Origin of the sequence: Asticcacaulis sp. (assembly GCF_051954415.1) — a bacterium.
Taxonomy (GTDB): domain Bacteria; phylum Pseudomonadota; class Alphaproteobacteria; order Caulobacterales; family Caulobacteraceae; genus Asticcacaulis.
The window spans coordinates 1-99,326 of sequence record NZ_JBQCHT010000007.1; the positions used below are offsets into that span (position 1 = coordinate 1).

Genomic DNA, 99,326 nt, shown 5'->3' on the forward strand with positions numbered 1-99,326 from the left:
GGCCATAAGCCACACAGACAAACGTAAAATGCCGGGCGGCGCTCAAACGCCCGACACTTGGTGACGCGGGGTGGAGCAGCCCGGTAGCTCGTCAGGCTCATAACCTGAAGGTCGTCAGTTCAAATCTGGCCCCCGCAACCATACTAAAAAAGCCCCCGATATGGGGGCTTTTTTAGTTTGGTCACTGGCTTAGACTGAACATATGATGAATGTTTACTCAAAACTGCAGGCGAGCGCGTGTGCGCCATAAACCTGCAGTCCTATGCCGAAGATGCCCGGCGGAGTATTTGTTCCAAAAGAAAAGCCGCAAGGCGGGGCGCAATACCTGCCCTGCGGTTTGTTCGGGAGTAAGACCTGGCTCTTGCCTACGGCGCTACCTCGGTCTCGCCGGTGACGGTCAACGGCAAGGACACGGTCTTCGCGTAGGCCGGCTGGCCGCCGCCCAGGCTGATATCATAACGGCCGGGGAGAACATGGCGAGCGCCCTTATCGTCGACCTGCGACAGGGCGCGGGCATCGAGTGCCAGGCTGACTGTGCGGCTTTCGCCCGCCTTCAGGTGGATGCGCTGGAAGCCCGCGAGAACGGGATTGGCGCTGTCGCCGGGCTTTTTAACGTAGAGTTGCACCACTTCGTCGCTGTCGCGGCCGCCGCTGTTGGTGACCTTGACCTGTGCCGTTACCGCATCGCCGGCCTTGATAGCCGGTGCGGAAAGGGCAGCGTCGTTGTAATCGAAGGTCGTGTAACTCAAGCCGTAACCAAACGGATAGAGGACATCGCCTTTGAAATAGCGATAGGTGCGGCCGGTCATCGAATAATCGGTGAAGGCGGGCAACTGGTCAGCGGATTTATAGAAGGTCACGGGCAGGCGGCCCGCCGGGCTGAAATCGCCTGCCAGGGCGCCGGCCACGGCCGTGCCGCCGTCACCGCCCGGATACCAGGTCTCGACGATCGCGGGCACGTTCGCCTTGGCCCAGTTGATGCCGAGCGCGCTGCCGTTCATAAGAACCAGGACGACGGGCTTGCCGGTGGCCGAGACGCGTTCCAGCAGTTTTTGCTGCGGCGCGGGCAGGTCCAGGCTGGTGCGGTCGCCACCGGCGAAACCCGCCGCCTCGACCTTCATCTCCTCGCCCTCGATACGTGCCGACAGGCCGCCGACAAAGACCACCGCGTCGGCCTGTTTGGCGGCCGCCACGGCGTCATCGCCATTATTGGTTGGCGTGCTCCATACCAGGCGCTGGTTGCCGGTGGCATCGCGCTGGAAGGCTTCGATCCTGATGGGATAGATGGTGCCGGCTTTCAGGGTGACCTTGCCGGAAGCGATCGACGGTGCATCGCCGACGCCCCATTCATCGACGATCAGCTTGTCGCCGATCCAGATGCGGTAGCCGTTTTCGCTGGCATAACGGAAGCTGTATTCGCCGTCCTGCGGCGCCTTGATATAGCCGGTGAAGCGCGCCGAACTGTCCTTGTCGACCGCGCTCCAGCTTGCCGTCGCATTGGCCACGGTCTGGGTCGATGCGGGGGAGCCTGAAGGCTCATGCGTGGTGAACCATTCGGCCTTCAGGCCCTGTTTCGCACATCTGGCATCGAGGCACAGGGCGTCATCCGGCACCGGCGGCTGGGCCTGGCCGATCAGCCCGGTGCCTTCGGCATAGATGATCTTCGCGTTGGGGAAGCGGGCGCGGAGGCCATCGAGCACGGTCACCGGCGCGGTTGGGCGGCCGTAATAGTTGCCGACGAGCGTGTCGTAGCTGTCGGCGTTGGGGCCGATCACCGCGATGGTTTTGATGGCATCGTTAAACGGCAGCAGATTGTTGTCGTTCTTGAGGAGGACGATGGATTCCTGGGCGATTTTGAGCGCCGTGGCACGGTGTTCCGGCGTGTTGTAATCGGCCGGCGTGATGCTGGCATAGGGCGAGGCCGAGACCGGGTCCATCAGGCCCAGGCGGTAGCGCGCGGTGAACAGGCGTTCCAACGCCCTGTCGACGACATCCTGCGGCAAAAGGCCGGACTTGACGGCGGCGACGATGTTTTCCGGCTCGGTCGTCATATTGTTGCGGTAGTCGCCGCAGATCAGGTCCATGCCGGCCTTGAAGGCCACGGCCACAGCTTCGGGCGCGGTTTTCGTGTAGTGCAGGCTGTCCTGGCGATAGATATTGGCGGCCGCGCCGCAATCGGAAACGACATAGCCCTTGAAGCCCCAGTCGCCGCGCAGGTGCTTCTGCATCAGTTCGGTGCTGGCGCAGGCCGGCACGTCATAGAGGGCATTGTAGGCGCACATCACCGATTGCACCTGGCCCTGGGTCACGGCGGCGCGGAAGGCCGGCAGGTAGGTGTCTTCGAGGTCATGGGCCGACGGCTTCATGTCCTGCTGATGGCGACCTTCCTCAGGGCCGCTGTGGACGGCGAAGTGCTTGGCGGTGGCGATCACGCGCGGATGGGCCGGGTCGTCACCCTGCAGGCCGGTGATATAGGCGACGCCCATGCGGCCGGTCAGGAAGGGGTCTTCGCCATAGGTTTCCTGGCCGCGGCCCCAGCGCGGATCGCGGAAAATGTTGATATTGGGCGACCAGACGGTCAGGCCGCGATAAAAGTCGGTGCCGCCGTTGGCATGGACGCGTTCGGCATATTTGGCGCGAAACTCGATCGAAACCGTGGTGCCGACCGTGTGCATCAGGTCCGGATCCCACGAGGCCGCCATGCCGATGGCCTGGGGGAAGACGGTGGCGATGCCGGCGCGCGCCACGCCGTGCAGACCTTCGTTCCACCAGTTGTATTCGGGCACGTTCAGGCGCGGGATGGCCGGTGCGATATGGCCCAGTTGCTGTGCCTTCTCATCGAGCGTCATGCGGCCGATCAGGTCACGGGCGCGCGCTTCAGGAGACAGGGTGGCATCGGTGAAAGGGCAGGGGGCATCCTGGCAGGCTGCGGGCGTTTGCGGTGCGGCGGTGGCCGGCGAAACGACCAGCATGGTCGCGGTGAGCGCGGTAGTAAGGGCGAAGGGCGCGGCCGACATAAGCCAGCGCACCGCACGAGGGGCGATCGGTTTCATGGCATTTCCTCTTGCAACAAGGCGCATCTGACGGCGCAATATGTTAGCGGTATCAACGAAACCGGCCTCGCGTCAAGAGGACGGTGGTAGCTATGCTGGTCTTATTATGGCGAAGGGGGCGCTGGCGTCGTGCCAGTGACGCCTGATAATTAAGTTTTACGAGACTGATGCTTCATGTCCAGCGACATGCAATTGAAAAGATTATTGTAAGGAGGAACCCCAGCATTTCGCCAGCTCTGCGACCGACGCGCATTTGCGCGTTGGGGGTGGGGTTGCTTACTTGCCTGATATTGCCCGTGCCGCCGCAACCGCGGTCGAGAAACAGGCCTGCAGGAGATAGCCGCCGGTGGGCGCTTCCCAGTCGAGCATTTCCCCGACTGCATAGACACCCGGCAAAGCCTTTAGTTCAAAATCCGGCGTCAGGGCCTCAAACCGGATACCGCCGGCGGAGGAGATGGCGCGTTCCAGTCCCTGCACGCCGGTCAGGCGCACCGTTACCGTCTTGAAGTCCGCGCCTGGCTTTTCATGCACGAGGGCAATGGCTGCCGGCGACAGGTTGAGCGCCTTGCGCAGGCGGTTACTCAGGGAATCCTTAGGCGAGGCACGTTTCAGCTTGTTGATCGCCTGGTCGGCTGACAGGTCGGGGCGCAGGTCGATGACCAGATCAGCATGTCCGTCCTCCGCAATGGCGTCGCGCAAGGCCGCGCTGAGGGCATAAATGGCGCCCCCCTCAAGCCCGGTGCGGGTCAGCATCAGTTCGCCCTTCACTTCACGGCCGGCGAATTTAACGGCGATATTCTTCAGCGGCTCACCAGCGAATTTGTTGGCGAAATGCGCGCTCCATGCGGTCTGGAAACCGACATTGGCCGGCTGAAAAGGGGCGATCTCAACGCCCCTGTTCGCCAGCAAACCGGTCCAGCCGCCATCACCGCCCAGCCTGGGCCAGCTTGCCCCGCCCAGTGCCAATATGGTCGCTGCCGGTGTTACCCGCACATCGTCATTGAACAAAAGCGCCCCGTCCTGCCACCCGCGCCACTCATGCCGGGTATGCAGAACCACACCCTGCGCCTCCAGCCGTTTCAGCCAGGCGCGCAGCAGGGGGGAGGCCTTCATGGCTTTCGGAAATACCCGCCCCGATGTGCCGACAAAGGTCTCAGAGCCCAGCCCATCGGCCCAGGTACGCAGGTCTTTCGGCGTAAAGGCATCCAGCGCTGGCTTCAACAGAGGGGCGCGCTTGCCGTAGCGGGTGACAAAGCGCTCGAACGGTTCGGAATGGGTCAGGTTCAGCCCGCCGCGCCCGGCCATCAGCAATTTGCGCGCCACCGAGGGCATACGGTCGTAGATTTCCACCTGCTTTCCGGCGGCACTTAAAATCTCGGCGGCCATCAGCCCAGCCGGGCCGGCGCCAATAATGACAATCGGGTCTTTCATAGGAGGCCTCTTAACCTTTTACGGCCGGATGCGCCATGTCTGCCGGATGTCGCCATGATTTTATCCATAAGACGCGCTCATTGAATCCTTATGCGCAAAACTCAATTCTGACCTTACGTGGCGCCTGATGCCACCTAATCTGAGAAGGATATATGACATGAAGCGCCTCGCATTGTTTACCGTTATCGCCATCCTGCCGATCCTGGCCGCCTGCCATACCATTCAGGGCGCCGGCGAAGACGTGACCGCCGTTGGCAAGGGCATGGAAAGCGCCGCCAGCAACTAAGACTTTCCGGATCGTGAAAAGCCTGTGCCCGTGACACCGCGTGTCATGGGCACTTTGCTGTCAGGCTCTTTGCAGGTCCGCGGATTTCCCGTAAATTCGCCGCAATTGCGAGTCAGGCTCGCAAGCTGTTCAATCTGAGGAATACACCATGAAACGTCTCGCCCTGGTCGCTGTTATTGCCCTTCTGCCCGTGCTGTCCGCCTGCCATACCATTCAGGGTGTCGGCAAGGATATCACCGCCGTCGGCAAGGGCATGGAAGACGCGACGCACTGATCATGAACCGCCGCGCTTCCGTAATGCCCGCAAGCGCGGCCACACACGTTATGGTGTTTAAGGACGCGTCCCGGTATAATGACCGGATGTTTGCGGATGCGGCATAATGACCTTCAGGCGTTTTATCCTCTGGCTGGGTGAAAGACTGGTCGAGTGGCAGTTGGCGATTGCCCTGCTGTTGGCGGTAAAATTCCTGCTGCCTGTATCCGCCCAGAGCTATGTCGATTTCGACTCATTTGTTGCCGGGATGCGCGAAACCCTGGGCAATAATCTCGCTGATGCCGCCTTCATGACGCAGACCTTCATGAATGGCGACTGGGGACTTTACTGGGCCAATGCCTGGCGCGCGGGCGGCTGGATCATCGGCCTGCATATCTATCTGCAGGGGCTATACCTCTTTACCTCGCTGCTGGCGCGCCAGATTGCGCCGGACTATCCGGTGCGCGGCAGCCTGATCGCCTGGATGGTCAGTTTCGCCGTGTTGTGTGGTCTTTATTATCAATACCGCGATCCGGGCAGTCTGCGTCTGGCCTTTTGTCTGTTGGTTGGCGGCGGCCTGGCCGTAACCGCCAGCGCCGCTTTCGGATCGCTGCTCACCACACCCGCCAGGCCGGTTACGCGCCGGACCTATTCACCCCTTCCACCCGGCCCGGTGTTAGAGGATGCGCCGCCGGAATTGCCCGATGATCTGCCGACCGTGGCGGAAGCGGTGCCGTCAGTGTTCCGCCGCGAACGCCTCTATTTCAGCGATTAAGTCCGCTTTCCGCTCATTACTCAGGAAAGACCCGGTGATCGAATTACGCGCCAGGGTCAGGCAATCCCCGCGGTCGATCAGGCCGCGACGGGTCAGGCTGAGGAAATTGTCGTTCACATAACCGCCGAAATAGGCCGGATCGTCGGAATTGATCGTGGCGCGCAGGCCTTTTTTCAGCATGTCGGGAATCGGGTGGTCGTCGAGATCCTTCACCACGCACAGCTTGTGATTGGAGAGCGGGCAGACCGTCAATGTCAGGCCCTCACGGACGATATGCCTGACGAGTACAGGATCTTCCAGTGAACGGTTGCCGTGGTCGATGCGATCGATATGCAGGATATCCAGCGCCTCATAAACGTAGGCCGGCGGGCCTTCTTCGCCGGCGTGGGCGCAGAGCATCAACCCCAGTTCCTTCGCTTTGGCGAAGACATTGGCAAACTTTGATGGCGGGTGGCCGACCTCGGAGCTATCCAGCCCAACGCCGATGATCTTATCGAGATACGGCACAGCCATGGCCAGGCTCTCAAAGGCGGCCTCTTCGGACAGGTGGCGCAGGAAGCTGTGGATCAGCGACACCGACAGACCCAGCGCTTCGGCGTCCTTGGCCGCGCGGCTCAGGCCCTCGATGACATAGCTATAAGAAATGCCGCGATCGGTGTGGGTCTGCGGATCAAAGAATATCTCGGCGTGGCGGACATTATCAGCCGCCGCCCGGCGGAAATAGGCCATGGCGAGGTCATAGAAGTCTTGCTCGGTGCGCAGCACATTGGCGCCCGTATAATAGATATCGAGGAAATCCTGCAGATTGGAAAAGTCATAGGCGGCACGCAGCTCTTCGACCGATGCGTAGGGCAGGTCGATGCCGTTGCGCTGCGCCAGCCCGAACATCAGCTCCGGCTCCAGAGAGCCCTCGATATGCAAGTGCAGTTCGGCCTTGGGCAATCTGGCGACAAAGGCATCGAGCGTGGTGTCGGATATTGAAGGGTTGTTTGTCATCTTGAATTTATCTAAATTTAGCGCTAAATACAGGTCTTAATTTAGAGGGAGCGAACCGTGGCGAGTGCAATTCTGTCGACTATGACTGCCAGCATATCTGAACTCAAGAAGAATCCGATGGCAACGGTTGATACCGGTGAGGGGGGCGCCGTGGCTATCCTCAATCATAATACGCCGGCCTTTTATTGTGTGCCCGCAGCGCTTTACGAAGTCATGATGGATCGCCTCGAAGACCTGGAACTGAATGCCATGGCTGATGCGCGTCAGGGGCAAAAAGTCATCAAGGTCTCGTTTAATGACCTATGAACTGGCCTTACTTGACGAAGCCTTGAAGGAATGGCGCAAGCTGGACGCGAATACCCGCCAGCAATTCAAGAAAAAACTGGCGGAACGACTGGAAAACCCGCACGTACCTGCGGCCAAGCTCAGCGGGGCCAAAGACCGTTACAAGATCAAGCTGGCGAGTATTGGTTACCGTTTGGTCTATGAAGTCCGTGACAGCGAAATCCTGATTTTGGTGATTGCCGTTGGTCGACGTGATCGGAGTGCTGTTTATAAAGCCGCTGACCAGCGTTAGAGCGCCTTTTCCATATCTTCCAGTTCGACGCCCTTGGTTTCGGGGAAGAACTTCGACACTACGATAAACTGGATCAGGGTCGCCGCTGCGAAAACGGCGAAGGGCAGGGCCCTGGTATGGGCGGCCACCAGCGGAAAGACGGCCGAGATGACGGCGTTGACGATCCAGTGGGTGGCGCTGCCGAGCGATTGGCCGCGCGCTCGCACCGGCGTCGGGAAAATCTCCGCCAGATAGACCCAGATCACCGCACCTTGAGATGCCGCGAACGAAACGATGAACAGGATCAGCAGGGCCAGCAGGAAGCCTTGCCCTTGCCCGGTGGCCATGATGACGGTCACGCCGGCGAGCGCCGCCACCATGCCGATCGCGCCCGTGGTCAGCAGTTTCTTGCGGCCGAAGCGATCGATCAGTGCCATGCCGAGCAGGGTGGCGGCCAGGTTGGCGCCGCCCACGGCCACACTTTGCAGGTCGGCCGAGACCGCGCTGAAGCCCGCGGCGGCGAAGATATCGTTGAGATAATAGAGAATGGCGTTGATACCGGTGAACTGATTGAACAGGGCCAGCAGGATGGCGAAAATGATCGGCTTCTTGTGCCTGGACCAGCTCAGCCTGCCCTGGCCAATATCGGATGTCTGGAAATCGGCGATCGTGGCGGCGGTATCGCTAATGCCCAGTTGTGTCAGGCTTTTGACCGCCTCGTCGATGCGGCCCTTGGCCACCAGCCAGCGCGCGCTCTGGCCGATAGTGAACAGCAGCAGGAAGAAGGCACCAGCGGGCAGGGCGGCCAGGCCGAGTTTCCAGCGCCAGGCCGACGCATCCGTAATCATCTGGCCGACGAGATAGTTGCTCAGATAGGCCAGCAGGATACCGAAGACGATATTGAACTGGAACAGGCCGACCAAGGCGCCACGTCGTTCGGCCGGCACGATCTCGGAAATATAGACCGGCGCCAGTACCGAAGACCCGCCGATGGCGAGGCCCAGGATAAAGCGCGAGACGACAAACAGGGAAAGCGAAGGCGACAGTGCGCAGCCCAGCGAGGCGGCGATATACATGAGGCCGATGATCCGCAGCGCGTCGCGTCCGCCGATGGCATCGCCCAGCCGGCCCATGAACAGGGCGCCAAAGAAGGTGCCCCACAGGGCGACGGAGACAGCCAGGCCCAGCCCCTGGTCATCGAGGTGATAGACATCGCGCAGGGCGTGGGTGACGCCGGAAATCACGGCGGTATCGAATCCGAACAAAAGTCCGGCCAAACTGGCGATCACGACCGCCTTCAGATTCAGACGCATATCACTCCCCAATGTAATTCTTATTTTGAATTACATTAAGCGAGGATGCGGGATCGCGCTACTTCTTTTGCGGGCGTTCCAGTTGGCGCAGGTCGAGGCCCTTGGTTTCGGTGCCGTATTTGACGAACAGCCCCAGGGTGACGACAATCGGCAAGATGATCATGCCGGCCGCAATCCCGAGCGGCGGCACCAGGGCGGTGATGCTCAGGGTCTGGGCCAGCACGCCGCCGCCCTTGGTGCAGGCGGCAATCCAGCCGGTGGCGCGGCCGCGGATTGCCAGGGGGTAGCTTTCCGACGCATAGGGCAGAAGGATGGCCAGGATGCCGTTCGAGCCGATGATCAACAGCGCGATCGGCAGGACCGGACTGCCGCCCTTGCCGGTTTCCAGCAGCAGCACCCAGATCAGCCCGGCAAGCGTAATGGTGACCATAGTGGTGAAGGCCCATTTGGTGCTCCACTGGCTGTAGATCCAGGTGCAGACAAAAACGGTCGGGAAGGCGATCAGCGACGATTCGGCCAGCAGTTTCGATGACAGGGCCATGGAATAACCCTTGGCCACCAGATCATTGGGCAGCCACAGGAGCAGGCCGAAATTGATCAGGCCCCAGGCCAGCGCCGCGATGGTCAGAGCGGCCGTCTTGCCGATCAGGCCCGGTGTCCACAGTTTCGGCTCGGTACCATCGTGCTTTGAATGGTGGTGCGCGAAGGTGTCGTCGGTATCTTCCTCGTTCTCCGCCAGCTTGTGGCTGACCGTGCCAAAGCGCGCCATGATCTTGTGCGCTTCCTCATCGCGGCCGCGCGACAGCAGGAATTTGGCCGATTCGGGGATCATTCCGCCCATCAGGATCAGGATGAGGCCAGTTGGCAGATTGATCAGCCACAGGATGCGCCACGAGAAGGTCGGCACCAGCAGATACGAAAAGCCCGACGCGGCGAAATAGCCACCGACCGCGCCGAGGCCGCCGACCAGCACCAGTGCCCAGCCGCGATGGCGCGACGGCATGGTTTCGGCCAGCAGGGCGTAGGTGACCGGCAACATACCGCCGGCGCCGGCGCCCATCAGGAAGCACATGATCTCGTTCCACAACAGCGACGGCATGGCGCCGCAGATCGAAGTGCCGACGAAGACCACCGCGGACAGCAGGATTGATGCCTTGCGGCCGTAAATATCAGCGATGATGCCCCACAGGATCGAGCCCGTGACCGTGCCGATCAGGGCGAAAAAGGGCACAAGCGAGGCTTCCGCCTTGCTGACGCCGTATTCCTTGATCAGGCCCGGCATGACAAACCCAAGCGAGGCGGGCTTCATGACATCGATAATCAGGGCCACGACCAGAACCAGCATCAGCAGGGCGTGGGCGGGACCGAGCCTGGCGTCCTCCGGCGCGGCGACAGCGATGCGCGCTGCCGACTTGACCTGTGCGTCGACGCCTTTGGGCAGCAGGCCATAGGCGGCAATACCGATGCCGGCGACGATCAGGAACATGCCGAACAACATGCTGTTGTCCATCGGCATCCCGGCCAGGGCGAACCCCATGTCCTTGCCCATCCAGAACATCGGCAGGTGCAGCAAAACGCCGATGGTGACGCATACGCAGCCCAGTCCGAACGCCCACACGCCGCGTCTGTCGAGAAATACCTTGGCGTCCATATGCCTCTTGCCCCGGATTGTTTTCTTTAAGGCATACGCAGAATTTTGCGGAAATAAAGCTTTAAATTCATAAGCTTCGCAAAAATTGCTTACATTAAATTGTTGCTACGTTGGTGCGTTCAAGGTTGTGCCGGGGTTTGCGGGCCATACGCCGTATATTCCGACGGCACATGGTGGCCCCGCCGGACCAGCTTTTCCGTCATGATGGTGGTTTTCATGACGAAGGCCGAGACCATGAAGGCGGTGCAGCAGCCAGCCAGAAGCGGCAGCAGGGTGTTGATCTGCTGCGTCACTTCCAGAGCGAACAGCACCGATGCGAAGAGGGCGCGGGATGCCCCGGCGAAGCAGGCGGCCATGCCGACCAGTCCGGCCATGCGCAGGTCAATGCCCAGCGATGGCAGCACTGCCTCGAACATCTGCGCGGTCAAAACCCCCAGTCCGCCGCCGATGGTGAAAATGGGCGCAAGCGTCCCGCCGGATGTCCCGCTGCCGAGCGCGATCGACCAGGCGATGAATTTCAGCAGGCAGAAGGTGAGCAGGGCGATGCCGAGGAAGTTGCCGCTTAAGATTCGGTCGATATTATCGTAGCCGACGCCCATGACGCGCGGTTCCCACAGGCCGATCAGCCCGACAACCAGGCCGCCGATGGCCGGCCACCACATCCAGTGGATCGGCAAGCGTTCAAACAGATCCTCAATCAGGTAGGTCGATTTGGCGATGACGACAGCGAACAGGCCCATGATGACGCCAAGGGCAGCGTAGCCGATCAAAGCCATAGGCGAAGCCGGGGCGAAGGTGGCGATATGGAACAACAGGTCGGTGCCGAAGAAGAAGGGCCGCAGCATGATGGCGGTCAGGGCCGACAGGGCGATGGGGATAAAGGAGCGCGGCCGAAACTCGAAGACCAGCAGTTCAATGGCCAGCAGGATGGCGGAAAACGGTGTGCCGAAGATGGCGGTCATGCCTGCCGCGGCGCCGGCGGCCAGCAGGGTTTTCCGTTCATGTGCCGTGACATGGATCACCTGGCCGAGCAGGGAGCCGAGTGCGCCGCCAGTGGCGATGATCGGACCTTCGGCGCCGAATGGGCCGCCGGTGCCGATGGCGATGGCGGCGGACAGCGGCTTGAGGAAGGTCATGCGCACCGGAATGCGGCTGTCATTGGTCAGGAGCTGCTCCATCGCTTCCGGGATACCGTGGCCGCGAATGGCCTTGGCGCCGTAACGCGCCATCAGGCCGACGATCAGCGAGCCGATCACTGGTACGGCGATCACGAACAGGCCGAGATTATGCCCGGCGGGCGAGACAAGATCAAAACCCACGCGCTGATAAAAGGCCAGGTTGGTGATCAGGCCGATCAGCGCCATCAGGCCGCGTGCGATCGGCGTCATGATGAGGGCCAGACCGATGCACAGGACGCCTATCAGCAGGCTGCGGCGGTCAAGCGCGCGCGGATGGCGTTCGACATCGGCCTTTTCGAGGACCGGACCGATCCCCAGCGAAATCGGCAGGCCGGGCGTGGTGGAGGCGTTCTTTATTTCGTGGTCACTCATCAGGGGTACTCTTGTCTTCAAAGAAGAAGCGGGCGGGATGTTCGTTCAGGTGCGCGGCTTCGATCAGCGCATTCAGGCCAGCGGCCAGTTTTTCCAGAGTCGGAGGCGGCAGGTTGGCGACCGCCTGCATCAGCTTTTCGTGGGCGCTGACCGGGCTGGTTGTGAGCGCCGCCTGGCCGGCCTCGGTCAGGTAGAGCTCGACGCGGCGGCCATCGGTGGCGGCACGCGCCCGGCGGATCAGGCCGCGCGTTTCCAGGCGGGTGACGATTTCGGACACCGTGCTCTGGTGGGTGAAGGTCGCGGCGGCCAGTTCATTGACTGACAGGCCCTCATGCGTCTGGATGCGTTTGAGTACCAGCAGTTGCGCGGCGGTGAGGCCGGTTGCCTGTTCGCTGTGCGTGGCCGACTGGCGCAGGGCCTGGACGATTCGCCGCAGGGAATCCATGACGATTTGCGGATCGGTGGGCGAGGACATAGATATATCGGCTCCAATATATTGGCTCCCATATACTTTGTCGACTGCCCTGTCTAGGCCCTTGCGCCAAGAAGGGCCGTCAGGCGGCCGGCCAGGAAATCGGCAACGCGGCGAATGCGGGCATTGGTGCGCACCTCCTCGTGCATGACCAGCCAGACGGGCAGGGCGGGCAGGGCCATGCCGAGGTCGAGTTTTTCAAGGTTCGGCTGCACACCGGCCAGCAGGTCTTGCGCGAACCCTATCCCGGCGCCGGCCAGCAACAGGTGCCAACACACCATCTGGTCGTCGGTGCGCACGGGGAACTGGTGACGCGTCACCGGATACCCCATGGCGGCATAGCCTTTGATAATGTCGTCAGCCCGATCGAAGCCAATGACATCGTGATTGAGTATGTCCAGCATGGTATCCGGCCGGCCCTTGCGCGCCAGATAGTCCCTGGTGGCATAGACTCCCAGCGGCGTGTCTCCCAGCTTACGGGCGATCAGGGCATTCTGTGTTGGGTTAAACATGCGCAGGGCGATATCGGCATCGCGGCGCAGGAGATTTTGCGAGGCGTCGGAGGCGACGATCTCGACCTGGATCAGCGGCTCCTCACGTCTCAGGTCGGCGATGATCGGCGGCAGGATCAGGTTGGACACGACCACCGAAGCGGTGAGGCGCACCGTGCCGCTCAGGGTCTCGGCCTTGCCCTGCGCCTTGAGCGCCAGGCTTTGCGCGGCACGGCCCATTTCGCGGGCATCATCCACCAGGCCGAGCGCGGCCTCGGTGGGGGCCAGGCCCTTGACCGAACGGCGGAAAAGCGGTGTGCCGATGGCGGTTTCCAGTTGCCTGATGTGACGGCTCAGGGTCGGCTGAGTGGCGCCGATCCGCGCGGCCGCCGCAGACAGTGATCCGGTATCGACTACGGCGAGAAAGGCGCGAAGCAGGGTCCAGTCGAGCATATCATTCTATCCATATTTGAATATTTATAATCTAAATATCGGCAATTTATATGCGTAATTAAATGGAATAAATCTCATCCTGTCAATGCAAGGAGAGATGACATGAAGACGGTTCTGGTTCTGGGCGCCAATGGCGGTATCGGCAAGGTGGTGGCGCGGGCCTTTCTCGATAAGGGCTGGCGGGTGCTGGGCCTGGTGCGCGCCGGCAAGACGGCGGGCGAGGGGATCATCCCGATTCATGCCGACCTGTTCGACGCGGCAGCGGTGGCAAGGGCCACGGGGCCGGTCGATCTGGTGTTCAATGGCCTGAACGTCCCCTATCCGGTCTGGGCGGAAAAGGCCCTGCCGACCTATACTGCCGCGGCCGATATCTGCGAGGCGCTGAATGCCCGCCAGATCTATCCCGGCAGCGTCTATAATTTCGGCTCGTCCATGCCGCCGGTCCTGACGCCGCAGACGCCCTTCGCGGCCGATACGCTGAAAGGCCGTATCCGGGTCTCGATCGAAGCCCTGTTCCGTGAACGCGCTCAGGCCGAGCGCCTGCGTACCATCGTCATCCGTGCCGGTGATTTTTTTGGCAGCGAGGCGCCGATGAGTTGGATGGGGGCGCTGGTGGCGAAAGACCTCGGCAAGGGCCGGATTGTCACGCCGGGTAAAAGGACGACTATCCATGCCTGGGCCTTTCTGCCTGATCTGGCGGCGACGATCGTCAAACTGGCCGAGGTTGAAACCACGCTTGGCGCCTATGAGGTCTTCCACTTCGAAAGCCACAATGTCTCGGCGAAGCGGCTGGCTGAGGCGGCGAGGTTTGCCCTGGGACGCAAGGTGACGGTGGGTCATATGCCGCGCATTATGTTTTCGCTGATTGCCCTGCTTGATCCCTTCATGCGGGCGGCGCTGGAAATGCTCTATCTGTGGGATGTGCCGCACGCGCTGGAAGAACCGCGCCTGGCCGAGGTGATCGGAGAGGTGCCGCGCACGCCGCTTAGTGAAGCCATGAAGACTTTACTTTGAAACCGGCTGACCCTTGCCTATATAGGGCGCATGACCTCCCGCATTGCACAATTGACCTACGCTATCGGCGATATCCACGGTTATGACGACCTGTTCGGCCAAATGATCGAGCGAATCCGGGCTGACGCGGAAGGGCTGGGTGAGCGGCCGCGCATTGTCCTGCTGGGGGATTATGTCGATCGTGGGCCGGCCTCGCGCCAGGTTCTGGATCGGGTCGGGCATCTGCTGGCGGCGGACTGGTGCGATGTGGTGGCGCTGATGGGTAATCACGAGGAAGCCCTGCTGCGCTTCCTCGATGAGCCTGAATTTGGCGATACCTGGCGCGACTGGGGCGGGGCGGCGACGCTCGATTCCTACGGCGTGGTCATGCCCTATATGGCGCGGTCCATGGAAATCTGGGAAGAGGTCAGCCGCCGGTTCGCGGCGAAGGTCGATCCGGCGCATCTGGACATGCTGCGCGCCATGCCGTCATCCTTCCAGTCGGATGACTACCTGTTCGTCCACGCCGGCGTTGATCCGGACCGGCCGCTCGCGGAGCAGGACGGCGGCACCTTCATGTATATCCGTGGGCGATTCCTGCGCGCCGCTCAGGCGTGTGACTATGTGGTGGTGCATGGCCATTCGCCGCACAAGGTGCCGGCCAATACGCGCTGGCGGATAGGGATCGATACCGGCGTTTATTACAGCGGCGTCCTGACGGCGATGCGTCTGCGCGGCGCGGAACGTGAGTTGATACAGGTCCAGCGGGAGATGGATTTGGATCGTCCGTCACCGGTGTTCTTCTAAGGTTTTGCCACAGATGTCACAGATGGGCACAGATTTCTTTGCATAAAACCAAAGACAGCGCCGTGCCGCATTCTAAAGGCGCGAAGCTCAATCTGTGCCCATCTGTGACATCTGTGGCTGTCCTTTAAAAAATAGCCGGGCTTGCGCCCGGCCTTAGTCGTTTAGCCTTCACCGGCCAGGGCCGTATCGAGTGTCTTGCCGTCCGTGGCCCAGAGATGGCCTATCTGCAAGGCGACCGGATCGGGGAAGATATAGGTCTCATTGGCGGCGATGCCCTTGACGATCTGTTCGGCGGCGTGTTCCGGCGTGGCTTTCTGCATCGGAATGTCCTTGGCCAGATCGGTATCGATCGGGCCGGGATAGATGCCGAGCACCTTGATGCCGGAGCCTTTGAGCGTGACGCGCAGGGTCTGGGTCAGGGATTGCAGGGCGGCCTTGGAGGCGGAATAGCCGGCTAGGCCTGGCGCCGAGGTCAGGCCGACGACACTAATGACATTGGCGATGGTGCCGGACTTGCGCGCCTCAAACACCGGCGTGAAGGCGCGGATGATGCGCAGGGTGCCGTAATAGTTGGTGTCCATGTCGCCATTGATCAGTTCAATCGGGCTTTCGATGAAGTTGGCGAAGACGGCGGTGCCGGCATTATTGAGCAGGATATCGGTGTCGCTGGCAGCTTTTGCAGCCGCATCGACTGACGCCTGGTCAGTGATATCCAGTTGCAGCGGCACGACGCGGGCGTCACCGAAATCGGGCAGTGAGCCCAGACGGCGGGCGCCGGCGTAAATCTTCTTAACATCGGTCTTGAGCAGTTCGCGGACAGTGGCGGCGCCGATGCCGCGGTTTGCGCCGGAAACGAGGACAACTTGATTAGCGTAGGACATGACGAACTTCCTTTTGTGAATAGCCGTCGGTTCAGGCGGCAGGTGAGCCTCGCGCCAAAAAGTGGTTTGCCACTTTTTGGGTAAAACGTGAGACGTTCTTAAATATGTAAACCGATCTGTTTACATCGCCATAGGTAAACAGATTGGTTTACATTGTCAAGCGGACGTGATAGAAAATTTTTCAAGGAGACTTTGTCATGGCCGACACCGCCACGCCCACCAAGAAGCAGGAGATCATCGCCCAGGCCTATGATGCCTTCTATGACGGCGGCTTTCATGCCACCGGAATAGACACGGTCATGGCTAACAGCGGCATTTCCAAGCGCACCCTCTACAAGTACTTCCCCTCCAAGGAAGACCTGATCGAGGCGGTGCTGGACCAGTATGGCGAGGATACCGACACCTATCTTTTCCAGCCGGCGCTGGCGCGCAGCGGTGATCCGCGGGAGCAGATCCTGGCCCTGTTCGATGTGCGCCGTGAGATGATGGAGCGTACCTGCCGGGGATGTCTGGCGATGAAGGCGGGCCAGGAATATATCGGCAAGCATGAAGGCATTACCGCACGGGGGCGGGCGGCTTCGGAATATGTCGAAGGCCGTTTTATCGAGCTGTGCGAGAAGGCCGGCCTTGCCAATCCGCTGGACACCGGCCGGCAGATCGGCCTGCTGTTCCAGGGGGCGGCCCTGACCGCCCAGATGCAGCAGAAGCCATCGGTTTTCGAGACGGCTAAAAAGGCGGTTCATATCCTGCTTGCGGCCTGATCGGCCTTCACCATAAAAGAGGGCATGAATAGCGATCACACCCTTCTCGGCAAAAGACCTGAACGCACCCTGCCGGTGGCGGCCCTGCTGATCGCGGCGGCGGGGATGCTCGATGCCTTCACCTATGCCGGTTATGGCGGCGTCTTCGCCAATGCCATGACAGGCAATATCGTGCTGATGGTCGTTCGGATGGCCGAGGGGGAGGGGCGTCTGGTCCTGCCGTTCGCGGCCCCGATCGCCGCCTATATCTGCGGTGTCGCCGTAGCGCAGGTGCTGAAGGAAAAGCCGCTGTGCACGCTTCTGCCATCGCAGGCACGCTTCTCGCTCGGCCTTGAGATTGCCTTTCTGGTGGTTGTCGCCTTCCTGCCGAAAAGCGTGCCAGATATGCTGGTGGTCACCGGCATTGCCTTCGTGGCGGCGCTTCAGGCGTCGGCCTTCTACCGCCTGGGCGAATTTGCCTACACATCCGTGACCACCAGCGCCAATCTGCGCCATTTCGCCAGCGCCACCATTGCCTGGCTGATCTATGGTGAAGGGCGGGAGAGGCGTCGGGAGTCGCTGTTCTTCCTGTGCCTCTGCGTCTGTTTTATCGGCGGTGCGCTGCTGGGCGCGGTGGCGACCCTGACGTGGGGGCACGCGGCCGTCTGGCTGCCGGTCGGTCTGCTCAGCGTGGCCTTTGCGCTATGCCTGCCGTGGACGCAGGATATCCGCGAGATGCTGGGCGAAGACAAATAGCGGCAGGATATTGATCTTAAAGCGCATCCCAAAAAGTGTGACGCACTTTTTGGGTTAAGATGCGCGTTAAAACAAAAGCTTGGATCGCCGATCTAATTCATTCAGATCGGTGCTCCAGGCACGAATTGTCTTCACAAGGTCATGTGTCCGGCATAGGGTGAAGCGGTATGCGTCGTGAGCCAGCATGTCCTTATCCAATCCGCACCTGAGTGATTACATCCTGGGAAAGGTCGTCAAGCGGCCGGTCCTGCGCGGCGTGGCCCTGGTCAAGCGTCATCTTCAGGGCTCAGAAGTGTGGTTCATCGTGCTGGCCGGCGGCATCGGCCTGCTCGCCGGTGTCATGGCGGCCTTGCTGGGGCACTTTGCCCATATGCTGCAATCCATTCTGTATGGCTTTTCACCCGACCTGCGGCTGAGCGCCCTGCCGAATATAGAGCCCTGGCACCTGGTGGCCCTGCCGCTCGGCGGCGCGGCCCTGGGGCTTGTGCGCTTCATCTTTCCACGCCGCACCCGTCAGCCGATCGACGTGGTCGAGGCCAATGCGCTTTACGGTGGCCGCATTCCCCTGCGCGACAGCCTGATCGTGTCGTTCCAGACCTTCCTGTCCAATGGCTTCGGCGCCTCGGTCGGGCTGGAAGCGGCCTATGCCCAGTTGGGCGGCGGCATCGCGTCAAAAATCGGCCAGTGGCTCGATCTCAAGCGGGTCTCCCTGCGCACCCTGGTGGGGGCGGGAGCCGGATCGGCCATCGGCGCGGCCTTTGGTGCGCCTTTGGCCGGCGCGTTTTACGCCTTTGAACTGGTCCTCGGCGGCTATACCGTAGCGGCGCTGGCGCCGGTGGCGGCGGCCTCGCTGATGGCGGTTCTGGCGGCGCAACTGATGAATATCGAGCCGTTCGTCATTGCTTCGACCGTCGGGCAAACCATCGAGATCAGCGGCTATCTGCTCTATGCCGTTCTGGGGGCATTGTGCGCGGGTGTCGGCATCGCCATTATCCGGCTGGTGGCCAGTGTCGAGGCCGTGGTGCGCAAACTGCCGATCGGCGATATCTGGCGGCCGATGATTGGTGGGCTGTTCCTTATCCCGGTGGCCTGGGCCGCGCCGCAGGCCCTGAGTTCCGGACACGGCGCCATGCACCTTTATATGGCGCAGCAGGCCGTGGTGGTGACCTTGCTGGCGGTTTTCGCCCTGAAACTGTGCGCCTCGGTTATTTCCCTGGCCTTCGGCTTTCGCGGGGGTCTGTTTTTTGCCTCGCTGTTTCTGGGGTCGCTGCTTGGCGCTGCCTTCGCCCAGATTGTCAACCAGATCTATCCGGCGGCGGACCTCGATATCCTCAACGCGTCGCTTGTCGGCATGGCGGCCCTGGCCGTTGCTGTGGTTGGCGGGCCGATGACCATGTCGCTGATGGTGCTGGAGGTGACGCACGACTTCAACCTGACGGCGGCGGTGGTGACCGCGGCTCTGTGTTCCAGCGCCATTATCCGTGAACGCTTCGGCTATTCCTTTTCAACCTGGCGTCTGCACCTGCGCGGCGAGACGGTGCGTAATGCCCGTGATATCGGCTGGGTCAAAGCCCTGACCGCGCAAAGCCTGATGCGCAAGAACCATACGACCCTGCCGGACAGCCTGAGCGTGGCGGCCATGCGTGAACAGGTGCCGCTGGGTTCGACCTCCCGCGTGCTGCTTGTTGACGACAAAGGGGATTATCGCGGCATCGTACTGACGGCCGAGGCGTGGATCGAGAATCAGGAAACGCTGACCCCCTTGCGTGAACTGGCCCGCCAGACCGAGGTCTATGTCCGGCCTGACATGGATATTTCGGCGATCATGCGCGTCTTCGAGCATTTCGGCGTCGATGACCTGGCGGTGGTGGATGAGGATCACAAGCTCCTGGGGTTGCTGACGGAGAAGTACGTCAACCGCCGCTATGTGGAGGAACTGGAACGTTCCCAGCGCGAGTTCTTTGGCGAGATGTACAAAATATGTGATCCACAGATAAGCCAGATACGCACAGATAAAGTATCATGCGCCTTGTCTTCATCTGTGCTTATCTGGCTTATCTGTGGATCACTCTTCCATCAAAACAATTCACCATTGATATCAATCGGGGCAGGTGTCTCCGAGGTCAGTTTGAGCGGCGGCGCGCTTTCAATCAGATCGACCGGTCTGCGACGAAGCCAGTTATCCCATTGGTCCGGGGCGAGGATAACCGGTTCGCGGTTATGGATGGGCGCCATATCGTGGCCGGCATCGCGCGTCAGCAGGCTGAAGCTCCATATCTCGCCTTCCGCCAGGTTTGCGCAGTCCCAAAGGGCGGCAAAGGCCAGGGGCTGATTATCGGCGCGGCTGATTCGCCATCTGCGGCGGGCGTTTCTTTCGCCCGACCATTCATAGAAACAATCGGCCGGCACCACGGCACGGCGGTATTTCCACGCGCCCTGGAAGACACGCTTTTCCTTTACCGTATCCAGCCGGGCATTGAAGGTGGTGGCTTTCCAGTCCTTCAACACGCCGGAATACCAGTGCGGTATCAGGCCAAAACGCGCCGGAATGATTTCCAGCCGGCCGCTTTCCGGATTTTCGATTACGATCGGCGCGCCACCGGTCGGCACAACCTTTGACGGCTGGCCGAATTCCATCTGGTCCGGCGCGTCGGGCAGGTGAAGGGTATTTTTCAGGAAATTCAGATAAAGGGCGGCCTCAAATTGTCCGCACATAGGTTGCCTCCCGTATGTGCGGACAATTCTGGCCCCCCGCGCCCCCCGGTGCAAGCTCCAATCGGAGCGGTGCCTCCTGAATGGCAGGCTTAATTCATATATGCCTTTGGCGGCAGGAAGTGCCGGCGCATCCGGCCATTCAGTTCGGCGTGCTTGGAATCGCAATAGCGTGTGATGAAACGCTCGAAAACATAATCCAGGCCATCAACCAGTTCATGATCGCCTGTTTGCAGCGCCAGGCTTTTCAGTTCATCCAGCCGCTCAAGAACCTCCATACATGTTTCGTCATATGTCAGTGGTTCTGGAAAAGACTTTTTCCCCGACTCAACCCTGCTGGACATGTCCGCCTCTGAAACGCTACGCATCGAGATGAGACAATCACAGTCCATTATTTCGCGCCATCACGAGAATTCGTGATCCGGCGGGGTCAGGGATGAACAATGCCCTCGGCGATGGCCTTGACCACAGCCGTCACACGGCTGTGGGCGCCCAGCTTGGCGAAGACGTGGCGCATATGGGTATCGACCGTATTGCGGCTGATGCCCAGGATAATGGCGATTTCGGCGTCGGTCTTGCCCGAGGCCACCCAACTGAGGATCTCGGCTTCCTTGGGTGTAACCCCTGTGGCGGGGCGATCTGAGGAAACAGCACGGGCGTTCAGCCGTTTGTAGCTGAGATAAAACTGCGCTGTCAGCGCGCCGATCAGATCCAGATTAGCCTGAGTAGGCGCATGAGTGGCATCGTGTTTTTCCGCCGAAGCCAGGCCCAGGCTGGCCATTAATCCGTTGCGCCCCCATACAGGGGTCGATACCCCATGATGCAGCCCGCCTTCGCGCGCGACATTATAAAGACGCGTCTGGGCCGGCTTGTACTGAGAGCGCTTTTCATGTGTTTCCCAGTCCAGGCTGCTGGTCCGGACCTTGAGCGCCTGCATCACCGGATCATATGAATCGCAGTTGTTTTCCTTATAGTAATCGCGCAGCTCTTCAGGGAAATTGTGCAGGACGCCGCGGCCATGCACGCGCAGCGGCAGGTCCGGGTCATCGATCACCCACAGGCTGATGCGATCATAACCATGTTGCGCCACGGCTTTTTTCAGCAGGCGAAACAGGTCCGCATCCGCCGCGACCTGACGGGTGTCGGTGACGAAATCCTCGAACTGATAGCGCTGTTCAGAATCAAACATGGAGCCAAATCTCATCAAGCGGCTCTGTATTAACATGGTGCTGAGAAACGGGCGCGCAAATTCGCAACGGCGCTACGGACAGATATGCCCCTGTGTCAATCCGGTCACCACGGCGGAGACCCGGTTGGTGGCGTCGAGCTTGCGGAAGATACTGCGCAGGTGCGTATCGACCGTGTTGCGGCTGATGCCCAGAATGACGGCTATGTCTTCATCCGTTTTCCCGGCGGCGATCCAGGTCAGAACTTCCGTCTCCCTGGGAGACAGGTTTACGGTCGGCGTCGGGCGGGCATAAAGCCTTCGGTAAGACAGGTAAAACTGGGTGCACAGGGCATTGATCAGGTCGAGATGGACGTAGGCGCCATCATGAGCCGTGGTCGCGGCCAGGCCGACACCCCCAATGGCTTTCAGCGCCCGCATCGGCACGGCTATGCCATTATTGAGGCCGGCATCGACGGCTTCGTTCATGAAGCGGGTCTGGGCCGGGGTGTAGCTGGAGGTGGCCTCCAGGTTTTCCCAGGTGAAGCCGGACGTATGCGTAAGAGCGGCGTGGAGCACCGGATCGAGACGGGCATAGTCCTTTTCCAGGTAGGTCTTTTGCCAGTCGTCCGGATAGGTATTGAAAATGTTCGGTCCCTGATGCGCTTTTGGTAAAAGCGGGTCGTGCCCTATGGAGAAAACCATCTGATCGTAACCATATTGGCTGACACTGCGTTGCAGATACGCGAACAGGGCTTCACCCGTCTGGGCGGCCTGGGTATCCCTGACAAAATCTTCGAACAGGTAACGCTGTGTACGGTCAAACATGGATGCGGTCTTTATTTCGCCCTTATTACCACAAAGCGTGAACCGAGGTCGCGTAAATTATGCCAGCGCTGTCACGATGGCGGACCGCAGGTAAGGCACGATTTCCGTCTCGAACCAAGGATTGCGTCTTAGCCATATCTGGTTGCGTGGGGAGGGATGGACGAGCGGCAGGTAGCCGTCATCGATATAGTTCCGCCAGGCGCGGACGCTTTCCCCCAGAGTGGCTTTGCGGCGAGAGCCGAGATAATAGTTTTGCGCGTATGCACCAATCAGAAGGGTCAGTTTAATATCGGGCAGGGCGGCGCGCACGCGCTCATGCCACAGCGGCGCGCATTCCGGGCGAGGGGGATTGTCGCCGCCTTTACCTCGGCCGGGATAACAGAAACCCATCGGCATGATGGCGATTTTTGACGGATCGTAGAACTGTTCCGGCGTCACACCCATCCAGTCGCGCAGACGGGCGCCGGAAGCATCGTTGAACGGGATGCCGGTCAGATGCACCTTGAGCCCCGGCGCCTGTCCGACGATCAGGATTTTTGCACGCGGATCGGCGGCCTGTACCACCGGCCTCGGCCCCAGCGGCAGGTGCGCTGCACAGGTCGTGCAGGCGGCAATTTCTGCGAGCAGAATGTGATTCATTATGCTATGGTAGTATGACAATCAAAGGGGGGGGGGTATTATGAAGAAACAGAACGGCTGCCTGACGGCGTTCCTGATCGCATTCGGCATAATCATCGTTGTCGCCCTGGTCCATCTGGGCGTCGCTTATTATTTCATGTCCAAACGATTCGAACTCAAGGAAGTCAAGGCCGACGAACCAGCCGCGATGGCGGATGCGTCGACCTCGGTTTCCGAGTAGGTTCACGCCCCCTGGCTATCCGCCGGGCGCATCAATGACATGCCCATATCCGAATCCATCCAGGTGTCCTTGTCGTGGACGATGGCCTGGGCCGGCATCATCTGCGTGGCGGTCGCCATGCCGGATGCCTTGCGCACGGCCGTGCCGATGGCCATGAACTCGATCAGGCCCTGGCCGATCTCGATGATGTAGGTTTTTACCCCCACAACCTCCTCGGCCCCGATGGAATCAGCCTCGGCTTTCAGGCGATCGAGCGCGTGTTCGCGGGCGTCATGCACCAGCGAGGTCAGTTCGCTGATCTCCCCCTTGGCGAAGGATTTGAGTGCTGAGAAGATGCCGCCGACCAGGCCCAGCGAATAGATCGAGGTCGACATCAGCAGCTTCATCGGCGCGTAGCCGAGGCTCGCCATCGACCACAGTTCCTCGCCGGTCAGGTCGGAAGTGACGACATGGCCGCTGTCGAGGCCGGGATGATGCGCTGCCGTGCCGGTCATGACCATTTCATGCGTGCCCATCCACGGCAGGATGGTGGTGCGGATGCCAAGCACCGCATTGGCGCCGTCCGCCTTGGCTGCGGCGGTGATGCGATCGAGCGCCTTGTGGCGGGTCTTGTTAAAGACGTCGGAATATTCCGAGATTTCGCCGCGGCCCAGTTGCTTGAGCGCGCCGATGAAGCCGCCGCCTATGCCCATGGAGTAGGCGATATTGCCGAAGACGTGCTGTATAGGTCGATAACCGGCATCCATATGGCACCAGAGTTCCTGCGCATTGCCGGCGGTGGTGAAGAATTCGCCGCCGCCGGTCTTTGAGAAGATGCAAGAGCCGACAAACAGGAATTCGGTATTGCCGGAAAAGGCGCGCAGGTCGCCGGAAACGCCGGCCACGCCGGAAGCGCCATGGTTTTGCGCCTCCTTGGCCATACGGGCGAAGGCGTGCATCCGGCCGTCCTGAATGGCCTGGGTGACCTGCGGGATTTCACCGCCCAGGATATTGTTCAGCCCGGCACCGAGGGAACCCAGGAAGCCCATGGAATTGACGCTGTTGCCCACCACAAGCTCGCCGGCAGAATAGCCCTTGAGCGCCATGCAGTAGATTTCATTGCCCGACAGGCCGGTAACCTTTGCCATAACCGCGTTCCCTTGCTTTGCATCTGGAAGGGCGAGGGTGGCGGCTTTTTACGCGAAAAGTCAACGCTCGCCGGCGCTTTTCGGCTTATCTCGGATTTATATTCGGGACTGATGTCCACAACTGCAACATTACACAGAAAAGATCAGGCTCCCCGAATTTACAGGAGGCGAATATGCAAATCTATAACGACCATCATAATGTTCGCGCGAACACTGTTCACGCCGAAATGGACGCCGTCGCCTGGATAGGCCTTGGGCTGTCTTTACTCGGGCTGGCCGCGTTCGGCGCCTATACGGTCTTTTTCCTGGCTGGCTTCATAAGTGACCTGATGGCCTAGATTTGGGCCACCTGAAGCTCGATCTCGCCGGCCAGTCTTTGCTCATCGGCGCGGGCGATATCGCCCAGCGTGATGACGCCGACCAGGCGCTTGCTGTCGTTCAGCACCGCCAAGCGCCGAATCTGTTCGCGCTTCATCACATCGGCGGCTTCGCGCAGGTCATCATCTTCGAAGCAGTAGACAATGGTTTCCGACATGACATCGCTCAGATGTGTATCCGGTCCCATGCCTGCCGCCACGGCGCGAATGACGATATCGCGGTCGGTCACCGCGCCTTTCAGCTTGACGCCGTCGCCGACCGGCAGGTAGCCGAAATCGCCATCGCGCATCATTTCCGCCGCCTGCCGCAGGGTGGTCTGCGGACTGGCGATATGAAACTCTGTACTCATGATATCCTTGACGTGCATCTTTTCCTCCTGTGGTTGACGGACGAAATCCGTCGGTTCAGCTACGCCGGCCACGGCCGGTATGAGTTGGGTTGCGTTCCCATTCTCGGGCCCATTCACGAGACGGGTTTCGGTCCTCGAAATCGCGCTCCGACGTGGCGCTGTAGCCGCGTGGCTGGCGCGGATCGCTGCGGTCGTCCTCGTGTCCGTAATCGCGTTCATCTGGACGTGAGGCGCGATAGCCGTAATCATCGTCACGGAAGCGCGAATTACCGTAGGAACCGCGGTCACGGTCGTATTCGCTGCCGTTGCGCTGTTCGTTGCGCCAGTCATCATTCGGGCGCCACTCATGCGCACCGCTGCGATAGGCGGTTTCACGCCACTGCCGGTCACGCCAGTTGTTATGGAAGCGGCGATCGTCGGGATGGCGGCGTTCATCGTCCCGATTGTCGACACGGACATTGGCCTGCCAGCCATTCTGCCGGTCGTTCAGGTCATCCCGATCGCGTTCGGCGCGGTTGCCGTCATAATGGCCCCGGTCATCTTCACGCCAGCGTCGGTCATCTGGTCGGGCGCTGGAAGAGCCGCGTTCATGACTGAGATAGCGGCGGTCCACTTCGTTCATTGGATCGCCATAACCATCGTCCGGGCGGCGGTTGGCGCCATGCCCCATCTGGACATAGCGACTGCCGGACGAGCGATTGCCGCCGGAGCGGCTGAAGGACTGGTAGGCGCGGCTGTCGTCGTTATAGTGCGAATAGTCGGAATGTGTGTAATTACGGTCGGCGGCGGTTTCGCCGCGCCAGTTCTCCCGGCCGCTGTCCTTGTCTTCCCAGCCTTTTTCGCGTTTCTGCGCGCGGGCCGAAGATTGCGAGCGCTCGATATCCTGCGTATCCGCCGCATGAAAATGCCTGTGTTCGTCACGATCCCGACTTTCCTGGTGGGTGGCGCGATTTCGCTCATTGTCGATATCGTTGTCGCGCTGAATGCGTGCCGCCGCGCCTTTTTTTACCTTGCTGGCGCCCTTGTCCTGGGATGTCTGGGAAGATCCGGTCGTGGCCATGGGTATCTCCTGCGCATTTGAGAAAATTGCGGACCAGAAAGGTCAACGCTTTGATTTTTTATCACTTTTAAATGACACCTCACCATACTCTACGCGCCTGCCCGTAAGGTTATTATGCCGATACCCCGGAGGCTGTATAAAATGTCCATAAAGCATCTGAGGGGGTGGATTTTTACAATCAGGCTGTTATTACTCAGACAATAAACGGGAGCGAGACCATGAAACTGACCACCAGCCGCCGCAGCCTGATGTCGGGCCTGATCACAGGCGCGGGCGCCTTGCCTTTTTTGGCGTCTGCCACGGCGTCCCAAGCCGCGCCGGGGGCGGCACTGGCGCCACGGCCGCCGATGGGCTGGAATAGCTGGAACAGCTTTGCCACTACCATCAACGAGGCCCAGGCGCTGGAAACAGCGCATATCATGGCCGAAAAGCTGAAACCGCACGGCTACACGGTCTTCACCATCGATATCCAATGGTATGAACCGGGCGCCACCAGCTACACCTATGCCGAAAAGCCGGTCCCGACGATGGATGGTTATGGCCGGCTTTTGCCGGCGCCGAACCGTTTTCCCTCGGCGGCGGATGGCCGGGGCTTCAAGCCTGTTGCCGACCAGGTCCACGCCCTGGGACTGCAATTCGGCATTCATCTGATGCGGGGTATCCCACGTCTGGCGGTCGAGCAGAACCTGCCGGTTTTCGGCACGAAATTCCATGCGCAGGATATTGCCAATACGGACAGCATCTGCCCCTGGAACCCGGACATGTACGGCGTCGATATGACGAAGCCGGGCGCGCAAGCCTATTATGACAGTGTGTTCGCGCTCTATGCCTCCTGGGGCGTCGATTTCGTCAAGATGGACGATATGAGCCGGCCTTATGATGCGCACGCGCCGGAAATCGAAGCGGCGCATGCCGCGATTGTCAAGACCGGCCGGCCGATCGTCTTAAGCCTGTCGCCGGGCGAAACGCCGGTGCCGCGCGCCGCCCATGTGCGGAAATACGCCCAGATGTGGCGGATCAGCGATGACTTCTGGGACGAATGGCCGCTGCTTGAGGCGCAGTTTACCCGGCTGGAAAACTGGAACGAGCACCGCACGATCGGTGGCTGGCCGGATGCCGACATGCTGCCGCTCGGGCGGCTGGCGCTCGGCAACCGTGACACCAAATTCACCCCGGCGGAGCAGAAAACCCTGATGACCCTGTGGTCGATCGCGCGTTCGCCGCTGATCATGGGCGGCGATCTGCGATACCTCGATCAGCCGACACTCGATCTTCTGACCAACGATGAAGTGCTTGCGGTCAACCAGTCGAGCCATGATAACCAGCCGCATTTCCTGGCCGATGGCCGGCGTGTCTGGACGGCGCAAGCTGAAAATGGCGACCATTACCTGGCGCTGTTCAATACCACATCCGCTGAGGCCGAACTGAGCTTCGATCTGGGCATATTGGGACGCAAAAGCGCGAAGGTGCGCGATCTGTGGGCACGTACCGATCTGGATAATGTCAGCGGGTTTTTCACGGCCCAGGTGCCCTCCCACGGAGCGGGACTGTACCGCCTCAGCTAAAGCCGGCAGCCACGCGTACCGATATGCAGGGTTTCCGCGAATTCGGCGGGCCCCAGAGGGGCGGCGAGGGCGGCGGCCATGAAGCGGGTATGAATATCGGGAAAGGACAGGACGCCCTGCTCGAAGCTGATCAGGTTGGCACGGACGAAAATTCCCAGTTCGAATACGTCGATATCCTCACGGCGCAGCATCCGCAGGGCGATCAGTTCGATGATATCGAGCGGGATATCGTCAGGATGGTCCTCCAGCCGGAAAGCGACAAGAAGAGCGGCCATCTGGGCCCTGGTAATCTGGGTTTCATCTGCGGTGATCATGCGCTGGCTCCTTGCCGCAAGCGTCGCAGACAGCGCATCAGGGCGCCATATGTTTTGCCGGTGCAGAATGTGAATGCCGTATGATCCGGGGCGGTATTTTTAACCTGGCCTTTAATCTTATCTGCACATCGTGTGTCAGGGAGACAGCCCGATGCATGACCGCCTGACACGACTTGAAGACATCACGGAAGCCCTGGCGGCTTCGCGGCTGGCGGTATCCGGCGGCGTGACGCCGGATGAGCTGGCCATGGATGCCGCCCTGGCCGACCTTTTGTTCGAGAAAAAGGCGGCGCTGGAGGTCCAGAAGGACGCCTGCTCCGACAAGTCATTCGACTCGCGGACCTATAACGACCTGCTGATGGCGGTGGCTGAAACCGTAGCCGGTATACGCGGTTTTGAGTTCAAGTACGACGTACGTTTGATGTCGTAAGACGCTGAAAATTTGATCTTATCTGCCTGTTTGCGAAGCGTTTTACCCGTTGGCGGCGCGCGCGGGTTTGCTGGCGGGCATTTGCTGCTTCATACCGGCCAGCATTTCGCTGACAAGGCGCGGCAGGTCGTATGCCGCGCGCCAGCCCCAGTCCTGCCGGGCCTGGCTGTCATCGAGTGAGTTCGGCCAGGCGGCGGCAATGGACTGGCGGTAATCGGGTGCGTAGTCGATGCGGAAGCCGGGGGATTGCCGGGTGATTTCGGCGGCGATTTCGGCCGGCGAGAAGCTGAGGCCGGCAATGTTGTAACTGCCGCGCTCCGTGATGGCCTCGGCTGGGGCCGCCATCAGTTCGATAGTGGCGCGCACGGCGTCGTCCATGTACATCATCGGCAGGGTTTCGCCAGCATCGAGGAAACAAGTGTAAGACTCGCCCGCTGCCGCCGCCCGGAAGATGTCGATGGCGTAATCGGTGGTGCCGCCGCCGGGCGGGGTCTTGTAAGAAATCAGGCCGGGATAACGCAGGCTGCGCACATCTACGCCGTGGGTCTGATGATACCAGCGACACCAGCCTTCGCCAGCCTGTTTGGAGATGCCGTAGACGGTCTCCGGCTCGACAATGGTCTTCTGCGGCGTATGGTCGGCCGGCGTGGTCGATCCGAAGACGGCAATGGAACTGGGCCAGAAGAGGCGTAAGTTAAATTCCTTCGCCAGTTCAAGTACATTGAGCAGACTGCTCATATTCAGGTTCCACGCCCAAAGGGGTTTCTTTTCTCCCGTGGCGGAAAGCGCGGCGGCGAGATGATAGACCTGGGTAATGGCGTTTTCGGTCACGACTCGGCGCAGGGCGTTCGCATCGGTGGCGTCAAGGATTTCATGCTTGAGAAGCCCCGCTTTCGCCGGCGCGATGTCGCTGGTGACGACCTGGGCCGCGCCATACTTTTCCGCCAGCGCCACGGCCAGTTCACTGCCGAGCTGGCCATTGGCGCCGATAATCAGGATTTTGGTCATCGGATCAGCCCCAGTTCACGGCCGGCGGTAGCGAAGGCGGCCAGCGCCTGGTCCAGTTCTTCATCGGTATGGGCGGCGCTGATCTGGACGCGGATGCGCGCCTTTTCCTTCGGGACAACCGGATAAAAAAAGCCGACGGCGTAGACGCCGAGTTCCAGCAGGCGTGCGGAGAGTTTCTGCGCCGTTTCGGCCTCGTGGGTCATGACCGGAATGATCGGATGCTCACCGGGCTTTAGTTCAAAACCCAGTTCGGTCATGCCTTTGCGGAAGCGGGCCGCATTCTGTTCCAGCCGGTCACGCAGGGTGGTGTCGTGCTCCAGCAGGTCGAGCACGGCGAGGGTGGCGCCGACGATCATGGGCGCGACCGTATTGGAGAAGAGGTAGGGGCGAGACCGCTGCCGCAGAAGTTCGACCACGTCCTTGCGGCTGGCCGTAAAGCCGCCCGACGCGCCGCCAAGCGCCTTGCCCAGCGTACCGGTGATGATGTCGACCTTGCCGAAGATACCGCGCAGTTCATGAGTGCCGCGACCGCGCGCGCCGATAAAGCCCGACGCATGGCTGTCATCGACGCCGAGCAGGGCGCCATAGCGATCGCAAAGGGCGCGAATCTCATCCAGCCGGGCAATGATGCCGTCCATGGAGAACACGCCATCGGTGAAGACCAGCTTGTGGCGGGCACCGGCGGCGTCCGCCTCTTGCAGGCAGCGCTTCAGGTCGGCCATGTCATTATTCTTGTATCGATAGCGCCGCGCCTTCGACAAACGAATGCCGTCAATGATTGATGCGTGGTTCAGTTCGTCGCTGATCACGGCATCGGCCTCAGTCAGCAGGGTCTCGAACAGGCCGCCATTGGCATCGAATGCCGAGCCGTAAAGTATGGTGTCTTCGGTGCCGAGGAAGCGGGCCAGCCTTTGTTCCAGTTCCTTGTGCCGGTCCTGGGTGCCGCAGATGAAGCGCACGGAACTCAGGCCGAAACCGCGCTCGTCCAGTGCTTTGTGAGCCGCGGCGATGACCGCCGGATGCGAGGACAGGCCGAGATAATTGTTGGCGCACATATTGATCAACTGTTGACCATCTGCCAGGCGCACCAGCGCGCCCTGGGGCGTGGCGATCACGCGTTCGGACTTGAACAGACCTTCCTGACGGGTGGTGGCGAGTGCGGCTTTTACATCTTCGTAAAAGGCGTCCGTGCGGTTCGGCGACTGGCTCGACATGAAAACCTCTTTGGGCTAGGGTGGCCGTTAAATCGAACAATGTGCAATATATCGATCTAAAATCCGCTATAGCGGATAAATTTAAAAAGAACAATACGAATGTCCAGTCCGGTTATCGCCAACCCCGCCATTGAAGGCCCGCCCGCCATAGGCGCCACATTGCAGGCCCTGCGCCAGGGGCAGAAATTGTCGCTTGACGAACTGTCAAAGCGGGCAGGGGTTTCCAAGTCGATGCTGTCCCAGATCGAGCGCAATACCACCAATCCGACCGTGGCCGTGCTGTGGCGGCTGTCCAATGCGCTGGGGGTCTCGATCACCGACTTTCTGGCCAGCGGTCGGCCCGAACGGACCGCGCCGCTCATTTCGGTAGTGGCGGCCCATGCCACGCCCTCGCTGATCAATCCGGACGGCCAGAGCGAACTGCGCATTCTGGGGCCGATCGAACTGGCTGGTAAGTTCGAATGGTATGAACTGATCATCCAGCCGGGCGGCTCACTGACCTCGGAGGCGCATGAGCCGGGCGCCAGGGAGCACCTCTCCGTATTGTCCGGTTCTGCTGTCGTGCGGGCCGGTGACGAAGAGAAGAAGCTGCGTCAGGGAGAAACGGCCCGTTATGCCGTGGACGTGCCGCACGCCATTTCAAATCCCGGCAAGTCGGCGGCGACCATGTTGCTGGTCGTGGCACATCCGGATTAATCTGGCGGATTAAGTGTAGCGGCTGATCGACAGGTCGCCGGTTTCAATCTCCGGCTTCACACCGCTGATCAGGTCGGCCAGCACGCGCGCCGAACCGCAGGACATGGTCCAGCCGAGCGTACCATGGCCGGTATTGAGCCAGAAATTGTCATAGCCCGTCCGGCCGATCACCGGCGTGCCGTCGGGCGTCATCGGGCGCAGGCCGCACCAGAATTTCGCCTGTGACTGGTCTCCGGCGCCGGCGAACAGATCCTCGACGGAGTGGGTGAGGGTGGCCTGGCGGGCCGGCGGCAGGTCCAGGTTGAAGCGGGCGATTTCGGCCATGCCGCCGATACGGATACGGTCGCCCAGGCGGGTGATGGCCACCTTGTAGGTCTCGTCCATGACGGTCGAAACCGGGGCGCGGGCTTCGTTGATGATCGGCACGGTGATCGAATAGCCCTTGACTGGATAGATCGGCAGGTCGAGGCCCAGTGGCTTTACCAGTTCCGGCGTATAGCTGCCCAGCGCGCCGATAAAGATATCGGCTATATATTCGCCCTGGTCGGTCTCCACGGCGGTGACATGACGCCCGTCATGGCGCAGGCCGCGAATATCGACATTATATATGAAGCGCACTCCGGCGGCCTCAGACAGGGCGGCGAGGGCGGTGGTGAACTTGTGGCAGTCGCCGGTTTCGTCATTGGGCAGTCGCAGCCCGCCGACGATTTTGCTGGCGTCGATACCGGGTTCGGCACGGGCACAGCCGGCCGCGTCAAGTATCTCGAACGGCACGCCGCCGGCCTTCAGCACCTCGACATCCTTGCCGATATTGTCGAGTTGTTTCTGACTGCGAAAGACCTCCAGCGTGCCTTGCGTGCGCTGGTCGTACTGGATGCCGGTTTCCGCCCGCAAATCGATCAGGCAATCGCGCGAATATTCGGCGACCCGCACCATGCGGTCCTTGTTGCGCGCATAGCGGGCCTTCGTGCAGTTGCGCAGCATGGAGAGCATCCAGCGCACCGTGGCGGGATCGATGGTCGGGCGCACGATCAGCGGCGCATGTTCCATGAAAAGCCACTTCAGAGCCTTTTGCGGGATGCCGGGGGCCGCCCAGGGCGAAGAATAGCCGGGCGAGACCTCGCCGGCATTGGCAAAGCTGGTTTCGAGCGCGGCGCCGGGCTGCCGGTCGAGCACCGTGACCTCATGTCCGGCTTTTGCCAGATACCAGGCGGTGGTGACGCCGATCACGCCGGCGCCGAGAATCACAATCTTCATGTCTAGCCCCGATATTCGCGGTAGAAGCGACGGCCTAAGGCCGTCAGAATTTCGTAGGAAATGGTGCCGGCATCGGCGGCAATGGCGTCGATCGACTGATGCGGGCCGATCAGTTCGACGAAATCCCCTTCGGTCAGTGCGCCTGGCGGCAGGTCGGTGATATCGACCATCAGACTGTCCATCGATACCCGCCCGACAATCGGCAGACGAGTATCACCATGCCAGGCCGCGCCGCGCGGGCTTAAGGATCGCGGCAGGCCGTCGGCATAACCGGCGCCGAGGGTCGCCAACCGCATGTCACGCGCAGCGGTATAGGTGCCGCCATAACCGATCCTAGTGCCGGCGGGCACGGTACGGGTCTGGATGACCGCGACATGCAAGCTGACCACAGCCTGCATCGGGTTGGGTCCGGCATCATTGGGCGCGCCGCCGTATAGCGCAATGCCTGGGCGCGTCAGGTGTTGCAGGAAGCCATCACCCAGAAACAGGCCGCCGGAATTGGCAAAGCTGACCGGCAGGCCGGGGAAAAGCGTGCTAATTTCATGCATATGGGCCAGTTGAGCGGCATTGGCGGCATTGGCGGCATTGTCCGGCGTATCGGCGCAGGCCAGATGGCTCATGATAAAGCGTATATCCAGTGCCGCCAGGGCTTCCGGTGCTGCGGCCAGGGCGCGGGCCTCTTCCTTTGATAGGCCCAGCCGCGCCATGCCGGTATCGAATTGTACCACGGCGGGCAGGCGCTCCCCGCGTGTTTTCGCCAGAGCGGTCCAACGTGCGATCTGGTGCGGCGAATTGAGCACCGGAATGATGTTCTGGTCGGCACAGGTCGTCTCGCAGCCTTCCGGCAGGCCATTGAGCACATAAAGTGCAGCATCGGCAGGCAGGCTTGTTTGCAAGGTGAAGGCTTCGCACGCCTGGGCGACGAAAAAATGACGGCAACCCTCGGCGTAAAGGGTTGCAGATACTTGTAAGACACCCAATCCGTAGGCATCGGCCTTGACCACGGCGCCCGTAACGGCCTGTCCGGCATGCGCTGACAAGTGGCGGTAGTTGGCGGCCAGGACGCCCAGGTCGATGGCGAGGTAGCCGCCTGCGCCTGCGGCGATGGCGCGTGTTTCAGGTGAGGTCTGCATTTGATCGGTCCGGGGGAGCGGTAAGCGACAGCTTAGGCCATAGGGTGGGGGATAGTCTGCCAGACTATCGGGGAAATTCCGAAAACGATGCGGCATTCTCGAAGATTTGTCGAAATCGGCGCAAAAATCTTGCATATTCGTCTGAGCGGTACAATGAAACCGGCCGCCTTCTGCGGGCCGATAATGCCGAATACCACTTTAACGCGCCGCCAAAGCTTCGAATGCGCACCTTTTTCCGGTGCGGACGGCTATGCAGGTGGGGCGAGGGGTGAAAAGGACGAGTCGACAATCCCTTATAACACCGTTTTTGGGAGCGCTAACATATCGCCCCCGTGTCCGGGGGTTGCAGCCGGCGGATAATTTTCGCCTTAAAGGCGTTTTTTGCGAACGGACACCCGCCGAGGCGAATTTTTTTTGACCATGCGGCAAATTTTTTTTGCGCCCTCTTTGCAACATTAACTATCGGACATGTTTGAACTTTTGCTTCATAGTTTGGTAAGCGCTGGGTTTTACAGGTCACGGTGGCGTGAAAAGTCTGTAACTGACACCTTGACGTTTAAGGCGTAGCCGGATCATTTAGGCCCAAACCGCTTGGGTCACGGGTGTAACAGCCTGTAACAAAGAGGTCGCCTTTTGAGCCGCTTTGGTTCATACTGGCAGAGTTTGTGCCCTGGCACAGCGTGATACGGACGTCAGATTTCGTACGGGCTATGTCGGGACACGGGGACTCGTTGGGGCCGAAGGCTTGCGCCTGAGGTCTTTTGCGCGTCTGTTGTTTTTAACATGGGGTAAACGCTTCCCCTTTAGTCCTTGGTCAACCCTTCGGTGGGTGAAGTCCATATTCAGGAATTGGCGAAAAATGCTCGAACACAAGAAATCTAATCCGCTCATTGCTCTGCTTGGCGCTGCCGCCCTGCTGATGAGCGCTCCCGCCATGGCCGCCACGGCCGCGGCCCCCACCTCGGCCGCCGCTTCGGTCGCCGCCCCGACGGACACTGCCGCTCCGGCCGCCGACGAAGCCACGACGGAAGACAGCTCGTCGACCGCCGCTGCGCCGCACGCCGCCAATGTCGATTTCGTCTCCATGTTCATGGGCGCGACGGTTGTCGTTAAGCTCGTCATGACCCTGCTGGCCATCTGCTCGGTGATCTCCTGGGTTCTGCTGATCATGAAGCTGATGGACTTCTCGTCGCTGAACCGCGTCACCACGAACTACCTCGAAGCCTATCGTGGCGCCCGTTCGATTGCCGACATCAACCGCATCTCGGTTTCGGACGAATTCGCCGGTAACCCGCTGGCCGACATGGCCGCCGTGGCCACCGAAGAAGTCCAGCTCTCGAAGCAAGCCGGTCTGTCGATCTCGGGTGAGCATCGCGACAGCGTCCTGCACCGCGCCCAGGCTTCGGTTGCCGCTGTTCAGGCCGGTCTGGCCAAGCGCCTGTCGGGTGGCCTGTCCTTCCTGGCTTCGGTCGGTTCGACCTCGCCCTTCATCGGTCTGTTCGGTACCGTTTACGGCATCATGAACTCCTTCATCTCGATCGCCCAATCGCACACGACCAACCTGGCCGTCGTTGCTCCGGGTATCGCTGAAGCCCTTATGGCTACCGGCCTCGGCCTGATCGCCGCTATCCCGGCCGTTGTCATGTACAACATCTTCAACACCTCCATCTCCAACTACGGCATCCGTTCGGAACAATTCGTCTCCGAACTGATCAATTCCCTGTCGCGTCAACTCGACAAAGGGGCGTAACTGATATGGGAGCCAAGCTATCAGGTGGTGGCGGCTCGAAGTTTCACGTCGAAGCCAACAGCGAAATCAACGTTACGCCGTTCGTCGACGTCATGCTGGTTCTGCTTATTATCTTCATGGTGGCGGCACCGCTCGCCACTGTGTCGGTAGAAGTGAAGCTGCCCCCGGCGATCGCCAAGCCGATCGCCAACCCGCCGAAGCCGGTCTACATCTCGCTGCAAAAAAGCGGCAATGTGTATGTCGGTAACGAACTATCGTCGCTCGATACCCTTGGGGATGATCTCAAGAAGGCAATCGGTGCACGTAACCCCGATGAAGAGCGTATTTTCATCCGTTGTGACAAAGGCACCCGCTACGCCGAGTTCATGAAGGTGATGAACAAGCTGCAGGACAATGGTTTCTACAGCGTCGCCCTTCAGGGTGAAGACGACGCAAAGTAAGAGGGTCTTAATTTATGGAAGAAACACCCCATAGGAAACGGGACCCGATTCTTGATCCGCCAGAGAAGAAGTCTTCGGCTTCTCTCTGGGTCGGTCTTGGCGTCGCCGCCGCGCTGCACTTAGGTGTCGCGTACTACTTCCTTCAGGCGAAGTTCGAGCTGAAGGCGGAAAAGTTTACGGATGAGAAGGTGAACGTCGACCTGGTCGCGCCTCCGCCTCCACCGCCTCCGCCGCCTCCGCCTCCGCCTCCGCCTAAGGCGCCGCCGCCTCCCGTGGTTCAGCCGCGTGAAGCGCCGCCTCAGCCGAACATCACGCCGCCGCCACCAATTCCCGTGCCGCCTGTTCCGCAGGAAAAGCGCGTGGAATACAAGGAGCCGCCGGCACAGATGAACACCGGTACGCCGCCGCCCGTGACCCCGCCAGGGCCTCACTATGTGGCCGGTAAGTGGAGCTATCCGAGCGGTGACGTCCTGGCCGATATGTATCCGGACAGGGCGCTCAACGACGAAGTTGAAGGCACGGTTACGATCGACTGCGCCATTAATGCGTCGGGCCGCGTCACCTCGTGTGACGTGATCAACGAAAGCCCGAAGGGTTACGGCTTTGCCGCAGCCACGGTCAAGGCGTTTATCCGCTATGCACGGGTTGACCCATCGTCGGTTGGTGGCCAGTTGCGTGACGGTGACCGTCGGAAGTTCACCTATAAGTGGACCCTGCCGGGCTGATCATAGCCAGACTTGAAAACCAGAAAACACCCCGGATTTTAGTCCGGGGTGTTTTTTTGTGCTTGGCGTGTCGAATTGAGGGTCTATTGACGCTTGCGTCAAATTTGAAATGGGAGTACCTTTTTACCAGAGCAAGAAAAGTAAATCCCATATACTCGTTGATGCAGGTGCGTGCAGCATTGTATCGGTGATGTTTTTACCGGGCGGGCTGTAATCCCTTCTGCGTGGTTTTGTAATCATGGAGGAGATTTATTATGACCGAGGCTGTGCACAGCTTTCACTCGCCTATATTTGATGCGCCAAGATCAAAACAACTGCCACCGTCTTTCTATTGGGGCATATTGTTTGCTGTTCTGCTGCATCTGGCCTTGTTGTATTACTTCTTCAACCAGACCTTCACCACGGCCATAGTCGAAAACCCGCCTGATCCGCCATCAACCGTTCTGGAATTCTACAAGCCTCCCTTGCCGCCACCGCCGCCTGATCCGGCACCGGCGCCCAGGAATGTCATTGTGGCACATCCCCCTGTCGCTGAAGCGCCGCCGACGGTCCCGACCGTACCGCTTGATCCGCAGGTGGTGGCAAAGCCTGATGATGGCGCAAAGGTGCCGCCCATCATCAGCCCGGCATCCGGCGACTCGTCTTCGTCAGCCCCTGCCAATCCCTATGTCAAGGCGCGCTGGACGCGCTTCCCTGATGCAAACGCCCTGGGGCAATATTACCCGTCGCGCGCGGCAGATAACGAGGTCGAAGGGACGGCCACGGTCGAATGCACGGTGCTGGACAATGCAGGCCGCGTTCACTGCACGGCCTTGTCTGAAAGCCCCGGAAACTACGGCTTCGGCCCGGCCACGGTCCGGATGGTCCAGGACAAGGGGCGGGTTGATACCAGCCAGGGCGATGTGAAGATCGGTTCCGTGCTGCGGACCACCGTCAAATGGCAACTGAACTAAGGTGTGAAACCCAGAGAGGCGCCCCGGACATTTGTCCGGGGCGTTTTTTCATGCGCAAACACATGTTCTTTTTATCAGTGACCAGCTAGGGTGGTCAAAAGTGACACTGGTGACATGACATCTGAGGGAAATACCATGAGGCGTTATCTGAAACTGTCCGTGCTGGGACTGGCGCTTTTAGGCGGCGGCGCCCTGACAGGCTGCGAAACCAATCAGACGCTGGGGCGGTCGCAATTCCTGCTGGTCGATGACGCGGCCCTGGAGCAAAGCGCGCTGGCGGCCTGGCAGCAACAACTCAAGACGGCGAAAATTTCAAAAGATCCGGTGCTCAATAAACGCATCCAGACGGTCGGGGCGCGGATTGCCGCGGCATCCGGGTTGGGCGCAACCGGCTGGGAATATGTGCTGTTCGATGATCCTCAGCCCAATGCCTTCGTCATCCCCGGCAAGAAGGTCGGTATCAATACTGGCCTGTTCAAGGTGGTGAAGACGGACGACCAACTGGCGGCGGTGATCGGCCACGAAACGGCGCACGTTCTCGGCAAGCACGCGGCCGAACGCGCCTCGCAGCAGATGGCGGCACAAGGCGCGCTTCAGGTGGCGACGGGGGCCACCAAGGGCAATGTGCAGAAGGTGATTTCGAGTTATGGCGGGCTGGGCGCCCAGTTGGGCATCCTGCTGCCATACTCCCGCAAGCATGAATCCGAAGCCGACCGCATTGGTGTCGATCTGATGGCGAAGGCGGGCTATCGCCCCAGCGCCGCCATCGAGGTCTGGCAGAACATGATGGCGCAGAATTCGGGGGCGCCACCGGAGTTCCTGTCGACTCACCCGTCCGACAAGACACGCATCAAGGACTTGCAGGACTATATCGCGGCCAAGGGATATAAGTAGGAAGCCGTATGACAAGGTTTTATCTGATCAGCCTGCTTGCGGGCCTTGCCATGCTTGCCCCCTTTGTAGCGACAGCAAAAGACTATTATCCGGACCGTGCGCTTGAGGTAGAGGTCAATGGCGTCGCAAATATCGACTGCGTGTTGCAGGCAGACGGCAAGGTCAAGGATTGCGTAGTGGTGAAGGAGACGCCGGCGGGTTACGGCTTTGGCGAAGCGACCATCAGGCTTTTTGAGGATCAGTTTGACCTGAACCAGCAAAAAGCGGCGGACAAGTCTCATAAGCCGGGCGATCATATGACTTTCACCTATCGGTGGGAACTGCACTGATCTGAATCTTGTATAAAACGCATATAAGGGCTTGATTGAGGGGCCGGGCCATATTAGAGGATGGCCCCTCGCGTTAGCGTGCCGCCTTAGCTCACTTGGTAGAGCGCCAGATTGTGGCTCTGGAGGTAGCCGGTTCGAAACCTGCAGGCGGTACCATAACGTTTTTTTGGCGCGTTTTTCCGGCACGTTCTTTTACGACATCCGGATTTCCCTGAAATGTCAGATTGCCGCATGGCTTCCCCGGGCGGAATCGCGTAGGTCGTCCTCATGACGCAATCCGTTTCCCGATCAGTCATTGTTGTTGGCGCCGGCATTACCGGCCTGACGATTGCGGTTGCCTTGCAGGCGAGTGGTCACAAGGTGACGCTGATTGCCCGCGATGCGCCGGAAGATACGGCTTCGGGCGTGGCGGCGGGGATGATCGCGCCGGCCATGGAAGCGATGAACAATTCTGATCCAGCCTTGAGTTTTCAAAGGCTGAAGGCGGCGCAACAGGCGTGGCATGATCTGATGCCGCTGTGGCCGGAAAGCCTGCGCTTTTTGTGGCCGGAAGTGCTTCAAGGGCACAGCTACTTCGTCTGGCCGGGCGGGGCAGGGGAGGTGCCTGAAAGCCTGCGTCTTACGGGAGTTGAACTGGCTCCCATTTCCGATGACCTGCGACATGGGCTTGGCATTCAGTCGGAGATGTCGGCTATGCGTGTATCCGGCGACGGCAATGTATCGGCCATGACCCTGCTGCAGGCGTTTGAGGATCACTTCCGGGCGCTTGAGGGAGTCATGGTGCGGGGAATGGTCGAGCAGGCAGAGGGTGGCCGTGTCCATGTCGCCCATATCGGCTGGGTGGCGGCGGATGAGATTGTGATTGCCGCCGGTTATGATAGCCATCTATTAGGCATAGATGATCTGTCGCCCATCAAGGGGCACCTGCTCGATCTGCCGGCCAGCCGGCCGCCGGTCGTGCTGCGGGCAGCCGCAGGTTATCTGGCCACGCGCACTGATGGTGCCCGCTTTGGCGCTACCATGCAGGCGGGACAGTCTGATCTCGATATAGAGCCGGAGGTGGTCGCTGATCTCAAAAGCCGCGCCAAAGCCCTGTTTCCCGACCTCGAACTTGAAAACGTCGTGCCGCGCACCGGCATTCGCGCCTCCACGCCGGATGGCTGGCCGCTTATCGGCCGTGCCCCGGCCTCTGGTATGCTGGTCGCCACGGGGATGCGGCGCAACGGCTATGTCTTCGCGCCTCTGGCAGCGAAGATTATTCTGGCCCTGGTCGAGGGCCGGGAAAGCCCTGATGGCGGCATTTACAGACCGGACCGCTTCCGCAACCCGGAAATTAATACACGTTAAACGCATATTAACCACGCGGGCGGCAAAATCTGCCGATCCGCAAAGGGTGTGTTGATGCGTAGCTATATTCCGCAAACGGTTGATCCGAATATCCTGAGCCAGATGGCTGACCAGATGAGCCGTGGCGTCAGCAATACGGCGCGCCAGGCCGGTACCGGCGTCATGGGGGCCTTGCAGCGCGCGGCCGATGCCACTGGCGTGGATTTCAACTACCTGGTCAAGACGGCGACGCGGGAAAGTTCGCTGAACCCCAATGCCAAGGCGCCGACTTCATCGGCGGCGGGTCTGTTTCAGTTCATCGAACAGACCTGGCTGGGCGTCGTCAAAAACCACGGCGCCAAACATGGCTATGGTGCTTATGCCGACCAGATCAGCAAGGGGCGGGATGGCCTATATCACGTCAGTAACCCGGCGGCCCGCAAGCAGGTGCTGGGCCTGCGTTATGACGCCAATGCCAGTGCGGTCATGGGGGCGGAACTGACGGCGGGCCATGCCGCCTATCTCAAGGGGCGCATCGGCCGCGACCCGACCCAGGGTGAGCTGTACGCGGCGCACTTTCTGGGACCGGATGGTGCGGCCAGCCTGATCAGTGCCAGCCAGAGCCGGCCTAACGCCATTGCCGCCAATCTCTTCCCGGCGGCGGCGCGGGCCAACCGCAGTATCTTCTACAGGAACGGCCACGCACTCAACGTCACAGACGTGGTCGCTAACCTGACGCGCACCGGCGGCTCATCGACCGTCACCGTTCGCCCGCTGGCCCCGGTCGACGACAGCGCCGCCGGCAATACCCTGCTGGCCGCCCGCTGGGACAAGGTCAAGGCCGACCAGGCGATCATGAACATGGTCTTTGGCAGCGATGGCCAGCAGAGCCTGCTGTTTGCCACGCAACTTATGTCGGCCTTCGGTCCCGGCGAGGAAGGGGATGGCGACAACAGGCCCGGTGACAATTCGGATGGTTTCGACAAAGCCTTCGGAAACCTGATGGGATAAAAACCGGGCTCCCGATGGATTGCTGTTTTGTAATTTGACTTTGTGACGAAACAGTTCGTCACATATGAGACAAAACAGAACGGCAACCCTGGTGGGAGATGGTCATGAAAAAGCTTCGGCTGGTATTCGGCACGGCAATGGCAACGGTGTGGCTGTGCGGCGGCGCCCTGGCGCAGGATCACACGGTCGATCTCAAGGGGATCGATTCGACAGTCAGACCTGGCGATGACTTCTATAAATACGCCAATGGCGCGTGGATCGCGGCGACCGAAATCCCGGCCGACAAGTCATCCTACGGCCCTGGCGCTGTTCTGGTCGAAAAGACCAATGACGAGGTCAAGGCCCTGATCCAGAATGCGGCCGCAGCTTCGACAGCCAGCGAAGGCCAGCGCAAGGTGGGCGATTACTATGCCGCCTTCATGGATGAAGACGGGATCGAGGCAAAGGGGCTGGCGCCGCTCAAGGGCGATTTTGATGCCATCAATGCCATCCGCGATACCGCCTCATTGTCGGCCTATCTTGGCAGCCAACTCCGGGCCGATGTCGATGCGCTGAATGCCACCGACATGTACACGGATCATGTCTTTGGCATGTGGGTGCAGCAGGGCTTTGAAGACCCGGACCACAATATGCCTTACCTGATGCAGGGCGGGCTGGGGATGCCGGACCGCGACTATTATCTGGAAGACTCGGCCGAAATGGCCGGCCTGCGTAAGCAGTACCAGGCGCATATCGTCTCGACCCTGACGCGGGCCGGAATAAAGGATGCCGAAATGAAGGCGGCCCAGATCATGGCGCTGGAAACGGCGATCGCCAAAAGCCACACCACGCGTGTCGATTCGATCGACGTCCACAAGGCGAACAATCCATGGAAGTCGTCCGATTTCGCCATCAAGGCGCCGGGCATGGACTGGGCGGCCTATTTTAAGGCGGCGGGGCTTGAAGGACAAAAGGATTTCATTGTCTGGCAGCCCTCGGCGGTCACCGGCGTGGCGGCACTGGTCAGGAGCCAGCCGCTGCCGGTCTGGAAGGCGTACCTGACCTTCCGCACCCTTGAACATTACACGGCCGTGTTGCCCAAAGCCTATTATGCCGACTATTTCGCCTTCTTCGGCACAGCCATGACCGGTACGCCCAAGCCGCGTGACCGGTGGAAGCGCGCGATCAGCGCCACCAATGGTGCGCTGGGCGAGGTGGTCGGCCAGATGTATGTCGAACGCTATTTCTCGCCCGAAGCCAAGGCGAAGATCAATGCTATGGTCGACCAGGAACTGGCCGCCTATCACACCCGCATCGAGAACATCACCTGGATGTCGCCGGAAACGCGGCAGAAGGCGCTGGCCAAGCTGGCGACCTTGAAGGTCGGGGTCGGCTATCCGGACAAGTGGACCGATTACTCGGCGCTCAAGGTCGATCGCAGCGATCCGGTCGGCAATATGAAGCGGGCGGAGACGTTCAATTACCAACTGAACCTCGCCCAGTTGGGCAAGGCGCCGGATCGCGGGACATGGGTGATGACCCCGCAGACGGTCAATGCCGTCAACCTGCCGATGATGAATGCGCTGAACTTCCCGGCGGCCGTCCTGCAGGTGCCCTATTTCGATCCGCAGGCCGACGCGGCCTACAATTTCGGGGCGATCGGCGCCACCATCGGGCACGAAATCAGCCACAGTTTCGACGATCAGGGGGCCATGTTCGATGCGCAGGGGCGACTGGCCAACTGGTGGACACCGGATGACCTGGCGCACTTCCAGGCAGCCGGCGCGGCCCTGGCCACGCAGTATGACGCCTATTGCCCGTTCGAGGGCGTCTGCCTGAACGGCAAGCAGGTCCTGAGTGAAAATATCGCCGATGTGGCCGGCCTGTCGGCGGCGCATGACGCCTATCTGCTGTCACTTGAAGGCAAGCCCGACGTGGTCAAGGACGGCATGACCGGCGATCAGCGGTTCTTCCTGGCCTTCGCTCAGAGCTGGCGCGCCAAGGACCGTGAGGCGGCGCTGAAACAGCAGATACTGACAGATGGCCACGCGCCGGACGAATATCGCGGCGACACCGTGCGTAATCTCGATGCCTGGTATGCGGCGTTCGATGTCAAGCCGGGCGACAAGATGTACCTGTCGCCGGAGAAACGTGTCCAGGTCTGGTAAGGGTTCAGGGGCCAGGTTTAGGCCAGTGCCCGCACGAGGGCTTCCCGATTGAGCGGCATCAGCAGGGCGCGGACTCCCAGTGCGTTCAGGGCCTCGGCTTGCTGGCCGTCCGGCAGCAGGGCGATGATATTAAGATGGGCGTTGGCTTGAGTGGCGCGCAAATTCTCAAGCCAGGCCGCCAGCTTTTCGCGGTTGGCGGTGTTGTCCAGCGCCTCGAAGGGGCCGGTGCTGATCAGGCAGGCATCGACCGGCGCCTTTCTGGCCAGGGTCAGGGCACGTTCGCGCGTGGTTGAAGTCAGGCATTTGTGGCCCTGATGCTCCAGCACATCGCGCAATTGCGCCGCGCGCAGGCTGTCATTGGCAATCAGCAGAATGCGCAGGGAATGATCGGGCGCGGTCTCTTCCGTCTCGGGCTCGGCCGGACGCGGCGGTGTCTTGGCGTGCCGGTCGAAAGGCAGATCGAGCCAGAATTTCGAACCGACATCGAGCGTGCTTTCCGCGCCGGTGCGGCCGCCCATGAGTTCGCTTAAGGAACGCGACAGGCTGAGGCCGAGGCCGGCGCCCGAATGACCGGAGGAGGTGCGCAGGATACGGCTGTGCGGTGCGAAAGCGAGCGCCAGTTCTTCCTCGCTGAGGCCCGGACCGGAATCGACCACCTCGATGCGCAAATAGCCTTCGGGCAGGTGGATCAGTTTCAGTTCGACCCGGCCCTGCTGGGTATAGAGCAGGGCGTTGCTCAGCAAATGCGCCAGGATCTGTTCGACGCGATGCTCGTCGCCACGGACGGCGCCTTCGGCCGGCAGGCCCTGCATATTGCTGGTGAAAACCAGGCCCCTGGTGCGGGCCAGATCGGCGAATTGCGCCATCAGGCGCTCTACGAGCAACTCGATATCCAGCGGTTGCAGGTCAATCTCGATCTGGCCGGCGGCGGCGGTATCGTTATCCAGCGTGGTGACGAGTATGGTTTGCAGATGGGCAATTTCGGCGAGGGCGGCGTCGACATACTGACGCGGCGCCGGGGCCCGCGTCAGGTGGGTAAGTCCCTGCAGCAGGTTTTGCTCGATGCCTTTCAGGCCGCTCTGCACCTCGCGGGACAGGGTTTCCATCAGGGCCACCCTGGCTTCGTTGAGGGCTTCGGTATCCGCGCGGGCCGCTTCGCGTTCGAGCGCGGCATCGAGCTGGGCGTTCTCCAGCAGGTAATGTTCCTGCATGTGGCGGTTGAGGATAAAGGCCATGGCCAGGGCCAGGGCCATGCCGCCGATCATCGGCTGAGCCAGTGTGCCGGAAGAATCGAGATGATACAGGGCAAAGACCGGCCCGGCCGCAGCGAGCGGGCCCAGGGTCAGCAGGAAAATCAGCACCGGCGCGCTGAAAAAGATGATGCCGACCGCCGCGCCGGCGCAGAGCAGAAGCAGGGTGGCCGTATGGGGGCCGGCGCCAATGCTGAGCGATATGGCGAGAAGCGTCAGGGTCCATAGTCCGCCCGCCAGCCACTGCCGCCACAGGCGTTCGCGGATCAGGCCGCGGCGGATGGCGGCATCCGGCACGGGCACGGGTGTCATGCGGCGGGCCGCCTGGCTTTTCATCATCATGAAGACGGTCCAGTTGATGATGAACAGCAGCATGAACAGGCCCGTCAGCCACACGGGCAGGGCGACCTGGGTCGTCCACAGGAACAGCGGCAGCCCGATGCCGAAGAAGCCGAGCGCGTAGGGTGCCAGCCGCCACTGCGCGATCAGGCCGTAATCAAGCACGATGGAATCGCGTGAGGCGCCGCGTGGAAGCGGCGCTGGCTTGCGGGACAGATCAGGGGTGAAGGCGTTCATACGGCTGAGATTAACAGGTGTTTGTTGCCGCCCGGTTACCTTTGAAAGCAGGATATAAATTTTTGATGTGGTTTTGTGAAAGGCGGAGCGCATCTGATTCCCTTGCCGGAAACGGGTCGTGAGGCGACGAGGCAGGCTTTTTGCCTTATCCATCATGGTAAACAGCGCGGCAACTGTGCCGATAAAGGTTTCATTAGGATTCCGGCGCGACACTGTATTTTCAAGCCTTTCGCAGGGATTCGCCATCATGACCGCCGGTAATATTCTCACTCAGCGCGCCAGTCTGTCCGACCTGGATATCCAGCGCCTGGTCCGCAGCGAAAATGCCGATGATCGCGCGGTTGCCACGCACAAGATCTGCCGGGCCATGGAGCGCGGCGGTTTGTCAGAAGGTGACCGCCGGGCCGCGCAGGAAATCATCCGTATGCTGGCCCAGGATGCCGCCGAACTGGTGCGCCGCGCCCTGGCCGTCACCCTGCGCACGTCCGAGCTTCTGCCGCACGATGTCGCCATGAAGCTGGCCCAGGATGTGATCACGGTCTCGGTACCCGTCTTGACCCATTCGCCCCTGTTCACCGACGAAGACCTGGCCGACATCATCCGTTCGGGCGGGCCGGTGCGTCAGGTCGCCATTGCCAAGCGTGATGCGCTGTCGGAGGTCGTTACCCTGTCCCTGGCGGATAATGGCGTCGAGGAAGCCGTGGTCATCGCCTGCGCCAATGACAATGCCCGTTTTTCCGAAGGCGGCATGAACCGGGTCATGGACCGCTTCGGTACATCTGAAGTGCTGCACAGCGTCCTGGTCAATCGCAAGACCCTGCCGGTTTCCATCAGCGAACGCCTCGTCAATGTCGTCAGCGCGGCCTTGCGCGAACAACTGATCTCGCAGCACGCGATTTCGCCGGAAACGGCTGTTGAAATCGTCAATGCCACGCAGGAGCGCGCCACGGTGGACATGGCCGACCAGGCTGGCGCCAGTTTTGATCCGCAGGGACTGGCGCATCACCTGATGATCTCCGGCCGATTGACGCCGTCGCTGATGCTGCGGGCACTGGCGCGGGGGCATATTGGTTTCTTTGAGCACGCCCTGGCCGAGCTTTCGGGCGTGCCGCATGAGCGTACCTGGCTGATGGTGCATGACGCCGGCGCCCTGGGCCTGCGCGCCATCTATGACCGCGCCGGCCTGCCGGCCCGCATGTTCCAGACCTTCCGCATGGCGGTCGAGACCTTTCATACCCTCCAGGCCGAAGCCGGTCATCTCGATCCGGTCCGGATGCAGGAACGCCTGATCGAACGTTTCCTGACCCAGGTGCCGTTTGCGCCGCGTGAAGACCTGATCTATCTCTATGAGCGCCTTGACCGTGACAGCAAGGGACGCCGGTGGCATCGCGCGGCGGAAACTGGCGATGGGCTTACGCGCTCAGCCGCCTGATTTTAAAAATTTCTGATTGCAGATTGGCGCCGGAAGTCTAGCTTCCGGCGTCTTCCGTTACGGCAGGTGCGTGCGACCTGGGCGACATCAGGGCGGCGGTGCGCATACTGGCGTGGGTGACGCCGGCGAGCCGCGCCACGGCCATCTGGCGATAATTGTCGAAGCCTTGAACCATGCAGGCGCCGGCGGATACCTTTGCCACGGCGGCGAGGGCGCCGAGATAGTCGCGCAGATTGTCTTCATCGCGCTTGGCGCCGTCATATTCAACGCAGACGCCCGACAGGCCGCATTTCGCCAGACCGGCAATCACCTTGCGATCGGGGCTGACCGAGCCGACCACGGTCATGCAGAAAGGTTTGATCAGGGACACAATTTCCAGCACCCGGTGCGGCGGTACGCCATCCAGGCCGCGAACCTCGAACAGGACTTTCAGGCCCATTTCCATGGCGGCCTTGTGAACCTCCTGGGTGATCCTCTGCCGTGCCCGCGCCGAGGCGAAGGTCGAAAAAGCGGCGGGCACGACCATCATCATCTTGCGCTGTTCAGGCGAGCGCAGTTTCAGCAGTTTCAGGCCCTGGTCGATATTCAGGATATCGACCATTTCGCGCAGGCCCCAGTCGAGATTGGCCAGGGCCTTGCGGTCGAGCAGGGTGTTGTCGAGGTTTTCCATCACCAGAGATTCGAGGCGATGGCCGATCAGGACCATCTTCTTCATCTCGAACAGAGGCTCGATCGAACTGGCGACCTTGAGATTGCGACCGGCATGGGACAGGCTGGTGGCGACAATCAGCGGCCGCTGCCCTGCGGATGAGCCGCCGTCAGCTTTTGAGTCATCGCCGGAAAATCCATGGCGCGCCTTGATCGGGGCGCTTTCGGCTTCACCGGATGGAAAATAGGTGGCGAGATCGATCTTTTTCAGTGAAAGACGGTCAACATCCTCGGCCAACACGTCATAAAGCGGAATTTCCAGCGCCGACATGTCGCCGACAAAAAAGCTGCAAAGCTCGCGCCAGGTCTCTGCCATGAACAGGGCGGCCTTGCGGGAGCCGGTTTCCGGCAACATGCCAAGCCAGCAATCCTGATTGATCGGGATGCACCAGTTGGGCTCAGGATGGGCGCGTTCAAAAGCCAGCTTCAGATGATCGAAAACCTGTTCGCGCTTGTCTTCCCACTTGGCGCCCAAGCGAACGATCAGCGTATCGAGCTTCAGCAGGAAGGTATGGCCATTGATATCGACATGGGTTTCCCTCAGACGCTCGATGATTTCGACGGCGTCGTCATGCTCGATAATGAGCGCCTCGCGTCCGCTGGAAATCGGAGACGGCATGGCGGCAGGGCCGGCACTGGCCGGCTCGGATATCGGTGCCCTGGGGGTTTCCTGAGACGTATCGGACATGGATGTCCTTTTTATGGGTACACTGAACAGAAACCCATCCTAGCGGCTGTCAATTGAGACAACCTTAATACCGCTCGTATTTTTCAAATATAACGATGTTGTTTTAACTTGTGGTTGAGCTGCCGGTATTGTGCATTGGCTATTAAGCAAGTCTTCACCCTGTTTTGTCAGATTCCGTTAAGCACGATTCTTTGCCATTTCAGGTTTAATCCCGCCCTTGTCCGCCCTGCCGCTCGCCCTTTTCTCGGAAACCAAGCCAGGCTTGCCGCAACTGAGCGTAGCGCAGCCGGAAGGGCCTGCGCCACGCGATTTCCGTAATGCCGGGCTCGCCCTGGTGGCGCGTCCCGCGCTGTGTGAAACCCATGAGGCGGCTGACCTTTCGCCCGGTGACCTGATCCGGTCCGATGAAGACCTGGTGGTGCGCCTGTGCCGGTTGCCGGTCGATCTGGCAGCACCGCTGTTGCGCGCCTCCCTGCCGGCTTTGACGCCTCAGGCGCTTCTGGCCCTGATTGCGGCGAGCGGAGAGGCGCATCATCGCCTGATCGCCGCGCGGCCTGGCCTTGACTGGAAGGTGGTCAAGGCTCTGATCCGCACCAACAATGACGGGGTAATGGCGGCGCTTATCGGTAATCCGGCCCTGTCGTTCGATGAGGAAGACGAGCTTTCATTTGCGCGCCGAGCGTCTGAAAATCCCGATATCCGCGCCGCCATCCTGGCACATGAGGCCCTGCCTGTCGCCAAATCTCAGTTGCGCCTGAACTATGGCAACGGACAGGCGCACGGCAATCTCAAGCTGATCGCCCTGGTGCGCGGTGGGGAGGCGGTTGGCTTCGTGCGCGAACTGGCCCGGCGGCTGAAACTCGATCGGTCTGGTCTGGGCCGCGTCCTGGCGACGGAATCGGCGGTGCCGCTGGCCCTGGCCTGTTGCGCCGCCGGTCTCGATCGCGCCGTATTCCTGCATATCCTGATGGTCTGGCAGTCGGCCTATGAGGCGGCGCCGCAAATGACGGAGGGGCAGAAGCCCCTGGTTCTGTCGATTTTCAGTCTGACCGCCGCCGAGGCGCGCCGCAGGTTAGCCGTACTGATCGATCAGGCGCTCTGATTTGCTTAGACTTATCGGCGAAAACCGGCTTAGATAGGCACAAATTCACCGTCAAAACGGCCTTGATGTCACTCCGCCTCGATTTTACCGCCTCAGACCGCCCCGAAGCGCAGGAAGCCTGCGCACGGCTCAAAGCGCGATACGGTTCCGCCGCCAATCCCGATGTGGTCGTGGCGCTGGGCGGGGACGGCTTCCTGTTGCAGACCGTGCATAAGTATCTCAAGGCGCAGATACCGATCTTTGGCATGAACCGCGGCAGTGTCGGTTTCCTGCTCAACGATTATGCCGAAGACAACCTGCTGGAACGTATTCTCAAGAGCGAGAGCACCCTGATCAGCCCGCTCAGCATGACCGCGCGCACCCGCGCCGGCACCGAACACACGGCGCTGGCCTTCAACGAAGTGTCGCTGCTACGCATGTCGCACCAGGGCGCCAAGCTGCGTATCCTGATCGACGGCAAGGTCAGGCTGGACGAACTGATCTGCGACGGCGTCATGGTGGCGACGCCGGCCGGCTCCACCGCCTATAACCTGTCTGCACACGGGCCGATCATCCCGCTGACCGCCAAGGCCCTGGCCCTGACGCCGATCAGCGCCTTCCGCCCGCGGCGTTGGCGCGGTGCCATTCTGCCGCATACAGCCAAGGTGCGGATCGAGGCCCTGGAGATCGAAAAGCGCCCCATCAGCGCAGCGGCCGATACCTATGATGTGCGCGATGTCATCAGCGTCGATATTGCCGAGGCCGAAGACCTGAAGGCGACCCTGCTGTTTGATGCCGGCAATGGTTATGACGAGCGGGTGCTGGCCGAGCAGTTCGTTAGCTAGACTTTTATTCCCGCTTTGAGCGCGGCTTCCGCCAGGGCGCGGATCTGGGTTTCGCTGAGGCCGTCCAGACTGGCATTGAAGGCGGTATCCGGCGTCTCGATAATCCGTCCCTTGCTCATCCGAAGAACACGGTCGGCCAGCCGCTCGACCTCGTAGGCGTCATGACTGACATAGAGGACGGGGAGGGCAGTATCGCGTGACAAGGCCGCGATCATCGGCACGATCTCGGCCTTGGCCTCGCTGTCGAGACTGGACAGGGGTTCATCCACTAGAAGTATTTCCGGCGCGCTCATCAGGGTACGCGCTAGGGCGACGCGCTGGCGCTCGCCGCCGGAGAGTTTATGCACTGAGCGAGAGAGCAGGGGCGCCAGCTTTAGCCGGTCGACCAGCCCGTCAAAATCTATGGTGCGGCCGCCGTTTCTTTTCAGGGCAAAATCGAGATTGCCGCGCACCGAAAGATGCGGCAGCAGCGAGGCTTCCTGAAAAACATAACCGATGCGACGTTTATGAACGGGCACGAACCTTTGTCCGTCCTGCCAGACATCCGTGCCAATTCTGACATGGCCTTCCAGCCGGGTCAGCCCAGCGATGGCGCGCAGCAGGGTCGTCTTGCCGGAACCCGACGGTCCCCATATGGCGGTAACCCCCTGCGCGGGAACGGAAAAGCTGGCATCGAGGGCGAAATTTCCAGTCATGCTATTGAGCGCAACCTCAATCATGTCTGGCACTCCAGCGGCGATCGATCAGCAACAGGGAAAGCAGGACACAGAACGCAAAGACCATAAGGCCGCCGGCCAGACGGTGAGTATTGGGCCAGTCCAGTTGCTCGACCAGTTGCCAGATACGGATGGAGACCACCTCGGTCTTGCCGGGAATGGCGCCGCCGATCATCAGCACCACGCCGAATTCACCCACCGTATGGGCAAAGACGAGCAGGGCGGCGGTCAGGAAACCCTTGCGCGCCATCGGCAAGGCCACGGTGAAAAAGGTATCAAGCGGGGAGGCGCGCAGCGTGGCGGCCACGTCAAACGGACGCTGGCCCAGGCTTTCAAAGGCATTGCGGATCGGCTGTACGGCAAAGGGCAGGGAATAGATGATCGAGCCGATGACCAGTCCGGCGAAAGAGAAGTTGAGCGTGCGGATGCCGAACGGATGCAGCAGGTCCATCAGCGGGCTTTTCGGTCCCATGGCGACCAGCAGGTAGAAGCCCAGAACGGTCGGCGGCAGGACGATCGGCAGGGCTATAAAGGCGGTGACTATGTCCTTGAACAGGCTGCGGCCGAGATATTTGGATTTTTGCGATAGCCACCAGCCGATCGGGGTGGCGATCACCAGCAGGGACAGGGTAGTCACTGCCGCCAGGCTGATGGTGACATGGATGGCGCTGGCAAGATCGGTCATGGCGCCTTTCAGTGAACCGCGTAGCCGTAGGATTTGATGATCTTAACCGCTTCCGGGCTCTTCAGGAAGGCGATATAGGCTTTCGCCGCCGGATCGTTGGCGCCGGGCGTGAGCAGGATGGCCTGCTGGTCGATCGGCGTATAGACAGCGGCGGGAACGATCCAGCGAGAGCCTTTATTTTGCTTATAGATCTGCGACAGGGCGACAAAACCCAGTTCGGCCGAGCCGCTGTCGATAAAGCCATAGGTCTGGGCGATGGAACTGCCCTTGACGATTTTCGGAGACAGGGTGTCGTAAAGGCCAAGTTTCTTCATGGTCTCGACGGCCGCCAGGCCATAGGGCGCGGTCGCCGGGTCGGCGATGGCGATATGCTGGAAATTGCCTTTTTTGAGGACAGTGCCCTTGCCGTCGACCAAACCGGGCGTGGCGCTCCACAAGGCCAGGGTGCCGTAGGCATAGACAAAGCGCGTCCCCTTGACGCCGAGGGTTTCGGCTTCGAGTCTGGTCGGGCGCTCAGCATCGGCGCTCAGAAAAACCTCAAACGGCGCGCCCTGCTGGATCTGGCTGTAGAAGGCGCCGGAAGAGCCAAAGCTCATGATGACGTGATGGCCGGTTTTTGTCTCAAAAGCGGCGGCGATCTCTTTTGCCGGTTGGGTGAAATTGGCGGCCACGGCTACCTGGACATCACCGGCGAAGGCGGATGCGGAAAAAGCGGACAGGCACAGAATCGCCGTCATCAGGGCGCGCTTGTGCAAATTGAACCTGGAAGTCATCGGAAACTTTCAGCCGGTGCGAAGGGGAGGGACGCAAAACAAGGCCCGATGATCGTCTGATCACCGGGCCTTTGCAAGTCTCAGGCTAGATTAAAAGCCGAACTGGCTGCGAACGGCGAAGGCCGTGTAGTCCTGGCCGATCTGGTCGCCGGCGGCATTGAGGCGGTTGACCTCCACGCTCTGGCCCTGGAAGATGAAGCGGACCGTGGGGGTAAGCTGCCAGTTGAGGCCCAGCGAGGTGATATCCTGCTGGCCGCCGCGGATACGGTCGGCGGCGAGCGCAGCCTGATCATGATAGTTCAGGTCGAGCGTCGAATAGCGCGCCACCAGTTCGAAGGCGCCCCAGTGACCGGAAGCCGGGTCGAAATTGGCCGCCGGAGTCACGCCGTCAAAGGCCGCCGTCTGGGTATTGTACTTGCGGCTTTCGCCGGTCAGCACCCAGCCGCCTTCAACATACCAGCCGGTAAACTTCGGATTGGTGACGCCGGTGGCGGCGTTCAGGCGCTGGATGCGGTAGTCGAAGGCTTCGCTTTGCAGGAAGAGAGTCTTGTATTGGGCGCCGAATTCAAGACCGGTAACGGAAGCCGAATCGGCATTGATGGCGCCGCTGTCGACCAGGCGGGTGGCATCGACGCGCAGTTCCGGGCGCTCACGCAACTGAACCGGATAGCGGGTCGCGGCCGCGGCGCCGGTATCGGCGGGATTGATAATGCCGGAATAGTTCAGGCCGACATGGATCAGCGCATCCTTTGTTTTAACCGGCGTGCCGGCGATACGGGCCGCTATGCCCAGTTGCTCGTCATTATTGACGGTGTTGAAGCCGCTGGCCGCCGTATTGAGCGCAGACATGGTGTTGCCGGTAACGGCAAAAGACCATAGGTAACGGTCCTTGGCATTGAAGGCGGCGATGCTCATGCGCGTGTCGCCGGCGCTGACATTACGGGCCATTTCGGCGACCGCCGCCCGCTCCAGGAAGGCCGAGCCGCCTTGCGACCCGGCATCGGCCAGGCCGATGCTGGGGGCGAATTCGCCGACGCGGAACTTGGCTGACTTGAAGCCGGAATACTGAACCCAGGCTTCGTGGACGCGACCGACATCCTCAGCGCCGGTGCCGCCGAAGTCGAACGTCAGGTTATAGTCGAAATCGCTGAACATCTTGCCGTTAAAGATGACGCGGGCGCGGCGGATATTGGTGCCGCTGTTGAGATCGCGCGCGGTGACGGCGGCGGGCAGGTTGCTGTCCTGATTGTAGGTGGCGGCATCGGCCTGGAACAGGCCCTTGATGTTGAAGGTGAAGGCGCCGTCGCCCGAGGCCAGCATCGGCGAACCGTTCTTGAGCGTGGCGGTGACGGCGGACGTGGCCGGTTTGGCGGGTGCAGCGGCTACAGCGGGCGCCGGCGCAATCGGGGCCGCGATCGGCGCATTATATCGCGTGGCGATCTGCGATTTCAAGGCGTTGAGCTGGGCCTGCTGGGCATCGATCTGCGCCTGCATGGCGTCGATTTTCGCCTGGACATCCGGGGGCACCTGCTGGGCCAGGGCCGGAACGGCAAAGGTCAGGGCCATCAGGCTGGCGGCGGCGATAAAGGTCCGGTGTGTCCGGCGGGAGGGGGTACGCATAGAGGAGGCTCCGTTGAAACTGTTATGGACCATAGTGTTATTTGGTTAATTGCATCTTGCGGGGGAAAATGCGTGTCTGAAAAACCCCGAATGAGTGACCATTATGATACGGTTTGGTCTGTCCTGCGCTCCCTATAGGGGATGCGAGGGGCTTTGGCATTAAAGGCCGTTAAGCGGTCAGCCCAGACTTTTGGGGTGTGTGATTGATAAAATTTGAGCTGGCAGGGGGGGCGTCTCTTGGCACTGGCGGGCTGGATGACGAAGCGCAAAGGGCGGCGTGAGCCTTGCAAAACCCTGCCCAAACCGCCAAAATTCTACCCAAACCGATTGAAACCGGTTAAAGCGGCGCAGGATTTTAAGGAACACTTGTCATGGCCATTGCGCAAAGCGATCTTCAGGCCCGCATCGAAGCGGCCTTTCCGGGTGCGGAAGTTACCATCACCGACCTGGCCGGTGATGGCGATCACTACAAAGCGCGCATCGTATCGGATGCCTTCAATGGCCTGCCGCGCGTGCGCCAGCATCAGTTGGTCAACAGGGCGCTGGCGGACCTGCTGAGCGGCCCGCTCCACGCCCTGGCCTTGGAAACTGTGGCGAGGGGCTGATTATTCCGGCTTGCGCGACCAGGTATAGGTGCCCCGGCCGCCTTCGAGTCCGAGCGACAGTGTATCGCCGTCCACCTTATAGTCCGCCACGGAATTGGCGTTGAGTTCCCATTTGGTATCCAGTCCGGGCGTAAGGCAGGCCATGCGGGTCATGGCGAGCGGACCGAAGGTCAGGTGGCCGTGGGTGCCGTCGGTCGGGGTCATTTCCCAGATGGCGGTGGCGCGGTTGCAATCGACCTTCATGGCCGCGCGTCCGCCGCTCAGGAAGGTCAGTTCGTATTTGTCAGGCGTATCAGGCTTGACCGGTGCCGCGTCGGCGTCATTCGGCTGGAACTGCACCAGTTGCCAGGTGCCGACCAGGGTTTTCGGCGGCTCTCCTGAGGCGGCAGCAGGGGCGCCTGCATCGACCGAAGCCTGCGGCGCATCCGTGGCGCAGGCGCTCAAGGCAAGGGTGACGATAAGGCTGGCGGTAATCAGAAATCCGGTACGAACGATCATGGAGCGGCGCCTTCTGCTGGAGCGATGAGCCCGATGAACCGGGCGGCTTCACCTTACCGCAGATCGTGCGGTTGGGGAAGGTGGTGCGGGCCGTTCGCGCTTACAGAGAAGGCGATGGATCGCGTTTCAGCCGGCGCAGGCAGAAGGTTGATCGTGCGTGGCGGATGCCGGGGAATTTCAGCAGGCGCTTGCGCAGGAAACCCTCATAGTCCTCGGTATTCTCGACCGCAGCGATGATGACATAGTCGTATTCGCCGGTGGTGAGATAGGCGTCGGTCACTTCCGGCAGTTGCGCCAGGTGGCGCGAAAAGGTCTCGATCTTTTCGTCGTCATGCTGGTCGAGATTGACCTCGACGATGACCGACAGGGGGCGGCCGATCTTTTCCGGATCAAGCAGGGCCACATAGCCGGCGATAACACCAGAGTCCTCCAGTCGCTTGATGCGCGACCAGCACGGGGTCTGGGACAGGCCGACCTTGTCCGCCACTTCCTGCGTGGTCAGGTGAGCGTCGGCGCGCAGCAGGCGCAGGATCTTGCGATCGATTTCATCCAGGGAATGGCCGGCTTTATTCTTGTTCATTGCGTCTTTTTGCCCTGCAGCAAAATATTTTTCTTTGTTTGCCGATTATCGCAGATAGTTTCACCCGTGCCAATCTCTTTGTGGCGATAGTTCGGAAACACTTTCTCCTCAAACGCGCCTAGTCTCCGACGCAACTATATAAGACAGGGACACCGCCATGTACGCTTATGCGACGTCAGCGGACACAAACGTGCCGGACTCTGGTCGCCGGGGCTCTCCGCCCGGCGCCGGTTCCGGTCATGGCCCAGGAACGGACCTGACAGGCAAATCTGCCTTTCGCCGGAACCAGCGCGCTAGGCGGCGGGCTGGTCTCCAGGCACTCCAATCTTCAACATAATGCCACACACCCAATGCCTGACTTCAAGGAAACAGCCGATGTTTGACCATCCCGATTACGACGCCCACGAAAAAGTCCTCATGGTGGAGGATGCCGCTTCCGGACTGAAGGCGATCATCGCCGTCCATTCCACCGCATTGGGCGCGGCGGCCGGCGGCTGCCGCCTGTGGGCCTATGACAGCGGCGTGGCCGCGCTGGGTGATGCCCTGCGCCTGTCACGCGGGATGAGCTACAAGAATGCCATGGCCAATCTGCCCATGGGCGGCGGCAAGGCGGTGATTCTGGGGCCGGTTTTGCCGGATCGCCGCGAGGCCGTTCTGGAAGCCTTCGGCCGGGCGGTTGACAGCCTCGACGGCCAGTATATCACGGCCGAGGATGTCGGGGTGTCGGTGGCCGACATGAAGATCGTGGCGCGCACAACGGGCTATGTCTCCGGCCTGGACGCGGCCGTAGGCAAGAGCGGTGGGGATCCGTCGCCCTTTACGGCGCGCGGCGTCCGCGTCGGCATCGAAGCCGCGGTCAAGGCCAAACTCGGCCGCTCGGATCTGGCGGGCCTGAAAGTGGCCGTACAGGGGCTCGGCCACGTTGGCAGCTATCTGTGCGAGGAACTCTATACGCTGGGCGCCCGTCTCGTAGTAGCCGATATCAATGCCGAACGTGTTACCGAAATGCGCGATCGTTTCGGGGCTGAAAGCGCGTCGGTCGAGGATATCCTGTTGCAGCCGGTCGATGTCGTGGCGCCCTGCGCGCTCGGCGGAGCGATCAGCGAGGACGTAGCGAAGCAGTTGCAGGCAACTATTGTGGCGGGCGCGGCCAATAATCAACTATTGACGCCGCGGGCCGGGGTGATCTTGGGTGAGCGCGGCATTCTCCACGCGCCGGATTATGTGATCAATGCCGGCGGCATCATCATGGTGGCGGGTGAAATCTCCGGCCATAATGACGAGGCGCATATTCTGGAGCAGGTCGACGCCATCGGCCCGCGCCTGGCGGACATCTTCGCCAGGGCAAAAAGCGCGAATGTGATCACAAATGTGGTTGCCGATTCGATGGCGCGGGATAAGATCGCTGCGGCAAAGGCCAGGGCCAAAGTGACCGAGGCCGCTTAATTCCACGATTGCGAGGCACCTGATGCGCGAGATTTCCCACTTCATAAACGGCAGGTCTGTAACAGGCGCGTCAGGTCGCTTTGGCGATATTTACGATCCAAATACCGGCCTTGTTCAAGCGCGCGTGGCCCTGGCCACCGCCGCCGAGGTGGATGACGCCATCCAGAAGGCGGTGAGGGCGCAAGCCGGGTGGGCGGCGATGAACCCGCAGCGTCGGGCGCGCGTTATGTTCGCCTTCAAGGCGCTGATCGAGCAGAACATGGAGGAACTGGCGCACCTGCTGTCCTCCGAACACGGCAAGGTCATCGCCGATGCCAAGGGCGACATCCAGCGCGGGCTTGAGGTGGTGGAATTTGCCTGTGGCATTCCGCACTTGCTGAAGGGCGATTATACCGAAGGCGCGGGGCCGGGTATCGATGTCTATTCGATGCGCCAGCCACTGGGCGTGGTGGCAGGCATCACGCCGTTCAACTTCCCGGCCATGATCCCGCTGTGGATGTCGGCCGTGGCTGTGGCGTGCGGCAATGCCTTTATTCTCAAGCCTTCGGAAAAAGACCCGTCCGTACCGGTTCGCCTCGGTCAACTATTGATCGAAGCCGGATTGCCGGAAGGCGTTTTCCAGGTCGTCCATGGCGACAAGGTGGCGGTTGATGCCCTGATCACCCATCCGGATATCAAGGCCGTATCGTTCGTCGGTTCGTCGGATATCGCCCAGTACATCTATGCCACCGGGGCGGCGCACGGCAAGCGCGTCCAGGCCATGGGCGGGGCAAAGAACCACGGCATCATCATGCCGGACGCCGATCTCGACCAGGTGGTAAAGGATATTGTCGGGGCGGCCTATGGTTCGGCCGGCGAGCGCTGCATGGCCCTGCCGGTGGCGGTGCCGGTGGGTCAAAAAACCGCGGATGCCTTTGTCGAGCGCATGATCGATGCGGCGCGGGGTCTGAAGGTCGGGATCTCGACCGATGCCGAGGCGCATTACGGGCCGGTGATTTCCGCTGCCCACAAGGCCAAGGTGGAAAACTATATCCAGATGGGCGTTGATGAAGGCGCGTCGCTTTTGCTCGATGGCCGGGGGATGAAATTACAGGGACATGAAGAGGGTTTCTTTATCGGGCCAACCCTGTTCGATCATGTGAAGCCGAATATGGTCACCTACCAGGAAGAAATTTTCGGGCCGGTGCTTCAGGTGGTCCGCGCCGAGACGCTGGAAGAGGCGGCGGCCCTCCCTTCACAACATGCCTATGGCAACGGCGTGGCGATCTTTACTCGCAACGGCCTGGCGGCGCGCGAGTTTGCCGCCAAGATCAATGTTGGCATGGTCGGCATCAATGTGCCGATCCCGGTGCCGGTGGCCTATCACAGCTTTGGCGGCTGGAAGCGTTCGGCCTTTGGCGATATGAACCAGTATGGCGAGGACGGTGTGCGCTTCTACACCAAGGTCAAGACGGTCACCCAGCGCTGGCCGGATGGGGATATTGGTGATCAGGCGTTTATCATTCCGACGATGAGTTAAAGTAAGAAGTCCCACCACCACGCTGCAAGAGCGACGCGGTCCCCTTGCCCATCAAAGATGGGGAGGTACAAGAAGAACCTTTCCCGCCAGAGGAGAGGATAGATACAGGCCAGGAACCACAATGTCACTAAACGACGACCAGCTTATGATCCAGGCAGCGGCGCAGCGCTTCGCCTATGACCGTCTGCGGCCCAATGCCGGCGAATGGGATGCGCACAAGCACTTTCCGGTCGATGTGATGCGCGAGGCGGCGGGGCTGGGTTTTGCAGCCATCTATACCCAGGAAGAACACGGCGGATCGGGCATGAGCCGCCTCGATGCCGTGCTGATCTTCGAGCAACTCTCGCGCGGCTGCATCGCCACGGCCGCGTTTCTTTCTATTCACAACATGTGTACCTGGATGATCGACCGCTTTGGTTCGGCCGATCTGCGGTCGCGTTTCGTGCCGAAGCTGACCGGCATGGAGCTGATCGCCAGCTACTGCCTGACCGAGCCGGGCTCGGGTTCTGACGCCGCGGCCATGAAGACACGCGCCGAGCGCGATGGCGAGACCTATGTGCTCCATGGTTCGAAACAGTTCATTTCCGGCGCCGGTGTCTCGGATATCTATGTGGTGATGGCGAAGACCGGCGATGGTATTTCCGCCTTTGTCGTGCCGAAGGAGACGCCGGGCTTAAGCTTCGGCGCCAATGAAAAGAAGATGGGCTGGAACGCCCAGCCGACGCGCCAGGTGATATTCGATAATGTCCGTATTCCGGCGGAAAATCGTATCGGTGGGGAGGGCGAGGGCTTCAAATTCGCCATGAAGGGGCTGGATGGCGGCCGGCTCAATATTGCCGCCTGTAGCTTGGGCGGTGCGCAGGACGCCCTGGATCGCGCCCGGCAATACGCCGCCGAACGCAGCCAGTTCGGCAAACATATCAATGAATTCCAGGTGACGCAGTTCAAGCTGGCTGACATGGAAACCGAACTCCAGGCGGCGCGTACCCTGCTTTATGAAGCCGCGGCCAGGCTCGACGCCGGCACGCCGGATGCCACCAAATGGTGTGCCATGGCCAAGCGCTTTGTCACCGATGCCGGTTCTAAAGTGGCCAACGAGGCGCTGCAGATTCATGGCGGCTATGGCTACCTGCATGACTATGGCGTCGAGCGCATCGTGCGTGACCTGCGGGTGCATCAGATCCTCGAAGGCACCAACGAGATCATGCGCGTCATCATCGCGCGCGACATGCTGAGAGACCAATAATGGAGGTTATTACCCGCATCGAGAACGGCATTGGCCGAATTACGCTCAATCGCCCGCAGGCCCTGCACGCGCTCAACACGGACATGTGCCGACAGATGAGCGAGGCCCTGACCGAATGGGCGAACGATGCCAACGTGAAAATGCTGATGATCGATCATGCCGAGGGCACACGCGGGTTTTGCGCCGGCGGCGATATCCGCATGGTGGCGGAAAGTGGCCGCCAGGATGGCAAGGCGGGGGAGGATTTTTTCCGCATCGAATATACGCTCAATATCCAGATCAAGCGCTTTCCCAAGCCTTATATCGCCTGCCTTGACGGTGTGACTATGGGGGGTGGCGTTGGTATTTCGATCCACGGTTCGCACCGCATTGCCACCGAACATACGCTCTTTGCCATGCCGGAAACCGGTATCGGCCTGTTCCCGGATGTCGGCGGCTCGTGGTTCCTGCCGCGCCTGGAGGGAGAGCTTGGCACCTGGCTGGCCCTGACGGGGGCGCGGCTGAAAGGCCGGGATGTGCTGGCGGCGGGCATCGCAACGCACTTTGTGGCCTCTGGAAAGCTGCCGGAGGTAAAGGCGCGGATGCTGGCTGGCGAGGCGCCGGATGCGGTGCTGGCCGATTATACGGAAGGGCCTCAGGCACCGACCTATGCCGAGCATCTCGATATAATCAATCATTGCTTTTCGCGCCCGACGATCACCGATATCTGCCTGGCGCTGAAGATGGCTGATGACGACTGGGCCTCAGCGCAGGCTGATATCCTCAAAACACGCTCGCCACTTTCCATGGCCGTATCGCTCGAACAATTGCGGCGCGGCGCGCGGATGGCCACCTTTGAGGATATCATGCGGATGGAGTACCGCATCGCCTGCCATATTATTCGCACCTATGATTTTTCCGAGGGGGTGCGGGCGGTGATCGAGGACAAGGATCACGCCCCGAAATGGTCGCCGGAAACGCCCGCCGGGGTCACAAAGGCGATGGTAGAGGCCATGTTTGATCCGGTTGCAGAGGAGCTTGCGCTATGAAAATCGCGTTTATCGGCCTGGGCCATATGGGGTCCGGCATGGCGGCCAATCTGGTGAAAGTCGGCCATGAGGTGCGCGCCTATGATTTGAGCGAAGCGGCCCTGACCCAGGCCATGGCCGATGGCTGTATTGGCGCGACATCGCTGGGTCAGGCGTGCGAAGGGGCGGAGGCGGTGATCACCATGCTGCCGGGCGGCCAGCATGTGCTTTCGGTCTGTTCGCAGGTGCTGGAACGGGCGCCGAAGGGCGCGCTGCTGATTGATTGCTCAACCATTGATGTCGAGAGCGCCCACAAGGTGGCCGCGCAGGCAGAAGCCGCCGGTTACCCGATGATCGATGCCCCGGTCTCCGGTGGCGTGACCGGCGCGAAAGCCGGCACCCTGACCTTCATGTGCGGCGGACCGAAAGACGCCTTTGATCGCGCCGAACCCATCCTGAAACAGATGGGCAAGGTGGTCATCCATGCCGGTGCTGCGGGGGCCGGGCAGGCGGCCAAGCTGTGCAACAACATGCTGCTGGCCATCACCATGATCGGCACCTGCGAAGCCTTTGCGCTTGCGGAAAAGCTGGGACTGAAAGATCAGGTCTTCTTCGATATCGCCTCGAAGGCGTCCGGCCAGAACTGGTCGATGACCAGCTATTGCCCGGTGCCGGGGCCGGTGCCGACATCGCCGGCCAATAATGATTACCAGCCGGGCTTTGCCGCGGCCCTGATGCTGAAGGATTTAAGCCTGGCCATGCAGGCGGCGGCCCAGACCAATGCCGATACGCCGCTGGGTTCGCGCGCTCATGCGCTTTATGAAGCCCTGTGCAATCAAGGCCATGCCGCGCAGGATTTCTCCTATATGATGGAACGCATTAGAAGAGGCGCTTAAGCCCTTATATAGTTTAAGACTTCCGGACTGTTGGCAGCGGCGGCCATGACCACCTTGTTCAGGCCCTGTTGCGTCGTGCGCTCGTCGATCTCGCCCTTGCGGTACATCCACGACAGCTTGCGCAGATAGTCGCGCAGGGCAATTCGGTCGTCGTCGCCAAAGCGAACCGAAGTCATGGATTCGATCCTGGCCTGAAGGTTTTCCCGCGCGGCGCGGCCTTCGCGGATGCCAGCCCTGAAGGCTGCCATATGCTGATCGACGAATGCCTTGCGCGCCGCTTCATTAAACAGATTGATACTCATGGTGATGCTCCCGAAAAACCATGAACGACCGTCGCACGGCCGGGCGCATACGCCAATTAACGCTTGCTCACTTCCGCGTTAGTCAGTGCGTTCAAAAAGTTGATCCGGCGTGATCAGAGCGTTTTGTACATCACAAAGGCGTCGACAAAGCCGAGGCGCGGATGATCGAAGGCGCCGGGCAGGCGCCCCACAATCTCGAAGCCCATCCGCTGCCACAGGGCGACGGCCCGCGCATTGCTGCTGATTACGAAATTGAACTGCATGGCACGGAAGCCCTGCGCTTTGGCCGTTTCGATAGCGTGAGCGCACATGGCGCGGGCCACACCATTGCCGGTGGCCTGGGGTGATACCATGAAGCCGCAATTGGCGACGTGTGCGCCGCCGCCTTTCTGGTTGGGCGTCAGGAAATAATGGCCTAGAATCTCGCCACCGCTATCCGCCACAAAAACCTGGTGCGGCCCGGCAAACCAATAGACGAGGGCGGTCTCCCGGTCCCAGTCACGCGGCAGGGCATAGGTTTCGCCGGCGCGCAATATGGGGTGGATAATGGCCCAGATGGCATCATGGTCTGCGGGGGTGGCGGGGCGGATCAGCATGGGTTGGCTATAGGGCTTGTTGGCCACCGCGAAAAGCCTTAACAGCGGGCTTAAGACTATGCGTTTGGAAAAAGTTAACGGATCAGGCGCATCGTCCCGGATACCCCCAATCGGAATTTCAGTATGCGTACCCTTGCCCTGCTTACGGCCGCCTGCGCCGGCCTCGTCTGCTCACATGCCAACGCCAGGCCGCGCGGCCCGGAGGCCGATGTGCTGGCCATGATTAATGCCGAACGCGTTCGGCACGGCTGCCAGCCCCTGCGGATCGAGGCGCGGCTGTCCGAAGCCGCCGAGCGCCAGAGCCGCGGCATGGCCGAGCGCCATTATTTCAATCACAATGCCCCGGATGGCTCGACGCCCGGCAAGCGGGTACGCGATACCGGTTATGTTTTCCAGATGGTCGGTGAAAATATCGAGGCCAATACCGATGATCCTGAAGAGGTCTTCGATGCGTGGATGAATAGTCCTGGCCATAGACAGAACATCCTGATGTGCGCCTTCAAGGAAACCGGCATCGCCATGGCCTGGCAGGAGGACGACCAGCGCGTGGCCGGCGTGTCACCGGAGTTTCACGCCTACTGGACGCAGGTCTTTGCCATGCCGCTTAATCTGGGCAGATAATCGTCAGATCACGTACATGTCGACATAGTCGTTGACCTGCATGGCTTCCAGCGCCTGCTGATCGAGGCTGACCTTTAGAATGGCGGCCTGCTGCTTGGCCGGAAAGCGCCGGGCGAGATTGGTCTTGAACTTGGCCTCCAGCAAGGGAATCCCGTCGGCCCGGCGGCGTTTGTGACCGATTGGATATTCGACCGGGACCTCATCCAGCACCGTTCCGTCGGTCAGTTCCACCGTCAGGGCGTTGGCGATGCTGCGCTTATCAGGATCGTGATAATCGGCTGTGAACTGCGGATCTTCGATACAGGTGATCTTGTCGCGCAGGACATCGATGCGCGGATCGGCGGCCACGCTGTCTTCATAATCGGCAGCGGTCAGGCGGCCGAAGATCAGCGGAACGGCGACCATGTACTGGATGCAGTGGTCGCGGTCGGCGGGGTTATCCAACTTGCCTTTCTTGTCGATGATGCGGATGCAGGCTTCGTGCGTGCGGATGGTGATACGCCGGATATCCTCGGTCGTCTTGTCGAGAGCCGCCAGTTTGTGATGCAGCATCATCGCCGCTTCAACGGCGGTCTGGGAATGGAATTCGGCCGGAAAGCTGATCTTGAACAGGATCTGTTCCATCACATAGTTGCCATAGGGGCGCTGGAATTTGAACGGCTGGCCCTTGAAGAGCACATCATAGAAGCCCCAGGTTTTGGCCGTCAGCACGGACGGGTAGCCCATCTCGCCCTTCGCGGCCATCAGAGCCAGGCGCACGCCGCGCGACGTGGCGTCACCGGCGGCCCAGGACTTGCGCGAGCCGGTATTGGGGGAATGGCGATAGGTGCGTAAGCTTTGGCCATCGACCCAGGCCAGCGACACGGCATTGATGATTTCGTCGCGTTCAAGACCGAGCATGTGCGCCACCACGGCGGTGGAGGCCACCTTGACGAGGACGACATGATCAAGCCCGACCTTGTTGAAGCTGTTTTCCAGCGCCAGGCAGCCCTGAATCTCGTGCGCCTTGATCATGGCGGTGAGGACATCGCGCATCAGCAGCGGTTTTTTGCCATTGGCGATGGCGGTGCGTGACAGCCAGTCGGCCACCGCCAGGATGCCGCCGAGATTATCGGACGGATGACCCCATTCGGCCGCCAGCCAGGTATCGTTGAAATCGAGCCAGCGGATCATGGCGCCGATATTGAAGGCCGCTTGGACGGGATCGAGCTGGAACTGGGTGCCGGGCACCTTGGCGCCATTGGGCACGATGGTGCCGGGCACGATCGGCCCCATCAACTTGGTGCAGGCGGGGTAGTCGAGCGCCTCCAGGCCACAGCCGAGGGTATCGATCAGGCAGTTGCGCGCGGTTTCATAGGCCAGGCCGGAGGTGATTTCGTAATTCAGGACATAGTCGACGATATCGGTGAGGACCGTATCAGGGGCGGGGCGTTCGTTCGGAATATGGGCGGACATTTGGGGCTTTCTGTAGCATCTCCTCCCTGGCGTAGCTGGGGAGGTGGCAGCGCGGAGCGCTGACGGAGGGGCGCCCCTCCGGCGGGACAAGCCCGCCACCTCCCCATTTAAGAAATGGGGAGGAGAAAGATTTAAGGACGATCTTTCAATGGCACGAAGGGGCGATCTTCGGGGCCGGTATAGTGGGCGTTGGGGCGGATGATTTTGCCGTCCTGGCGTTGCTCGATGATATGCGCCGACCAGCCGGCCGTGCGCGAAATCACAAACAACGGGGTGAACATATCGGTCGGCACGCCCATCATGTGGTAGGAGACCGCCGAGAACCAGTCGAGATTAGGGAACATGCGCTTGGCATCCCACATCACGCTTTCCAGCCGCTCGGCGATATTGAACATTTTCATGGAGTTCTGCTCGGCGGAAAGGCGGCGGGCCACCTCCTTGATCACCACATTGCGCGGATCGGAGACGGTGTAGACCGGATGGCCGAAGCCGATGATCACCTCTTTCCGTTCGACGCGGGCACGTATATCGGCCTCGGCCTCGTCCGGATTGTCATAGCGCTTCTGGATGTCGAAGGCGACCTCGTTGGTGCCGCCATGCTTGGGGCCGCGCAGGGCGCCGATGCCGCCGATGATGCAGGAATAGAAGTCCGAACCGGTGCCGGCGATCACTCTAGCGGCGAAGGTCGAAGCATTGAATTCATGTTCGGCATAGAGGATCAGCGAGGTGTGCATGGCATCCACCCAGGACAACGGCGGCGGCTTGCCATGCAGCATGTGCAGGAAGTGGCCGCCGATCGAGTCGTCGTCGGTTTCGACTTCGATGCGCCTGCCGTTGTGGCTGAACTGATACCAGTAGAGCAGCATTGAGCCGAGGCTGGCCAGTAGCTTGTCGGCGATATCGCGTGCGCCGGGATGGTTGTGGTCCTCACGCTCCGCCGACTGGCAGCCGAGCACGGACACACCGGTGCGCAGGACGTCCATCGGATGGGTCGAATAGGGCAGACTTTCCAGAACAGCCTTGAGCGTGGCGGGCAGGCCACGCAGAGATTTTAGCCGGGTCTTGTAGGCGCTGAGTTCGCTGACATTGGGCAGCTTGCCGTGGACCAGCAGGTAGGCGATCTCCTCGAATTCGGAGGTGGCCGCGAGGTCGAGAATATCATAGCCCCTATAGGCCAGGTCATTGCCGGTGCGGCCGACCGTACACAGGGCGGTATTGCCGGCGATCTGGCCGGACAGCGCCACGGATTTCTTGGGCTTAAAGCCGTTTGGTGAGTCTCCGTCCATGGGGCATTTCCTTGTTCCTGTTTATTGCTTGTTTGTATTGAAGAGCGCGTCGAGGCGGTCTTCAAATGCGTAGTAACCGATGCGGTCATACAGCTCCTCGCGGGTCTGCATGGTATCGAGCACATTCTTCTGGTGGCCATCGCGGCGGATGGTTTCATAGACATTTTCAGCCGCCTTGTTCATGGCACGGAAGGCCGACAGCGGATAGAGCTGGATGGCGACGCCGGCCGAGGCCAGTTCGTCGCGCGTGAACAAAGGCGTCTTGCCGAATTCGGTGATATTGGCCAGCACCGGCACCTTCACGGCGTCGACGAAACGGCGATAGGTGTCGAGATCGTAAGCGGCTTCGGCGAAGATGCCGTCGGCCCCGGCCTCGACGCATTTGACGGCGCGCTCGATGGCGGCATCCACACCATCGACGGCGATGGCGTCGGTACGGGCGATCAGGAAGAAGTCAGGATCTGTTTTGGCGTCGGCGGCGGCTTTGACGCGATCAACCATTTCGGACGTGGAGACAATTTCCTTACCGGGGCGGTGACCACAGCGCTTGGCGCCGACCTGGTCCTCGATATGACAGGCGGCGGCACCGAACTTGATCAGCGACTTGACCGTGCGTTCAATATTGAAGGCAGACGGGCCGAAGCCGGTATCGATATCGACCATCAGGGGCAGGTCGCAGACGTCGGTGATGCGGCGGATATCGATCAGCACGTCGTCGAGCGTGTTTATACCCAGATCGGGCATCCCCAGCGATCCGGCCGCCACGCCACCGCCGCTCAGGTAAATGGCGTGATAGCCGGCGCGCTTGGCCAGGAGGGCGTGATTGGCATTGATGGTGCCTATGACCTGCAAGGGCTTTTCAGCGGCCAGTGCCGCGCGGAACTTCGCGCCTGCGGATGCAATCGTCATAGAAATGTCCCCGTCTGTTTTGTTTGACGGTATCAATTGAAACCATTAAGGTCAAGTCACAGGTTATTTACGTTCGCGTAAAGATTGGCGTCAACTCACGCTGTCTTGATTGTCGGCGTGATCTGGGGCCGCAGACCTTCCAGATATACGCGCAATTGCCTGATGCCGGAGCGCAGCACGCGGGCATCCTGACCCGTTTTGGCCAAGGAGATATAGCCCTCATAACTGGCGACGAAAAAGGTGGCGGTTTCGCGCGCATTGATATCGCGCCGGACCTTGCCATTGACCTGGCCCAACCGCAGGGCGTCGGTTACGCCGCCGATCCAGTTGGTGAAGATTTCCGACAGGCGCAGGCGGAATCCTTCGTCGAGTGGTGACATTTCCTGCGCCAGATTGTTGAGCGGACAGCCACCATTGACCTCGGACTCGGAGGTGCCAGTGCCTTCCAGTATGCCGATCAGGGCATCGATCGGGTCATCGACATCATCGAGCGGCGCCAGCCATTTGTCCTGGGTGATTTTGGCAATGACGCCTTCCACGATCGCATGACCGAGCGCTTCCTTGCCATCGAAGTGGTGATAGAGCGCGCCCTTCGTCACGCCGGCCTTCGCCAGGATGGTATTGAGGTCACTGCCGCGAAAACCGGAATGATAGACCTCCTCAAAGGCGGCATTGAGCAGGCGTTCGCGGGTGTGGCCGGCATTGCGGCGGGGGGATGTGTGTGTTTCCATACCAACCAGTATGTATGTAATCGCCTGAGTGTCAAGTGTTCACAATAATTGCGGTCTCGCCGGAATTATGCTGACAGAATGTGTCATCAGGTGGATAGTACGAGTGTGTCAGTATCGCGTACCTGAGCCCACCTGACCAAAGGATGCCGTCATGTCACGCGCGACCCGCCTGCTGGACCTGCTGCAACTGCTGCGCCGTCACCGTTATCCCGTGTCGGGCGCCGAATTAGCGCGCGAACTCGATATCTCCCTGCGCACGCTTTACCGCGATATCGGTGCCCTTCAGGCGCAGGGCGCGCATATCGAAGGCGAGCCGGGCGTCGGTTACGTGTTGCGGCCGGGTTATATGTTACCGCCGCTGATGCTCAGTCAGGAAGAATTGGAGGCTCTGGTTCTGGGGGTGCGCTGGGTGGCCGATCGCGGTGATGCCCGGCTGGGCGCGGCGGCGCAGAATGCCCTGACCAAGATTGTCGCCGTCCTGCCGAAGGATCTGGCCGATGAAATCGATACCTCCGGCCTACTGGTGGTGCCGAGCTGGTCGACGCCGCCGAGCCGGATCGATCTCGGCGATATACGCGCTTCGATCCGCAGCGAATGCCGCGTGGAGGTGCGCTATACGGATCTCAAGGAGGTGACGACCGACCGGGTTGTGTGGCCGATCGCGCTTGGTTTCTTCGAACATATCCGCATGGTGGTGGTGTGGTGCGAGATGCGTCAGGCGTTCCGCCACCTGCGGGCGGACCGGATCATCTCCTGGACGCCGATGGAAAACCGCTATCCAAAGCGCCGCGCCGTCCTGCTCAAGTCATGGAAGACGGAGCGCGACGAGGAACACGCGCAATATGAGGCGACCATTGCGACAAGAGCGGCCTCGACGGTTTCGGCGACGGTTCAGTAATGTTTAGCTCTCCCCCTCTTGGAGGGGGAGGTTGGCTTCGGCGATTAGCCGAAGACGACAGGGGGTAAACCAGCGTCTGTTTACCCCCTCTGTCTTTTTGGTTTCACCAAAAATCCAGCTCCCCCTCCAAGAGGGGGAGATTATTGGATCGTTACTCCTTCACGATCGGCAGCCATACCGCTGAAGCGGTATCCGCGCCGCGATAAACGCTTTCCGTCGCCGCCTTATAGTCGGCTGGCTTGGCGTTGAAGATATTATCGACAAAGGTCTGCGGGTTGCGGTCATAGAGCGGGAACAGCGACGACTGCACCTGGATCATCATGCGGTGGCCCGGCAGGAAGACGTGGTCGATGTTCGGCAGGGCGAACTTGTATTCTTCTACCTTGCCGGGTGTCAGGGCCTGCGGTTTATCGAAGCCATGCACATAGCGGCCGCGGAAGATTTCGATGCCCATGGGCAGTTCGAAACCGGCCATCGAAGGCTTGGATCCCTGGGCGGCGTCTTCCGGCGATTCATTAGGATAGACGTCGATAATCTTGACCACCCAGTCGCTGTCCGTGCCGCTGGTGGCGGCAAACAGATCGACCTCCGGCGCGCCCATGACATGCACGGCCTTTTCCAGCGGCGCGCTGGTATAGGAAAGCACGTCCGGACGATCGGAGACGAAGCGCTGATCATGGACCAGCCACGGCTTCCACTGGCTGGAATCCGCCATATTGATCGGGCGCGGAATAAACGGCACCGGCTTGGATGGATCGGAAACATAGTCGTCATGCGCCGCTGCCGCCGGCTTGTCGAAGCTGGCCGTGGCGTTGTCGCCGATATACAGCGGGGTCAGGGTGCCCATCGGCCATTTTGGCGACTCGTCCCAGTGATTGACGCCGGTGGCGTAGGTCAGGACCGGCGGGATGTGCGGGTCGGGCGCGCCCTTCAGATAGTGGTCGAAGAAGGGTTTCATATACTTGACGCGGAATTCCTGCGCTGTGTCGCCGGTGAAGGTGAGGGCGCCCAGATCATAGCCATAGTGGTTGACGCCGGAATGGCGCCATGGCCCGATGACCAGGGAGACCATGTCGTTATTTGTGTCCTTGGGCTCGATCGCCTTGTAAACCGCCGGGGCGCCATAGGAATCTTCCTGGTCCCACTGGCCGACGACCAGCATGGTAGGCACCTTCAGCGGCGCGGCGGCCATCCACTTGTCGACCGCCTGACCGGACCAGAAGGTCGTATAGGCTGGGTTTTCCATCAGCTTGCGCACAAACGGCACTTGGTCGATGCCCCATTTGCGGGCGTAATCACCGACCGAACCGGCGTCGAGATAGCGGTTATAATCATCGCCCACACCGCCGGGAATGGCGGCGCCGGCCTCGGCCTTGCCGGTGCTCTGCTCCAGGGCGTAGTCGAAGCTGCTGACGCGGAAGGCGCCGTTATGGAACCAGTCATCGCCCATCCAGCCATCGACCATCGGGCTTTGCGGCACGGCAGCCTTGAGCGCCGGATGCGGGTTGATCTCGGCCATCAGCGAGGTGAAGCCTAAGTAAGAAGAGCCGACGATACCGACCTTGCCGTTCGATTCAGGGATGTTCTTCGACAGCCAGTCGATGGTGTCGTAGGCATCGGTCGATTCATCGATCCTGGTGTCATTGAGCGGCCCGGCCAGCGGGCGGTTCATGACGAAAGTGCCTTCGGAATTGTGGATGCCGCGGATGTCCTGAGTCACGATGATATAGCCGTCATCGACAAACTCATTATACATCGCCGGCAGCACTTCCTTGATCGTCTGGCTGGCCGTGCGCGCCATGGTGCTTTTGGCGTCATAGGGTGTGCGCGACAAAAGGATCGGGCCGTCTTTCGTGCCCTTTTTGAAGACGATGACGGTGTAGAGCTTTGTGCCGTCGCGCATCGGCACCATGACGACGCGGCGAACGAAGTCGGCATCCGGGCGAACCTTGTCATAGCCGTCGAACACATCAGGCGTCATGGGCGTGACGGGCATATTGGCAGCCGGTGCGGCAGGTTTCGGCTTGGCCATGACGGGTGTGGCAGCGAGAGCCAGCAGGGCGGCGGCGCAGGTGAGGGTGCGGAAAGTCATGACTTAATCCTTGCTGTAAAGGGCTTTGGCGTCGGCCTTGAAGGCGGTGCCACTGCCGGCGCGGCTGTAGAACATATGGCCGCCGGGATAGACGGAGAGCTTGACTTGTTTCGTGCCGCCAAAGGTCGGCAACTGATCCACGACCAGGCGAGAGGTGAAGAAGGGGCAGGACAGGTCGTTATAGCCGTGAGCGATCAACACCTTCATCTTCGGATCGTTGGCGATGGCTTGGCGCAGGTCGCTGACCGGCTTGTCCTCATTGGGATATTGCTGCCAGTTTTCACCGACAATGGGGGAGAGGGCCTCGTAGTGGGCGTCGGTCTTCCAGCCGACCTCACGGGTGACGAAATCGACCATCGCGCTGGTGGTGGGCGCCAGCAGGGCGTTCAGGATCGGGTCGCCGGATTTCTGGCTGGGCGATTCCGGGAAGGGATCATAGGCGGTGACATTGGAATCATACCAGCTACCGATCTTGCGCTCGTTGCGGTGGCTTTCGCGCACAAAGGTCATGCTGTCGACGCGGCCATCCATGCGCGCCACAAGGGCTGGATCGAGGCCGGTATATTCGGACACCTTGGCCACCATGCGGCTGACGGCCTGCGGATCGGAGCGACCGGCCAGAAAATCGGTGACGAACTGGGTGCGGTCATACTGCTCGACCTCGGCGATGGCGGCGGGAGTCAGCTTGCCCTGTTTCTCGAAATTGGCGGCGGCCATGGAAGGCAGATTGATCATCCACGGCAGGGGCGACAGCGCGGTTTCCGAACCGACGGCAGCCGGGTCGAGATAGGGCGACACCATGATCAGGCCGGAGACGCCGACCCCCATGCGGGTTTGCAGGGCATTGGCGATGCGTGGCGCCCGGTAGCCGCCGTAGCTTTCGCCCATGACGTATTTCGGCGACCGCAGTCGGCCATTCTTGACCAGCCAGTCATAGACGACACGCGACAGATACTGGATATCCGCTTCAGTGGACCAGAAATCCTTTTTGGTGGCGTCGTCATCTTCCAGAGACCGCGAATAGCCGGTGCCGACCGGGTCGATGAAGACCAGGTCGGTCATATCGAGCCAGCTATTGGGATTGTCGGTGGTGACGCTGGAATCGGAGGGTGAGTCACCTTCGTCACCGAACTGGACGCGCTTGGGGCCAACGGCACCCATATTGAGATAGACCGAGGAGGCGCCGGGGCCGCCGTTGAAGGTGAAGGTCACGGGGCGACCAGAATCGTTTCCGGCATCCTTGCCGGGCACGATATAGGCGGTGAAGACGACATCGGCGATCTTCTTGCCCTTGGCGTCGCGCACCGGAATGCTGCCAACCGTGGCGTCATAGCCCAGCGCCTTGCCATTGAGCTGGATCGACTGGTGGATCGTCTTGTCATCGGGCAAAGGCGGCAAGGCGTCATCCTTGTCGGTCTTTTTATCGGCGGCGGCGTCCGGCTTCGCTTTGGCATCGTCGGCGGCGAAGGTGGGCAGGGCGGCGCCGGCCAGGAACAGAAAGGCTGTGCCTGCAAGCAGGGCGCGAAGGGCAGAGGGGGATCGGAGAGTCACGAGCGGCCTCGGTTTTGTGAAGTTATGATTGCAAAGTGGTGACAATACACACTTACCGATCTGATACAATATACGGCGGTTTCATTTGCATCGAGCACAGTGGTGCTTCCGGCGCCTTCACAATTGTGTTATGTCTCAATTGTGTCAGCTTTAAATGCATGAATCATAACTGTAAATTTAAAATAAAAATTATGTATATAATTATTGGATACATGAATTTTTATGGTGTATTGTTTTTAAGTAAAGATTTTTATGTGCGATTATAGATTAACTTGATTCAATTTTGTGCTGTGTCACATCTGTGAGAGTGGTCTTGAGTTGCGCCTTTTATATGGTCTAAGCTCAATTCAGAGGGAGAGAGATTTTTCAGGAGGAAAGATGACACTGCGCAATATGTATCTTTTGAGCGCCGCTGTGGCGCTGTTTACAGTCATGGGCGCGACCGAGGCTGCGGCTTACGAAAAGGGTCGTTTGTGGGAACTCGAAGTCGAGACGCAAACCGGCGATGGCGCGCCAAGCAAGAATACGACCTGGATGTGCATGTCAGAGGATAGCTGGCTTAACCCGCCGAAAGACCTGACCGGCGGCAAGTGCAGCGATCCGGAATTTACGCGTGACGGCGATGTCGTGTCGTGGAAATCTCAATGCGATGAGGCGCAGGGTGCCGGACAGTGGACATTCTCACACGGCGGCAAGGCTGTGGAAGGCCAAAGCACGGTCCGGACGCCGGAGGGCGAGGTGACAACAGGCTTGGACGGCAAGGTGGTCGACCGGTGCAGTACCTAAAGCCTGCAAATTTGCGGTAAGGCGGGTATCGGCCGGGGCTTTCGAGGCAAGGCGAACCGTATAAAAAATCAATAAATGTCAAATGCTTGATGCGTTTTTGATTTGGCGTGATCGGGTTCCAGGCTTAATATGGCGGTGGGCGGCATTGCGGGGTTTTTGTTTTGACAGGAGCCTTGTTCATGAGTCCCACCCTTGCTCTGACCTTTACGGCCGCTGCCGGCTTTGTGTTCGGCGTTGTTTCCCCAGCTGTAATGGATCAGGTTGTGTCTGATCCAAAGCCGACAGCGGCCGCATCCGCTGTGGCCGATACGCCGCCGGAGGTCGCGGACGCGCCGGTTTTGCCGGGACCGGATTCGCTGTGGGAAATTACCACCACAACGACGGTCGCCGGCCAGGCGCCGACCACTACAACGGCCAGCCTCTGCGCCAATCCGGAAGACCTGAAAGCGCCGCCTGTGGTCGTGACCGGACCGCAATGCGAGGGCCAGACATTCAGTGAGGCGGGCAATACGGTCTCCTGGACCACGGACTGCGCCGCCGTGAAGGGCACGGGGTCTCTGACCATTGCCGCGGAAGGGCAATCTTTCAGTGGCGATGTAACGGCTTCCGCTGCCGGACAGGATGCGACACTGCATGTCATGGGTAAGGTGGCGGGCACCTGCACGAAATCCTGATGGGCGTTTCCGGCTTTAGCCGGCAAGCGCAAGGCTCGCCCGAGCTTATGCGAGGCAGCCCGCGCGGCGCTTGAGCCTTGGTGTTTCCGGCTTTAGCCGGCAAGGGCAAGGCCCGCCCGAGCTTATGCGAGGTAGCCCGCGCGGCGCTTGAGCGCTTGACTTAATAATGGAGTCGGGGCCGGATGCCGGCATGAGCGATGTCAAACTCGATGACGGCTGGAAGGCCCTGCTGGCGCCGGAATTTTCCAAGTCCTATATGGCCGACCTGCGCGCTTTTCTTCAGGCACAGCGCACAGCGGGTAAGCGGATATTCCCAAAGGGCAACGACTATTTCCGTGCCCTCGACCTGACACCGCCGGAAAAGGTACGTGTCGTCATCCTGGGCCAGGATCCTTATCACGGCGAAGGCCAGGCGCATGGCCTGTCATTCTCGGTCAGGCCCGGCGTGCGCATTCCGCCGTCACTGGTCAATATCTACAAGGAATTGCAAGGCGATCTCGGTATCCCGCCGGCGCGTCACGGATTCCTGGAGCATTGGGCGAAACAGGGCGTTTTGTTGCTGAACAGCGTGCTGACGGTCGAGATGGGCCTGGCGGCGGCGCACCAGGGCAAGGGCTGGGAAAAGTTCACCGACGCGGTGATCCGCGCGGTCAATGACCTGCCTCAGCCAGTGGTCTTCATCCTGTGGGGCAGCTATGCGCAGAAAAAGGCCGCTTTTGTCGATACCTCGAAGCACCTGGTGATCAAATCGGTCCATCCATCGCCGCTTTCGGCCCATAACGGCTTTTTCGGCACCAAGCCCTTTTCGCGCGCCAATGCGTTTCTGGCGTCGAAAGGCTATGCGCCCATCGACTGGAAACTGCCGGATGACCCCGCCATCTCGCCGACTTGACGCGTGACTTCCGAATTTCGTCTTTACAATCTCGTGAATATGTTCGGAAATAGGGTGTCTTTAAAGGTCAAGTATGAAACCGTTTGTCTGTTTAATTGCGTCCGGCCTGGTTATTTGCGTCCTCGGCGGCTGCAGTCCGCGCCCTGGAGCTTCCGGTGATATGGCGGACGCCGGCGAAAGCCCCGCCGCCAGTCTGACGGCCGAAGAGGCGGCGGCCTACGCCAGCTACTCGCCGGTCATGTCGATGGATGGCGATAGCCAGTCATCGGAGGCAGAAGCACAATGAAGTTTAAATTTGTCATGCTGGGGATGACAGCTTTCCTTGTAACGGCCTGCGACAAGCCGGAAGCGCCGCGCACGCCCTTTGTGGAAGACGGGGCCGGATTATCGGCGGCAGAGGCGTCGGCGGCGGAAAGTGCCGCCGCCAGTGAGGCGGAGTCCGAAAGCGCGCCGGTCTACAAGGTCAGCCGACTGGGCCAGCGGGCCGGGCTTTGGCAACTGACCCAGACTTTGCCGCAACTGGGTGGGCGTTCGGTGTCGAAAATCTGCGTCAACGACGCGCAAGGCGAAAAGCTGGCCCTGATCGGCCATGATCTGCCGGGCAAGCCGGAAATGGCCCATCTTGAATGCTCGGCGCGCTCGGTTACCAAGAGCGATGACGGCGCCGATATCGATACGGTCTGCATGGTCAATGATACCACCCTGACCTCGCATATCCATGTCGATATCATCGGTAATGATGCCTTCCACCAGACGGTCGAGACCCGGTATTCGCCGGCTTTTGCTGGTCATGGCAACCAGGTCACGATCACCGACGGCAAGCGCCTGGGGGACTGTCCGGCCGGCATGAAGCCGGGGGATTACGTGACAGGGGATGGCGTGAAACTCAAGGCTGGGCTCGTTCTGGCCAAGTTTCGCTAATAGGGGTTTGTAACGTCGTTCTTCGGTTGTATGGTGCCAACCATAGCCTGGAGGAGACGCCTCATGACAATTATGCGTTTGACCACAAGCCTGGTAATGGTGGCTGCATTGGGCCTGGTGGCCGCGTGCAGCAAGCCAAAAGCGCCGGAAGGACCGACAGCGGGCATTGAGGCCGCGAAACCGGCCCCGCTGGCGCAGGCCAATCCGATGGCGCAGAAACCGGGCCTGTGGGAAATGACAACCTCGGTGCCGGGAATGCCAGCGGGCCTGGTCAGCAAGCTTTGCGTGGATCAGGGCCTGAGCGAACGGATGGTCGAGGTCGGCCTGAAGGGAACGGGCGATGCGCAATGCACGCAAAACAATATCGTCAAGACCGCAACGACCGTGGATGTCGATTCGGTGTGCCATATGTCCGGGCGCAAGATTACCAGCCATATCCGCATGGAAATGATCAGCGACAGCGAGTATCATCAGACGATCGCCGCCACCATGGAACCGCCGATGAGCGGGGACGGCAAATCGACCACCACGGTGATTGGCAAACGCCTGGGCGATTGTCCAGTCGATATGAAGGGCGGCGATATGACCGTTCCGGGCGGCATGAAAATCAACATGTACGATGCGCTGAACAAGTCCGCCACGCATTGAGAGACGCTTTTCTTTTCTGTGACGCATGTGTATGTAATCGATTACCATTGCGTACAATCATATAAAAGTTGGGAAGAGATATGTTGAAGCGTGTTGCTGCTACTGCCGGGCTTGTCCTGGCGTTCGGGCTGGGCGTGGCGCGGGCCGAAGCGCCGGCCTTCCATCCGCAAGGCCTGGTGCTGAAGAATATTCCACAGGCCACGGGACCGGCTGAGGCGCTGTTCAATGGCAAGGATTTGAACGACTGGACGGCCTGGCTGGGTTACAGGGATCCGGCGCAGACTTATCTGGCGAAGCACGACGCGCCGATCGGCGTGGCGGGCAAGGGGGATATCTTCACGGTGGTGACCGAGGATGGCGCGCCGGCCCTGCGTGTCAGCGGCGAGACCTGGGGCAGCCTGGTCCACAAGGGCGACTTCAAGAACTACCACCTGCGGCTGGACTACAAGTGGAGCGGCAAACGCTACGCGCCCCGCCTCAACGATCCGGAAAACAACGGCCTGCTGTATCACACCCACGGCGCACCCGGCGCGGTCTGGGGCACCTGGTCGCGCGCGGTCGAGTTCGAGATCATGACCGGCAGCGTCGGCATGGTGGTGCCGGTCGGTAACGGCCTGCAGGTCGATTCCAGCGTGGCCATTGACCCATCACTCATTGATCCGAAGCAGCGCTTCATGGTCGGCGCCCCGAAAGGCTCGGCGGTTGGCAATACTGCCCTGTGGAACATCGAAAACAATTTCAATGCCGACAAGCCGGTCGGCCAGTGGAACACGCTCGACCTCTACGTCTTCGCCAACCATGCCGTCCATGTGGTCAATGGCGTGCCGGTCATGGAGTTATGGGGCATCTGCGACAAGGCCAGCGATACGGCCCCCTGCGAACCGGTCATGCACGGCGCGATACAGTTGCAATCGGAAGGGGCAGAAACCTTCTTCCGCAATATCACCATCGAGCCGATCAATAGCCTGCCGGCAATCGAGGTGCGTTAGTCGAAGGTACGGCAATCCGCCGGATCGCCGGCGCGGAAGCCGGCCTTGAACCACTGGGTGCGCTGGGCCGCCGAGCCGTGGGTGAAGCTGTCCGGCACCACGCGACCTTGAGTCTTTTCCTGGAGCGTATCGTCACCCACCGCCGTGGCCGCGCCCAGGGCTTCATCGATATCGCCCGCCTCGATCCAGTGTTCCTTGTCGTTGGCGCGCTTGGCCCAGACGCCGGCATAACAATCGGCCTGGAGCTCCAGCTTGACGGAGAGGGCATTGGCGCCGGTCTTGCTCAGGCGTTGTTCCTGGCGGCTGACCGCGTCGCTGGTGCCTTCCAGCTTCTGGATGTGGTGGCCTACCTCGTGGGCGATGACATAGGCCTTGGCGAAATCGCCCGGCGCGCCGAGCTGGTTATCGAGCGTGCGGAAGAAATCGAGATCGATATATACCTTCTCGTCGGCCGGACAGTAGAAAGGCCCCATGGCCGCTTCGCCCATGCCGCAGCCCGTCGGCGTGCCCTGCGTGTAGAGCACGATGGTGGAGGGACGGAAGTCCCTGCCTTCCGACTGGAAAAGCGCCTGCCAGGTGTCATTGGCGGAGGTGTGGATAACGTCGGCGAACTGGCCTTCCTCATCACCCGGCGTACCGGTTGAGGCTTGCACTTCTGACGCCGGCGCGCTCTGGCTGCCGGCGCTCATGATGGTCTGCGGGTCGATGCCGAATACGAAATAGCCGATCAGCGCAACAACCACCAGAACCAGCCCGCCGCCGCCCGCCACGGGGCCCATTCCGCCACCGCCGCCCCGGCGATCCTCAACGCCGCCCCTGCGTCCGCCTTGCCATCTCATCACGTTCTCCCTTGATCAGAAGCCTTAAGCTGACGCAGGTGGCATAAATATGCAATAGCCCGGCGATTATCGCCCGGTTAACCCTCTTTTCAGGCATTACAGCGTTTTAGCTGCTGACAGTTTTCTGCCAATTCGTGATATAGCGAAAGAGAACGGTGTCATGCGGGCGCAATGACGCCTGCCGGGGGTGCGCATTAGTGAAAGATTTGTAATGTCGCCTTTCGTTGACAGGCAACGGGGCGCACATCAGAGTGCGGTAAAGAAACAACGGTGTTCGCTTAAGCAGCGGCGCATGAGAAAAGTAGGATCAATGGGCATGATTTGGGGAACTCTGAAAGCCGGTTCGCGGTCACGATCAGTGGCGGCGTTTGTCGCCATGGCGCTGGTCATTGGTGCAGGCATCAGCGGCTGCGGGAAAAAGAAGGACGATGGCAAGGCGGAAGCCCATGCGGCGGTCGTCAATTTCGCCGTGGTACGTCAGGATACGGCCCCGGTCCAGGTGGTGGGCACCGGTACGATCAGCGCCTGGCAGGAGGTCGCCGTCGGCGCCGAAACCGGTGGTCTGACCGCCGTGGCGCTGCTGGCCGATGAAGGGCAAACCGTCAAGCAAGGGCAGCCCCTGCTGAAAATGAACGACGTCCTGCTCCAGGCCCAGCTCAAGCAGGCCCAGGCCAACTACAACCAGTCGAACAAGGCGTACCAGCGCGCCCAGACCCTGTTCCAACAGGGCTATCTGTCGGCCGCCGCGCTCGATAATGCCGAGGCCGCCAAGCTGACGACGGAAGCCGCCATGCAGACGGCCCAAACCCAGCTCAACATGGCCACCGTGCGCGCGCCGGTGTCCGGCATCGTCACCCATCGCACGGCTGTGCTTGGCCAGAATATCAGCCAGGGCGCCGAATTGTTCCGCATTGTCCGTGATGGCCGCATCGAACTCAACATGCAGGTGGTGGAAAGCGACCTGCATAATATTTCCGCCGGTATGCCGGTGACGGTCACCAGTGAATCCACCGGGCCGGTCAGCGGTTCGGTGCGCATCGTCACGCCGATGGTAGACCCGGCCACGCGTCTGGGCTATGCGCGCGTCAGCGTGCCGTGGTCTTCGGGCCTGCGTCCGGGCATGTTTGCTTCCGGCACCATAGATGCCGGTTCTCAGAACGTATTGCTGATCCCGCAAAATGCTGTCGTCTATCATGAAAACCTGCCGCAGGTCTTTGTGGTCGGTACGGATAACAAGGCACACCTGCGCAAGGTCCTGCTCGGCACGACGACGGGCGGCAAGGATGTCATTGTCAGGGAAGGGCTTGTCGCGGGAGACCGCGTGGTCACAACCGGCGCCGGCTTCCTCAATGATGGCGACCTGGTTAAGGCTACGGCCACAACGGCAGCGGGCGGAGAGCACTGATCATGTCAACCGCATCTTCAGCGCAAGGCGGCGGTGGCTTCCAGATTTCGTCCTGGTCGATCCGCAACCCCATCCCGACCCTTGTTTTCTTTGTCGTCATGACGATCGCCGGTTTTCTCGGCTTCGGTCAGATGCGCATCAATAACTGGCCGGATATCGACTTCCCGATCGTGGTCGTCACCGTTGTCCGTTCCGGTGCCGCGCCGACCGAACTGCAGAACCAGGTAACGCGTATCGTCGAGGATTCCGTATCGGGCCTGGGCGGCGTCCGCCATATCCAGTCGATTGTCAACGAAGGCGCATCGACCACCATTATCACCTTCCAGCTCGAAACCGACCTGGAGAAGGCGACGAACGATGTCCGCAACGCCGTGGCCGGTGTGCGGGCCAACCTGCCGTCCGATGTGCTCGATCCGATTGTGTCGCGCGTCGAGAATGCGCAGGGGCAGCCGCTGCTCAGTTATACGATCCGCGCCGCCAACATGACGCCGGAAGACCTGAGCTGGTATGTCGATAACGATGTTGCCAAAAAGGTTCTGGGCGTCAAGGGCGTGTCGCAACTGACGCGTGACGGCGGGGTTGACCGTGAAATCCGTATCGAGCTTGATCCCGCCAAGCTGGCGGCACAAGGCGTGACGGCCGGCGATATCAGCCAGCAATTGCGCAATTTCAACGTCAACATGCCGGGCGGTCGTTTCAATGCCGGCGCCTCGGAACAGACCATCCGCACGGTTGGCGGCGCCAGCAGCGTCCAGCAGCTTTCGGACACGCGCATCACCCTGTCCAACGGCGGCAGTGTGCGCCTGGGCGATATCGCCACGGTCAGCGACACCTGGTCCGAACCGCGGACGCGCGCCCGCTATAACGGCAATGAGGTCGTCGGCTTCAATATCCAGCGGACCCGCGGCACGTCGGAAGTGCATGTGGCTGAAGGGGTGCGCGCGGCCGTCGAGGCGCTGAAAGCCTCCAACCCGAATGTGCAGATCGAAGAAGTGTCCTCCTCGGTGAAGGAAGTGCAGCGCAGTTTCGATACCTCGATGGAGGCCCTGGCTATCGGTGCGGCGCTGGCCGTGTTCGTGGTCTGGCTGTTTCTGCGCGACTGGCGGGCCACCCTGGTTTCCGCCGTCGCCATGCCGATGTCGCTATTGCCAACCTTCTATGTCATGCACCTGCTGAACCAGTCGTTCAACGTGGTGACCCTGCTGGCCCTGTCATTGACCGTCGGTATTCTTGTCGATGACGCTATCGTCGAGATCGAGAATATCGTTCGGCATATGCGCGAAGGCAAGAAGCCATATCAGGCCGCCATCGAGGCCGCCGATGAAATCGGCCTGGCCGTCGTGGCGACCACGGCGACCCTGATCGCTGTTTTCGCGCCGACCGGCTTCATGCCAGGGATCGTCGGGCAGTTCTTCAAGAGCTTCGCCATCGCGTCGTGTGTGTCGGTATTTTTCTCTTTGGTGGTGGCGCGCACCCTGACGCCGCTGATGGGCGCCTATCTGTTGCGCGCCAATCCCAAGCACGACCATGACAAGCCATTCTGGATGGATGGTTATCAGGCGATGCTGAAATGGTGCCTGGAAGGCCATCTGAAATGGCGCTGGTATATTTTCATGCACGGGGCGCTGATTTCGATCATGCTGCTGATCCAGTACCTGACGAAAGGACTGGTGCCGATGGGTATCGCCGCCGCCGGTGTCTTCGGCGTGACTCTGCTGCTGTTCTTCATTCTGTACAAACCTTACATGAAGGCACGGTGGGCGGCGCTTGAATTCGGGCTGCTGTTCTCGCTGGGCATCATGGCGATGGGATCGGGCTTTATCTTTCCCCACCCCGGCCCGGATGGCGCCATCATCAAGCCGGAACTGCCCTCGCAGATCATTGGTGGGGTTATCGCACTCGTCGGGCTTGCTGGGGTCATTGGCACCATCATTCTGACGGTCCGCCTCAAGACCTCGCTTCTGCGGGCGCGCTGGGCGCCGTTCCTGGGTGGAATCATGTTCTTTGCGGGCTCAATCGCGCTTTTGAGCACGATTCCGAGCGACAACATTCCGGCCGATGACCAGTCGATGTCGGTCATGAGCCTGACCCTGACACCCGGAACGCCGCTGCAGGAAACCGATGATGTGGTCAAGCGCATCGTCGCCGACCTGGCCACGCACAAGGAGGTGCGCAGCACCTATGCTGTGATGAACATGGAAAACGCCACGATCACGGTCAACCTGGTGCCGAAAAAGGAGCGCAAGCTCTCGCAGACCCAGTTCGAGCAGGCATTCTCGAAGACCCTGGCCAAATATCCCGGCATCCACAGCAGCTTCGGCCAGGATGGCGGCGGCGGCACCGGCGTGGCCTATATCCTGGCCTCGGATAACGAACAGTTGCTGGCCTCCACCTCGCAGCAATTGCTGCGGGAAATGGCGGCGCTCAAGGAACTGACCAATGTCCATTCCGAGGATAACCTGGTGCAGCCGGAAGTCGTCATCACGCCTAAGCCCGACCAGGCGGCACTGATGGGGGTCTCGACCGAGACCATCTCCTCGGCGGCGCGCGTGGCCACAATGGGCGATATCGATCAGATCCTGGCCAAATATAATGACGGCGACCGCCAGATTCCGATCCGCGTCCTGCTGAAGGCCGATGCCCGCTATGACATCAACAACCTCAATACGCTGATGGTGCCGACGCGCAGCGGTACATCGGTGCCGCTGACGGCGGTGGCCAATATCAGCTTCGGCGCCGGTCCGATCAAGATCAACCGGATCGACCGCACCCGTTCGGCCACGGTCAATGGTGACCTGAACGGCGTACCCAACGGGACTGCCGATGCTGCCGTCATGGCGACGCCGACCATGGTCAAGCTCAAGAAAGGCGAAATCCCTGGCGTTCGCATTGTGCCCAATCCGAATACCGAGGACTTCCTGGAAATGGTGCCGAACTTCATCGCCGCCATTCTGACGGGTATCGCCCTGATGTATGTGGTGCTGGTGCTTTTGTTTGGTTCTTTCAGCCATCCGTTCACCATCCTGCTGGCGCTGCCTCTTTGCTTTGGCGGGGCTTTCATCGGGCTTATACTGGCACAGATGAGCATGTCGATGCCGACCTATATCGGCCTGATCATGCTGGTCGGTATCGCCGCCAAGAACTCGATCCTGCTGGTCGAATACGCCATGGTGGCAATCAAGGGGGGCATGGGGCGCACCGAGGCCCTGTTTGAAGCCGCCAAAAAGCGGGCGCGTCCGATCGTCATGACCACCGTGGCCATGGGCGCCGGCATGATTCCGGTGGCCGTCGGCAATGACGCCTTCCGCCAGCCCATGGCGGTGACGGTGATCGGCGGCCTGATCACCTCGACCTTGCTGTCACTGGTGTTCGTGCCGGCAACCTACACGATCATCGATGAGATATCGCACTTCTTCGGCAAGATGATATCGCCACTGTTCCATGCCCAGGGCAAGGACGAGCCGGAAGAGGTACATTCGGGCGAGTAAGGCTTCATAACTAGAATCAAAATCCCGTCGGACCGCTCCGGCGGGATTTTTCTTGACGCTAGCTAGATTTATGACGGTGCTACTTGCCTCTGCGACTTCCTATTCGATCTAATATTTCGCCGAATATAAATAAAATGAAGGCGCCGAATAGAAAGCCCAGCAAATATAAAATGTGTTTCCATTCGTATCCCCATTTCAGGGAAAACACCTTGTCTATAATCGCGAGGGCCATCATCAGGGCCGCGATGGCTGCAAAGATAAGAAGCGGAATATTCCTGAAATATTTCATTTGTATTCCTGTCTTAAGCGCGATTTTCTAGACCGGTGAAATCTTGATCGCCGTGATCTGGTTGCGCTGGCGGCGCATGATCTGGAACTTGCGGCCATAGAAGATGAAGGTCTGACCGGGTTCCGGAATGGTGCGGGCCTCGTGAATGACCAGACCGGCGATGGTGACGGCATCCTCGTCGGGCAATTCCCAGTCCATGGCACGGTTGAGGTCGCGTATGGCCAGGTCGCCATCGACATGGATCGATCCATCGGACTGGCGGCGCAGGGCGGTAAGAACAGCGTCGTGTTCGTCGTCGATTTCACCGACGATCTCTTCCAGAATGTCCTCCAGCGTCACCAGCCCCTGCAGGGCGCCGTATTCATCGACCACCAGGGCAAAATGCGCCTTCTTGCGGCGGAATTCGGCCAATTGGTCTTTCAGGTTGGTGGTGTCGGGGATGAACCACGGCTCGCGCACAATGGCCATGACATCGACACTTTTGATATCGCCCTTGGCTCGGATCACCGCCGCCATCAGGTCACGGGCGTGCAGAATGCCGATGATATTCTCAGTGTTGTCCTTGTAAAGCGGTACGCGGGTGTGGCTGAAACCCAGGGCGATGTCGATGATGCGCTCGGTCGGCAGGTCGGCATCAATCATGTCGATCGATTTGCGGTGAACCATGATCTGGCTGACATCGAGTTCGGCGAGGTCGAGCACGCCGCGAAACATGTTGCGGTCTTCAACCTGCACCGCACCTTCGTCGTGGTGGTATTCAACGGCGCCGCGGATTTCCTCGTGCGCCGCCAGCACATCGACCTCCATCGACATGCGCACACCGAACAGGCGCAGCACGGCGCGCACGAACCATTGCACGGCATTGATGATCGGGCCGAAGATGAAGACGGTCCAGCTTACGGGCCGTGACAGGAAGCGGGCCACATCATCCGGCTTCATGATGGCCAGGGTTTTGGGCAGGACTTCGGCGAAGACCAGCACCATGACGGTCATGAAGGCGGTGGAAATGGCTGCACCCCACGGGCCGGGAATGGCACGGTCAATGGAGATGGTGGCGATGGCCGAGGCGCCGATATTGAGCACATTCTGCAACAGCAGGATGGCGCCGATCATCTTTTCCTGGTTGGTCAGGAGCTTGTTGACCCGCCTGGCCGCCTTGTCGCCGTCGCGCTCAAGCTGGTGCATCCGGCCGCGCGAGGCGGCCGTCATCGAGGTCTCGCCGGCACTGAAAATCGCCGACACCCCCAGTATCAGCAACAGCACAGGCACCAGTGCGATAAGGGAAGCGATCAGCATGAGACTGGACCTTTAAGCTGGCGCCGTGGCGGATGAAACGGCGCCATCCAATATGAGGAATTCGGCAATCTGTTCCGCCGGCACCTTTTTGGCAATGAAGGCCCGACCGATGCCATTGATGAGGACGAAGGTGAGGGTGCCGCCCTCGGCCTTCTTGTCGTGACCCATATGAATGATGAGGCGGTCGGCATCGAAGGGGGCGTTCCTGATATCGCTCATGCGCGTTGGCAGGCCGGCATGTTGAATAGCCGCCACGGCCCGATCGGAGTCTTCCTCGGTGCATTCACCATTGAGCGCGCTGTAGCGGAAAGCCTGAGCCATGCCGATGGCCACGGCCTCGCCATGCAAAAGGATATCACCGAAACCGACCTCTGCCTCCAGCGCATGGCCGAAGGTGTGGCCCAGGTTGAGCAAAGCCCTCTGACCGCCCTCGCGCTCGTCGGCGGCCACGATCTCGGCCTTCATCTCGACCGATCGTGCGACGGCATGGAGGATGGCTTCCGGCTCCAGCGCCAGAACCTTGTTGTCATTGGCTTCAAGCCACTCGAAGAAGGTTTTGTCACCCAGCAGGCCGTACTTGATGATCTCGGCATATCCACAGCGAATTTCACGCGCTGGCAGGGTTTTGAGGATATCGAGATCGCACAGCACCAGGCGCGGCTGCCAGAAGGCGCCGATCAGGTTTTTGCCCTTTTCGTGGTCTATGGCCGTCTTGCCGCCGACGCTGGAATCGACCTGAGCCAGGACCGTGGTTGGGATCTGGATAAAGTCGATGCCGCGCATATAGACGGCGCAGGCAAAACCGGTCAGGTCGCCTATGACGCCGCCGCCCAGAGCGATGACTACATCCTTGCGGTCAAGGCCGTAATCGAGCAGAGCATCGAGGACGAATTTCAGGCCGTCATAGGATTTGCTTTCCTCGCCGGCGGGCACCACGATCTTGTGCGTCCTGTGGCCGGCCGCCTCGAATTGAGCCAGGATGCGGTCGGCATGAAGCGGGCCGACATTGGAATCCGTCACCATGACCACGCGCCTGTTGGTCAGAAAGGGACCGACCCATTTTTCAACCTCGGTCAGAAGGCCCTGGCCAACAATAACCTCATAGGCTTTGAAGCCCTCGCCGGAAACCGGAATACGCCTGATACCGCTCATTTTGCACCCGTTATGTGCGCGTGCAGGGCCGCTACCACCTGATCGAGCGCCTTGACGTGCGACTGGTCGCCGGTGTCGACGGTGATGTCGGCTATTTCATACAGGGGATAGCGGGTCTTGACGTGTTCTTTGAGCACTTCGATCGGGTTCCGGTCTTTGAGCAGAGGGCGGTGAGGGCGGTTGGCCACGCGCTTGGCCAGCACCTTGATGTCGGTTTTCAGCCAAAGGGTAATGGCTTTGGCCTTGAGGTTTTCACGGGTAAGGGGGTGGGTCAGGGCACCTCCGCCGGTGGCCAGGATACGCGGTTCCCCTTCCAGCAGACGGGCGATGACGCGCTGTTCGCCGTCACGGAAGCCTTTTTCGCCGTAGTTGGTGAAGATATCGGCGATGGTCATGCCAGCGGCTTTCTCGATCTCCTCGTCGGCATCAACAAAGGGCAGGCCAAAATGATCGGCCAGGCGGCGGCCTATGGTGGTCTTGCCAACGCCCATCAGGCCGACAAGCGCAACGGTTTTCGGCAAAGTGAAGACGGGGCGCACTGGAGGCCCAGGCATTGGGGGTTCAGTAGCGGAAGGCTCAGGCTCGGCGGTCATTTGCCTGCTTTACACGATATTAGGGTGACTTTGCCAGACTTAACCTTATGAGTTCCCGATTCGACCCCGTAAAACAGTTCCTGCAAATGATCGCCGTTGAGCGCAACGCCGCAAAGCCGACGCTGGAAGCTTACGGGCGCGATCTGGCGGATCTAGCCGATACATTGCAGGTTACCGCTTCCGGCTTGCTCGCTTTGGCGGAACCGGATCTGGCGCGCTACTTCACCCTGTTGAGCGAACGTGGCCTGTCAGCGGCCACCACCCAGCGCAAGCGTTCGGCGATCCGCCAATTCTACCGCTTCTGCGTGGCGGAAAATCTGGCCGGAGCCGATCCCAGCCGCAAGATCGCCGCCGCTAAAAAAGGACTGAGCCTGCCGAAAGTCCTTTCCCGCTCTGAGGTCGATTCGCTGATCGCCGCCTGCGCGGAGAAGAACCCGCACCAGGCCGTCCGGCTGGAGTGCCTGATCGAGATGGCCTATGCGTCAGGTATGCGCATTTCCGAACTGATCGGCTTAAAGCTTGACGCCGTCCAGCGCGATCCGGCCTACCTGATTATCAGGGGCAAGGGCGGCGTTGAACGACTGGTGCCGCTTAATCCGTCTGCCCGGGCCGCTATCCGGGAATATCTGGAGATTCGCCAGGCTTTCTTGCCGGCGGGCGACAAAAACAATCCCTTCCTTTTTGCCTCGCGCGGCGCCGATGGCCACCTGACCCGCCGGCGTGTCGGGCAATTGCTGGATGAAGCGGCACTCAATGCCGGCATCGATCCGGCGCGTGTCTCTCCGCACGTCCTGCGTCATGCGTTTGCGACTCACCTGCTGGAGGGGGGCGCCGACCTGCGCACCGTCCAGACCCTGCTCGGGCACGCCGATATTTCGACCACGCAGATCTATACCCATGTCGCGGGTGAGCGCCTGCGCGAGGTGGTGGAGAGTCATCATCCGCTGGCCAAGGGCCGTACAGGATAGGGCTCAGATAGTTCCGAGGGGCGCGCCAGGAATGGGGCAAGGAGCCGCGTCCCTTGAAAAATCCCCTTTGACGGATGACGACTTGCTGTTAAACGGCCTCTCTTCTAAAAGGTATGGCCTTTAAGGGTGTTGCCTTATTCGGTATTGGTTTTTAACGCCACACGCGTACATTTGGGGCAATCAAGAGCGACCTGATGCGACATTATCTCGAATTTGAACGGCCTATCGCGGACCTGGAAGCCAAGATCGAGGAGCTTTCCGCGCTGTCGCAAAGCGGTGGCGCCAATCTGGATGTTGAACTGGATGCGCTGCGCCAGCGCACCGAAGTTCTGCGCCGCGAGACCTATTCGCGTCTTGATCCCTGGCAGAAGACGCTGGTCGCCCGCCACCCGGAACGGCCGCATCTCGTCGATTATATCAGCGGCCTGATCGAGGATTTCGTCGAACTGCGCGGTGACCGCAAGTTTGGCGACGATCAGGCGATTGTCGGTGGCCTGGGTCGTTTCCGCGGCCAGTCGGTCGTGGTCATGGGCCACGAAAAAGGTCATGACACCGCCACGCGCCTCAAGCACAATTTCCGCATGGCCCGGCCGGAGGGCTACCGCAAGGCGGTGCGCCTGATGGAGATGGCTGAACAGTTCGGTTTGCCGGTCCTGACCTTTGTCGATACCGCCGGCGCCTATCCCGGCATCGGCGCGGAAGAACGCGGCCAGGCCGAAGCCATCGCCCGCTCGACCGAAAAGGGCCTGACCTTGCGCGTGCCGGTGATTGCCACAGTGACGGGCGAGGGCGGTTCCGGCGGCGCCATCGCGCTGGCCGCTGCCAATCGCGTGCTGATTCTCGAACATTCCATCTATTCGGTGATCTCGCCGGAAGGTGCGGCCTCGATCCTGTGGCATGACGGTTCGCGCGCCAAGGATGCCGCCGATCAGATGAAGATCACCGCACCCGACCTGCTCAAAATGGGTATTGTCGACCGCATCGTCGAGGAACCGGCCGGCGGTGCGCACTCTGATCCCGAAGTCATGATCGAGACCCTCGGTAATGTGCTGGAAAAGGAATTGCAGGCGATGAGCTTCCTGTCGCCGGATCAACTGGTCGAGCAGCGCGCTCAGCGGTTCTACGATATCGGCCGCAAAGGGCTGAGTTAAGCGGCTGGCCGTTCAGGCTTCCTTTACGCCCCTCTAATATTTCAGCTTCTCAAATCACTTTGTGAACCGGCAGTGGTATTTCTATGCTGCCGCAAAATTTACGGAATTTGGGAAGCCACATCATGCGTCACCTGTTTATCGCCACTGCCCTTCTGGGCGCCATCACCGTTGCCCCTGTCAGTGCGCAGGCGGTCGAGGCTGATTTTATTGGCGCCCGTGCCGGTACACTGGGATATGGCGCCGAGTTTGGCGTGAAACTGAGCCCGCATTTTACTCTCCGCGCCATCGCCAACGGCGCCAATTTCGGTTATGACGACACCAGTGACGACATCCGCTATGACGGTGATCTGAAACTCGCCTCCTATGGCGCGCAACTCGACTACCGCTTCAGCGAGACGGGGCCCCTTTACCTTACTGCCGGCGTCTACAAAAACGACAACAAGGTCGTGGCGACGGGCCGCGCCAACGGCACCGTAATCGTTGGCGGTGTGCCCCTGACCGATGCCCAGGTCGGCACCTTGAATGGACGCGCCACATTTGACGATATCGTGCCCTATCTCGGTATCGGCGCACGCTGGCCGGTCGGTGTGGTGGAAATCAATCTGGAAGCCGGTGCCTATTTCCAGGGGCGCCCACGCGTTACCCTGACGTCTGACAGCGTCTATGCCGACACGCCGGAAGTGCAGACGGCGCTGGAAACGGAACGCCAGAGCCTGGAAGATGACATCAGGGATTTCAAGACCTATCCCGTTGTCGAACTGGGGCTGCGCTACAAATTTTAAGCCTTGCTGATCTCGACCTGGTGTGGGAAGGGGATTTCGATTCCCGCCGCATCAAAGGCGTTCTTGATATCAATCATCAGACTGGTTCGGGCGGCGATACCATGCGCGGGCATGACCCAAAGTAATACCCTCGCGGTAATTCCGCTTGCGGCGAACTCCGTCAGGCCGACGACCGGGTCATGCGTGCTCAGCCGCTCGGGCTGCTTCATCGCTACATCCATCAGGATATCCAATGCCTGTCTAAGGTCTGTATCGTAAGCGACGTCGACCAGCACTTCGAGGCGCAGGGCAGCGTTTGTCGTGATGTTGGTGATCTCGTTGGTAAATGCCTTTGTATTGGGAACGAAAACGCGCACCCCGTCCAATGTATTGATTTCGGTAGCGAACAGGCCCAGCCGGTGCACCGTGCCCTTGATTTCGCCAAGATAGACCGTGTCGCCAATGCGATAGGGCTTGTTAAACAGGATCATCAGGCCGGCGGCCACATTGCCGAGCGTGCCTTGCAGGGCCAGGCCAATGGCCAGCGATGCCGCGCCCAGCACGGTGAGCAGGGAAGCGGTCTGGACGCCTAGGCGATTGAGCACCGCCACCAGGCCGACCGCCAGGACGATCCAACGCACCACCTGTGAAAAGAACTCCAGCAGAGTCCGGTCGCCATCCTTGTGAACCAGCCGGCGCGAGGCGCGTTTTACGGCGTCCGACGCCATGCCGGACAGCATCAGGGTAATGGCAAGGATAGCCGCGGCCCAGCCGATATTGGCCATCATGTCCGGATGTTCGCCCAGTTTCGCCCAGACAATGCCGGCTTCGCGGACCACTTCATCCCAGAAAGGCTGGAGAGGACCGAGATTGAAACCATTACCCGCCATTTTGTGTTCCCTTGCGTCTGGTCTTGAAGAAGGATTTCAGCATTGCCGAACTGTCTTCGGCCAATATGCCTGCGGTAATATCCGGTTTCCAGTGGCAGGTGGCCTGCGCGAAGAATTTCGGGCCATGCTCAACCGCGCCGCCTTTCGGATCAGGTGCGCCATAGATGACCCGGCCGATGCGGGCGTGGCTGATAGCGCCGGCGCACATGGCGCAGGGTTCCAGCGTCACGTACAGCCACAGATCGGTCAGGCGGTAATTGCCGAGTTGCTCACCCGCCGCGCGCAGAACCCTTATTTCAGCGTGTGCCGTGGGGTCATGTAACGAAATCGGCGCATTTCCGGCACTTGTTACAACAGTTTTACTTGACGGATCGTAGATTAAGGCGCCTATCGGCACCTCGCCGGACAAGGCCGCCTCGCGCGCCTTTTCCAGCGCCATGCGCATCAAGTCGATATCGTCTTCCATAAGGACTTAAAGACGGGCCAGGACCAGAGCGTCAAGACATTTTAGAAAGATACATCGTGACCCAAGACAGTAACGCTGGAGAGCGTAACGAGCCTCAGAACGAATCCGAACGCGAGCTGACGCCGCAGGAAATCCAGGCTGCGAAGGAATTGCAGGAGATCGCCGACGGTCACCGCTATATGCCGCAGGAAATGCGTGACGCCCGTGACGCTGCCGGGAAGAAGCCCGAGCGCCCGAAGAAGGCCCCGAAAAAAGATGACAAGATCGCCGCTGGAGAGCGCATCGCCAAGGTGCTGGCCCGCGCCGGCCTGGCCTCGCGCCGCGAAATCGAGCGCCTGATTGGCCTGGGCAAGATTGCCGTCAATGGCCGTATTCTCGAAACGCCTGCCGTTCTGGTCAAGGCAACCGATGTTATTACCGTCGATGGCCAGGTAGTCGGCAAGGCCGAGCCCACCCGCCTGTGGCGCTATCACAAGCCGGTCGGTCTGGTGACTACGGAGCGTGACCCCTCCGGCCGCCCGACCGTATTTGACAAGCTGCCGGCGGACCTGCCGCGTGTGCTGAAGGTAGGCCGTCTCGATCTCAATTCCGAAGGTCTGCTGCTGCTGACCAATGACGGCGAACTGGCACGCGCGCTGGAACTGCCGTCCGCCGGCTGGGTGCGCCGCTATCGCGCCCGCGCGCTTGGTCACACCACCCAGGCGCGTCTCGATGCCCTGAAGGACGGCACCACGGTCGATGGCGTCATTTATGGGCCTATGGAGGCCACGCTCGACAAGGTGGCGGAAAAGGCCGATGGCCGCGCCAACTGCTGGGTCACCGTTTCGATAACCGAAGGCAAGAACCGTGAAGTCCGTAAGGTGCTGGAATCGATCGGCCTAAAGGTTAACCGCCTGATTCGCCTGGCTTACGGGCCTTTCCTGCTCGGTAATCTGGAGCCAGGCGAGGTAGAGGAAATCGGCCCGCGGGTGATCCGCGAGATGCTGGCCGATGTGGTGCAACTGCGCAATCTGCCGCCGGAAGGTGCTTCACAGACACGCAGTTTATCGTCTCCCCGTGAAAGCACTGGCGCGCCCGCCGGTCGTCGCGGTGGTGGAGACCGCTTTGAAAAGAAGGCTTTTGGCGACAAATCTGGTTCTGGGCCAGCCTTTGGTGCGAAGAAATTCGGCGACAAGAAATTCGGTGATAAACCGAAAGAATGGAAGCCGCGCACTGAGTTTGAAAAGCGCGATTACAAGGATCGCGATTTCGACGAACGTCCGCGCTTTGAAGGCGACGGTGAGGCTCGTGATCGTCGTCCTGAACCCGCACCGCGCCGCGATTTCGGCGATCGCAAGCCCTATGGTGAAAAGACCTGGACGGCGCGTCCGGAACGTAGCGAGCGGCCTGTGGGCGACCGGCCCCGCCGTGATTTTGGCGACCGACCGACGGGTGATCGTCCGGCCTTCAAGAAGCCTTATGCAGCGCGTGACAATGCCGGCGGTGAGCGGAGCTATAGCGACCGTCCCAAGCGTGATTTTGGTGATCGTCCTCGGAACGAAGGTTCGCAAGGTGACCGTCCGTTCAGGAAGCCTTACGCCAAACGCGATGGCGATGGTATTCCCGCCGGTGAAGCCGGTGCCTACGAGCGCGCCAAGCGCGAGTTCGGTGGCCAGAACCGTGAAGAGCGCGGCGAAAAGAAGTGGACGCCACGTCCGGAACGCGCCGAACGTAGTGATCGTCCTGCGTTCAAGAAGCCTTATGCCGCGCGGGACAATGCCGGTGGCGAACGTAGCTATAATGACCGTCCGAAGCGCGACTACGGCAATCGTCCGGCCCGTGCGGAAGGTGCCGAACGTGGCGATCGCCCCGCTTTCAAGAAGCCCTATGCCGCGCGTGATGGCGAAGGCCGTGGCCCCAAGCGCGATTATGCCCCGCGCGAAGGCGGTGAGCGCAAGTCTTATGGCGATCGTCCGTCGGTCGGTGGCTTCAAGGGGGCGCCGCGTGGTGGCAAGCCTGGTGGGCGTCCTTCCGGCGACAGGCCATCCGGCGGGCCGCGTCCGGGGGGCAAGCCCCCCTTCAAGCCGCGCCGTGACAGCTAGGGGCTGAGGCGGTGCGGATCGTCGGGGGCAAATTCAAGGGCCGTGCGCTGGTGACGCCGGACGGGCAGAACACCCGTCCGACCTCCGATCGCGCCCGTGAGGCCATTTTCAACATCCTGGCTCATGCCGACTGGGCGCCGAACCTGGAAGGTGCGCGCGTCATGGACGTGTTCGCTGGCTCTGGTGCTCTGGGTTTTGAGGCAATGTCGCGCGGGGCTGCCTTCTGCCTGTTCGTCGAGACCGACGAGGCGGCGCGTGGCGCAATCCGGGACAATGTGGAGACCTTCGGTCTTTTTGGCACAACTCGCGTCCACAGGCGGGATGCCACCCAACTGGGGCTGCGTCCTGGGTCTCAGGCCGAGGCTTTCAACCTGGTATTTCTCGATCCGCCCTATCGCAAAGGCTTGGGTGAAAAGGCTTTGGACGCGCTCATCAGCGGTAACTGGCTGTCTGAAAATGCCATAATCGTTTTTGAGCGGGCGGCGGATGAGGATGATTTTGTCACAGACGTGTGGCAAAAAATCAACGTCAAAACCTATGGCGCGGCGCAGGTTTTATTCCTGAAACAAAAAATTTTTAATTCGTAAGGTGCGGATTTAATTAAATAAAAAATCCATAAAGACCGGGTAAGTGGTATATTTAACGCAGGGTTAAAAATTATCTATTGACGGTTCCTAACTCTTATCCCCAATATGTCCTTAACAAGGCATGAACAGCAAGCTGGCCCAAAAAAAGAGGCACAAAAATTGCTGATAGCCTGAGCAGACTATTACTAAATTAGGGGTCAAGGTGATGGATATTCAAACTGCACAAGCCGTAAGTCCGCGCGCCACGAAGCGCCGTTCCGATGGTCTGAAACTGTTTCTGGTGGCTGGTCTGAGCGTTCAGGTATGGGGCGTGGTTATGGGCCTTGGCCTGATCATTCTGAACCTGACGCACTAATTTTTGGGTCTGCAATCCGCTGATTGCAGGCTTTTTTATTGGATATTCGCCCACAGAGTCAAAGGGCGGGGGCATTGCCGGGGCGCGCGACAGGATCGCGGCGCCCCGGTGGTCGTTTAAGGCTTCACTTTATCGCCGCCCGAACAGCTTTTCGATATCCTTGAGCTTCAGTTCGACATAGGTGGGGCGGCCGTGATTGCACTGGCCGGAATGGGGCGTGGCCTCCATCTGGCGCAGCAGGGCATTCATTTCCTCACCTGTGAGGCGGCGGCCGGAGCGGATGCTGTGCCGGCAGGCATGATCGCCGCAAATCTCCGCCATGCGCTCTTTCAGTGCCAGCAATTCGCCGTGTTCGGTCAGGTCGTCGATCAGGTCTCGGACCAGGCCGGCGATATCGCAATCGCCCAGCAGGGCGGGTATATCGCGCACCAGGACGCTGGTGGGGCCGAAGGCTTCGATGCTTAAGCCCATCGATTGCAGGTCGGCCTGGCGCGTCATCAGCCGGCTGACTTCCTCGCGTTCCAGCTCGACGATTTCCGGTATCAGCAGGCTCTGGCTTTGCACCTGACCGCTGGCCATGGCCTGTTTCATCTGCTCATAGACCAGGCGTTCGTGTGCGGCGTGTTGGTCAACGATGACCAGTCCATCGGTGGTCTGGGCGATGACATAGGTTTCGTGCAGTTGCGCCCGTGCCGCACCGAGCGGAAAAGCTTCTGCCTGAGTTGGAGTGTGCGTCGGTGCCTGAACCTCAGTCGGCAAGTCCATGATATCTGTTGCATAGGCTTCGGCCACACCGGGCGTATCATGATAAAAGACTTCGGCCTCCACGCGCGCGGTCGGTGAAAAGGGCATGGCTTCCGGCAAATAAGGAGCCATATAGGGGCGCACGGCAGCAATCTGCGCCGGCGAGACCGGATTATAGGGCCGGTTCAGGCCCAGCAGGGGCTGTACCACTTGAGGCTGGAAGGCGCTGATTGTCTGGTGCGCCACGGTGGTTGCGGCGCGGTGGCCGGCTGAGGCGAGGGCGTGTTTCAGTGCGCCGATGATCAGGCCGCGCACCAGGTTCGGATCGCGGAAGCGCACCTCGGTCTTGGCCGGATGAACGTTGACGTCGAGTTCCTGCGGGTCGATCTCAACAAACAGCGCGGCCAGCGGATGACGGTCGCGCGCCAAGAAATCGGCATAGGCGGCACGCAGGGCACCGGCCAGCAGCTTGTCGCGCACCGGGCGGTTATTGACGAAGAGATACTGGTGCGCCGCATTGCCGCGCGAGAAGGTCGGCAGGCCCGCATAGCCTGTGAGATGTACGCCTTCGCGGCCCTGGTCGATCAGCAGGGCATTGTCGGAAAAATCATTACCCAGCAGGGCGGCGAGGCGCTTCAGACGGCCCTCGAAGCCGGCCGGTTCGGCATAAAGCTTCAGTTGTTTTTTGCCGTCGAGTTCAAGCGAAAAACCGACATTTTCGTGCGCCATGGCCTGGCGCTTGACCTCTTCGGCGATGGCCATGTTTTCCGCGCGCTCCGACTTCATGAACTTCAGGCGCGCAGGCGTGGCGTAGAAAAGATCTGTCAGTTCAATGCGCGTGCCGTGCTCACCGCCAAAGGCCGCCGGCCGGACCGGAGCGATGACACCGCCATCGACACGGATATTCAGCGGTGTGCCGTCCCTGAGGCGGGACGTGATGTCGAGCCGCGCCACTGAGCCCATAGAGGGCAGGGCCTCGCCGCGGAAGCCGAGGGTCTTGATATGCAGCAGATCCCAGGTGCCGTCAGACTGGGGCTTCAGCTTGGAGGTGGCGTGACGCTCGATGGCCAGTTGCAAATCCTCAGGCCCCATGCCGGAGCCATTATCCTCGATCAGGATGCGCGACAGGCCGCCGAGGTCAGCGCGAATATCGATCTGGGTAGCGCCGGCATCGATGGCGTTTTCCACCAGTTCCTTGACCGCCGAGGCGGGCCGCTCGACGACTTCACCGGCGGCGATGCGGTTGATGGTATCCTGGGGCAGACGCTGAATAAGGGACATCCGGACTTTATAACCGGAGTCGGAGCGGGTGTCTTGTCGTTAAAGAGGATCACGGAAAGGCACGGAGAAAGACGGAAAGACACGGAAATGTCTCCGTTGCATCAATACCGCCCGAAGGGCCTTTATTTATACGTGCTGAAACATGCGAAATGCAGGCGCTTAGCGCAGACAAAAACACGCAAAAAATTCCGTGTCTTTCCGTGATCCTCTGAAACTTATAAAGGCCGGCGGAACACTAAAGCCATGCGATCGGTGTGGCCGCGGATCGATGGATCGAACACATTCTTCGAATGGTCGTCCGCCGGATTGGCCAGAACCGGGCTGTCTTCCACCAGTTCAAAGCCAGCCGCTTTGAAATCGCTGAGCACCTGCGCCTTGTCGATCCGGTGTAGCGTATTGGTCGCGCTGGCGCTGGCGCCATCGGCCGTCCTGTGATCGGTCAGGATCACCAGCCCACCCGGTTTCAAGGTTGAAAGCAGTGTCTTATCCATGGCCACGGCGTCATGGCCGGCTTCATTATAGGTGTCGTGATAGATGGTGCCGATGAAGATGGCGTCATAGGGCGCGGCCGGTGCGGGCACCTTGCCGAAATCCGAGGTGACCAGATGCACATTCGGCCGGGCCGTCACCAGCATCTGGCGCGCCGGTTCCATCTTGAAGGCCTCCACCCATTGGGGCGGATTTTGCGAATCGACGCTGCCGCCACAGACTGCTGCTGACAGCAAATAGGATTCATATCCACCACCGGCACCCAGATCGAGAACGTGGTCTCCAGGCTTTATGTGGGACAGCACGAACCGCGTTTCACTCAGGCGGTTGGCATCATTGGCGCGCTGGCCTTCAGGACGGTCGGCCTTCGCCAGAACGGCTTCGATGCGGGTATCAAGCGAGGCATTGGCGGCGCATTCGGCGGCTGCATCTGCCGCGTAGGTTGTCTGGGCCAGTCCGGTCAGCGAAAGCGCCATAGCCAGACAGAGAATACGCTGCGATACCATGGGAACCTCCTGAATATGTTTGGCCAAAGAAAAAGGCGCTCCGAAGGAACGCCTTTTCATCTGATTGCTCAAGTAAATTATCGGTAACCTTGAAGGCCCGAAACTTAGAGGCCGGGCAGCTTGAACTTGGGGTTCGGCTTCTGGGTGATGATAATGGGATTATCCCCAACCAGCGCCTTGAGGCGTGCCTGTTCGGCAGCGGCATCGACCGGCACGGGCGTATTGCCGGCGGCGGCGTTGGCATTGGCGGCGGTTGCGGCTTCAGAGGCTTCGGCCGGTTTCTTCCAGAACATCACCTTGTCGGCAAAGGAAGGTTCCTTGTAGGTCAGGTCGCCGAATTCATCGTCTACCACATAGCGGGCCAGGGGGTCGGCCTTGTTGCCACCCATGCGGGCGACGAGGGCAGCTTCGCCGGGGCTGCGGTTGACGGCATCGCGCTGGCCAAGCAGGGCCTGGCGGGCGGCGCTTTCCGGCTGGAGTTCCTGCGGGCGCGGTTCGCCGGGGGCGGGCGGACGCAGGGCGTAATCCGGCGGCACGACGAGCGGCGCCTTGGTGACGACGCGGAATTCATCGGGCACGACCTTGTTCAGGCCCAGGGCGTTCTTGGTGGACTGGCACCCCGAAAGGGCGACACCCGCCACGATCAACAGACCCGCCGCAATCTTAACCGACTTCATCATTTGCTCCAATGTCCCCATTCGGTGTTTTAACCACGCCGAACCGTGGGGAAGTGATACTTGTTTTATCGGACGCTGCCAAGCGTTAAGCAGCATCCTTGTGTTTGGCCGTCAGGTCGGCGCGGATAAAGTACCAGACCAGCAGGGCCACGCCGATACAGATGCCGCTGTCCGCCACATTGAAGACCCACGGGAACACATGCGTGCCCGAAAAGTCGAGAAAATCGACGACATAGCCCAGCCGGAACCGGTCTATGCCGTTGCCGATGGCGCCGCCGATGATCAGGCCGAGGCTGACGGTCAGCCACGCGTTCATCTGCGTCCGCACATAGTCCATAAGGGCCAGGCCCATGCCGAACTGGAACATCACCAACAGCCATCGGCCAAGACCGCCTGAGGTCAGGAGGCCGAAGCTGATGCCTTGATTATGGACCATGGTGAGCGAAAAGAAGGGCAAAATATTGACCTGATCGCCGATGGCCTGAAGATTTAATCCGTAGAGCACGCCCAGCTTGGTGAGCTGGTCGAGGAACAGGACGATGACCGCCAGCCCCAGGCCCTTGAGGCCAAGCGAGGTATAGAGCGGGGTGAAGTGCGCGCGCAGCTTATCCATAAGGGTTATCCGGCCAGGGAGGGGGCGTGAGTGGCGTCATAGGCGGCGACCGCTTCGGCATCGCGCAAGGACAAATCGGGGTAACGCGGATCGCTGCCGACCTCGGGCAGGATGCGCCACGAGCGGGCACATTTGCGGCCTTCGGCGCGAGCGAAGACGACGGCAATCATGGCCAATCCTTCCAGTTTGAAAGAATCGGCCGGCGCCGGATCGAGGCTCAATGTGGCTTGAGAGGTACGGAAGACCTCGGCGGCATCGATGCCCTGCATGGCGTCCCAGGTGGCGCCATCGGCGATATGGACGATCGGTGCGGCTTCGAGGGCCGAGCCGATCACCTTGTCGCGGCGCTTTTCTTCCAGGGCGGCGGTGACGACCGACAGGACGGTCTCGATCTTTTGCCAGCGGTCGTGTTCGGCGAGATTGTGCCACTCGTCGGGCACGGCTTCGAGCACGCGGAACAGGTTGGCCTTTTCGTTGCCACGCGATGTCCACGCTTCCTCGCAGGTGAAGGTCAGGATCGGCGCCAGCCACAGGGTCAGGCGCTCGAACAGGATGTTCATCACCGTGCGGCAGGCGCGGCGCTTCAGTGACGACGGCGCGTCGCAGTAAAGGCTGTCCTTGCGGATATCAAAATATAGCGCCGACAGGGTCTGGATGCAGAAATCGGCGACCGGGCGAACCACGGCGGCGAAATCGTAAACCTCATAAGCGGCGCGCACCTTGGCATCAAGGGTATAGACCTCATTGAGGATATAGCGCTCCAGTGACGGCATATCGACATAGTCTACCGCTTCGGCCTCGGTATAGCCGTGGATGGCGCCCAGCAGGTAGCGCAGGGTGTTGCGCAGCTTGCGATAGGCGTCGACCGTGGTCTGGATGATCTGCTTGCCGATGCGCAGGTCTTCGGAATAGTCGGCGAAGGCGACCCACAGGCGCAGGATCTCGACGCCGGATTCCTTGGCGACGTCCTGCGGGGCGGTGGTGTTGCCCTTGGACTTCGACATCTTCTCGCCGTTCTCGTCGAGCACGAAGCCGTGGGTCAGGACGGCATTATAGGGCGCACGGCCGCGTGTGCCGCAGCTTTCCAGCAGGGACGACTGGAACCAGCCGCGGTGCTGGTCGGAGCCTTCGAGATAGAGGTCGGCCGGCCAGTGCGTGTCCGCACGATCTTCCAGTGTGAAGGCATGGGTGCAGCCGGAATCGAACCAGACATCGAGGATGTCGGTGACCTTTTCATAGTCGTCCGGGTTATAGCCGTTGCCGAGGAAATCGGCGTCCGGACGGGTGAACCAGGCATCGGCACCGCCATCGGTGATGTACTTGATGATGCGTTCGTTGACAGCCTCGTCCTTCAGCGGTTCGCCGGTCTTTTTATCGACGAACATGGCCAGCGGCGTGCCCCAGTTACGCTGACGGCTGATCAGCCAGTCCGGGCGGGTTTCGACCATGCCGCCGATGCGGTTGCGGCCCTGGTCGGGATAGAAGGCGGTATCGGCGATGGCGGCCATGGCCTTGTCACGAAGCGAGTCGTCGCCATCCATGCGGATGAACCACTGCGGGGTGTTACGGAAGATGACCGGGGCCTTGGAGCGCCAGGAGTGGGGATAGGAGTGCTCAACCCGACCGCGTGCCAGCAGGTTCCCGGCCTCGATCAGTTTGTTCATAACGGTCGGGTTGGCGTCGCCGAACTTACCGGCCTTCTTGCCCTCGGTTTCCAGCACCTTGAGGCCGGCGAACACTGGCACATGCGGGTAGTAGGCGCCATCGGGATCGACCGTATCGGGGATCGAATCGAGCGAACGGCCGGACTTCAGCCAGACCAGGTAGTCGTCAGCGCCGTGGCCGGGCGCGGTATGGACAAAGCCGGTGCCGGCATCGTCGGTGACGTGCTCGCCGGCAACCATCGGCACCGGGAATTCATAGCCGCCGCCAAGGCCTTTGAAGGGATGCGAAAGCGTAAGCTTCCCAAGCTGTTCCGCCGAGACGCTGTGAAGCCGGTTCAACGTGACCTTGGCCTTGGCGGCGCATTCCTCGGCCAAGGCGTCG

The 99,326-nt window shown here is 60.5% G+C and carries 98 protein-coding genes, 2 tRNA genes and 1 pseudogene; 52 read left to right on the forward strand and 49 right to left on the reverse strand.

From position 1 onward, the window contains the following. Positions 1-64: 64 nt before the first annotated feature. Positions 65-141: transfer RNA gene (locus ACTHND_RS01900), tRNA-Met, on the forward strand. 224 nt (positions 142-365) lie between these two features. Here the strand turns inward: ACTHND_RS01900 and ACTHND_RS01905 are convergent. Both ACTHND_RS01905 and ACTHND_RS01910 read right to left on the reverse strand, forming a co-directional pair. Then, positions 366-3,053 (reverse strand): glycoside hydrolase family 3 C-terminal domain-containing protein, encoded by a 2,688-nt coding sequence (locus ACTHND_RS01905; RefSeq protein WP_440175585.1) that lies wholly within the window; start codon positions 3,051-3,053, stop codon positions 366-368. A 276-nt stretch (positions 3,054-3,329) separates the two neighbouring features. Beyond that, on the reverse strand, positions 3,330-4,484 hold the full coding sequence (locus ACTHND_RS01910) for an NAD(P)/FAD-dependent oxidoreductase (RefSeq protein WP_440175586.1): 1,155 nt from the start codon (positions 4,482-4,484) through the stop codon (positions 3,330-3,332). Positions 4,485-4,641: 157 nt separating this feature from the next. Here ACTHND_RS01910 and ACTHND_RS01915 point away from each other — a divergent pair, with 157 nt between their 5' ends. The 3 genes from ACTHND_RS01915 to ACTHND_RS01925 all read left to right on the forward strand — a co-directional run bounded on the left by ACTHND_RS01915 (position 4,642) and on the right by ACTHND_RS01925 (position 5,798). Beyond that, on the forward strand, positions 4,642-4,770 hold the full coding sequence (locus ACTHND_RS01915) for an entericidin (RefSeq protein WP_440175587.1): 129 nt from the start codon (positions 4,642-4,644) through the stop codon (positions 4,768-4,770). A 148-nt stretch (positions 4,771-4,918) separates the two neighbouring features. Beyond that, positions 4,919-5,044, forward strand: coding sequence for an entericidin (locus ACTHND_RS01920; RefSeq protein ID WP_440175589.1), 126 nt, complete (start codon positions 4,919-4,921; stop codon positions 5,042-5,044). A gap of 106 nt (positions 5,045-5,150) precedes the next feature. Further along, positions 5,151-5,798 carry a hypothetical protein gene (locus tag ACTHND_RS01925; protein ID WP_440175590.1) on the forward strand — a complete coding sequence of 216 codons (648 nt, stop codon included), beginning with the start codon at positions 5,151-5,153 and terminating at the stop codon, positions 5,796-5,798. Here ACTHND_RS01925 and ACTHND_RS01930 read toward each other — a convergent pair. Continuing rightward, entirely contained in the window at positions 5,760-6,794 is a 1,035-nt protein-coding gene (locus ACTHND_RS01930; RefSeq protein WP_440175591.1) for an adenosine deaminase, read from the reverse strand. The genes ACTHND_RS01925 and ACTHND_RS01930 overlap by 39 nt on opposite strands. Positions 6,795-6,911: 117 nt before the next feature. Here ACTHND_RS01930 and ACTHND_RS01935 point away from each other — a divergent pair, with 117 nt between their 5' ends. Both ACTHND_RS01935 and ACTHND_RS01940 read left to right on the forward strand, forming a co-directional pair. Then, positions 6,912-7,100, forward strand: a complete 189-nt coding sequence (locus tag ACTHND_RS01935) for an antitoxin (RefSeq protein ID WP_440175592.1) — start codon at positions 6,912-6,914, stop codon at positions 7,098-7,100. Continuing rightward, the gene (locus ACTHND_RS01940) at positions 7,090-7,371 is read left to right on the forward strand and encodes a type II toxin-antitoxin system RelE family toxin (RefSeq protein WP_440175593.1); all 282 of its coding nucleotides are present in this window, start codon (positions 7,090-7,092) and stop codon (positions 7,369-7,371) included. The genes ACTHND_RS01935 and ACTHND_RS01940 overlap by 11 nt, the downstream gene beginning before the upstream one ends. Here the strand turns inward: ACTHND_RS01940 and ACTHND_RS01945 are convergent. The 5 genes from ACTHND_RS01945 to ACTHND_RS01965 form a co-directional block, all read right to left on the reverse strand. Continuing rightward, positions 7,368-8,663: a sugar porter family MFS transporter gene (locus tag ACTHND_RS01945; protein ID WP_440175594.1), complete on the reverse strand. Its 1,296-nt coding sequence runs from the start codon at positions 8,661-8,663 to the stop codon at positions 7,368-7,370. The two genes, ACTHND_RS01940 and ACTHND_RS01945, sit on opposite strands and share 4 nt — an antisense overlap. A gap of 58 nt (positions 8,664-8,721) precedes the next feature. Next, on the reverse strand, positions 8,722-10,314 hold the full coding sequence (locus ACTHND_RS01950; protein ID WP_440175596.1) for an MFS transporter: 1,593 nt from the start codon (positions 10,312-10,314) through the stop codon (positions 8,722-8,724). A 119-nt stretch (positions 10,315-10,433) separates the two neighbouring features. After that, complete coding sequence (locus tag ACTHND_RS01955; RefSeq protein WP_440175597.1) at positions 10,434-11,864, reverse strand: chloride channel protein; 1,431 nt, start codon at positions 11,862-11,864, stop codon at positions 10,434-10,436. Next, a complete protein-coding gene (locus ACTHND_RS01960) occupies positions 11,857-12,339 on the reverse strand; it encodes a MarR family winged helix-turn-helix transcriptional regulator (RefSeq protein WP_440175598.1) in 483 nt (160 codons plus the stop codon). The genes ACTHND_RS01955 and ACTHND_RS01960 overlap by 8 nt, the downstream gene beginning before the upstream one ends. 53 nt (positions 12,340-12,392) lie before the next feature. Continuing rightward, entirely contained in the window at positions 12,393-13,280 is an 888-nt protein-coding gene (locus ACTHND_RS01965; protein WP_440175599.1) for a LysR family transcriptional regulator, read from the reverse strand. A gap of 102 nt (positions 13,281-13,382) precedes the next feature. Between ACTHND_RS01965 and ACTHND_RS01970 the strand changes: the two genes are divergently transcribed. Beyond that, entirely contained in the window at positions 13,383-14,294 is a 912-nt protein-coding gene (locus ACTHND_RS01970; RefSeq protein ID WP_440175600.1) for an NAD-dependent epimerase/dehydratase family protein, read from the forward strand. A 30-nt stretch (positions 14,295-14,324) separates the two neighbouring features. Further along, a complete protein-coding gene (locus ACTHND_RS01975) occupies positions 14,325-15,080 on the forward strand; it encodes a metallophosphoesterase family protein (protein ID WP_440175601.1) in 756 nt (251 codons plus the stop codon). Positions 15,081-15,241: 161 nt separating this feature from the next. On the opposite strand, the gene ACTHND_RS01980 is transcribed toward ACTHND_RS01975, so the two are convergent. Continuing rightward, on the reverse strand, positions 15,242-15,961 hold the full coding sequence (locus ACTHND_RS01980; RefSeq protein ID WP_440175602.1) for an SDR family NAD(P)-dependent oxidoreductase: 720 nt from the start codon (positions 15,959-15,961) through the stop codon (positions 15,242-15,244). Between the two features lie 197 nt (positions 15,962-16,158). Between ACTHND_RS01980 and ACTHND_RS01985 the strand changes: the two genes are divergently transcribed. From ACTHND_RS01985 to ACTHND_RS01995, 3 genes and pseudogenes are all read left to right on the forward strand, one after another. Further along, positions 16,159-16,722, forward strand: coding sequence for a TetR/AcrR family transcriptional regulator (locus ACTHND_RS01985; protein WP_440175603.1), 564 nt, complete (start codon positions 16,159-16,161; stop codon positions 16,720-16,722). Positions 16,723-16,746: 24 nt separating this feature from the next. Continuing rightward, on the forward strand, positions 16,747-17,457 hold the full coding sequence (locus ACTHND_RS01990) for a YoaK family protein (RefSeq protein WP_440175604.1): 711 nt from the start codon (positions 16,747-16,749) through the stop codon (positions 17,455-17,457). Between the two features lie 370 nt (positions 17,458-17,827). After that, positions 17,828-19,363 (forward strand): annotated as a pseudogene (locus ACTHND_RS01995) (chloride channel protein); the annotation flags it as partial. A 170-nt stretch (positions 19,364-19,533) separates the two neighbouring features. On the opposite strand, the gene ACTHND_RS02000 reads toward ACTHND_RS01995, so the two are convergent. The 5 genes from ACTHND_RS02000 to ACTHND_RS02020 form a co-directional block, all read right to left on the reverse strand. After that, positions 19,534-20,172 (reverse strand): SOS response-associated peptidase, encoded by a 639-nt coding sequence (locus ACTHND_RS02000; protein WP_440175605.1) that lies wholly within the window; start codon positions 20,170-20,172, stop codon positions 19,534-19,536. An 89-nt stretch (positions 20,173-20,261) separates the two neighbouring features. After that, complete coding sequence (locus tag ACTHND_RS02005) at positions 20,262-20,447, reverse strand: hypothetical protein (RefSeq protein WP_440175606.1); 186 nt, start codon at positions 20,445-20,447, stop codon at positions 20,262-20,264. 152 nt (positions 20,448-20,599) lie between these two features. Then, positions 20,600-21,358, reverse strand: coding sequence for a helix-turn-helix transcriptional regulator (locus ACTHND_RS02010; RefSeq protein WP_440175608.1), 759 nt, complete (start codon positions 21,356-21,358; stop codon positions 20,600-20,602). Between the two features lie 72 nt (positions 21,359-21,430). Continuing rightward, on the reverse strand, positions 21,431-22,162 hold the full coding sequence (locus ACTHND_RS02015; protein ID WP_440175609.1) for a helix-turn-helix transcriptional regulator: 732 nt from the start codon (positions 22,160-22,162) through the stop codon (positions 21,431-21,433). 57 nt (positions 22,163-22,219) lie between these two features. Further along, on the reverse strand, positions 22,220-22,801 hold the full coding sequence (locus ACTHND_RS02020; RefSeq protein ID WP_440175610.1) for a uracil-DNA glycosylase family protein: 582 nt from the start codon (positions 22,799-22,801) through the stop codon (positions 22,220-22,222). Positions 22,802-22,841: 40 nt separating this feature from the next. Between ACTHND_RS02020 and ACTHND_RS02025 the strand changes: the two genes are divergently transcribed. After that, entirely contained in the window at positions 22,842-23,021 is a 180-nt protein-coding gene (locus ACTHND_RS02025) for a hypothetical protein (protein ID WP_440175612.1), read from the forward strand. A 2-nt stretch (positions 23,022-23,023) separates the two neighbouring features. On the opposite strand, the gene ACTHND_RS02030 is transcribed toward ACTHND_RS02025, so the two are convergent. Next, on the reverse strand, positions 23,024-24,148 hold the full coding sequence (locus tag ACTHND_RS02030; protein WP_440175613.1) for a heavy metal-binding domain-containing protein: 1,125 nt from the start codon (positions 24,146-24,148) through the stop codon (positions 23,024-23,026). Positions 24,149-24,321: 173 nt separating this feature from the next. On the opposite strand from ACTHND_RS02030, the gene ACTHND_RS02035 reads away from it, so the two are divergent. Next, positions 24,322-24,486, forward strand: coding sequence for a hypothetical protein (locus ACTHND_RS02035; RefSeq protein ID WP_440175615.1), 165 nt, complete (start codon positions 24,322-24,324; stop codon positions 24,484-24,486). Here ACTHND_RS02035 and ACTHND_RS02040 read toward each other — a convergent pair. Together ACTHND_RS02040 and ACTHND_RS02045 are read right to left on the reverse strand one after the other, a co-directional pair. Beyond that, positions 24,483-24,893 carry a CBS domain-containing protein gene (locus ACTHND_RS02040; protein ID WP_440175616.1) on the reverse strand — a complete coding sequence of 137 codons (411 nt, stop codon included), beginning with the start codon at positions 24,891-24,893 and terminating at the stop codon, positions 24,483-24,485. The two genes, ACTHND_RS02035 and ACTHND_RS02040, sit on opposite strands and share 4 nt — an antisense overlap. 37 nt (positions 24,894-24,930) lie before the next feature. Continuing rightward, entirely contained in the window at positions 24,931-25,935 is a 1,005-nt protein-coding gene (locus ACTHND_RS02045) for a hypothetical protein (RefSeq protein ID WP_440175617.1), read from the reverse strand. A 218-nt stretch (positions 25,936-26,153) separates the two neighbouring features. Between ACTHND_RS02045 and ACTHND_RS02050 the strand changes: the two genes are divergently transcribed. Next, positions 26,154-27,500 carry a glycoside hydrolase family 27 protein gene (locus ACTHND_RS02050; RefSeq protein ID WP_440175618.1) on the forward strand — a complete coding sequence of 449 codons (1,347 nt, stop codon included), beginning with the start codon at positions 26,154-26,156 and terminating at the stop codon, positions 27,498-27,500. On the opposite strand, the gene ACTHND_RS02055 is transcribed toward ACTHND_RS02050, so the two are convergent. After that, positions 27,497-27,814, reverse strand: coding sequence for a hypothetical protein (locus tag ACTHND_RS02055; RefSeq protein ID WP_440175619.1), 318 nt, complete (start codon positions 27,812-27,814; stop codon positions 27,497-27,499). The genes ACTHND_RS02050 and ACTHND_RS02055 overlap by 4 nt on opposite strands. 151 nt (positions 27,815-27,965) lie before the next feature. Here ACTHND_RS02055 and ACTHND_RS02060 point away from each other — a divergent pair, with 151 nt between their 5' ends. After that, complete coding sequence (locus tag ACTHND_RS02060) at positions 27,966-28,244, forward strand: hypothetical protein (RefSeq protein WP_440175620.1); 279 nt, start codon at positions 27,966-27,968, stop codon at positions 28,242-28,244. A 42-nt stretch (positions 28,245-28,286) separates the two neighbouring features. Here ACTHND_RS02060 and ACTHND_RS02065 read toward each other — a convergent pair whose 3' ends face one another. Both ACTHND_RS02065 and kbl read right to left on the reverse strand, forming a co-directional pair. Next, positions 28,287-29,252, reverse strand: coding sequence for an NAD-dependent epimerase/dehydratase family protein (locus tag ACTHND_RS02065; protein WP_440175621.1), 966 nt, complete (start codon positions 29,250-29,252; stop codon positions 28,287-28,289). Beyond that, positions 29,249-30,466: a glycine C-acetyltransferase gene (gene kbl, locus ACTHND_RS02070; protein ID WP_440175622.1), complete on the reverse strand. Its 1,218-nt coding sequence runs from the start codon at positions 30,464-30,466 to the stop codon at positions 29,249-29,251. Before kbl ends, ACTHND_RS02065 begins: the two co-directional genes overlap by 4 nt. Positions 30,467-30,565: 99 nt before the next feature. On the opposite strand from kbl, the gene ACTHND_RS02075 reads away from it, so the two are divergent. Next, the gene (locus ACTHND_RS02075) at positions 30,566-31,162 is read left to right on the forward strand and encodes a helix-turn-helix domain-containing protein (protein ID WP_440175623.1); all 597 of its coding nucleotides are present in this window, start codon (positions 30,566-30,568) and stop codon (positions 31,160-31,162) included. 9 nt (positions 31,163-31,171) lie between these two features. Here ACTHND_RS02075 and ACTHND_RS02080 read toward each other — a convergent pair whose 3' ends face one another. Further along, positions 31,172-32,419 (reverse strand): D-amino acid dehydrogenase, encoded by a 1,248-nt coding sequence (locus tag ACTHND_RS02080; protein WP_440175624.1) that lies wholly within the window; start codon positions 32,417-32,419, stop codon positions 31,172-31,174. 2 nt (positions 32,420-32,421) lie between these two features. Further along, positions 32,422-33,552 carry an alanine racemase gene (gene alr, locus ACTHND_RS02085; RefSeq protein ID WP_440175625.1) on the reverse strand — a complete coding sequence of 377 codons (1,131 nt, stop codon included), beginning with the start codon at positions 33,550-33,552 and terminating at the stop codon, positions 32,422-32,424. 859 nt (positions 33,553-34,411) lie between these two features. On the opposite strand from alr, the gene ACTHND_RS02090 reads away from it, so the two are divergent. The 10 genes from ACTHND_RS02090 (at position 34,412) to ACTHND_RS02135 (ending at position 43,127) form a co-directional block, all read left to right on the forward strand. Continuing rightward, complete coding sequence (locus ACTHND_RS02090; protein ID WP_090644598.1) at positions 34,412-35,302, forward strand: MotA/TolQ/ExbB proton channel family protein; 891 nt, start codon at positions 34,412-34,414, stop codon at positions 35,300-35,302. A gap of 5 nt (positions 35,303-35,307) precedes the next feature. Beyond that, on the forward strand, positions 35,308-35,742 hold the full coding sequence (locus ACTHND_RS02095; protein ID WP_090644594.1) for a biopolymer transporter ExbD: 435 nt from the start codon (positions 35,308-35,310) through the stop codon (positions 35,740-35,742). A gap of 14 nt (positions 35,743-35,756) precedes the next feature. Continuing rightward, the gene (locus ACTHND_RS02100; protein WP_440175626.1) at positions 35,757-36,467 is read left to right on the forward strand and encodes a TonB family protein; all 711 of its coding nucleotides are present in this window, start codon (positions 35,757-35,759) and stop codon (positions 36,465-36,467) included. A gap of 254 nt (positions 36,468-36,721) precedes the next feature. Then, positions 36,722-37,420: a hypothetical protein gene (locus ACTHND_RS02105; RefSeq protein WP_440175627.1), complete on the forward strand. Its 699-nt coding sequence runs from the start codon at positions 36,722-36,724 to the stop codon at positions 37,418-37,420. A gap of 135 nt (positions 37,421-37,555) precedes the next feature. After that, on the forward strand, positions 37,556-38,314 hold the full coding sequence (locus ACTHND_RS02110) for a M48 family metallopeptidase (RefSeq protein ID WP_440175628.1): 759 nt from the start codon (positions 37,556-37,558) through the stop codon (positions 38,312-38,314). Between the two features lie 8 nt (positions 38,315-38,322). Further along, positions 38,323-38,643 (forward strand): energy transducer TonB, encoded by a 321-nt coding sequence (locus ACTHND_RS02115; RefSeq protein ID WP_440175629.1) that lies wholly within the window; start codon positions 38,323-38,325, stop codon positions 38,641-38,643. Positions 38,644-38,723: 80 nt separating this feature from the next. Continuing rightward, positions 38,724-38,799, forward strand: a tRNA-His gene (locus ACTHND_RS02120). 111 nt (positions 38,800-38,910) lie between these two features. Next, entirely contained in the window at positions 38,911-39,990 is a 1,080-nt protein-coding gene (locus ACTHND_RS02125; RefSeq protein ID WP_440175631.1) for an NAD(P)/FAD-dependent oxidoreductase, read from the forward strand. A gap of 54 nt (positions 39,991-40,044) precedes the next feature. Beyond that, on the forward strand, positions 40,045-40,980 hold the full coding sequence (locus tag ACTHND_RS02130; protein ID WP_440175632.1) for a transglycosylase SLT domain-containing protein: 936 nt from the start codon (positions 40,045-40,047) through the stop codon (positions 40,978-40,980). A 104-nt stretch (positions 40,981-41,084) separates the two neighbouring features. Then, positions 41,085-43,127: a M13 family metallopeptidase gene (locus tag ACTHND_RS02135; RefSeq protein WP_440175633.1), complete on the forward strand. Its 2,043-nt coding sequence runs from the start codon at positions 41,085-41,087 to the stop codon at positions 43,125-43,127. A gap of 17 nt (positions 43,128-43,144) precedes the next feature. Here the strand turns inward: ACTHND_RS02135 and ACTHND_RS02140 are convergent, their stop codons facing one another. Continuing rightward, complete coding sequence (locus tag ACTHND_RS02140; RefSeq protein WP_440175634.1) at positions 43,145-44,953, reverse strand: ATP-binding protein; 1,809 nt, start codon at positions 44,951-44,953, stop codon at positions 43,145-43,147. Between the two features lie 247 nt (positions 44,954-45,200). Between ACTHND_RS02140 and ACTHND_RS02145 the strand changes: the two genes are divergently transcribed. Beyond that, positions 45,201-46,385, forward strand: a complete 1,185-nt coding sequence (locus ACTHND_RS02145) for a DUF2336 domain-containing protein (protein WP_440175635.1) — start codon at positions 45,201-45,203, stop codon at positions 46,383-46,385. Positions 46,386-46,422: 37 nt separating this feature from the next. Here the strand turns inward: ACTHND_RS02145 and ACTHND_RS02150 are convergent, their stop codons facing one another. Beyond that, positions 46,423-47,781 carry a hypothetical protein gene (locus ACTHND_RS02150; protein WP_440175636.1) on the reverse strand — a complete coding sequence of 453 codons (1,359 nt, stop codon included), beginning with the start codon at positions 47,779-47,781 and terminating at the stop codon, positions 46,423-46,425. A gap of 217 nt (positions 47,782-47,998) precedes the next feature. Here ACTHND_RS02150 and ACTHND_RS02155 point away from each other — a divergent pair, with 217 nt between their 5' ends. Both ACTHND_RS02155 and ACTHND_RS02160 read left to right on the forward strand, forming a co-directional pair. After that, entirely contained in the window at positions 47,999-48,883 is an 885-nt protein-coding gene (locus ACTHND_RS02155) for a DUF2336 domain-containing protein (RefSeq protein WP_440175637.1), read from the forward strand. Positions 48,884-48,948: 65 nt separating this feature from the next. Beyond that, entirely contained in the window at positions 48,949-49,707 is a 759-nt protein-coding gene (locus ACTHND_RS02160) for an NAD kinase (RefSeq protein ID WP_440175638.1), read from the forward strand. Here ACTHND_RS02160 and ACTHND_RS02165 read toward each other — a convergent pair. The 4 genes from ACTHND_RS02165 to ACTHND_RS02180 all read right to left on the reverse strand — a co-directional run bounded on the left by ACTHND_RS02165 (position 49,704) and on the right by ACTHND_RS02180 (position 53,501). Next, positions 49,704-50,426 (reverse strand): molybdenum ABC transporter ATP-binding protein, encoded by a 723-nt coding sequence (locus ACTHND_RS02165; protein WP_440175639.1) that lies wholly within the window; start codon positions 50,424-50,426, stop codon positions 49,704-49,706. The genes ACTHND_RS02160 and ACTHND_RS02165 overlap by 4 nt on opposite strands. Then, entirely contained in the window at positions 50,419-51,108 is a 690-nt protein-coding gene (gene modB / locus ACTHND_RS02170) for a molybdate ABC transporter permease subunit (protein WP_440175640.1), read from the reverse strand. The genes ACTHND_RS02165 and modB overlap by 8 nt, the downstream gene beginning before the upstream one ends. An 8-nt stretch (positions 51,109-51,116) precedes the next feature. Then, entirely contained in the window at positions 51,117-51,845 is a 729-nt protein-coding gene (modA, locus tag ACTHND_RS02175; RefSeq protein ID WP_440175690.1) for a molybdate ABC transporter substrate-binding protein, read from the reverse strand. Positions 51,846-51,971: 126 nt separating this feature from the next. Further along, a complete protein-coding gene (locus ACTHND_RS02180; RefSeq protein WP_440175641.1) occupies positions 51,972-53,501 on the reverse strand; it encodes an OprO/OprP family phosphate-selective porin in 1,530 nt (509 codons plus the stop codon). Positions 53,502-53,872: 371 nt separating this feature from the next. Between ACTHND_RS02180 and ACTHND_RS02185 the strand changes: the two genes are divergently transcribed. Continuing rightward, positions 53,873-54,106: a BolA/IbaG family iron-sulfur metabolism protein gene (locus ACTHND_RS02185; RefSeq protein WP_440175642.1), complete on the forward strand. Its 234-nt coding sequence runs from the start codon at positions 53,873-53,875 to the stop codon at positions 54,104-54,106. On the opposite strand, the gene ACTHND_RS02190 is transcribed toward ACTHND_RS02185, so the two are convergent. Both ACTHND_RS02190 and ACTHND_RS02195 read right to left on the reverse strand, forming a co-directional pair. Next, the gene (locus ACTHND_RS02190) at positions 54,107-54,604 is read right to left on the reverse strand and encodes an META domain-containing protein (RefSeq protein WP_440175643.1); all 498 of its coding nucleotides are present in this window, start codon (positions 54,602-54,604) and stop codon (positions 54,107-54,109) included. 100 nt (positions 54,605-54,704) lie between these two features. Continuing rightward, positions 54,705-55,184 (reverse strand): Lrp/AsnC family transcriptional regulator, encoded by a 480-nt coding sequence (locus tag ACTHND_RS02195; protein WP_440175644.1) that lies wholly within the window; start codon positions 55,182-55,184, stop codon positions 54,705-54,707. 375 nt (positions 55,185-55,559) lie between these two features. Between ACTHND_RS02195 and ACTHND_RS02200 the strand changes: the two genes are divergently transcribed. The 5 genes from ACTHND_RS02200 to mmsB all read left to right on the forward strand — a co-directional run bounded on the left by ACTHND_RS02200 (position 55,560) and on the right by mmsB (position 61,298). Further along, a complete protein-coding gene (locus ACTHND_RS02200; protein ID WP_440175645.1) occupies positions 55,560-56,630 on the forward strand; it encodes a Leu/Phe/Val dehydrogenase in 1,071 nt (356 codons plus the stop codon). 19 nt (positions 56,631-56,649) lie between these two features. After that, positions 56,650-58,149 carry a CoA-acylating methylmalonate-semialdehyde dehydrogenase gene (locus tag ACTHND_RS02205; RefSeq protein ID WP_440175691.1) on the forward strand — a complete coding sequence of 500 codons (1,500 nt, stop codon included), beginning with the start codon at positions 56,650-56,652 and terminating at the stop codon, positions 58,147-58,149. A 121-nt stretch (positions 58,150-58,270) separates the two neighbouring features. Next, positions 58,271-59,395: an acyl-CoA dehydrogenase family protein gene (locus tag ACTHND_RS02210; protein WP_440175646.1), complete on the forward strand. Its 1,125-nt coding sequence runs from the start codon at positions 58,271-58,273 to the stop codon at positions 59,393-59,395. Further along, a complete protein-coding gene (locus ACTHND_RS02215) occupies positions 59,395-60,423 on the forward strand; it encodes an enoyl-CoA hydratase/isomerase family protein (protein WP_440175648.1) in 1,029 nt (342 codons plus the stop codon). The genes ACTHND_RS02210 and ACTHND_RS02215 overlap by 1 nt, the downstream gene beginning before the upstream one ends. Continuing rightward, the gene (gene mmsB, locus ACTHND_RS02220; RefSeq protein ID WP_440175649.1) at positions 60,420-61,298 is read left to right on the forward strand and encodes a 3-hydroxyisobutyrate dehydrogenase; all 879 of its coding nucleotides are present in this window, start codon (positions 60,420-60,422) and stop codon (positions 61,296-61,298) included. Before ACTHND_RS02215 ends, mmsB begins: the two co-directional genes overlap by 4 nt. Here the strand turns inward: mmsB and ACTHND_RS02225 are convergent. Further along, positions 61,295-61,600, reverse strand: a complete 306-nt coding sequence (locus ACTHND_RS02225; RefSeq protein ID WP_440175650.1) for a hypothetical protein — start codon at positions 61,598-61,600, stop codon at positions 61,295-61,297. The two genes, mmsB and ACTHND_RS02225, sit on opposite strands and share 4 nt — an antisense overlap. A 113-nt stretch (positions 61,601-61,713) precedes the next feature. Beyond that, positions 61,714-62,223, reverse strand: a complete 510-nt coding sequence (locus ACTHND_RS02230; protein ID WP_440175651.1) for an N-acetyltransferase family protein — start codon at positions 62,221-62,223, stop codon at positions 61,714-61,716. A gap of 96 nt (positions 62,224-62,319) precedes the next feature. Between ACTHND_RS02230 and ACTHND_RS02235 the strand changes: the two genes are divergently transcribed. Further along, on the forward strand, positions 62,320-62,817 hold the full coding sequence (locus ACTHND_RS02235; RefSeq protein WP_440175652.1) for a CAP domain-containing protein: 498 nt from the start codon (positions 62,320-62,322) through the stop codon (positions 62,815-62,817). Positions 62,818-62,820: 3 nt separating this feature from the next. Here the strand turns inward: ACTHND_RS02235 and ACTHND_RS02240 are convergent, their stop codons facing one another. From ACTHND_RS02240 to ACTHND_RS02255, 4 genes are all read right to left on the reverse strand, one after another. Further along, positions 62,821-64,272: a bifunctional 2-methylcitrate dehydratase/aconitate hydratase gene (locus tag ACTHND_RS02240; RefSeq protein ID WP_440175653.1), complete on the reverse strand. Its 1,452-nt coding sequence runs from the start codon at positions 64,270-64,272 to the stop codon at positions 62,821-62,823. Positions 64,273-64,403: 131 nt separating this feature from the next. After that, positions 64,404-65,558 carry a bifunctional 2-methylcitrate synthase/citrate synthase gene (prpC, locus tag ACTHND_RS02245; RefSeq protein ID WP_440175654.1) on the reverse strand — a complete coding sequence of 385 codons (1,155 nt, stop codon included), beginning with the start codon at positions 65,556-65,558 and terminating at the stop codon, positions 64,404-64,406. Positions 65,559-65,579: 21 nt separating this feature from the next. Next, positions 65,580-66,467, reverse strand: coding sequence for a methylisocitrate lyase (gene prpB, locus ACTHND_RS02250; protein ID WP_440175655.1), 888 nt, complete (start codon positions 66,465-66,467; stop codon positions 65,580-65,582). Between the two features lie 95 nt (positions 66,468-66,562). Continuing rightward, a complete protein-coding gene (locus ACTHND_RS02255) occupies positions 66,563-67,198 on the reverse strand; it encodes a TetR family transcriptional regulator C-terminal domain-containing protein (RefSeq protein WP_440175656.1) in 636 nt (211 codons plus the stop codon). 151 nt (positions 67,199-67,349) lie between these two features. Here ACTHND_RS02255 and ACTHND_RS02260 point away from each other — a divergent pair, with 151 nt between their 5' ends. Further along, a complete protein-coding gene (locus tag ACTHND_RS02260) occupies positions 67,350-68,096 on the forward strand; it encodes a helix-turn-helix transcriptional regulator (RefSeq protein WP_440175657.1) in 747 nt (248 codons plus the stop codon). A gap of 151 nt (positions 68,097-68,247) precedes the next feature. Here ACTHND_RS02260 and ACTHND_RS02265 read toward each other — a convergent pair whose 3' ends face one another. Further along, a complete protein-coding gene (locus ACTHND_RS02265; RefSeq protein WP_440175658.1) occupies positions 68,248-70,188 on the reverse strand; it encodes a CocE/NonD family hydrolase in 1,941 nt (646 codons plus the stop codon). Positions 70,189-70,191: 3 nt separating this feature from the next. Next, the gene (locus ACTHND_RS02270; protein WP_440175659.1) at positions 70,192-71,739 is read right to left on the reverse strand and encodes a S10 family peptidase; all 1,548 of its coding nucleotides are present in this window, start codon (positions 71,737-71,739) and stop codon (positions 70,192-70,194) included. A gap of 378 nt (positions 71,740-72,117) precedes the next feature. Here ACTHND_RS02270 and ACTHND_RS02275 point away from each other — a divergent pair, with 378 nt between their 5' ends. The 7 genes from ACTHND_RS02275 (at position 72,118) to ACTHND_RS02305 (ending at position 76,649) form a co-directional block, all read left to right on the forward strand. After that, positions 72,118-72,525, forward strand: a complete 408-nt coding sequence (locus ACTHND_RS02275; RefSeq protein WP_440175660.1) for a DUF3617 family protein — start codon at positions 72,118-72,120, stop codon at positions 72,523-72,525. Positions 72,526-72,704: 179 nt separating this feature from the next. Further along, positions 72,705-73,199: a DUF3617 domain-containing protein gene (locus ACTHND_RS02280; RefSeq protein WP_440175661.1), complete on the forward strand. Its 495-nt coding sequence runs from the start codon at positions 72,705-72,707 to the stop codon at positions 73,197-73,199. 190 nt (positions 73,200-73,389) lie between these two features. Next, positions 73,390-74,091 (forward strand): uracil-DNA glycosylase, encoded by a 702-nt coding sequence (ung, locus tag ACTHND_RS02285; protein WP_440175662.1) that lies wholly within the window; start codon positions 73,390-73,392, stop codon positions 74,089-74,091. A 160-nt stretch (positions 74,092-74,251) separates the two neighbouring features. Then, the gene (locus ACTHND_RS02290) at positions 74,252-74,377 is read left to right on the forward strand and encodes a hypothetical protein (protein ID WP_440175663.1); all 126 of its coding nucleotides are present in this window, start codon (positions 74,252-74,254) and stop codon (positions 74,375-74,377) included. Then, a complete protein-coding gene (locus tag ACTHND_RS02295) occupies positions 74,374-75,012 on the forward strand; it encodes a DUF3617 domain-containing protein (RefSeq protein ID WP_440175664.1) in 639 nt (212 codons plus the stop codon). Before ACTHND_RS02290 ends, ACTHND_RS02295 begins: the two co-directional genes overlap by 4 nt. A 63-nt stretch (positions 75,013-75,075) precedes the next feature. Then, positions 75,076-75,660, forward strand: coding sequence for a DUF3617 domain-containing protein (locus tag ACTHND_RS02300; protein WP_440175666.1), 585 nt, complete (start codon positions 75,076-75,078; stop codon positions 75,658-75,660). Positions 75,661-75,740: 80 nt separating this feature from the next. Beyond that, positions 75,741-76,649, forward strand: a complete 909-nt coding sequence (locus ACTHND_RS02305; protein WP_440175667.1) for a 3-keto-disaccharide hydrolase — start codon at positions 75,741-75,743, stop codon at positions 76,647-76,649. On the opposite strand, the gene ypfJ is transcribed toward ACTHND_RS02305, so the two are convergent. Continuing rightward, the gene (gene ypfJ / locus ACTHND_RS02310) at positions 76,646-77,488 is read right to left on the reverse strand and encodes a KPN_02809 family neutral zinc metallopeptidase (RefSeq protein WP_440175669.1); all 843 of its coding nucleotides are present in this window, start codon (positions 77,486-77,488) and stop codon (positions 76,646-76,648) included. The genes ACTHND_RS02305 and ypfJ overlap by 4 nt on opposite strands. A gap of 316 nt (positions 77,489-77,804) precedes the next feature. Between ypfJ and ACTHND_RS02315 the strand changes: the two genes are divergently transcribed. After that, the gene (locus tag ACTHND_RS02315) at positions 77,805-78,893 is read left to right on the forward strand and encodes an efflux RND transporter periplasmic adaptor subunit (protein WP_440175670.1); all 1,089 of its coding nucleotides are present in this window, start codon (positions 77,805-77,807) and stop codon (positions 78,891-78,893) included. A 2-nt stretch (positions 78,894-78,895) separates the two neighbouring features. Beyond that, positions 78,896-82,381 (forward strand): efflux RND transporter permease subunit, encoded by a 3,486-nt coding sequence (locus tag ACTHND_RS02320; protein WP_440175671.1) that lies wholly within the window; start codon positions 78,896-78,898, stop codon positions 82,379-82,381. Positions 82,382-82,697: 316 nt separating this feature from the next. On the opposite strand, the gene ACTHND_RS02325 is transcribed toward ACTHND_RS02320, so the two are convergent. The 3 genes from ACTHND_RS02325 to ACTHND_RS02335 are packed head-to-tail and all read right to left on the reverse strand — an operon-like array spanning position 82,698 to position 85,672. Continuing rightward, a complete protein-coding gene (locus ACTHND_RS02325) occupies positions 82,698-83,966 on the reverse strand; it encodes an HlyC/CorC family transporter (RefSeq protein WP_440175672.1) in 1,269 nt (422 codons plus the stop codon). A 12-nt stretch (positions 83,967-83,978) separates the two neighbouring features. Next, on the reverse strand, positions 83,979-85,118 hold the full coding sequence (aroB, locus tag ACTHND_RS02330; protein ID WP_440175674.1) for a 3-dehydroquinate synthase: 1,140 nt from the start codon (positions 85,116-85,118) through the stop codon (positions 83,979-83,981). Beyond that, complete coding sequence (locus ACTHND_RS02335; protein WP_440175676.1) at positions 85,115-85,672, reverse strand: shikimate kinase; 558 nt, start codon at positions 85,670-85,672, stop codon at positions 85,115-85,117. The genes aroB and ACTHND_RS02335 overlap by 4 nt, the downstream gene beginning before the upstream one ends. A gap of 86 nt (positions 85,673-85,758) precedes the next feature. On the opposite strand from ACTHND_RS02335, the gene ACTHND_RS02340 reads away from it, so the two are divergent. From ACTHND_RS02340 to ACTHND_RS02350, 3 genes are all read left to right on the forward strand, one after another. After that, on the forward strand, positions 85,759-86,679 hold the full coding sequence (locus tag ACTHND_RS02340) for a site-specific tyrosine recombinase XerD (RefSeq protein ID WP_440175677.1): 921 nt from the start codon (positions 85,759-85,761) through the stop codon (positions 86,677-86,679). Between the two features lie 191 nt (positions 86,680-86,870). Next, entirely contained in the window at positions 86,871-87,830 is a 960-nt protein-coding gene (locus tag ACTHND_RS02345; protein WP_440175692.1) for an acetyl-CoA carboxylase carboxyltransferase subunit alpha, read from the forward strand. 122 nt (positions 87,831-87,952) lie between these two features. Next, a complete protein-coding gene (locus ACTHND_RS02350) occupies positions 87,953-88,612 on the forward strand; it encodes a hypothetical protein (protein WP_440175679.1) in 660 nt (219 codons plus the stop codon). On the opposite strand, the gene ACTHND_RS02355 is transcribed toward ACTHND_RS02350, so the two are convergent. Together ACTHND_RS02355 and ACTHND_RS02360 are read right to left on the reverse strand one after the other, a co-directional pair. Continuing rightward, entirely contained in the window at positions 88,609-89,481 is an 873-nt protein-coding gene (locus ACTHND_RS02355) for a mechanosensitive ion channel family protein (protein ID WP_440175680.1), read from the reverse strand. The genes ACTHND_RS02350 and ACTHND_RS02355 overlap by 4 nt on opposite strands. Then, positions 89,471-89,947 carry a nucleoside deaminase gene (locus tag ACTHND_RS02360; protein WP_440175681.1) on the reverse strand — a complete coding sequence of 159 codons (477 nt, stop codon included), beginning with the start codon at positions 89,945-89,947 and terminating at the stop codon, positions 89,471-89,473. The genes ACTHND_RS02355 and ACTHND_RS02360 overlap by 11 nt, the downstream gene beginning before the upstream one ends. Before the next feature lie 56 nt (positions 89,948-90,003). On the opposite strand from ACTHND_RS02360, the gene ACTHND_RS02365 reads away from it, so the two are divergent. The 3 genes from ACTHND_RS02365 to ACTHND_RS02375 all read left to right on the forward strand — a co-directional run bounded on the left by ACTHND_RS02365 (position 90,004) and on the right by ACTHND_RS02375 (position 92,970). Continuing rightward, entirely contained in the window at positions 90,004-92,028 is a 2,025-nt protein-coding gene (locus tag ACTHND_RS02365) for a pseudouridine synthase (RefSeq protein ID WP_440175682.1), read from the forward strand. An 11-nt stretch (positions 92,029-92,039) separates the two neighbouring features. After that, positions 92,040-92,615: a 16S rRNA (guanine(966)-N(2))-methyltransferase RsmD gene (rsmD, locus tag ACTHND_RS02370; RefSeq protein ID WP_440175683.1), complete on the forward strand. Its 576-nt coding sequence runs from the start codon at positions 92,040-92,042 to the stop codon at positions 92,613-92,615. Between the two features lie 205 nt (positions 92,616-92,820). Then, the gene (locus ACTHND_RS02375) at positions 92,821-92,970 is read left to right on the forward strand and encodes a hypothetical protein (RefSeq protein ID WP_170828196.1); all 150 of its coding nucleotides are present in this window, start codon (positions 92,821-92,823) and stop codon (positions 92,968-92,970) included. A gap of 129 nt (positions 92,971-93,099) precedes the next feature. Here ACTHND_RS02375 and mutL read toward each other — a convergent pair whose 3' ends face one another. From mutL to ACTHND_RS02400, 5 genes are all read right to left on the reverse strand, one after another. Next, positions 93,100-94,995: a DNA mismatch repair endonuclease MutL gene (mutL, locus tag ACTHND_RS02380; protein ID WP_440175684.1), complete on the reverse strand. Its 1,896-nt coding sequence runs from the start codon at positions 94,993-94,995 to the stop codon at positions 93,100-93,102. A 215-nt stretch (positions 94,996-95,210) separates the two neighbouring features. Continuing rightward, positions 95,211-95,990: a methyltransferase gene (locus ACTHND_RS02385; RefSeq protein ID WP_440175685.1), complete on the reverse strand. Its 780-nt coding sequence runs from the start codon at positions 95,988-95,990 to the stop codon at positions 95,211-95,213. Positions 95,991-96,094: 104 nt separating this feature from the next. After that, positions 96,095-96,667, reverse strand: coding sequence for a DUF3035 domain-containing protein (locus tag ACTHND_RS02390; protein ID WP_440175687.1), 573 nt, complete (start codon positions 96,665-96,667; stop codon positions 96,095-96,097). 85 nt (positions 96,668-96,752) lie between these two features. Continuing rightward, the gene (gene lspA / locus ACTHND_RS02395) at positions 96,753-97,280 is read right to left on the reverse strand and encodes a signal peptidase II (protein WP_440175688.1); all 528 of its coding nucleotides are present in this window, start codon (positions 97,278-97,280) and stop codon (positions 96,753-96,755) included. A gap of 5 nt (positions 97,281-97,285) precedes the next feature. After that, on the reverse strand, positions 97,286-99,326 hold a 2,041-nt coding region (locus tag ACTHND_RS02400; protein ID WP_440175689.1), incomplete at its 5' end, for an isoleucine--tRNA ligase.

Excerpts from the sequence above, each read along its gene's own strand:
- modB (WP_440175640.1), bottom strand. The coding sequence starts at position 51,108 with ATGACCGATCTTGCCAGCGCCATCCATGTCACCATCAGCCTGGCGGCA.
- ACTHND_RS02190 (WP_440175643.1), bottom strand. The coding sequence starts at position 54,604 with ATGATCGTTCGTACCGGATTTCTGATTACCGCCAGCCTTATCGTCACC.
- ACTHND_RS02315 (WP_440175670.1), top strand. The coding sequence starts at position 77,805 with ATGATTTGGGGAACTCTGAAAGCCGGTTCGCGGTCACGATCAGTGGCG.
- ACTHND_RS01980 (WP_440175602.1), bottom strand. The coding sequence starts at position 15,961 with ATGTCCTACGCTAATCAAGTTGTCCTCGTTTCCGGCGCAAACCGCGGC.
- ACTHND_RS02340 (WP_440175677.1), top strand. The coding sequence starts at position 85,759 with ATGAGTTCCCGATTCGACCCCGTAAAACAGTTCCTGCAAATGATCGCC.
- ACTHND_RS02265 (WP_440175658.1), bottom strand. The coding sequence starts at position 70,188 with ATGACTTTCCGCACCCTCACCTGCGCCGCCGCCCTGCTGGCTCTCGCT.
- ACTHND_RS02135 (WP_440175633.1), top strand. The coding sequence starts at position 41,085 with ATGAAAAAGCTTCGGCTGGTATTCGGCACGGCAATGGCAACGGTGTGG.
- ACTHND_RS02305 (WP_440175667.1), top strand. The coding sequence starts at position 75,741 with ATGTTGAAGCGTGTTGCTGCTACTGCCGGGCTTGTCCTGGCGTTCGGG.
- ACTHND_RS01960 (WP_440175598.1), bottom strand. The coding sequence starts at position 12,339 with ATGTCCTCGCCCACCGATCCGCAAATCGTCATGGATTCCCTGCGGCGA.
- ACTHND_RS02280 (WP_440175661.1), top strand. The coding sequence starts at position 72,705 with ATGAGTCCCACCCTTGCTCTGACCTTTACGGCCGCTGCCGGCTTTGTG.
- ACTHND_RS02020 (WP_440175610.1), bottom strand. The coding sequence starts at position 22,801 with ATGAATCACATTCTGCTCGCAGAAATTGCCGCCTGCACGACCTGTGCA.
- ACTHND_RS02350 (WP_440175679.1), top strand. The coding sequence starts at position 87,953 with ATGCGTCACCTGTTTATCGCCACTGCCCTTCTGGGCGCCATCACCGTT.
- ACTHND_RS02275 (WP_440175660.1), top strand. The coding sequence starts at position 72,118 with ATGACACTGCGCAATATGTATCTTTTGAGCGCCGCTGTGGCGCTGTTT.
- ACTHND_RS02045 (WP_440175617.1), bottom strand. The coding sequence starts at position 25,935 with ATGGCCACGACCGGATCTTCCCAGACATCCCAGGACAAGGGCGCCAGC.
- ACTHND_RS01985 (WP_440175603.1), top strand. The coding sequence starts at position 16,159 with ATGGCCGACACCGCCACGCCCACCAAGAAGCAGGAGATCATCGCCCAG.
- ACTHND_RS02160 (WP_440175638.1), top strand. The coding sequence starts at position 48,949 with ATGTCACTCCGCCTCGATTTTACCGCCTCAGACCGCCCCGAAGCGCAG.
- ACTHND_RS02065 (WP_440175621.1), bottom strand. The coding sequence starts at position 29,252 with ATGACCAAAATCCTGATTATCGGCGCCAATGGCCAGCTCGGCAGTGAA.
- ACTHND_RS01970 (WP_440175600.1), top strand. The coding sequence starts at position 13,383 with ATGAAGACGGTTCTGGTTCTGGGCGCCAATGGCGGTATCGGCAAGGTG.
- ACTHND_RS02145 (WP_440175635.1), top strand. The coding sequence starts at position 45,201 with ATGACCGCCGGTAATATTCTCACTCAGCGCGCCAGTCTGTCCGACCTG.
- ACTHND_RS02035 (WP_440175615.1), top strand. The coding sequence starts at position 24,322 with ATGCAAATCTATAACGACCATCATAATGTTCGCGCGAACACTGTTCAC.
- ACTHND_RS02090 (WP_090644598.1), top strand. The coding sequence starts at position 34,412 with ATGCTCGAACACAAGAAATCTAATCCGCTCATTGCTCTGCTTGGCGCT.
- ACTHND_RS02210 (WP_440175646.1), top strand. The coding sequence starts at position 58,271 with ATGTCACTAAACGACGACCAGCTTATGATCCAGGCAGCGGCGCAGCGC.
- ACTHND_RS01920 (WP_440175589.1), top strand. The coding sequence starts at position 4,919 with ATGAAACGTCTCGCCCTGGTCGCTGTTATTGCCCTTCTGCCCGTGCTG.
- mmsB (WP_440175649.1), top strand. The coding sequence starts at position 60,420 with ATGAAAATCGCGTTTATCGGCCTGGGCCATATGGGGTCCGGCATGGCG.
- ypfJ (WP_440175669.1), bottom strand. The coding sequence starts at position 77,488 with ATGAGATGGCAAGGCGGACGCAGGGGCGGCGTTGAGGATCGCCGGGGC.
- ACTHND_RS02060 (WP_440175620.1), top strand. The coding sequence starts at position 27,966 with ATGCATGACCGCCTGACACGACTTGAAGACATCACGGAAGCCCTGGCG.
- ACTHND_RS01940 (WP_440175593.1), top strand. The coding sequence starts at position 7,090 with ATGACCTATGAACTGGCCTTACTTGACGAAGCCTTGAAGGAATGGCGC.
- ACTHND_RS01945 (WP_440175594.1), bottom strand. The coding sequence starts at position 8,663 with ATGCGTCTGAATCTGAAGGCGGTCGTGATCGCCAGTTTGGCCGGACTT.
- ACTHND_RS02080 (WP_440175624.1), bottom strand. The coding sequence starts at position 32,419 with ATGAAGATTGTGATTCTCGGCGCCGGCGTGATCGGCGTCACCACCGCC.
- ACTHND_RS02200 (WP_440175645.1), top strand. The coding sequence starts at position 55,560 with ATGTTTGACCATCCCGATTACGACGCCCACGAAAAAGTCCTCATGGTG.
- ACTHND_RS02005 (WP_440175606.1), bottom strand. The coding sequence starts at position 20,447 with ATGGAGGTTCTTGAGCGGCTGGATGAACTGAAAAGCCTGGCGCTGCAA.
- ACTHND_RS02320 (WP_440175671.1), top strand. The coding sequence starts at position 78,896 with ATGTCAACCGCATCTTCAGCGCAAGGCGGCGGTGGCTTCCAGATTTCG.
- mutL (WP_440175684.1), bottom strand. The coding sequence starts at position 94,995 with ATGTCCCTTATTCAGCGTCTGCCCCAGGATACCATCAACCGCATCGCC.
- ACTHND_RS02185 (WP_440175642.1), top strand. The coding sequence starts at position 53,873 with ATGGCCATTGCGCAAAGCGATCTTCAGGCCCGCATCGAAGCGGCCTTT.
- kbl (WP_440175622.1), bottom strand. The coding sequence starts at position 30,466 with ATGTCGAGCCAGTCGCCGAACCGCACGGACGCCTTTTACGAAGATGTA.
- ACTHND_RS02050 (WP_440175618.1), top strand. The coding sequence starts at position 26,154 with ATGAAACTGACCACCAGCCGCCGCAGCCTGATGTCGGGCCTGATCACA.
- ACTHND_RS01910 (WP_440175586.1), bottom strand. The coding sequence starts at position 4,484 with ATGAAAGACCCGATTGTCATTATTGGCGCCGGCCCGGCTGGGCTGATG.
- ACTHND_RS02290 (WP_440175663.1), top strand. The coding sequence starts at position 74,252 with ATGGCGGACGCCGGCGAAAGCCCCGCCGCCAGTCTGACGGCCGAAGAG.
- ACTHND_RS02010 (WP_440175608.1), bottom strand. The coding sequence starts at position 21,358 with ATGTTTGATTCTGAACAGCGCTATCAGTTCGAGGATTTCGTCACCGAC.
- ACTHND_RS02360 (WP_440175681.1), bottom strand. The coding sequence starts at position 89,947 with ATGGAAGACGATATCGACTTGATGCGCATGGCGCTGGAAAAGGCGCGC.
- ACTHND_RS02030 (WP_440175613.1), bottom strand. The coding sequence starts at position 24,148 with ATGGCAAAGGTTACCGGCCTGTCGGGCAATGAAATCTACTGCATGGCG.
- ACTHND_RS02075 (WP_440175623.1), top strand. The coding sequence starts at position 30,566 with ATGTCCAGTCCGGTTATCGCCAACCCCGCCATTGAAGGCCCGCCCGCC.
- prpC (WP_440175654.1), bottom strand. The coding sequence starts at position 65,558 with ATGGACGGAGACTCACCAAACGGCTTTAAGCCCAAGAAATCCGTGGCG.
- ACTHND_RS02165 (WP_440175639.1), bottom strand. The coding sequence starts at position 50,426 with ATGATTGAGGTTGCGCTCAATAGCATGACTGGAAATTTCGCCCTCGAT.
- ACTHND_RS02105 (WP_440175627.1), top strand. The coding sequence starts at position 36,722 with ATGACCGAGGCTGTGCACAGCTTTCACTCGCCTATATTTGATGCGCCA.
- ACTHND_RS02225 (WP_440175650.1), bottom strand. The coding sequence starts at position 61,600 with ATGAGTATCAATCTGTTTAATGAAGCGGCGCGCAAGGCATTCGTCGAT.
- ACTHND_RS01905 (WP_440175585.1), bottom strand. The coding sequence starts at position 3,053 with ATGAAACCGATCGCCCCTCGTGCGGTGCGCTGGCTTATGTCGGCCGCG.
- ACTHND_RS02055 (WP_440175619.1), bottom strand. The coding sequence starts at position 27,814 with ATGATCACCGCAGATGAAACCCAGATTACCAGGGCCCAGATGGCCGCT.
- ACTHND_RS02390 (WP_440175687.1), bottom strand. The coding sequence starts at position 96,667 with ATGAAGTCGGTTAAGATTGCGGCGGGTCTGTTGATCGTGGCGGGTGTC.
- ACTHND_RS02335 (WP_440175676.1), bottom strand. The coding sequence starts at position 85,672 with ATGCCTGGGCCTCCAGTGCGCCCCGTCTTCACTTTGCCGAAAACCGTT.
- ACTHND_RS02260 (WP_440175657.1), top strand. The coding sequence starts at position 67,350 with ATGTCACGCGCGACCCGCCTGCTGGACCTGCTGCAACTGCTGCGCCGT.
- ACTHND_RS01950 (WP_440175596.1), bottom strand. The coding sequence starts at position 10,314 with ATGGACGCCAAGGTATTTCTCGACAGACGCGGCGTGTGGGCGTTCGGA.
- ACTHND_RS02300 (WP_440175666.1), top strand. The coding sequence starts at position 75,076 with ATGACAATTATGCGTTTGACCACAAGCCTGGTAATGGTGGCTGCATTG.
- ACTHND_RS02125 (WP_440175631.1), top strand. The coding sequence starts at position 38,911 with ATGACGCAATCCGTTTCCCGATCAGTCATTGTTGTTGGCGCCGGCATT.
- ACTHND_RS01930 (WP_440175591.1), bottom strand. The coding sequence starts at position 6,794 with ATGACAAACAACCCTTCAATATCCGACACCACGCTCGATGCCTTTGTC.
- ACTHND_RS01915 (WP_440175587.1), top strand. The coding sequence starts at position 4,642 with ATGAAGCGCCTCGCATTGTTTACCGTTATCGCCATCCTGCCGATCCTG.
- ACTHND_RS02110 (WP_440175628.1), top strand. The coding sequence starts at position 37,556 with ATGAGGCGTTATCTGAAACTGTCCGTGCTGGGACTGGCGCTTTTAGGC.
- prpB (WP_440175655.1), bottom strand. The coding sequence starts at position 66,467 with ATGACGATTGCATCCGCAGGCGCGAAGTTCCGCGCGGCACTGGCCGCT.
- ACTHND_RS02095 (WP_090644594.1), top strand. The coding sequence starts at position 35,308 with ATGGGAGCCAAGCTATCAGGTGGTGGCGGCTCGAAGTTTCACGTCGAA.
- ACTHND_RS02000 (WP_440175605.1), bottom strand. The coding sequence starts at position 20,172 with ATGTGCGGACAATTTGAGGCCGCCCTTTATCTGAATTTCCTGAAAAAT.
- ACTHND_RS02375 (WP_170828196.1), top strand. The coding sequence starts at position 92,821 with ATGGATATTCAAACTGCACAAGCCGTAAGTCCGCGCGCCACGAAGCGC.
- ACTHND_RS02040 (WP_440175616.1), bottom strand. The coding sequence starts at position 24,893 with ATGCACGTCAAGGATATCATGAGTACAGAGTTTCATATCGCCAGTCCG.
- ACTHND_RS02325 (WP_440175672.1), bottom strand. The coding sequence starts at position 83,966 with ATGCTGATCGCTTCCCTTATCGCACTGGTGCCTGTGCTGTTGCTGATA.
- ACTHND_RS02115 (WP_440175629.1), top strand. The coding sequence starts at position 38,323 with ATGACAAGGTTTTATCTGATCAGCCTGCTTGCGGGCCTTGCCATGCTT.
- ACTHND_RS02100 (WP_440175626.1), top strand. The coding sequence starts at position 35,757 with ATGGAAGAAACACCCCATAGGAAACGGGACCCGATTCTTGATCCGCCA.
- ACTHND_RS02025 (WP_440175612.1), top strand. The coding sequence starts at position 22,842 with ATGAAGAAACAGAACGGCTGCCTGACGGCGTTCCTGATCGCATTCGGC.
- ACTHND_RS01965 (WP_440175599.1), bottom strand. The coding sequence starts at position 13,280 with ATGCTCGACTGGACCCTGCTTCGCGCCTTTCTCGCCGTAGTCGATACC.
- ACTHND_RS02215 (WP_440175648.1), top strand. The coding sequence starts at position 59,395 with ATGGAGGTTATTACCCGCATCGAGAACGGCATTGGCCGAATTACGCTC.
- ACTHND_RS02240 (WP_440175653.1), bottom strand. The coding sequence starts at position 64,272 with ATGTCCGCCCATATTCCGAACGAACGCCCCGCCCCTGATACGGTCCTC.
- ACTHND_RS01975 (WP_440175601.1), top strand. The coding sequence starts at position 14,325 with ATGACCTCCCGCATTGCACAATTGACCTACGCTATCGGCGATATCCAC.
- aroB (WP_440175674.1), bottom strand. The coding sequence starts at position 85,118 with ATGAGCGGTATCAGGCGTATTCCGGTTTCCGGCGAGGGCTTCAAAGCC.
- modA (WP_440175690.1), bottom strand. The coding sequence starts at position 51,845 with ATGACGGCGATTCTGTGCCTGTCCGCTTTTTCCGCATCCGCCTTCGCC.
- ACTHND_RS02140 (WP_440175634.1), bottom strand. The coding sequence starts at position 44,953 with ATGAACGCCTTCACCCCTGATCTGTCCCGCAAGCCAGCGCCGCTTCCA.
- ACTHND_RS02130 (WP_440175632.1), top strand. The coding sequence starts at position 40,045 with ATGCGTAGCTATATTCCGCAAACGGTTGATCCGAATATCCTGAGCCAG.
- ACTHND_RS02235 (WP_440175652.1), top strand. The coding sequence starts at position 62,320 with ATGCGTACCCTTGCCCTGCTTACGGCCGCCTGCGCCGGCCTCGTCTGC.
- ACTHND_RS02295 (WP_440175664.1), top strand. The coding sequence starts at position 74,374 with ATGAAGTTTAAATTTGTCATGCTGGGGATGACAGCTTTCCTTGTAACG.
- lspA (WP_440175688.1), bottom strand. The coding sequence starts at position 97,280 with ATGGATAAGCTGCGCGCGCACTTCACCCCGCTCTATACCTCGCTTGGC.
- alr (WP_440175625.1), bottom strand. The coding sequence starts at position 33,552 with ATGCAGACCTCACCTGAAACACGCGCCATCGCCGCAGGCGCAGGCGGC.
- ACTHND_RS01990 (WP_440175604.1), top strand. The coding sequence starts at position 16,747 with ATGAATAGCGATCACACCCTTCTCGGCAAAAGACCTGAACGCACCCTG.
- ACTHND_RS02195 (WP_440175644.1), bottom strand. The coding sequence starts at position 55,184 with ATGAACAAGAATAAAGCCGGCCATTCCCTGGATGAAATCGATCGCAAG.
- ACTHND_RS01935 (WP_440175592.1), top strand. The coding sequence starts at position 6,912 with ATGGCAACGGTTGATACCGGTGAGGGGGGCGCCGTGGCTATCCTCAAT.
- ACTHND_RS01925 (WP_440175590.1), top strand. The coding sequence starts at position 5,151 with ATGACCTTCAGGCGTTTTATCCTCTGGCTGGGTGAAAGACTGGTCGAG.
- ACTHND_RS02355 (WP_440175680.1), bottom strand. The coding sequence starts at position 89,481 with ATGGCGGGTAATGGTTTCAATCTCGGTCCTCTCCAGCCTTTCTGGGAT.
- ACTHND_RS02255 (WP_440175656.1), bottom strand. The coding sequence starts at position 67,198 with ATGGAAACACACACATCCCCCCGCCGCAATGCCGGCCACACCCGCGAA.
- ACTHND_RS01955 (WP_440175597.1), bottom strand. The coding sequence starts at position 11,864 with ATGAGTGACCACGAAATAAAGAACGCCTCCACCACGCCCGGCCTGCCG.
- ACTHND_RS02385 (WP_440175685.1), bottom strand. The coding sequence starts at position 95,990 with ATGGTATCGCAGCGTATTCTCTGTCTGGCTATGGCGCTTTCGCTGACC.
- ACTHND_RS02150 (WP_440175636.1), bottom strand. The coding sequence starts at position 47,781 with ATGTCCGATACGTCTCAGGAAACCCCCAGGGCACCGATATCCGAGCCG.
- ung (WP_440175662.1), top strand. The coding sequence starts at position 73,390 with ATGAGCGATGTCAAACTCGATGACGGCTGGAAGGCCCTGCTGGCGCCG.
- ACTHND_RS02180 (WP_440175641.1), bottom strand. The coding sequence starts at position 53,501 with ATGCGTACCCCCTCCCGCCGGACACACCGGACCTTTATCGCCGCCGCC.
- ACTHND_RS02015 (WP_440175609.1), bottom strand. The coding sequence starts at position 22,162 with ATGTTTGACCGTACACAGCGTTACCTGTTCGAAGATTTTGTCAGGGAT.